The organism is bacterium (genome assembly GCA_016699995.1).
GTDB lineage: Bacteria > Patescibacteriota > Doudnabacteria > UBA920 > UBA920 > UBA920.
In genome coordinates, this window is the sequence record CP064996.1 from 57,672 (window position 1) to 173,014 (window position 115,343).

A 115,343-nucleotide genomic window follows, 5' to 3' on the forward strand; every position below is an offset into this window, starting at 1 on the left:
GCCAACCGGTACAATGCAGTTAAAGATCCAGGCTAGCTCGGCGTGTTCCAAAACGTGGTTTTGGATGAAGATGACCGATTTCTCCGGGTCTAATCCTGCTGCGATGTATTCGGCCACAACTTCTAGAGTATCCTGGCGAAGCTTTTTAGGATCGCGCGGTACTGTGAGAGCATGAAGGTCGGCTACAAAGAAGTAGCATTGCAGCTTACCTTCATTCTGAATGTCCACAAATTGCTTTAAAGCCCCCAGATAGTTGCCGACATGCATTCTGCCTGTTGCCTGTACGCCTGATAAGATTGTTTCTTTTTTCATATTCATAGTATATCAAACTCCTTAGTTAGAATTGAGGTATAGTACGCCTGTGTCTGTTTCTTTGTACCACGGGTTGTCCGTGGGAGTGAAATCAGAGATCAAGCAATTACGGGATTTGGCATAGCGGCCCAGTACCAGAAAGTATGATGATTTTCTGATGCTGCGCGCATAAGCTTGCTCCCATGTGATGTTTGGATAAATTTTTTGGTAAAAACTCATCCTAGCCAGAGTTTCGGTTGTAAGCCGATTCTCGAATTGCGGACTGTTGAGGATAAACGATTCCTCTTCCCGGCATTTTGTTTCCAGGTCTGCTATCAGCGCTGTCATAATCTCAGATTTCCAGCCGTAGCCTTTTACAACCTCTCTCGTTTTGTTTGCGCTGGATATAACTTTGCTTACAAAATTTGACTGATTGGTGCCGCTGTAAGTTAATAGCAGGGGATCGCTGCGATCCTGGTCTGGATAAACTATAGTAGCCTTAACGGGTACGCCTAAGCTTATCAGGTTTCCCAGAAAACCGATCTGACTCTTTGCCAAGCCGGATATGCCATCTCCTAATCCTTTTAACAATCCTTCGCTGCCCGGCTTATTGCTCCAATCCGGGCAGGCCGGGGCAATAATTTTAACTTCGCCTGCGTCCAATATTGTTTGGCCGATACGGAACGCGGATTTTTTATTATCCGCATTGCTTTTGCAAAGGCCGATTATGGCTGGCAGCCAATTTAAAACAGTGGGCAGGAAGTCTAAGGACCCTGTCTGCTGAGCGTACTGCCTAAGCGCGCTTTCGAGCTTTTTGCGATAAAAATCGTAGTTCATTTTTCCTCCTAAGATAACAAAAAACACCTTCCGCAAAAGTCTAGAAGGTGCTTAGTTTATATGTATTAGATCAAACTTAAGCTAGACTTCGCGGTTAGGCAAAGTCCACCATGCAGAGTTAGCAAATTGGCGCTTAATTTGATTCATGCCTGTATAATATTCCCTGGTGTTGACTATGTCAAGCTTTTGGTATAATATTTTTAGTCAGAGAGAAAAGTCTAGGAGGAAAACCAATAATGATAGTAGAGTGCATTGTCTGTGGCATGAAGGTTAGGGTGGACCCTGATACTAAGCTCATTAGCAGACATCCCCAAGGCGAAAGTCCTGATTTATGCCCAGCATCCGATAAACTATTTTCCCAAAGAGTTGAGGACATAAACGAATCGAGCGGTCCGGTAGTTGCTCCTCACATGGGTTTCCCGCCGAATGATCGGCACGGGTTTGGCAGGTAAGCAAAAATTGAAAAGCGTTACGAAATTCGTAACGCTTTTATTATTTTATCCTTAAACTCTCACTCCGTTCACTACACGGATTCCAGGTTTCGAGTTTTCAAGTTCTCTGCTTAGCCGTTCCAGAGAGGCCTTCCAATGCTTGCATCGCGGGTTTTCTGCTTGGGTTAATACCACAGCTTCGAACATGGCTGCCCGCAACTTTAGATATAGTTCGTACTCTTTGGTCAGAAAGAGCAGTCTGATTTTGTACATTTCTTTGTCCGTCAGTTCGTCGCACTTGGTATAGCCGCTGGCTGCGCACGCTTTCTCGTGTTCTACCCAAAAGCTTCTAAACCCTGGCGGAACATCTTCGGAAACCGCATAAATATTCGAAGCCGGATCGGCAATTGCAAAATAGGGGATCTGCATTGCCTGTGGGTGAAAATCTCGCGGCATGACCAGGTAATTAATTCCAGAGCGAGTCTTTGCGCGGGACTGAGCATTGTTTATTACATATTGGATAAACTTCTTCATGTATTTTTATTGCTCCTCCTTAGAATAAAATACATATCAGTATAATGTAAAAAACTCCTCTGGTCAAGGGTGTGGCAGTTTTGGGAATAAAAAAACCGGCTTACGCCGGTTTTAATTATTTGAATTGGGTAATTACACTTCGATAACAACTGGTAGAATCATTGGACGTCGTTGGGTCTTTTGGAAAAGATATTCTCCAACTTCGTCACGGATCTGTTGGCGGAGGTTAGCCCAGTTAGGCTCGCCTTTGCCTTTATTGCCGCTTTCAATAATTTTGCGGATTTCATGCTTCACTTCGCGAAGCAAGTCTTCGTTGTTCTTCATGTATACGAATCCGCGAGATAGAATTTCTGGCGGGCTGGTGAGCTTGTTAGCGTGACGGTCGATAGTCGCAATGATTACGAACATACCGTCTTGAGCCATCGCCTGGCGGTCGCGGATAACCACTTCGCCTACGTCACCAATTCCTAAACCGTCTACGAATACGTATCCGGCTGGAACTTTCTCGTTAAGAAGCTTGGCTGTTCCCTTTTGGTCGATAGTTAAAATCGAACCATTTTCCAAAACGAAGCAGCGGTCTTCGGTAATGCCAATGCTTTGCGCTAGCTTAGCGTGGGCTGCAAGCATGTGGTGTTCGCCATGAATTGGGATGAAGAATTTTGGCTTGGTAAGCTGCATCATCAGTTTCAGTTCTTCCTGCTGACCATGACCACCGGTGTGAATGTCTAGAATTTTGTTATAAATAACGTTAGCGCCAAGGCGGGTAAGGTTATCGATAACAGTTACAATAGAGCGTTCGTTGCCAGGAATGGTAGAAGCAGAAATTACGACTGTATCTTCCTTTTTAACTTTAATGAAGCGATGCTCGCCGCGGGACATGCGAGCTAGCTGCGAGCTTTCTTCGCCTTGTCCGCCAGTGGTTAGGACAACAATACTGCTGTCTGGGTAGCGACTGGCTTGTTCAGACTTGATGATAATCTTCGGCTGAATGCGCAAGTAGCCCATAGAGATTGCTAGTTCTAACGTGCTTACAATAGAACGGCCGGTAACAATAATCTTGCGATTATGCTTGGCTGCAATATCTAATACCTGTTGGATGCGGGGGATTAAAGAAGAGAAGCTGGTAAAGATAATACGGCCTTTGGCTTCGGAAAAGATTTGATCAATTTTTTTACCGATCTCCCGTTCGGATACGGAATATCCTGGTTTAACGGCATTAGTGGAGTCACTAAGCAAAGCTAATACGCCTTCGCTGCCAAATTGAGCGATTTTGTTGAATTCTGCTGGTGTTTCGTTAATTGGGGTATGGTCAATTTTCCAGTCACCGGTATGAAGTACCTGTCCAATAGGCGTGCCAATAGAGATACCGACTGAGTCAGGAATGTTGTGGTTTACAGCAAAGAAACGAATGCGGAAATTGCCGAGAGGAACCATGTCATCTCGTCCGACAACGTTAATTTTAGTGCGGTCTGCTAAGTTGAATTCTTCTAAGCGTTTCTTGATCATGCCGGCAGACAGCTTCATGGTATAGATCGGAGGATCGCCTAGCTTTGACATAATATAAGGCAAGGCACCGATGTGGTCCATGTGCCCGTGAGTAATGATGATACCGCGAATATTTTTTTTCTTATCTTCCAAATATTTAGTTTCCGGAATGATGTAGTCGATTCCTGGCGTGGTTTCGTCTGGAAATGAAAAACCAGCGTCGACAATAACAATGTCATCGCCAAATTCATAAGCCATCATATTAGCACCTACTTCTTCGAGTCCTCCCAACGGGATGATGCGAAGAGTATCGCGGGATACGGTATAGGCACTGTTAGAGCCGCTTGGCGGCTGTGGTAACGGCGTTAAGCTGCTTTCGTGAGAACGAGTTGGCAGCGGACGCATGCCGGATCGCGAGCGGGAACCGCTGCGATTAGCTGGACCACGACCTGCTGGCCTGCTGTTCGCCGGGCCGCGGTTTGGAGTAGTTTTGCGGGCAGTTGCTGCTCGCGGGGTGGAGCTTTTGTTAGAAGCTGCGCTCGCAGGTGTGCGAGTTGGTTTTTTGATCATATTTTCTCTATTACAAGACGGAGTCTTCGTACGCAGTCTTGTTGTCATCAGCAATAGCCTCTAAATTTAAAATGCTTAAGCTTTGCTTTGATTTCAACAATTAGTTTATCCGGAACTCGTTTTGCGATATGCAAAGAACGAAGTACAGAAGACTCAACTCTTGTTAATTATTGTTTTGTGTCGAAAGTGAATTTTGCAGATAAAGTTATGATTGGCAAATAAAAAACTGTGGCCAAATAAAATTATTTGAATATTCAGTTGAATCAGGGAAGTGGCTTCCGGGGCCGCCTTCGGCTGATTTATTACGCTTCAATTTGCGTAATTAACACATGAATTTTTACTTTCTTTTGAAAGGAAATAAAATCTCATCTGTTCTCAATTTCTTTTGTTAGGATAGAACCAGATCTTATTGAGTAAATTCAGTATATCAGGAATAGGTTATTTTGTCAAACCATTTTGCCCAAAAATGGCTTATTTATAGGTTATTATGGGGTTACTTTTCGTAGATTTCTATAGGCAGACCGTCAGGATCGGCAAAGAAAAAGAATTGCTTATTGGCGGTTTCGTCAGTGCGGATTTCTTCCGCTTCTACATTTTTAGAAATCAGTTCATTCCGGACTTTAGATATCGAATCAGCCGAAAAGGCGATGTGCCTTAAGCCGGCAGCTTCCGGATAACTGGGTCGGGATGGGGGATTGGGAAAAGAGAATAATTCAATCTGGGTTTGGTTGTTAACTACCAGATCTAGCTTATAAGAATTGCGCTCCGATCGGTAGGTTTCATTGATAATTTTAAAGCCCAGAACTTCTGTGTAGAACTTTTTGGACTTCTCGTAGTCGGAGACGATTATTGCAATATGGTGAACTGAATTTAAATTCATAAAGATTTGGTGCCGCGGGAGGGACTTGAACCCTCACGACCTTGCGGTCATACGCACCTGAAGCGTACGTGTATGCCAATTTCACCACCGCGGCAGATTAACTTTGTGATTATAGCTGTTTATCTCGAGTTTTTCAATCGCATTGACATAAGGAGGATTGCCCAGTATCTTAAGGTAAACATCTTTGGAGGAATATATGTTAGGTAGACTTATTTTTTTGATCGCTATGTCGTTTGCCTTGGCTGGGATTACAAATTATTCCTATGCCCAAGCAAGTCCGACTCCTACCCCTTCTCCCACAGCGACTGTGGCAGCTAGTCCAAGCCCTTCCCCAACAGCGACGCCGGTAAAAAACAATACCGGCTACCCTATTTGGAAAACTATCACTATAGGTAACTTTAAAACCAAGTCCGAGTTGCTTGCCGCTCTTCAAAAAGCAGGGGTTACCGCCTTGTCGTCGAATTTAATTGAAGGAAACTCTTTTGCGTTGTCAGCAGAGCCGGTGCAGATAAATTTGGTGCGGGTTAAAGTTAAAGATTTCCAGATAGACAGGTATGGAGCTTATCGCAAAGAATTTTTTGCCAAAGCCTTATCTAAAGGTCTGGCCTTATGCCCTTTGGAGGTGGGTCCGCAGCTGAGATTGCAGTACACTGGCCAGCCGAATAACGAACTCCTGCGAGTTGCCAGCGAACCAATTATGGATGCGGGTTATCTAAACTTCTTTTCTCTGGAGCAATGGCCGGGGTTTAAGCCCTGGCTATACGCTCGAAACAGAAGGCCGACAGAAGATTTTTGGTACGATGAGGATGAGTGGGTATTTATGCTTCCGCCCCCGATCAAGAAAGTCCTAGAGAATAAATAAGCACAGCAGAGCTGTGCTTTTTAATTTTTTTGGAACACCCGTTTGGTATCCAGGTACCAATAGCGGAGGTTGTAGAAGCGGGCGGTTTCGTCCGGCAGGCTGTGGATGTTGAAGCCTTTAATTTCATCGGAAATTGCGTAAGTATACACCGACTGCACTAAGAAGATAGCCGGCAAGTCTTGTTTGATAATGTCATGGATTTGCAAATACAACGCGTCCCGTTCGGTTTTGTTGGTGCTGGCACGAGCTTCACTCATCAGTCCGTCTACCTTTGTGTTGGAATAATTCGACAGGTTTAAGCCGGGGGATTTGGTCTGGCTAGAATGCCAAAATACAAACGGGTCAGGGTCAGCGCCAAGTTTTTGGGCAAACAGCAGCATGTCGTAGTTGCGCGGCTTAATGACAGACTCGTTTAATTCGCGGGTCGGCAGTGTATTAAGAGTTACGTTTACTCCAATAGCTTTCCAGGCTTCTATTAAAATCTCCGCACTGCGGACATTGATGCCGGAGTCATTGGTGGCCATGGTAAATTTAAGTTCATTGGCGCCTTTTTTCCTAATATTTGTCATAGGATCTAGTGTCCAGCCGGCTTGGTCCAGAAGGCTGTTGGCTGCAGCCAGGTCTGTATTGAGGTTTAGTTCCGGTAGATTAGAAACGTGCTGAGTTAAAATCGGACTGTCGATTAATAAGCCTTGCCCTTCGAATACTTCATTTAATACCCGCGTTTTATCTGCCGTCATATTCAAGGCTTGTCGTACTCGGTTATCGCCCAAAGATTTCTGCGCAGTGTTAATAAACACAGCCTGGTACTGCGGCATTGGAATTTGGTGAATCTCTAAATTCTTGGCAGACTGCTTAATGCTTATGCGCTGTTCAAATTGGCTGAAGCCAAAACCGTCAATCTGGTTGCCAAGCATGGCTTTGAGCAGATCGTCGCTGGTTTCGTAAAAATTTAATTTTACTATGCTGATATAAGCTGGTTGAGGGGTAAAGTTTTGGAACGATTCCAAAGTTAAAGTTTGAATCTTGCCTTCGTTAGTCTTCTTTACTTCTTTAACGCGATAAGGACCGCTGCCAATTGCTTCTATATTTGCGATCGAGTTTAAGAATACTTCCGGAGTTTCTTTGCCGCGGACCACTTCGCTTATTAATGGCAAGGTTAAGTTGTTTAGGAATGGGCCAGAAGCGCTTTTGAGTTTGAACACTACGGTTTTTTCGTCCGGAGTTTCTACGGTGGTCGATAGCCACTCGCTGCGGCGGGGACTGTTGAATTCGGCATTTTGCAATGTGCGAATAGTAAAGGCTACATCCGCCGATGTTACAGGCAAACCGTTATGCCACTGCGCATCGCGGAGTTTTACAGTATAAGTTTTACCGTCGTCAGTAACTTCTGGAAAACCGGCAGCCAGGTCGGCAACTACATTACCGTCTTCATCAAAGCGGTATAACCCGGAATAAATGAGATCCACCAAAGCCTTATCGGTGTTAGTAGTAGCATAGAGGGGGTTGAGGAATCTTGGCTGCCCAAGAACGCCTTCGATGTACATGCCACTTTGCGCAGGAATAACCGCAGTGTATTGCTGAACTAATTTTGCACTGCTATATCCAAAGCTTACAAAAGCAACCACTACTAAGAAAAGAAACACGTATTTTTCCCGTTTTCCCATTAATGAAAAAACTCTCCGCAGAACGGAAAGTCTGATGTGGCGCAGAGCGCGGATTCCTTGAAAGAAACGTTTACTTTGCGACTTGGATTGTAAAGATAATGAGTTCACGAAAACACCTAATGAGTTATGAGAAACTATTTACCTAGCAAAACGATGGTTAAGCTCAGGCCGGCAAAAAGTACGCCCAAAACAATTGTGACAAAAAACAGCCACTTGTCTGCACCGCGGCGGGTGGTAACTACGCCACCGCCACCAAAAATATTGGAAAGGCCGGCAGATTTGTTCTGTAATGCCACAGAGACTACGAGTAGTACCATTACGACCATATCAATTATGGTCAAGATATAGGAGAGATTTCTCATAAATTAGTTTAAATTTAGCTCAATTATTATAGTAAGATTGGCGTGTTGTGTCAATCTGGGCGGGATATTATAATAAGAAAAAGATATTTTGGAGGATTGATGATGATTGTTAAAAGAGGTGTTAATTTGTTAGTTCGAGATGTGGAAGTGATTTCTGAAGCCGGGACTTGGGTTGTGTTATGCGCCTATCCGATTCCTCGTCAGACAACCTCTCCTGCTCTACCACTATTTTTGAAACTAAAACCTGATTATAAGGTAGCTGTCGGAGATAAGATATCTGACAGAGATGATGATATAGTGATTGGCGGGTCAATGTATACAACCTTTAATTTTTGGGAAGTGGCAAAAATAATCGATGACAAGCCAACCATTCAGCTGTTGGATACGATTTGGGAAATTAGCCTAACAGTCAATACTGGGGATGATAGCCTCTGGAAAAAGTTTCAAGAACTTATTTGGGATGCCCCTGGCTTTGCTATTGCAAATTTGATTTAACTATCTGCGCCTTGGTTTTACCTAATAACTGTTCCAACTCTTCAATCGGTGCGCGTCGAATCTGTTCGACCGTGCCGATTTTTTGTTTGAGCAACTTTTTAGTTTTTGGGCCAATGCCTGGAATTGTATCCAAAGCTGACCTTACAGCTTGCTTGCTACGCAGGCTCTTGTGGAAAGTGATGCCGAAGCGGTGGGCTTCATCGCGCAGGCGCTGGAGCATTTGCAGAACCGGGTTGTCGTGGGGTAGTGCAATTGGATCTGAGCTATGAGGCAGGAAAATTTCTTCGATGCGCTTGGCTAAGCCAATGACAGGAATATCCAATTTCTTTTGCTTCAAAACTTCCACTACGACGCCTAGCTGGCCTTTGCCGCCGTCGATTACCAGCAGGTCGGGGATAGGCCATGCATCCTTTTCGTTATCGGGTTTTATTCTGGACAGGCGCCGCTCCAGCATTTCACGCATCATCAAGAAATCATCCGGAGTCTGCTTGCGGGTGATTTTAAATTTGCGGTACTCGCTTTTGGCCGGCTGCCCGTCTTTAATGACCACCATGCTGCCTACCGGATTAGTGCCTTGGGTGTTGCTGATATCATAGCCCTCTATGCGCCTGGGCGTATTAGGCAGCTTAAGAAGTTTCTTTAGTTCTTCCAGGGTTTCTTTGATAGCGTCCACATTTGTTGCCTGATTGCGCTGCCATTTGAGCAGGAACTCTTCGGCATTGACCTTCCCCAGGTTGATCAGCTTTAATTTTGGCCCCCGGGTCGGCAGGCATAAAATTACTTTTTTCTTGGAGCGCGACTGCAGCAGCTTGGAGACAATGCCGCTGTCGTTTGGTTCGGTTTGAATATATATCTCGGTTGGCAAATCCGTAGCCTGGGCGTAATAGTTTTCTAAAAAGCTTTGCATAATCGCCTGAGCCCGATATTCCGGATTGAACCCTAAAATGTTGTCGAAGATGAATTGTTCATTGTCTTTTAGTTTTCCTTCACGAACTTTAAATAAATTGACGGCGGCAGACAAGTCATTGCTGAATATAGAGATAAAGTCCCACGACACCTTTTTAGCAAACATGGTAATTTGTTTTTCATCCAAAATTTCGATGGCTTGATATTGGTCACGCAAGCGGGCCGCTAGTTCAAAACGCTTGCCGCGCGCGGCTTGTTTCATTTGGCTTTGCAATTCTTTTTTGATCGGGGCGGTTTTGCCCGACAAAAAAGTCGAGATCCGTTCCAGTTGCTGTTTATATTCCTGCAGGCTTATTTCGCCAATACACACTCCCGGACAACGGTGCAAAAAGTAATAAAAGCACGGCCGTTTGCCCACTTGGCTGTTAGAGCAGAACGGGAAAATTTTGCGGGTCAGGTCCAGAGTCTGTCGAATTTTTTTAGCAGAAGAGTATGGGCCGAAGAATTTGGACTTTTTGTCTGTAGTAACTTTGCGGGCGTAGGTAATCTGGGGGATCTCGCAGGAGTAGTCAATTTGAATAAAGGCGTAGTTCTTATCGTCGCGCAGCATAATGTTGTATGCCGGCATATGCTCTTTAATAAGCGTGTTCTCTAAAAACAAGCTCTCCAGTTCGGTGCCTACTATTATATAGTCAAAGTCTGCCGCTTCGGCGATTAAATAGGGGAGCTGCACGCGCGTGTCATGACCAGAAAAATACTGCCCCAAACGCACGCGCAGGTTTTTTGCTTTGCCCACGTATAAAACAACCCCGTCTTTATCGAGGAATTTATACACCCCGGGCTTGCGGGGCACATCACTAAGCTTGTCTTTGAGCTTGGTTTCTACTTTTGCCATGCATTAATTATATCTTGTTTGCTTATTGAACGCATCCTGGTAAATGAGTTTTACATAAGAGACTTGATAGTCTCTTTTTTTTATGCTAGCGTTATTAAAGTTCACTTAAATTATCATTTACCATGCCTACTAAAGCAACAAAGAAACCAACAACGAAAGTCGCTAAAAATTCCGCCAAGGTAAGCGCTAATAACGAGCACAAAATTGTGATTCGCGGTGCCAGAGTTCATAACTTAAAAAATGTGGACCTAGATCTCCCGCGTCATAAATTAATTGTAATGACCGGATTATCCGGCAGCGGCAAGTCGTCTTTAGCTTTCGATACTATTTATGCAGAAGGCCAGCGCCGCTACGTTGAGTCTCTTTCTGCTTATGCGCGCCAGTTTATCGGCTTAATGGATAAGCCGGATGTAGACAAGATCGAGGGTCTGTCTCCGGCGATTTCTATCGACCAGAAATCCGCTTCGCATAATCCGCGCTCTACTGTGGGAACCGTAACCGAAATTTATGACTACATGCGCTTGCTTTACGCGCGCATCGGTATTCCGCACTGTCCGGAATGCGGCAAGAAAGTAGAAGGCCAGACTTTACAATCTATTGTCGACCAGTTATTGGAAATGCCGGAAGGCACCCGGGTGATGCTTTTGGCTCCGTTGATCCGCGATCAAAAAGGGGAACATAAACTTGTGTTTGAACAACTAAAGAAGAGCGGCTTCTCCCGAGTGCGCGTAGATGGCACCATTATGGATCTTAACGAAGCCCAGACTTTAAGTTTGGATAAGCAAAAGAAGCATAATATAGAAGTTATTGTCGACCGTTTGGCGATTAGCAAAGACGATCGTGCTCGCTTGTCTGAGAGCTTGGAAAAAACTTTGGACTATGGCGACCAGTTGTCGCTTGTGTTGGTAATGGATGGCGATAAGGTCAAAAAGGAAATTCCATTTTCTCAAAAGTTCTCCTGCCCTAACGGTCATGCTATTAGCCTAACCGAACTTGATCCGCGCGAATTTTCTTTTAATAGCCCGCACGGCGCTTGTCCCGACTGTAAAGGCTTAGGCACCAAGCTCACGGTAGAACCAGATTTAATCATTCCTAACCCCCGCTTAACTTTAGCCGAAGGCGCAATTCGCCCTTGGAGCAAAACCACTGCGCGCGTGACTTGGTATTCTCGAGTACTGGAGATTTTAGCTCAGGAATACGGCTTTTCTGTAAGCGTTCCTGTAAAGGATTTGCCTAAGAAAGCGCTGGACGTTATTTTGTACGGCACTGCTGGCAAGCGTATTACTATGCCCACAGAAAGCGGTCGCACCTACCAGGCTAATTTCGAAGGCGTTATTGCGAACTTGGAACGTCGTTACCGTGAGACTGAATCTGAGTACATGCGCAGTGAGATTGAAAATTACATGCGCATCCGCAAATGTACTACTTGCGGCGGCAAGCGCTTAAAGCCGGAAGTTTTGTCTGTCACTGTTGGCGGGGAAAGTATTGTAGACGTTTCTTGCAAGTCTATTGAAGACGCTGCAGAATTTTTCGAAACGTTGCCAAAGCAATTGAACGCCAAAGAAATGGCGATTGCCAAGCTTATTTTTAAAGAAATCACAGCGCGTCTTCAGTTTTTACTAGACGTGGGCTTGTCTTATCTGTCTTTAGATCGCGGCGCGGACACTTTATCCGGCGGCGAAGCGCAGCGCATTCGTCTAGCGACCCAAATCGGTTCCGGCTTAACTGGTGTACTTTACATTCTTGACGAACCATCTATCGGGCTGCACCAGCGCGATAATACCCGCCTGTTAACTACGCTTAAAAATCTCCGCGACTTAGGTAATACGGTAATTGTAGTAGAGCACGACGAGGAAACTATCCGCGAAGCGGACTATGTAGTCGACATCGGTCCTGGCGCCGGCAAGCATGGCGGAGAGATTATCGCCGAAGGTTCACCAGACGACATTTTAAAATCAAAAGACTCCATCACCGGCCAGTTTTTATCTGGCAAAGACGAAATTGCTGTGCCAAAACGCCGCCGTGCCGGTAACGGTAAGAAATTGCAGATCGTGGGTGCGACCGAAAATAATTTGCAAAACGTTAATGCCGACATTCCCTTGGGCAAGTTTGTCTGCATCACCGGCGTATCCGGCAGCGGCAAATCTACTTTACTGAATGATATTTTGGCGAAGTATTTGTCTAAATATTTTTGGAATAGCAAAGATGAACCAGGCGAATTTAAAAAGATTGTGGGTGTTGAACATATTGATAAGATGATTAACATTGACCAGTCGCCAATCGGGCGCACTCCGCGTTCTAACCCGGCAACCTATACCGGCATTTTCACTTATATCCGAGACCTTTTTGCAGATACCCGCGAAGCAAAAATGAAAGGCTACAAAGCTGGCCGCTTTAGCTTTAATGTCAAGGGTGGGCGCTGTGAAAAGTGTCAGGGTGACGGCGTAATCAAGGTAGAAATGAACTTTTTGCCTGATGTGTACATTACTTGTGAAGAGTGTAATGGCAAGCGCTATAACCGCGAAGCTTTGGAGATTCATTACAACGGTAAAACTATTAGCGATGTTTTGGAGATGACGGTTGACGAAGCTAAAATCTTCTACGCTAATGTTCCTGCAGTAGCCCGCAAACTGGAAACTCTTTCCCAGGTGGGCTTGGGTTATATGCACCTTGGCCAGAACGCCACAACACTTTCGGGGGGTGAGGCGCAGCGCATTAAATTGGCAACAGAACTTTCCCGCGCTCAGACCGGACGCACTTTGTATATTTTGGATGAGCCGACCACCGGCTTGCATTTTGCCGATGTAAAGCGTTTAGTACAAGTGCTTAACCAGCTCGTAGAGAAGGGAAACACGGTGGTTGTAATCGAACACAACTTAGACATGATCAAAACTGCCGACTGGATTGTCGATATGGGTCCGGAAGGCGGGGATAAGGGCGGGCAGGTAGTAGCATCCGGGACTCCGGAAGATGTCGCGAAGATTAAAAACAGCCACACTGGGCAGTACTTGAAAAAGATGTTATAGGTTGGTACGATAATGCATCCACTAAGGGATGCATTTTTGTATAAGGGAGGAAAAATGGAGCTAACTATCATGAAAGCTACTCCGGAACATGCAGCAGGTATTTGCCGTGTTCATAACTTAACTTGGCAGGATACTTACCCTAATCAAGAGTTGGGCATTACCATTGATGATATTAAGGCAATGGATTTAGCTAGTGACCAGAAAGTCGCTGACCGAAAAAAGTTTTTAAGCAACATTGCTGATGATGCCTGCATCTTTGTCGCTTTGCTGGCAGGAAATGTAGGAGGGTTTTGTCTTGGTACAAAGTTTGTCGAATACAATAAAGTTAATTCATTGTATGTCCTGCCTGATTGGCACGGACGAGGGATTGGTACGAAACTCATTGATCACATTTTTGGGTGGTTTGATGAGCCAAAAAACTGTTTTCTGAAAGTTGCCGCCTATAATGATAAAGCAATAAGTTTTTATCGCAGGCATGGCTTTGCTTCTACAGGGGTAATTCAGAATTTTTCCAGACATCCCCATGGAAAACAAATTCCCGGGCTAATTATGCGCAGAGACAAAGAGCAATTTGAGGTGAAGGGATGATAATATTTATTATTTGCAGCAAAAGGTTTTATGGTGAAATTCCGGCCATCCAGGAATTTTTGGCAAGCCGCGGGCATGAAATTATTCTGCCTAACCATTACGACGATCCTAGTTCAGAAGACAGGGTAAGAGCATTAGGCGAAGACGAGCACAGGCTTTGGAAAGCCGAAGCTATCCGTATGAGCTATGGGAAAGTAGAAGCCTGTGATGCGGTATTGGTCATTAACATGACCAAAGAAGGCGATGAAAACTATATCGGCGGCGCTACATTTCTGGAAATGTACGATGCATTCAAGCTCGGTAAGAAAATTTATCTTTACAATTGTTTGCCTCATAGCATTTTGCGCGATGAAATCATTGGCTTTAATGTGGTGTGCTTGCATCAGGAATTAAGCCGTATTGGCGTCATGTAAAAAAATATAAACCGTTCATTGAGTGAACGGTTTTTTATTATGTATACTCACGAACAATCTTAGCAATTTTTTTAGTTCAGTCAGACTTCTTCCCTCCTTGTAAAGACTAAGACTAGCAGACGATTAATTGAAAGTAAAACTGAATACGCTCACGCCGCCCTTAGGGAATTCTACCTCCATGGTGTGATTGGCAGGGGCCGATGATTCGTATAAAGGATATAGATCAGAGTTTATAATGGTCACTCCTTTTTGGAGTTTGCCGTCTACATATATTTTTATTGTATTAGCCTCCGTGCTTTCGGCAACCATAAACACTTTGGCTGCGTTAAAATTGATCCTGATTCTTCCAAAGCCCTGCGTATGAACCGCAGCCTCTTGTTCAATTTTCCATTTGCCTTCTAGGGCGAATCGGTTTTTAGCCAGATTCTTAGGGAAAGCATAGATTTGTTCGTTGCTGCTTGGAGTCTCACTGCCCCCAAAATTATTCCAGCGGATTGATCCCAAGTAAGTTGTAGGCGTGCCGGCCTGGCTCGGTGTTTCTGGAGTAGGAGGCTGGAATTCGCCTTCGAGACCCATAACCTTGCGGATAGCTTTTTCTGTTATCTCATACGAGCCTTCGCCGAAGTGGGTGTAAACAATGTCTCCTTTCTTATCTATTAAATAACGCGCCGGCCAGAATTGGTTGTTATAAGCGCTCCAGGTTTTGTAATTATTGTCCTGCGCAATTGGGTAATTAATTTTATAACGCTTAAGTGCGGCTTCTACATTGTTAGTGACTTTTTCAAAAGCAAATTCCGGTGTATGAACGCCGACTATTGCAAAGCCCTGATCCTTGTATTCCTGATACCACTTGTTCAGATGGGGGAATGAGTTAATGCAATTGATGCAGGAGTACGTCCAGAAATCTATTAATACAACCTTTCCTGCCAGGTCCGCCATCCTAATCGGTTCCGTATTGAACCATTTTGTTATGCCTGCAAATTCCGGGGCAGGCCCCAGGTTTTTAAACACAGGTTCAACCGGCTGCTCCTCTTTTTCATTTTGAGTAGCGATTCTTTCTTTGGAATTAAAAAACGGCGCAACAATAGATTGCCCTTGGTTAAACTTTGGCCAAAGCAGAACTACGGCCGCGCTTGCTAGTATAATTGCTATTAAAATAAAGAAAACCACACGTTTCATAGCTGATAGCAGTATAGTAGTTTGAATCCTTAAAGTCGAGCTGGGCGTTGCGTTGTTGGCGCGGATTTTGTTATCATATTATCAATGCAAATTTGAGGAGGTTTGATATGTTTGGATATATGGCTGGTGCAGTATCAATTCCTATGTGGTGGAAAATCATTATTGTCGGACTTGCCGGAAAGAAACCCTCGTACAAGCTTTTTTCATCCGAAGACACAACAGAGACTCGGATCGAGCCGGTTCAGAAAGCAAATTTTCAGACAGCTTATAAGCTTGCCCAGGGTTATGCCCGCAGCTATCAGCAGCGCTACGATCTGGTGCAGATGCCTCGTATTATCGTAATACAGGTCCCTAAGCCGGTCGTAACCAATACGGACGACCTTCATAAGGTGGTGGACAATTTCGTTTCCGGTTACATGAACACTGGGTTTGTAGAATTGATGCGAAGCTTCTACTGGAAAAAGGCGATAGAGTCCAATCCGGAAATCGATAAGCGGCTCGCGCTCGGATATTCTGTTTTTAAATCTATGCTTGCCAAGGATTTAGCCGGCTGGGAAGCATTCAGAAACGAATATTCCACTAAGATCGACGCTTTGGAGCTGATCCTCAAGGATATCTTCGAAAGCCATTACCGGTGGTATCACGAGTCTCATCACCCGGCCGTTGCACAAGCCAATTAACATTATTAGCACTCCCCTTGACAGAGTGCTAATTTTTTTATATCTTAAAACTATAGGAAAATATCAGCAAATATATGAAAAAAACATCTGATTCTGATTTCTCGCCGGGCGGCCAAATTACGCACCGGCAAGCCAAGGTTTTGGCCTGTATTGTAAAAATTCATTCCGAGACAGGGAAGCCGGTAGCCTCAAAGGATCTAATCGATAAAGGTTTTTTTGATGTCAGCGGCGCTACTTTGCGCAATGAGATGCAGGCGTTGGAAGAAGCCGGGCTGATTACTCATCCGCATACTTCCAGCGGACGCATCCCAACCGACGAAGGTTTTCGTTACTTTGTGAATCAGTTAATGGATCATGTACAGCTGTCGATGCGCGAACAGCAGGCGCTGAAGAAAGAGATCATTAAGCTGCAGGCGGTGAATGCCGAAATCGGCCGCCGCTTGGCAAAGATGCTAGCGATGCATTCGTCGCAGGCATCATTTGCGATTTTGCCGGAAGAAGTTTCTTCGGTGGGTCTCTCCAATATTTTAAATAGCGACCAAATGCTGCCGGATGATGCCAAAGAAATTGCCAGATTCTTTGATGACTTGGATGAATATGCAGAACAGATTATTGCCGACTATGCGGACAAAGAGCCTCAGACTTTCATTGGTAAGGAGTTAACTCTTTCCAAGGGCAGTGATTACTCCATGATTGTTTCCGGCGTGCAGTTGCCGTCCGGCAAAAAAGGCGTGATCGGCTTAATCGGCCCGAAAAGCATGAAATACCCAAAAAACATTTCGTTAATGGAGTACATTACCAAGTTTTTGGGCGGAGGTGGCGCAGCAGTGATATTAATAACTATTATTAGATAACAATGAACACAGATTTAGAAGATAATTTGAATACACAAGATGAGATAGATGATGCAACTGCAGACGTCACGGAAGCAGCAGGCGATACAGACACTCTAGCTCGACAAGTAGCAGAATTAAAAGAAGAAGCAGCGACCAACTTATCCGGCTGGCAGCGGTCACAGGCAGACTTCGAGAATTACAAGAAGCGCGAAGAAGCCAAGCAGGCTGAGATTCTGGCCTTTGCAAAGGAAGTTACAATCGTAAAGCTGTTGCCAACGCTGGATGCGCTCGAACAGGGCTTGCGCCACGCTCCGGAAGGAGTGGATGAAAAATGGCTGCAAGGTATAGAAGGCACTCTGCAGAAATTAGATAAAGTCCTGCTGGAGATGGGTGTGCAAAAGATTGAAGCGGTCGGAAAGCAGTTTGATCCAAACTTCCACGAAGCAGTCCGCGAAGTCCCGGGAGAAGAAGACGGTAAAGTTATGGAAGAGCTTCAAACCGGATACGAAATCAACGGCAAAGTCATCCGACCAAGCCAAGTAGTAATTAGTAAGAAACAGTAGCAATGGCACAGGATGATAAAACCGAATTTGATCAGTATGTAGATGAATTGGAATACAAGAACCGAAATCAATTTATTCCCGGTGCTTATGCAAATGCAAACTCTTGGCCAAAGTCATTATGGATGCATCAAAGAGGTTGGAGAGGTAAAGTAATTAAATTTTCAGCAGCTATTACCTTATTAGGAATATTAGTGGCAATCATTTTTAACATCATAGATTTAATTTAGAGAAAGGAACTAAACATATGTCAAAAATTATAGGAATCGACTTGGGAACAAGTAACTCTGCGGCTAGCGCTATGGAAGGCGGCAAGCCTGTCATTATCCCTGCTGCAGAAGGTAATAGCGTAGGCGGAAAAGCTTTTCCATCTTACGTTGCATTTACCAAAGACGGCCAGCTGCTCGTAGGTGAGCCAGCTCGTCGTCAGGCAGTAACCAACCCGGAAGGCACAGTCTTCGAAGCGAAGCGCAAGATGGGTACTAACTTTCGTTACAAAATTAACGATAAAGAATATTCACCAGAACAGATCAGCGCTTTCATTTTGCAAAAGATCAAGCGTGACGCAGAAGCTTATCTGGGCGATAAAGTAGAGAAAGCAGTTATTACCGTACCTGCATACTTTGATGACGCTCAGCGCCAGGCAACCAAGCAAGCTGGTGAAATCGCTGGCTTGGAAGTTGTTCGCGTAATCAACGAACCAACTGCAGCTGCATTTGCTTACGGTATCGACAAGACCGGCGCACAGGATCAGAAGATTTTGGTGTTCGACCTTGGAGGTGGAACTTTGGACGTAACCATTATGGAATTCTCCGAAACCGAAGAAGATGGTAAGACTCAGGCCACCTTCGAAGTAAAGTCTACTTCTGGTGATACTGCTCTGGGTGGTAAGGATATGGACGCTGCCTTAATCGATTTTATCACCAATGAATTTAAATCCCAAAGCGGCATTGATTTAACCTCTGACAAAATGGCGATGAACCGCGTTCGCGAAGCTGCAGAAAAAGCCAAGATCGAACTTTCCACTACTTTAGAGACTGACATAATTTTACCTTTCATTGCGCAGAACGAAACCGGTTCTCAGAACTTAGAAATGAAGATCACCCGCGCTAAATTGGAAGATTTAGTTAAACCTATTGTTTCCAAAATGCGCGCTCCTGTAGAGCAGGCCATCAAAGACGCCGGGTTAACCCCTCAGCAGATCGATAAGATCATCTTAATTGGCGGTCCGACCCGTATGCCTGCCGTTCAGAAGTTCGTAGAAGATTACGTAGGCAAGCAGGTAGAACGCGGCGTTGACCCAATGGAAGCCGTAGCAAAAGGCGCTGCAGTACAAGCCGGCGTATTAGGCGGCGAAGTATCTAGCAAGGAAATCTTGTTGCTTGATGTAACTCCATTAACTCTTGGGCTCGAAACCTTGGGCGGCGTTCGCACGCCGTTAATCGATCGCAATACCACGATTCCAACTTCTAAATCTCAAACCTTTAGTACAGCGGCAGACAATCAGACATCTGTACAGATTCATGTTTTGCAGGGTGAACGCGAATTTGCGGCCGACAACAAATCTCTTGGAACATTTAACTTAGATGGAATTCCACCAGCGCCACGCGGCGTGCCTCAGGTCGAAGTTACCTTCGACATTGATGCCAGCGGTATCTTAAAAGTTACCGCCAAAGATAAGGCCAGCGGCAAAGACGCTAATATTACCATTCAAGGCTCTTCTTCTCTTTCCAAAGAAGATGTCGAACGTATGAAGCAGGAAGCCGAAGCGCATGCCAGCGAAGACCGCAAGCGCAAAGAATTAGTAGACAAGCGCAACGAAGCCGACACACTTATTGCGGTGTCCGAGAAAACTCTTAAGGATGCAGGCGAGAAGGTGTTAGACGCCGATAAGGTGGCTACAGAAACTGCTATCGCAGAGTTAAAAGAAGTAAAAGATAAAGAAGATGTAGACGCTATTCAGACTAAGCTGCAGGCTTTGTCCGAAGCTATCCAAAAGGTTGGCGCAGCCATGTATCAGCAGGGCGACATTAAGGAAGGCGATGCCGGTACAGTGGATCCAAACGAAAAAGAAATCCCATCCAACGAGGACGGGCCGGTGGATGCTGAGTACAAAGAAGTGCCGAAAGATGGGCAAGGCGGCTCTGGCGAAGGCTCTAACAGCGAGCAAAAGTAGTCTATAAAAAGGAAGGGCGCGAATTGCAATGCAAGCAATTCGCGCTAAGTGATGTGGGTAATGCGGATATATGCGAAGCTAGTCAGGCTTCTGGAAGGAATATAAAAGTGAAGGGCGGAAGTATGCGGGGCTAAATGGCAGCCCCGGCTAAAGTGTATTTCTTCTGTGTCGGTAGTTTCCAAATTACCATCCTCCTATTAGTCTGGGGTGTACTCTGATTGTGCGGGCCGTTAGCTCGCGCTAGAACCCGGCACCTCCGGTTCGAGAATTTTTACTGAAGTGCTTCATAATCAATCACCACCTGTAAACGCCGGAATTATCCCCATTAGCCTAGGAGCTTGTTATGTACCAATCGGGGGACTGGCTAGTCGATCGATAAGTAAGAACCTAAACTTATTTAAATTATAGACCCTTAATTATTAAATTACAAAACCATGTCAGGAAATAATCCACAAAATCAGGAAAATAATCAAAATAACCAGCAAATTCAGATCAAAATGGATGATGCGAAAATTGCTGGCAGCTATGCCAACCAGATTTTTGTAACTAATACTCCCGAGGAATTCATTTTAGATTTTATGAGCCTTCTTCCTAATTCACCGATGGGCCAGCTCATTCAGAGGATAATCTTAAACCCCGAACATGCAAGACGGTTTAATAATATTTTAACCGAACAGTTAAAGCGTTATGATAATAAGGAGTTACCAGCAGCTGCTCCGATGGAAACAACCCCGAACAGAATGGGTTTTAAGACCGAATAATAATTTTTAATGGCCAAAAAAGATTTTTACGAAGTATTAGGAGTCAGCAAAAGCGCCAGCGCTGATGAGATCAAGAAAGCCTACCGCAAGCTGGCTCATAAGTACCACCCGGACAAGGGCCAGGGAAATGATGAGAAGTTTAAGGAAGTTAATGAAGCTTATCAGGTGCTCTCCGACAGCGAAAAGAAAAGTCAGTACGATCAGTACGGACAGACTTTTGAAGACGCCCAGCGCAACGGCGGCGGTTTTGGCGGCAACCCCTTTGGCGGAGGTAATCCGTTTGGGGGCGGTTTTGATTTTTCCGGTTTTAGCGGACAGGGTGGCGTAGAATTCGACCTTGGCGATATTTTTGGAGATTTATTCGGGGGCGCACGCGGCCGCCAAGCGGCGCGCGAACGCGGCATTGATCTGGAAATGCCCGTAACTATTTCTTTCGAGGAAGCAGTGTTTGGCGTTACTCGCAATTTAACTTTAGAAAAGAAAGACGCCTGTAAGACGTGTGGCGGCAACGGTGCTAAGCCAGGCACCAAAGTCGTCACTTGCTCTGTGTGTCATGGTCAGGGCCAGATTCGCGCGCAGCGCCGCACTGTGTTTGGCAATGTCGCGACCAGCGTAGCCTGCGAAAAATGCGAAGGTACCGGACAAGTGCCAGAGGACCCTTGCGATACCTGTAAGGGAGCGGGAATAATGCGCCAGGAAAAAACTATTGAGGTTTCTATTCCAGCCGGCATTGACGACGGCCAGCGCGTTCGCATAACAGGTGAAGGGGAATTAGGTTATCGAGGCTCTAAGCCTGGCGACCTGTATTTATCTATTCGCGTTAGGCCCCACAAAGAATTTAAGCGTCAGGGCTTTAATTTGTACAAAGACTTGCCAGTAAGCTTTACGCAGGCAGCATTAGGAACCAAAATCAAGCTCGACACCTTAGACGGCGCGATTGAGTTAAAAATCCCTGCCGGGACACAGTCGGGTAAAATTTTCCGGGTTCCAAGCAAGGGCGTGCCAGTGATCAACTCTAATTCTAAGCGCGGAGATTTGTTTATCACAGCGCGCGTGGTGATCCCTCATAAGCTTTCCAAGGAAGAGTCGGAACTAATTAAAAAGCTCGCCGAATTAAATGGCGAAACTGTGGAAGTTAACAAAAGCTTTTGGGAAAATATCAAAGATAGTTTTTAATCCAAACCGCACTGCCAAGCAAGCAGGCGGTTTTTATTTGTGGTATAATGTAGGAAATAGATTCAAAAGCGCTGTAAAATTAGCGGCCTCAAAAGAAACAAAAGTGGAAATATTTTCTACAATTCAGATGTTAATCAAGACCTTCAATTGGCATACGCCATCGTGGGATTTGTTTATCTTGCTTTTCTGGCTGGTTGCGAGTGTGATCTACGCTTTTTCTAGCGGCCGCAGCCGCATTTTAACGATTTTGATCAGTGTCTATATGGCGCAGCTGCTGGTTATAGAAATGCCGTTTTTGGGCGAAGTGGTGTCGGATAAATTAAATGTCGCTACCGGCACCTTGCAGCAGCTAGCCGCATTTGTGATTTTGTTTATCATTTTATTCATTTTCCTCGGTCGCTATGCGTTTAAGAGTTCTGCCGACGGCCGTGAATTTAAAGCCATTGGGTTTGGTCTGTTATTTTCCTTTTTTCAAGTAGGATTGCTGATTAACATTGTATTAGGGTATTTGCCGGATTATGTACAAAATACCTTTTCGCCTCTAGTAACATATATATTCCTCCATGAGTACAGCAATTTTATCTGGCTGGCTTTGCCTGTCGTATTCCTGGTGGTTATTGGCCGGTTTATTTCGGATAGGCGAGAGGATTAAAAATACTATTTAGAATGACCGCAGCGCCAAAATGCGTTGCGGTTTTTTTTCTTGACAAACAAGCCGAAAATAGCTAAAATTATAGACTATTTTAATATTATTAACTTATACAAATGGAGTTTAATTCTGAGCAAAACAGTCAAAAGAAAGGATGGAACTGGAGAATAGTTAACTATTTTCTAAGCAATCCGCAGATTACATTATTGCTATTTTTGATGCTGGTAATTATGGGCATCGGTAGCTTTTTCTCTTTAAGGGTGGAAGGCTTCCCCGAGGTTAAGGTTCCTGTCGCTATTGTTACAACTGTGGTGCCTGGCGCAGGTCCGGAGACTGTTCAAAATACTGTCACTGGTCCTTTAGAAGATGCTTTTAAAGACTTGAAAGGCGTAAAGGATGTCAGTTCTTCTTCTCAAGCTAACTTTTCTACAATTGTAATTAATTATGACGATAGTTCGGATCTGAATGTTGCTGTTCAGGAAGCCCGAACCAAGGCAGCAGCTGTAAATTTGCCGGACGGCGTGCAGGAGTCGAATATTTTTGTTCCAGAAGTCTCTGGTGCTCCTTTCTATGTTTCTGTGTCCGGTGGTACAGATTTGATTACGCTCCGCAACGATTCTGAAAACTTAAAAGCGAAACTCTTGGACATTAAAGGCGTTAAGAGTTTTACCGAAATTTCTGGAATTGAAGAAAAGATCTTTGTAGAATTGCCGCCACAGTTCCAGCTGCCTCAGGTAATAGAGCAGATTAAAGCCGCCAATATCGGCTTTCCTTTAGGTGAATCTGTTATAGATGGCAAGCGCGTTCAGGTAGTCGGCAAGTCTGGAGTAGCGTCGCTGGAAGATATTCGCGCTATCCGCATTAATCTTCCTCAGGTTGGACCGCAGGCTCCTCAGCAAGTTGCTTTGGCAGACATTGCCCAAGTATATTTAGGAGTTGATTATGGTGATAAAGTCCACCGTGTTGGGTATTTGGACAAGGATGCGAATCAGTTCAAAATTCAGCCAGCTGTATTATATGAAGTGCGTTTAGATAAGGACGCTGATATCTTGTCGTTGAATAAGGAAGTGGAGAAAGTTGTACATGATACTAATTCTTCCAACAGTAAAATCGATTATGCCATTGTCTTTAACCAGGCTGATCAGTCGCAGCGCCAGGTAGACGAAATTATTGAAGGCGCTGTGGGCGGCAAATGGGGCGATAACCCTATTGGATATGTTGGAATTTTGTTTGGTGGCATGTGGCTATTGGTTATCGGCATGCTGTTCTTCTTGGACTGGCGCACTGCGCTTATCTCTACGCTTGCCATTCCGCTTTCGTTTTTGGCTACTTTTATTGTTTTAAATCTCGCGGGTATCAACTTGAACACGCTGGTATTGTTTTCTCTGGTTTTGGTGCTGGGTCTTATTGTTGATCCGGCTATTGTGGTGCTGGAATCCATTCGCCGTTATGTTGACATTGGCTATAAGGGCAAAGCTGCAGTGCTTAGGTCTGTGGAAGTAATCGGCTATGGATTGTTTATTGCTGTGGTTACCTCGATGATCGTATTCGTGCCATTTGGCGTGGTGTCTGGTACTTTTGGCGAAATTATCAAGTATATCCCATGGACTGTATTCCCAGCACTGACTGCTTCCTATTTTGTTCCATTGATCTTTTTAACTTGGCTTGGTGCTAAGTTTATTAAGCCTGTTCCGGGAGCGGAATTGCGGGATGAGGACGATATCCATACGCTATGGCCGCTGGCGCGCTGGTTTATTCGCACCAACCGTTACATCCTCAAGCATCGCTTTATACAGATTTTAGTTATCGTTCTTGCTTTTGCAATTCCGATCGGCGTTACCGCGGCATTATTCGCCACCAATGAGGTTCGCCAGGTTCAGTTTGCTCAGCCGGATGATTCGGAATTCTTAAGCCTGTCTATTCCGCGCCCGACTAATCAGACTTATCGCGACTTACTGATTCAATCTACAGACGTAGAAAATATCTTAAAGAATTACTCTGGAGAAATTAAGACTTTCTTCTACCAATCTATCGATGGCAGCGGGGATCAATCGACCATGAGCGTGTTTATCGAGCTTCGCTTGTTAGAGGATCGTGATCGCAAGAGTCCGGAAATTGCCAAATCTATCCAGAATGACTTGCGTGCAAAGTTTGGGGAACAGGCGACTGCTTCCGAAATCGGGGCAGGTCCGCCATCTGGAACCTTCCCGGTTAGTTTAAAGATTTTTGAAAATGATTCCACCAAGCTGGCCGTGGCGAGTAATCGTATCGCCGAAGAATTACGCTCTTACCCAGAAGTAGATTTTGTGGTTACCGATTACCAGACTCAAAGCAAAGAGTTGGTTGTTAAGGTGGATCCTCTCAAGGCAGCCAGTAATGGCTTATCAGCGCCGGCTATTTATGGCCAGGTTGCGGGTTTGCTGGGGGAGACTACTCTGTATCGTTTGGAAGGCACCGATGTAGTTTTGCGAGTCCCTCAGGATTCTAAGCCGGCAACTAAGGAAGCGTTACTGTCTAGCTTGGTATTTGGTACCAATGGCCCTGTAGCCTTGAACCAGGTGGCTGTGGTAGAAGAATCAAGCGTGCCATCTTCCATTCGCAGCTTAAACGGCGAACGCTACGCCAGCGTTAGCGCCACCGTCAAGGATGCGCGCGACTCCATTAATATTCAGCGCAAGATTACAGATTGGGCAAAAGCCAACACCGCGACTTTGGGCGTTAATGACCGCGCTTTCGACGAACGTGCTGGCGTTGATGAATTCGAAAAGTCTTTCCAGGAGCTATTCTTGGCAATCTTCCTGGCGATATTAGTTAGCTATGTTGTCTTTGTACTGTTCTTTAAGAGCTTTGTTCAACCCTTTATTATCATATTCGCTATTCCGTTAATCTTGATTGGCGTATTTCCAGCGTTAGCGTTCTTTGCCGGAGGTCAGTTTGGCTTCTTGGAAATTATAGGAATTTTGATGGTAATTGGTATTGCTGAAAATGTCGGCATCTTTTTAATCGATTATGCAAACCGAAAAATAGATGAAGGCATGGATAAGAATGAAGCCGTGGCAATTGCGTCTGGTATACGTTTGCGTGCTATCATCTTAACCAAAATTACGGCGCTCGCCGGGTTAATGCCTTTGGCGGTATTTTCTCCGTTTTGGCGAGGATTGGCGGTGGTAGTTATCTTCGGAATCTTAAGCTCCGGCGTTCTATCTCTATTTACCACTCCTGTTTTGTATAGCTGGTTTACCCGTGTAAAGAAACCTAAAGGCGTTCTGCCCGGCGAAGAAAACCCAATAGCTTTGCCTGGCGCGGTGCCTTCTTACGACCATCCAACCAATCTGCCTCCGAATTTGCCAGTATAAATAAAAAAGACCGGTTATTTCTGGCCGGTTTTTTTGTTGACAAATTTCTTAGAGAGGAGCTATTATGAGGAGTCGTTCGAAAATTATGGAGGAAGAAATATGATGATTCTTAGCGCAATCCTTGCTGCTATTTGTCTTGGATTAATAGTTTTAATCTGGGATATCCAGAAAAAAAGAAAAAAGGATAAAGAGTATTTGCAGGAAGCTATCTTCCTGTCGTGGATCCGGGAAACCGAGATCCAATGCCGCAAGTCCGCTTATGTCCATAAGCGGGTTCCGCCTTTGGTGGAGCCTGCGGAGAATGCAGAAAATGGCATTAAACAAATAAGGATTTATAAACCAGGTACGGATGATACCGAAAAAGTTTTACTGGCTGCTATCAATATTAATTTCCAAAGAGAAAGGCGCGAGGTGAATATAGGTTGTAGCAATATTGTTGCCTATAATCACCTAGAACGCTGGCCCATTAGCGGCGGCGAGTGGAGTCCTCTGACTTTGATCAAGAATGAGCTTTGGAAATATTTCGATAAGGATCCGAATAGCGATAGCACTTATGATTTTAAACAAATCGCGTCGGATTCGTCGGAGCAGGTAATCGCTAGAGCCTCATAGCTAATTTTGCCATCTGGCAAATATGCCGGTCGATATAGTTCGGCCACCCGCATCGTTTGATGCGGTTTTTATTTTATGCTCCAGGCATAGTTCTCCGAATTCGATTTTACCGCCGAGCTTAGAAATTTTATCTTCTAGAATATTATTTAAGGAAAGCGCCGATGAGTTCGTTGCGTATCCATTGATGAGTAAAAATTTTGCATCATCGCTCAGCAGGGAGACGCAGGTTTCTAAAAGCTTCGGCAGGTCCCGGTTGAACTTCCAGGTCTTGCCAGAAGGGGAATGGCCAAAAGCGGGCGGATCCATAATTACTCCGTCGTATTTTTCGCCGCGCTTTAATTCTCGTTCGGCAAATTTAGCCGCATCATCGAGGATCCAGCGAATGCTGTCTTCCGCAAACTTGTTCGCCAGCTGATTTTCTTTTGCCCAGCCGATAGAAGGCTTGCTGGCGTCCACATGAGTGACTTTATGTCCGACCCGGGTAAGGACCATACTGGCTCCGCCAGTGTATGCGAAGAGGTTGAGGATTTTTAGCTGCCGTCCTTGCCTGGTGGCTTCTTGAACAACTTCGGTCATCCATTCCCAGTTGGCGGCCTGTTCTGCGAAGATCCCTGTATGCTTAAAAGGAGTGAGCTTGGCGACCAGTTTTACATCAGGCTTAAAGTAAATTTCCCACTTTTGTGGTACGGAGTTCTTTTTGCTCCATTTGCCACGTTCGCCGCTGCCGACAAAAACCGCGCTGGCTTTGTCCCATTCCAGGGCGGGCAGGCTCTTGCTCCAAATCGCTTGCGGATCGGGCCGTTGGAGGCGCACTGGTCCCCATTGCTCCAAGCGGTAACCATCGCCAGTGTCTAATAATTGGTAGTCTAAAAACTGTTTGAATGATTCAAGTTTCATATTTTAAATAGTAACATAAAAAACCCTTGCGGGTTTTAGTGGTGGGTTCGGTGGGGCTCGAACCCACGACAAATGGCTTAAAAGGCCACTGCTCTACCAACTGAGCTACGAACCCGTAACTAGTTTAAATACTCAACAATTTTAGCTTATATTGGCATTTTTTTCAAGTCCCAGGTTGTGGTAGAATGGAGTTGTATTATTCTAATCTTCTTATTCATGAGAAAGACTAAATATATAGCTTTTGCAGCAGTAATTATGGCTATAGTAGGGGTATATCTTATTGCAATAGAAAGCGATAACTCGAAGGATCAAGAGGTAAATTTTGTGCAGCCTACCGTTAGCAAGCAACCTGCCGAAGAAGTGGAACCCGCTCCATCAGAAGGAAACAAGGTATATGCAAAGAAGCGAGGCTGTCCGGAAGAGTGGATATCTAATCAGATGCCAAGGTCTGTAGAGCCAGGATCTCAGAATGAACCGCCGTCCGAGTATTACATAGTGGATGGCAAGCGAGCTGAATTAACCGAGTATGATACAGCCTGGGTTGAACAAAATTGCAATATTAAAAAAGAAATAGTTTATTAATTAATCAAATATATGAATAAAGCAAGATACATTTTGGTTTTACTGATAGCGCTTACTCTAGCGCCTATCTCTTTAGCTAAGGCAGATGAAGCTCAAAATCGTTTGCCGTTCATTCGAATGTATAATTCGAAAATCAACGACCACTTTTATACTACTAGCGCAGCAGAGGCAAATGCTGCTGTTAGCAATCATGGCTATTCTATTGAAGGACAGCTTGGGTTTTTGTCCCCAGTGCAAGAGTCAGGGACCAAGCCGGTCATTCGTATGTGGAACCCTCGGGCGTTGAAGCATTTTTACACCACCAGCACTGCCGAAGAGGCGAGCGCTAAGGCTTCCGGTTTTATAACCGAAGGGATAATGGGATACATACAGCACGAAATGATTGGCAGCGGGCAGTCGATGCCATTTGTATCGGAAAATAAATGGTCCTTATATCGAATGTATAATGGCTCAGCCAGTAAGCACTTTTATACCATCAATAGCGGGGAAATGAATAGCTTGCTATCACGGGGTTATCGCATGGAAGGAATAACTGGGACTTTGTATAGGTCTAATTCTGATCTGCGCATTTGCCCTCGCGAATGGATACTCAATTCTATGCCCGGTGTTGTGGGTTCTGATTTTGTTCCTAGAGAATATTACATCTTTGACGACGGACGTGACGAACTGTTTAATTACGACAACGCGTGGATTGCCGCTAATTGTGGGATTACTCGCCAGGAAGTATTCTAAAAAAACAAAAACCGCCGAATTACTCGGCGGTTTTTTTAGTTGTTTTCTATCTTTTCACTTTCTGTGGTAGAGGCATTTTCCGATTCTTGTTTGACGGCTTTTTTTGTTGTCTTCTTCACTGCTTTCTTAGCAGCAGTTTTTCGAGCCGGTTTTTTGCCCTTTTCTCCTTTTGGTGTCGGAGGGTTTTCTTTCCAGGCCTTGTAAAGCTCGCTTACTTCTTGTTCGGTTTCTGGCTTCTTGTTTAGAATTAAAGTACAGTCCGGCCAGCGGGTGCAGGCATAAAACGGTTTGCCGCGGCCGCGGCCTTTCTTTTCTACGAGGTCGCCTGGTTTTGCTTTGCGATCCTCTGTGTCTAAACAGAGAGGGCACTTAAAACCAGTCTTATTGTAAATTTTAGAAATACCTTTGCATGTCGGATAGTCGCTGCAGCCAAGGAAGAACCCAAAGCGGCCGCGGCGGACGTTCATAGGCTTATCGCAGATCGGACATTTTTCGTCTTTAGTCTTTTCTTCTAAAGCAGCGATTTGAGCAGCTTCTTCCGGCATTGGCTGGGTGACTTTGCTGCCTTCCTGCGGGCAAGCCAGGAACTTGCCCATGCGGCCGTATTTGATCAGCATCATCTCTCCGCAATGAGGGCAAGGAGTGGTAGAAACCTCAATCTGTTTTTCTACCTCTTTTTCCTTTTGGGCTAAATGCTCCTTAAATGGACCGTAGAAATCTTCGATAACCGGCACCCACTTAAGTTCGCCTTCGGCGATCTTGTCGAAGTCTTCTTCGATTTTGGAAGTGAAATTAATGTCGACAATTTCCGGGAAGTTTTCTACCAGCATGTCCGTAACCAGGTAGCCTTCGTCCGTAGGCGCGTATTTTTTATCTTCCTTGGTTACATAGCCCCGCTCCTGAATGGTGCTAAGAGTTGGTGCGTATGTAGACGGGCGGCCTACGCCGGCAGCTTCCAAAGTTTTTACCAAAGTCGCGTCCGAATAGCGGGCAGGCGGTTCGGTAAAGTGCTGGATAGGGGACAGTTCGTGCAGCTTGAGGATTTCTTCTGCTGCAAGCTCTGGCAATACACCTTCTATTTCGTCTTCATTTTTTTCGTCGGTACCCTCAGTGTAAGCGCGAATAAAGCCGTCGAACTTAACGACCTGCCCGTTAGCGCGGAAAGTGTATTTATCTGCTGCGCTTGCCGACCCAGCAGCAATGTCCACGCCGGTCTGGTCGAAAATAGCTTGCTGCATTTGGCAGGCAACGGTGCGCTTCCAGATCAAATCGTATAGCCGGCCTGCGTTGCGATCGCTGCTGCCTTTAAAATTATGCGGTAACAAAGAAAGATCGGTTGGACGAATCGCTTCGTGCGCTTCCTGTGCGCCTTTGCTTTTATTGGCGTAATAGCGCGGCTCGCTTAGAGTATACTGCTTGCCGAATTCCTGCTCTACAACTTCACGCGCCTGAGCCAAGGCAGATTGCGCCAAGTTTAAGCTGTCGGTACGCATATAAGTGATGAAACCGTTTTCGTATAGGCCTTGAGCCACAGCCATGGTTTGCTTGGCACTAAAGCCTAGTTTGCGGGCAGCTTCCTGCTGCAAAGTAGAGGTAGTGAATGGGGGAGAAGGATTGCGTTTAACTTCCTTTTTGGTAATATCGATTACTTTGTAAGTGCCGCCTTCTAAATCGCCGGTGATCTTTTTTGCGTCGGTCCCGTTATTGATGCCCATTTTGCCGACTACTTTGCCGTCGATTTTAGAAAGCTTGGCGGTAAAGATTGGCGCTCCGCTTTGTTTAGAGAGCTGCGCTTCTATAGACCAGTATTCTTCAGCTTTAAAAGCCTGAATTTCGCGTTCACGCTCTACTACCAAGCGCACAGCTACGCTTTGTACGCGACCAGCCGATAAGCCATAGCGGATTTTACGCCACAGAAATGGAGAAAGTTCGTAGCCTACTAGGCGGTCTAGTACTCGGCGTGCCTGTTGCGCGTCGACTAAATTAAGGTCAATCGCGCGCGGGTTTTGCAACGCATGGTCGATGGCGCCTTTGGTAATTTCGTGAAAAACAATGCGCTTGAGCTTCGGGTCATTATATTTCATTCCCAAAGCTTCTACTAAGTGCCAAGAAATGGCTTCACCTTCGCGATCTTCATCAGTCGCTAATATAATAGAGGAGGCGGCCTTGGCCATCTTCTTTAATTTCGTAACCACTTCCTTAGCCTTCGGAGGAATGGCATAAACCGGTTCGAAATTGTTTTTTACATCAATCGAAATCTTTGATTTTGGCAGATCGCGGACATGGCCAAAACTGGCTTCCACTTCGTATTCGGAGCCTAAAAATTTAGAAATTGTTTTCGCTTTAGTAGGCGATTCTACTATAATAAGTTGCTTGGCCATAAAAATTTAATAAGTACAAAAGGGAGTTTAACGGAAATGTTGCAGTCTTGTCAAATTGTGTTAGAAATGTTATGTTAATAAACTATCAATAGGAGGACGTATGGAAATTAAGTGTCAAAATTTTGAATCTCTGATCAACGAGGTAAAGTTAGGCCGAAAGCCTGCAAAAGAAACAGATCCGGATGTGCTGCGAAAAGCTGCTCAAAGCCTGTGCGAACATATAATTAAAGAAGTAGCAGAGGGGGTGAGGAAGGATCGAAGATACGTTATTGTTCAGGTCAACCTCGACGAAGACCCTATTTACGGGCAGGTTTGGAAAGACGTTGAAAAAGTCTTAAAAGCTGAGGGCTATCCCGTAGCGGACAGGAAGCGAGACATTTTGTTGCCTCATTTTGTATTTGATCTTTCTCAAGTTAAAGCGTAACCATGTGTTGCGTTTTTATTTTAGCAGCCTTGATTAAATCCTAACTTTCTGTTATTATAGCAAGTCAATTCATATTGATTAAAATATTGGAGGAGGAATAATTCTGTGAGCAATCAAAATAACAAAATTTCCAGCTTGAGTCAGTGTGTTCAAGTCATGTTTAGGGAGTATCCAGACAGTGATCCAAACACCACTATTTGCGAAGTCGCAACGGATAAATACCTAATTAACTTTCGTGACGTGAACGATTCTGAAATAATAATTTCGCGTTGGGATGCTAAGGACACCGCTAAGCCCTGGGAGATTTATTATCAGGATTTGAGAGACATCTTTGCGCAATTCACAGCTCCTGCTTTAAGGGGTGTAAGCTTGAACACATTTAAGAGAGGCGGGATGGTCCACAGCTTTACATTTAAGCTTGCATCCGGTCAGATATTTTTTAACAGCGGCCATCTTACGTTAAGGTCGGTTAAGAATCAGGACGACTTGATTGCCGAGATTAAAAAGTTCGATAAGCTTTTTAAAGTTTGAATTTAAACGCAGCATATGTTGCGTTTTTTATTTTGGAGAATAAACCTGAGGCGCTGACTGGTAAATAAGATTTTTTAATTCCAAAGATGTAATTATTATCGATAACTGGGCCGGACTAAAGCTTAAGCTTTTTGCCAAGTATTCAAATTCTCCCTTGTTACAATTTATGCACTCCCATACCGATTGCTCATCCGGCTTTAATTTTGGCACAGCGCCTGAGATAGGGTCGATTCCCAGCTCAAACAACAGGTCGTCTGCGCTGCTTAATAGTGCAGCACCTTTTTTGATTAGTTCATGCGGGCCAAAGCTTAGTTGAGAAGTTATGGAACCGGGTACAGCCAAAACGCTCCGGTTATAATCTGCGGCAAAGTCTGCAGTAAACAGCGCGCCGCTCTTTTCGGCCGCCTCTATAATTACCGTGGCTTGCGAAAGGGCGGCGATAACTCTATTGCGGGCAATGAATTGATGCTTCATGGCTTCTGCTAGTGGCGGGTATTCAGAAATTATTAACCCGCTGCTTTTTAAAATCCGCTGGGCTAGCAAATAGTGTTCTCTGGGATAAATGGAATCATTATCAATACCGCCGCCAAGTACAGCTATGGTCGGAAGATTATGTTTTAGAGATTCATCATGAACAGAAGCATCAATTCCAAAAGCCAATCCGGAGATAGTAACAACGCCATGCTCGGATAAGCCAGAAATAATTTTTTCCACTACAGACTTTCCATAGCTGCTTGCTTTGCGGCTGCCGACTATTGCCACGGATTTGGAGTTTAGCAGCGATGAATTGCCACGGCAGTACAGAACTAGCGGGGGATCGGGAATGCTATTTAGAAGTTCCGGATATTCATTTTCGAAAATATTGATCGCATGAATGCCTTTTTTCTTTAAAAGTTTGATGAACTCTGTAGCTGAACCGGCATTGTAATTCTCTAAAAACTTTTCTGTTTGAGCAGGTGTTAGAAGAAGGTGCTGGCAAAAGGATTTCAAATCTGGATCATTTAAATTGAGGTCGTGATGTAATTGTGGCCATTGTCTAAGCGCTTCGACTAGCTGCGGGCGTATGCTGCTTACAGACTTAGCTAATATATAGAGTAAAAAGGTGAGATGGTTCATATAATCATAATCCCAATTCCCCAGTAAAATCCTGTTTAATAAAACCTCAAGTTTGGCTAAATGTATGAATTTGTTAGGAAATAAGCTAAAAATGGCCTTGTTCAAGCATATTATACCCTTGACAAAAAGGGTGAATTCGTGTATAATATGTTCACAAGCTTGAATAGGGATGAACGAGCTTTTAAAATTTGTCTTCAGCATCCTGCTTGCAAGTCGCGAATACATACATCATCCCTCCTATTGTATGTTACTAGCGGTTAAGTAGAGCTGTTTGGGCGTATGCCTGCCAGTTCTCACTTGTAGGTGGGGTAGTAAAACCGCGCAGCGATTTATGCAGCGCGGTTTTTGATTTGCAAAACACAAAACCGCCTGCTGGCGGCTTTGTTTCGGTTCCCAAGGAACTCATAGAATAGCTTGTCGTGTGCATCATACCACACACATGAATCCCTTTCAAGGATGGTGGACCGGACGGGAATTGAACCCGCAAAGAATAAGTGACAAGCTATTTTTATCCATCCAGGAAACCGGCCCACATACTTTTATGGTCGCATAATAAGGTTCAAATCCACTTTAAGAAGCTATAAAGTTTTCTATAAGCCTAGCGGCTCCGGGCAGGACTTTTTCTTCCAAAACTTTCATTTCTTCATCTGTAAATTTTTGAAGAACAAAGTCGGCGGTTTCGATAGGGGAGCCAGCTTCACGTGATTCCACGCCGATGCGAATGCGGTGAAAGCTTTTTGTACCAAGCTCGTCTATAATGTTCTGCACGCCATTTTGGCCGGCGCTGCCTGAACCGTCTGTAAATTTAATTTTTTCAAAGTCCAAGTCTTTGTCATCGTGAACCACCAGCAAATCGTTAGCTATATCTATCTTGTAAAAATGAGCGATCTCCTTCACGACTTCTCCGGACAGGTTCATAAAGCTCTGCGGCTTTACTATAAAAACCTTTACGCCATTTTCATGATATTCGCAAACTTGAGCATTGAACTTGCTTTGGCAGCTAATGGCTTCATGGTTTTTTAAGAAATAATCCACTGCTAAAAAACCAGCGTTATGCCGGGTTAATTGGTATTGTTTTCCAGGATTTCCTAAACCTACGATAATTTTCATAAAGCTATTATAGCAATTTTAGCAGTCTGGGTTAATGACCATTGACGATTTTATTTTGCGGAGAGATAATATAAAAAAATCCACCGGAGGCAATATGGCGCAAATTTTTGTTCGACAGGCTCAGTCACCTAAAGCTAAATCGAGAAAAAAGAAGATCAGATTTGCGGGCGGAGTAGTTCTGCCAAAAACCTTCTTGGTTATCTGGCATAATCAGCACGATGACAAAGTTGTCATCAAGCATCAGTCCATGGTTTGCAACGAAGATTGCCAGCATCCAAACAGTCTAATAACAGCTGTGAACTTGTCCGAAGTTTCTGTCTATTTTTGTTTCCTGCCTATGCACGAGCAAATGGAAGCATACACCCAGCTCATTAACTTGATTGCAAAGACCAGTCATCAGGCTATTTCTGAGCAGGGCGGAAAGCTTCTGCCCAGCGCGCTGAAAAGGTTTTATGTCAGAGCGATGAAGTTTTTTAGGGGTCTTAGCGCAGGGAGCTTTGTAACAGATGTGTTCATCAAAAAAGTTCTGCAGCTAGTGCGGACCATCTGGAGACATGGCCAAAATTACCTGGACTATAGCCGCCGGAATCTGGCTGCAAACACACCGGCCGAGTCGTTAGAACTGCAATCTGCGACGCCGTACATATGTTGAATTATAACCGCCTTCTTCCGGCGGTTTTATTACGCCGGTATTGACCAAAAAGCCTAGAAATGATATAAACTAGAGTTGCCTCTGGGCATACAAGTTTAGGAATAGAGGAGGAATTACAATGAGCACCACTACCATTGGCAGCGAAAAGCTTTACCGTGAAAGGGTGAATAAGGTGCGCAGTCGCATCGATGTTGGGTCCTGGTGGGAATTCCGCAAGAAGACCCGTGTGCAGCAGTTAGAGTATCTGGCCAATCAGGCCAGGAATGAAGGCGACATGGCTTTGCATGACCACCTGCAAGAGAGAATAGAACAATACCAGCAGCGAGCCCGTCAAACCTTGGCAGAAGGGGGTGATTTGGAATCTCGGGCTGAGGCTTTGGAAAAGGCATATAAGACCGGTCCAAACCTGTTGGCTCTGTTTATACAAATTATCAGCTTCATCTACAGATGGCTGGGGCGTAATAAATACAATTTTATGGGCATAGCTTCGGCGCTTATCGTACTTAGCTGCGCTAGCTACATAGTCCTGTACTTCTTTGCTTTGGGCTTATGGATTCCGGTCGTCATCATGACTATTGGCGCAATCATAGGCGTGATCGCAATTTGGTATAACTCTGACTATGCACCTGACCTCGTTACTGCTTGCGGTGTGTTCGTCGTCGGGGCCTTGGTCTTGAGCGGGGTATTTAGATTTGTAGGAACGCCCGGGGTCTTATACTTCTCAGAAAAACTTTATGAGGTTTCTGATGGCAAGGTCTTGACCAAGCATACCAACGAGCGCACAGGCGAGAATGACAAAAGAGACAGTGCTGGATATATGTTTCCAACGCCTCGATCCGGCAGCGTTTTGCAGAGCTTTGACACCAAAACTTTGAACTGGGCTCTGCCCACGGTCTATGACGGCAAAGAGAGAACCATGTTCGTGGAGCTGGTTCGAACCGTAAATATCGAAGTGGGCGACCAGCTCACTTTGACGCCGGAGCAGTACGAACAGGAAACGAACCATAATGTAGCCAAGCTAGTCGGAGCTGCTGCGATGCAGGGCAATGATGCGGTGGGTGCTCTGAGGGAAAAAATAACTTTTTCGACCGATTTGTATAAGGTGGTCGCGACGGTTAAAGTAAGTCAATAAATAAACGCATGAATTTCTCATGCGTTTTTTATATTTACATCTGCATAGCGGCAGTAATCTTAGAAGTCATCCGATAGGTATGAAGCTGACCTCCGGTGCCCGAGCAGTTGCTTAGGTCTTCTTTATCAGGTGGATCTTAATTGGTGTTCCCCAGAAATCCAACTTTTTGATTATCTCCTTTTCCAGGTAGCGCTTGTACTGCGTAGAAATCGCAGCAGGGTGATTAACGATCAGTTCGAACATTGGCGCATGGGTGCCAATCTGGCGGAGTCCATGGACTTTGGGAGCTTTCTGGTCTAGCATGCGGCGCGGCGGATTTTTCTTTAAGGTATATTCCAGCAGCTGGTCTATATCTTCTTGGGCGATTTCTTTGCCGCGGGCTTGGTAAATTGGCTCGATGGCCTTGAGTGCCTTATTTATATTATCTCCGGATTGGGCGGATACAAAGAATACAGGTGCAAACCACAAGAAAGGGAAATGATGCGAGACATAGTCTTGCAGCTGCTTTTCATCGCCATCAAATTTATCCATCTTGTTAGCGACGATCACAACACCCTTGCCAAGTTCCAGTATATCTCCGGCAATAGCCATGTCCTGCTTGGTAATTTCTTCGGTAGCATCAATCACAAACAGCACCACTTCGCTTTTTCGAATGGATTTAAAAGTCTGGAACACCGAAAACACATCGGGCTGTGCCTGACGGTAAGACTTTTTCTTTAGCCCGGCCGTATCTATAAATGTGAAATCCGTCCCATTAAATTTAACGGACACATCGATCGATGTTCGAGTGGTGCCCGGGATGTCTGACACGACCACGCGCTCCTCGCCTAGGATTTTATTTATCAGGCTGGATTTGCCTACGTTAGGCTTGCCTACAATCGCGACTGGTATGCCGGGAATTTTTTCCGGCGCGGGAATCTTTAGCTTTTTGAGCTCGTTGCTAACGTGATCGAGCAGGTCGCCAATGCCCCGGCCGGTAACGCTGGAAATAGGGAAGGCGCTCTTTATGCCCAGCTTGGCAAAAGATCCGCCGGCTTCCCGAAACTTAACAGGGGAATCAAGCTTGTTAATGGCCAGCACAACTGGCTTTTTGGTTTTTCGAAATTTAACTACCGTTTTGCGGTCTATGGTGCTCGGATCAGTCTTGCTGTCCACGACGAACAGAATCATATCCGCTTCCACCAAAGCGTTCTCTATTTGCTCAGAAAGTTCTGCTTCGAGTTCCTGCTTGTTGCCGAAAGTGATGCCGGCTGTGTCCACCAAAGTAAAGTCAACGCCATTCCAGACGGTGTCTACATATTGACGGTCGCGGGTTGTGCCAGCTACTTCGGAAGTAACTGCCAGCCTGGTTCCGGCAATTTTATTTAGCAAGGTTGATTTGCCTACATTAGGCTCGCCAACAATTGCAACGATTGGGAGACGCTGATTCATATTTTAAAAATTAAGTTTTAATACCCGAGTCTACTGAGGATTTTCGCCGAGGATGACAATTACATCTACTTTGGCCGGATCGATTTTAATACCGGGTGGAGCCAGCGATACTTCGCTAGCGTTTAGCTGGTCTTTAATTAGGTTAATTGTAGCTTCCTTATGATTAACTGGGTATACAACACTTTGGGTTAAAGGTTTGCCGGTATAAATGACCTTGTAAACGGTGAGACCATTGTTAACGAGTTCGGCTTCGGCTTTTTTATATAGCTTGCCGGCAACCGAGCTGTCGGCCAGCCAGACGGTAGCTTTTTCTGCAGTGACCTGGCCGGTGGAGAAGCTGTTCTTGAAGTAGTCAGCGATGTCTTCACTGGTTTTTCCAGGGCAGATTGTAAGCACATAAGCTCCGTTGGTTTCTAAGACTTCCGGGCAGATGAGGTTCGAGGTCGGGTCGAGGCTTAAGCTTGCAATCTGGTCGCTGCCTAAGTCTTTGCCGATGTTGTACAAGCGAATCATTTCTCCAGCGCTTAGGTTGGTATGGAAGTGATCGCCGACAATGGTGAACAGCTCATTGATCTTTCCGGCATCGGAGATCAGATTAAGCGAGATGAGCTTTGCTTTTGAGGCTGCGATGATTTTTTGCTGGCGCGCGCTGCGGGCGAAGTCGGTGCCTTCTGGTCCGGCTGCGTGTCTGGAGCGGGCAAAGATCAGAGCGCGTTCACCGTTCATCACTTCGACTCCCTCCTTAAAAGTAACAGCCGGAATATAGCCGCCGGTATTGTTCGGGAAAGTATAGTCGGTGAAGGTTCGCTCTACGTTAACTTCTACGCCACCGAGCAGGTTAACAGTTTTTTTAAAGCCCTCAAAATCTACAACTGCAAAGTAGGGTATGTCTAAACCGGAAATTTTTTCTACGACTTCTAAGGTAGCGTTTCCGGCCTTTTCCCAGTTTTTATCCTTGCTGAAAGTTTCTGCAAATACTGCGTTGATTTTTCTTTGGCCTAACTCTTTTGTGTTAACCAAATAATCGCGGGGTATGGAAATGAGGGTAGCCTTCTTATCGCCTGGACGAATCTGCGCCACTATCAGAGTATCGGATAAGTATGGGCCGTCGTGGCCGACCCCGCCGATGCCGAGAAGCAAGATATTGATCTGGCCGTCTTTTTCTCCTAGCAGCTTGCTGCCCGTTTGGCTGGATATAATATTTGCCACTTGTCCGAATAGGCTATGGTTGCTGCCGACAAAAATTTTATCCAATAAGTTGGTGGCACGCACTGCAGCGACTCCGCCCAGAGCTATGATAATAACAATAATGAAGCCAAGGATGACTTTTAAGGTTCTGCGAGATCTCTTCTGAGGCTCAGAAGGAGGTAGTGGTTCTGCAATTGATTTAAGGCCAAAAGACTTTGGCTTATTTTCGGTTAAAAAATCATCGGCGGAAGATTTGCCGGTGTTATCGATGTTCGTGCTCTTAATTTTTGGAGATGAAGGCATAAAGAAATTCCAGATAAATACTCGTATATTATACCTAATCGGGAACGTTTAGTTAAGGGCATAAATTTAAGAAAATTCTGTAAATTTTAGCTCTTATTTTAAGGTTTTAGCCCTTGCACAGGTATGCTTCCGGTGTTATAGTTCAGATGTTATTTACCCAAAAAACATCACTAAAGATTAATTACGAAACAAAATATGTCCGAATCAAAAATCACAATCGAAGCAGTAGACGAAAACGAGCAGAAGCCGACTGTTAATTCTTTTTTGTGGGAGCTTATCCGAATTATTGTCATTGCAGTTGTTTTGATGTTCATTATTAGAATCTTTGTCGCTGAGCCGTTTGTGGTTTCTGGCTCTTCTATGGTGCCAAATTTCCATGATCGCGAATATCTGGTCGTCGACAAGATGACTTACCGGTTTAACGAACCAGCTCGCGGCGATGTAATCATCTTCCGCTACCCGAAAGATACCTCCCAGTATTTCATTAAGCGCATTATAGGCTTACCGGGCGAAAAAGTTCAGATCGATAATGGCCGTGTTAAGCTGTTTACTAAAGAATATCCAGAAGGAACTTACATCAATGAGCCTTATCTGCCTAACAATGACGTTACTTTCGGCAAGGACGAGATTGTCACTTTGGGCGACAATGAGTATTACGTGATGGGCGATAACCGCTTGGCCTCCAGTGACTCCCGAGTATGGGGCATTTTGCCGAAACATGATATTGTCGGCATTGCCTGGTTGCGCGCCTTCCCTATAAGTACATTTGGATTGCCAAGTTTTGATGAAGCCGAATTTAATAAATAGAGATTATTATAATGACTAAAGTTGCAAAAAAAATACCAGCTGCTACCAAACCAGGAAGCCTGAACGGATTGAAGGAGATTTTTACCCAGAGCGGGCCATACTGGAACACTATTTTAAAGCGCTTGCATAAAACCAGCCGTAGCTATGGCTTTTTGCCAATAGAAACTCCGATCGTAGAAGATGAGAAGACTTATAATGATATTTACCGCGACCAGCCGCATATCTTGCAGCGCACTATATATACCCAGCTCGGCACTAAATCTGTAGCCCTCCGCTCTAGCGTATTGCCCTCGGTTTTGCGCTATTACGTACAAAACAAGGTTTCGGAATCTGAGCCAATGTCCAAGTGGTTCTACCTCGATAATGTAGTGGAACAGGACGAACGGCAGGCGGCGCATTTCGGCTATCAGTTTGGCTTCGAAGTGTTGGGTTCGTTCAATCACTTATCCGAAGCTCAGGTCATTAGCGCGGTGTGGGAATTTTTAAAGCGCTTAGGGCTTGAGGAAAGCATACAGATTGAAATCAACATGCTGGGGGATAGTGGTTCGCAGTCCAGCTACCAAAACGTTTTGCGCGATTACCTTAAGGGCAAGGACTTTGACCTGTGTGAAGACTGCGTTAATCATTTGCCGGTTCGGGCTTTGAATGCCTTGCGCTGCAAAAATCTTAACTGCCAGCTGGTGGTTGCAGAAGCTCCTAGCGTTTTAGATTATTTAGACGAAAATTCCAAAACTCATTTCACCAATGTTCTGGAGGCTTTAGACGAATTGGCTATCCCGTATCAGCTGAATCAGTATTATGCGGGGCCTCAAGGAACCACTCTCACCAATTTTGTAATCAAGTACGTTGGCGGTAAAGATTCGCTAGTAATTGGCGAAGGCGCTCATCATGAACAGCTTTCTAAGAACATGGCTGGCAAGCTAATCCCGGCATTCGGGTTCATCGGCAATCTGGCAACTGTTGCCAAGGCCATGGAGCTTTCCGAGATAGAAGCGGAAAAAGATTTTAACAGCGAAGTATTTTTGGTTCCACTAGGCGAATTGGCGGCTAAGAAGAGCCTTCGACTATTCCGCGATTTGGTTTCTAGTAATATCAAAGTCCATGATCACTTTGGCAGCGAAGGCGTAAAGAACCAGCTCAAGGCAGCTCAGGAATATAAGGCGCCGATTGCTTTGATTATGGGGCAGAAGGAAGCAATGGATGAAATGGTTATTCTCCGTGATGTAAAAAGCGGGATGCAGGAAGTATTTCCTTACGAAAAGATTATCGAAGAAGTATGTAAGCGTTTGGGACGCTAGTTAATAAGTAATATTTAAAGCCATGGCCGACAACTGTATATTTTGCAACATCATTAACAGGGAAGCTAACTCCGAAATTATCGCAGAGACCGATAACGTGATCGTCATCCGCGATATTATGCCCAAGGCTCCTGTGCACTTGCAGGTGATTTCTAAGCAGCATATTCCGTCTGTGAATGATTTAACAGAAGACGATAGCGTTCTCATTGGCCAGATGATTTTGGCAGCCCAGTCTGCCGCGCGCGCATCCGGAGTGGCGGAGTCGGGTTATAAACTGGTTTGGAATGTCGGCCGTGACGGCGGCCAGGTTATTCCTCATATCCATATCCACGTGCTTGGTGGTAAACAGTTGGAAGAATAAGATAAATTGAACCGCGCTGCCTAAAATGCAGCGCGGTTTTTTGATTTGACCGCCATGCCTAAATGCAGTATAATTACAGCATATTTAAGACTAACCGGAGGTATTTGGTTGGTTTTTAGAAAAGAGGTGAGTTCAATTGGTAGAAGTAAAACGTAAAGAAAACGAATCATTCGACAGTTTGTTAAGACGATTTAACCGCAAAATTCAACAAAGCGGTGTTTTAGTGCGTGCGCGTAAAACTCGTTTCTTTGAACCTGAGAAGAGCCGTAATTTGCAAAGAACTATTGCTATCCGCCGTAGCGAACTTCGCGAAATCCGCGAAGAGCAGAAGCGAACTGGTAAAGTACTCAAGCCTGTTAAGAAGGGTCGCTAGGCCTGGCTTGCAGGATAACCGTTAATTGTTTCCTCAATCATTTAAGAGAAGTTAATGGATTTATCACTAACTCAAATTGAAACTCTCCTCAAGGAGAAATTAAAAGAAAAAAACCAATTAGCAGTCGACACATTGCGCGGCTTAAAGACTCGTATTACTAACGAGCAAATCTCCAAAGGTAGTGAATTAACTAGCGAAGAGATTTTAGCTTTGGTTAAATCCGAATCCAAGCGCCGCAAGGAAGCCGCCGACAGCTTTAAGGCCGGCGGACGGGAAGACAGCGCGGCCAAGGAACTAGCAGAAGCAGAGGTCTTGGCGCAGTTTTTACCTGAGCAGGTATCGGAAGAAGAAATTGCCAGAGTGGCAGATGAAAAGATTGCAGCCGAAGGCTGGGTAGCAAGCGACTTTGGCAAAGCTATGGGTGCGCTTAAGCAGCAATTTGGCAACTCCGCAGATGGGGGAGCGATCGCGAAGATTTTGAAAGAAAAGTTAAAATAATATGAAGGGATGCAGCGCTTGCCGCTGCAGTTGAAAATAAAAATGGCACGAGAACAATATATTGTCGGTCTCGATATCGGCACACAAACAATCCGGGTTGTTCAGGGAAAAGTAGAAGACTCTGGTCGCATTAATATTATCGGCGCAAGCAGCGTACCAGCTGTGGGTCTTCGTCGCGGCGTAATTGTCGATATCGACGAAGCCGTGTCTTCTATTTCTGCCGTGCTCGAGCGAGTCGAGCGCATGACCGGCGTGCCGGTCCATAGCGCTAATGTGGCGGTAGGGGGCAATCACATTGCCTGCATCGACTCCAAAGGCGTGATTGCGGTTTCCCGTGCCGACGGCGAGATTAGCGAAAACGACGTTGTCCGTGTCATCGATGCCTCCCAGGCTATTTCTATCCCGCCTAACCGCGAGGTTATTCATGTTATCCCTAAAACTTTCACTTTAGACGGCCAGGCCGGCATCAAAGACCCGCTTGGCATGACCGGCATCCGTTTGGAAGTGGAAACAATCCTTATCCACGGCGCCACCCCTTTTCTTAAAAATTTGCAGAAGGCTATTTTGCAGGCTGGTTTGGAAATAGATCAGTTGGTGCTGAGCCCAGTTGCTGCAGCTCAGGCCGTGCTTTCCAAGCGTCAGAAAGAATTAGGCGTGGCTTTGGTAGACTTAGGCGCCGGCACTACCAGCCTGGCCGTGTATGAAGAGAATAATCTGCTTCACACCGCGATCATTCCGGTTGGCAGCCAGCATATCACCAACGACATCGCGATTGGCTTGCGTTGTACAATTGATACTGCAGAAAAAGTTAAGCTTATGTACGGCGGTGCCTCTCCAAAGCTGATGGATAAGCTCGCAGAAGTGGATCTTTCTAAGATCGATCAGGAAGAGACAGAGCGGATCCCTCAAACTGTCGTAGGCGAGATTATCGAAGCGCGCTTGGAAGAAATTTTTGACATGGTGAGCCGTGAGCTAAAGGCTATTTCCCGTGACGGCAAACTTCCGGCGGGGATTGTTCTCACCGGCGGCGGCGCTGTTTTGCCGGGCGTGGTTGAATATGCCAAGCATCGCTTCCGTTTGCCTGTAACCGTGGGTAGTCCAACAGAAATGGATACCGTCATCGACCAGGTTATCGACCCCTCTTTTGCCACTGTTGTGGGCTTGGCGCTGTGGGGCGGCAGCTATTCCACGCCTTACTCTAACTTTAATTTTGCTAAACCATTTGAAGGGTTGTGGAATCATTCAGTTGTGGTAAAATTGAGGCAGGGCTTAAAGAGATTTATGCCATAGGGCAAAAACAACCCAAAAACTCGGCAAGAACATAGGCAAAATCGCCTCAGGTAGAACACAAAACAAAACTTAAAAACGCAAAATAACAAATCGCACTGACCGCAGCTCTCAGCTATAGCTCGGTACTACTTGTTATTTTGTGTTTTATTTTTTAAACTAAATTATCGTCCCATTTTAAACTATGAAAAAAACTATGGAAGTGAAACCAAAAATCGAAACATTTGCACGAATCAAAGTCTTGGGTATTGGCGGTTCTGGCACTGCTGCGGTTGATCGCATGAGCGAACTAGGGATCAAAGGGGTAGAATTCGTCTCTATTAATACCGATGCACAGGCATTGCATAACAACCAAGCAGACAGAAAAGTTCACATTGGCAAAAGCATTACTAAAGGTTTGGGTTCGGGCATGAATCCAGAACTCGGGCGCCAGGCAGCAGAGGAGAGTCAGGAAGAAATCGAAGACGCAATCAGCAATGCCGATATGATTTTCATCACTTGCGGACTTGGCGGCGGAACTGGTACCGGTGCTGCACCTACTGTTGCAGAGCTAGCTAAGAATCGGGACATTTTGACTATCGCAGTGGTAACCAAGCCATTTACTTTTGAAGGAAGCAAGCGGCGCGAGGTTGCAGAAACCGGTTATGAAAACTTGAAAGACAAAGTTGACGCTATTATCACTATCCAGAACGACCGAATATTACAAATCATCGATAAGAAGACTTCTTTGGTAGACGCCTTTAAGACTGTAGACGACGTATTGCGCCAGGGTATTGCCGGCATCTCCGATTTGATCACTACCCATGGTTTGGTCAATGCTGATTTCGCCGACGTTCGCACAATCATGCAAGATGCTGGTACGGCTATGATGGGTATCGGTACTGCTAGCGGCGAAAACCGTGCAGAACTGGCTGCCAAGGCTGCGGTTAACTCTCCGCTGCTCGATATGACTATCGACGGCGCACAGGGCGTGTTATTCAATATTACCGGTGGTCCGGATTTGGGCATGTTCGAAATCGACGAAGCTGCCAAAGTTATTACCAAAAATGTTGATCCGGACGCGAAGGTTAAATTTGGTACTGTTATCGATGAAAATATGGCTGACGAACTCCGCATTACTGTTATTGCCACCGGCTTTGACGAAAATAACCGCCGCCCGACCCCGATTTCCTTTACTTCTCCGATTGATGAACCAGTTATTCCGGCTCGTCCAGTTGCACCAAGCAGGCCCGCTTACAACGAACCGGAAATGGCCCAGGAAGAAGAGCAGGCAGAACCAGAGCCAGTTGCTGTTCGTAAGCCGTTGTTTAAGCCAAAACCGGTAGAACCGGTCGGAACAATGAATGACGACGATTTGGTTTCTGGTGATGAGCTAGATATTCCGGCTTTTATACGCAAGAAAATGAAATAAATCTAAATCCCCACAAAAATGCGGGGATTTTATTTTACAAATCGGCTAAACTATGATATAATACTAGTAAGAGTTAAATTCTGCTGACGTCGAGTCAGCTTTAGAAACAAAAACAAACAAAGTACCACTTAAAAATGTCCGAAAAACCATATAAAGCTTATATCCAAGATCATAAGAACATGATCCTAAGAGATTATTTAGCCATTGACCGCACCATCTTGGCGAATGAAACTAACTACATGTCGTTTATTCGCACTTCTTTGACTTTAATTGCTGCCGGTGCGACTTTGATCAAATTCTTTAATAGCGAATACACTCAGGCTTTGGGCTGGACTTTTGTAGCAGTAGGCGGATGGTTGGCGTTTCATGGCTATCGCCGTTACAACAAAGTAGACAGCATCATGCATCAGGTGAAAGGCGACTATATCAACCAGCATATGGAAGGAACCAAGCGCAATCCAGCCGCTCGCATGTGGCTGATGAAGCTTCTTGGTAAAAACACAGACTAAATTCTTTCAACCGTCGCCAGGCGGTTTTTTGTTTCGGCAGTTTTTGGTATACTCAGAATAGATATCCCACTAGAGGAGGACACTGCCGCAACCAACACAGATCATGATTTGGACGTTGAGGTTCGGGAGGTGGAAGATTTCACTGGCCATAGCCAGGAAACCTACGACTTACTGAATTTTTGCCATGACAACTCGTGCTTAGCAGAAGTTTTTAGAGTGGAAGACCAGCCCTTTTTTGCTGAGTACATAATGACCGAGCCGGCTGCCGGCGGGGAGTTTGTCTTCGAAATACGAATTAATCTGAAAACTAAAGATCGGCTGAACTTGGTTTTTGGAAACGTACTAGACGAAGATTCTCTTTACGGCCTGATCGATGCGCTGTTCATTTATGCACCAACTAATATTGGCAGCATAGCGATCGTTGACGTGAAAAACGATCAGATCAGGTTCGCAGTCAGTGCAAATACCACACACCGTCTCTAGTAGGCGGTTTTATTTTTTGCTTATTTATTATCTGATCTCGGCTTTTTTATTTTGATTTTTATCGCTATAATTCATCTATAAATATATGACAGACAAAGCAGGTAAAATTGAACCGCGATTGTTAAAAGGCTTTCGCGACTACGGTTTAGAAGAACAAGCTAGCCGACAGGCCATGTTTGCAAGGATCCAATCTGTGTTTGAGCAGTTTGGTTTTTTGCCATTGTCGACCCCGGTTTTGGAATACAAAGAAATTTTGATGGGGAAGTATGGCGATGATGAGAAGCTCGTGTACAGCTTTAAAGATAACGGCGACCGTGATGTTGCCATGCGATATGATCTGACTGTTCCTTTGGCCCGTTACGTGGCGCAAAATCTGGGGGGCTTGCCTTTGCCGTTTAAGCGTTACCAAATTGCCCCGGTTTGGCGCGCGGATAATCCTCAGAAGGGCCGCTTGCGCGAATTCTACCAGTGCGACGTGGACAGCGTGGGCACCGATAGTCCTTTGTCGGACGCAGAGGTGATTGCCTGTTGCGCAAAGGCTATAGAATCTTTGGGTGTAACTAATTATAAAATCCGCATAAGCGACCGTGAGTTGCTAAAAGATTTAAGCCCAGACGCTATTCGCTCTTTGGATAAGGTTGATAAAATCGGCATCGAAGGAATTACAAAAGAAATGAACGACCGCGGCGTTAGCCAGTCGGAGATTGATCTTGCTATTCAATTGGTAGAGGGGACTCGCGTAGCTGTTCCTGGTCGACTGCAAAAGGTTATAGATGGACTCAAAGAATATGGGCTTAAGGGTCAAATTGAATTCGATCCTACCATTGCTCGCGGCTTGGATTATTATTCCGGCACAGTTTTCGAGACAGTTTTGCCGGAGAAGCCGGAGTACGGCAGCATCTGCAGCGGCGGCCGCTACGACGGCTTAGTGGATCAGTTTTCCAGTCAGTCCCTTGCGGCGGTTGGAGGCAGTATTGGAATCGACCGCTTGTATGGCGCTTTAGAAGAATTAGGGCTAATCCCTAAGACCAGCGGCATTCAGGTATTGGTACTGAATCAGGATGAAAGGTATCAAAGCGAATATATTAAGCTAGTCACCCAGCTGCGCAGCGCCGGCATTAACACCGAACTGTACTATGAGGCAGCAAAATTGGACAAACAGTTCAAATACGGCGAGCGCAAGAATATTCCGTTTGCGGTTGTCATGGGCGAAGAGGAAATCGCCAGCGGTAAAGTAAAACTCAAAAACCTTTCCACTAGAGAACAAGAAGAAGTTTCTATTGACGAACTAGCAGATAAAATTAGATAAGATATATAAAAGATATCTTCTTTTCTTTATAAATAGTTTACTAGGCCTTGAACGGATAGTATTCATAATAGGAACATGATTGCTAAATCTGTTTCTATTTTTTTATGGTCGTTTGTTGTTGGAATAATTCTGGCATATGCCGAGTTGCTCACAAATGCTGCAATACAAGTCCTTGCTATCGGGCTAGGAATGCTTGGATTGGTTTTTATGCTGGGGTTATGCTTGAGAGTGCCGGTAAGAGCAGCAAGGGTGGCGCAGTTTGTAGTTGCAGTCTGTTTAGGGTTAAGCGCAGGCGGAATAAGCTGGATGGGTAATATTCAGGCTAGCCAATTTTCGGCTCTTGTAGGATCTTCGGTTAATACCGAGGGGGTAGTCACTGGCTGGCCGACTATCACTGCGTCTGGGAATCAGGCGTTAATGATCCGACCGGACGGTTTTACCCAGTCATTACGGGCCAGCTTGCGCATTCCTCTTAAGGTGCGGGCCGGGGATAGAGTATGGATACGAGGACGCATCAAGCAGCCGGAAAATTTTAGCTCATTTAATTACGTCTCGTATTTACAGAAGAGTAATGTGTACGCCGAATTAGACAAGCCGAAAATTGCCGTAATCGAAAAGCACAATGCTCCATTGGGGACGATGCTGTGGGGCCTCCGCAGTTGGGTGATTCAAACTATTAACAGCAAGTTAAGCCCCAACGCAGCAAGCATTGTTTTAGGTATGATTATCGGTTATTCGGACGAAATGCCCAAACCAATCGGTGAGGCTTTTAAGGCCACTGGCTTAACTCACATTTTAGTGGCTTCGGGGTTTAACTTGGCAATTATTGCCGGTAGCATTGGCGGCGTCGGTTGGATGTTAGGACGCCGCCTTGGAGACACTTTGAGTTTGGGTGTAATTTGGATGTTTGTCATGCTGACAGGGGGTGGAGGGAGCGTGTTTCGGGCCGGGGTAATGGCTACTATTGTTTTAACTGCGCGCAGTACGGGCCGGTTTACTTCGAGCTATCATACATTGCTAATGGCTGTGGTAATAATGACAATAATAAATCCCAAGCAATTGTTTTATGATATTGGATTTCAACTCAGCGTGGCGGCGACTGCCGGCGTGTTGGAAGCAGGAAAGTTAAGAACTCATCTACAACGCGAGGGCTGGTTGGGAGATTTGCTTTGGCCAACCGTAGGTGCCATTATATTTACTGCGCCCATTATCGCTTTTTATTTCGGAACATTTAGTGTTGTTGCGCCCGTAGCCAATTTGCTGGTGCTGCCATTGGTGGAGATAGTCATGTTGTTCGGTGCATTAACTTTGCTACCCCTTATTAGCATCGCTAGCGCTCCGATAACAGAGATAATGGTGGCGGTAATCCTAAAGATCACTACGACCTTGGCCTCATGGCGGTACAGCACAGTTGCCGTGGAATCAAATTTGCTTATCGTAATTGGCTATTACATCATTACTTTTTTGCTGCGCGAATCATTCTATTTCCGAAGCCGAAAAGGGCAGTTGAAAAATACTGTTTCGTCTGATAAGATAACAAAAATAATCATTTAAACAGAATGGCAAATTATGAATAAAAAAATCGTTTACGTAATAATTGCTTTGGTGGTATTGGGTGTTGCTAGTTGGTTCATCTGGGGTCGTTCCAGTGACACTACTGAGGAACAGTCCGAACAGACCCAAACCGAGAATGAGCAAACTGCCCAAACAACCGGTACCGAATCAACTCCGGCAGAACCCTGTGAAAGAACATTTAATAATTCAGATATAAATAAAGTGACTGTAAACTCAACCGATAAATTTGTAACCCTCAGCGTCGAAGGCTTCGGCGACATTAAGATCGAAGTAGATCGTGCTGCTGCGCCTAAGACTTCGGAAAATTTCTTAAAACTAGCTAAATCTGGTTTCTATGACTGTCTAACTTTCCACCGTGTAGCTGATGGTTTTGTCATCCAGGGTGGTGATCCTAATGGGGACGGTACAGGCGGTCCTGGTTACACTGTTCCGGCCGAAATTAAACTGCCTCATCTAAAGTACTCTGTCGCAACCGCGCGCCAGGGCGACAACGTTAATCCTAACCGCGAATCTTCTGGTAGTCAGTTCTATATTGCTTTAGATGCGCTTCCGATGTTGGATGGCCAGTATACCGTATTTGGTAAAGTTGTGGCTGGCACCGACGTAGTAGATAAAATCGGCGGTGTGCCGATTGCCCCTGGTCCATTCGGCGGCGGTGATGGCGCGCCAAAGGAAAAAGTCGTGATTAAAAAAGCGACTGTTTCCGATAAGTAGCATGCGCGGCGCCTTGCCGACGCTTAAAACTTTTCGATCAATTTAATTAATATTATTTCATGGAAGAAACAATGGAACAAAGCTTAGTGCTCCTTAAGCCTGACGCGATTGACCGCGGCTTGGTAGGGGAGATTATTCAGCGCTTCGAGCGAGTCGGGCTTAAGATAGTCGGGATGAAGATGCTCGTGCCAACTCATGATCATGCCACCGGCCATTACACTGAGGATCTAGCCATTCGCCGTGGCGAACATGTCCGCAATCTTATGGTAGACATGCTCGTATCGGGACCGATTGTAGCGATGGTTTTGGAAGGAATTGAAGCTGTTGAGCTGATTCGCAAAATGGTTGGAGGAACCGAGCCAAAGTCCGCTGCCCCAGGGACTATCCGCGGCGACTATTCGCATGTCTCCTTTAAGCACACCGATAAGCATAACTCCAAGCTTTATAATTTGATCCATGCATCAAGCAGCGTGGAGGAAGCTAAGCAGGAGATCAGCGTTTGGTTCGACGAGGCAGAGTTGATCAGCCATGATCCTACTTATACTGGAAAAACGCTTAATAAATAAATTTAAAAAACCGCCGGAAAGGCGGTTTTATTTTTTTAATTCAAATTAGTATGGCTTACTTTTTTCTGAAGAAAGTCGGTAGGCCGGGCATGCGGGACGAGATATCCTGCAGCTTAATTTCGCGCACCCGCTGGAAGATGCCTTTGTCATTTTCCTGTAGGTACTTGCGGATCATGCTGCGGGCATGACTGGTTTTGGCTACGGTAAGCCAGTCGCGCGAAGGCGTCGCTGGTTTTTTGGATTTCAAAATCTCCACAACATCGCCTTGGTGCAGCTCATCGGCTAGGCGGGCTATTTTACCATTTACTTTGGCGCCCATCATTTGGTAGCCCAGATCGGAATGGACTGCGAAAGCAAAGTCGATAACCGAAGCCCCAACGGGCAGGTCCTTTACATCGCCCTTGGGCGTGAGTATAAAGATGCGGTCCTTGAAGAAATCCACTTTTAATCCTTCTAAGAATTCTTCTGGGTGAGCTACCATCTCCTCCTGCCAGGCGCGCAGCTCTTGGAACCATTTCTGGCCGCGTTCTAAATTTTCTGGTTTGCCCTTTTCGGCGTAAAACCAGTGTGCGGCGATACCTCTCTCGGCGGTTTCGTGCATGAGATCGGTTCTAACCTGCACCTCGAATACTTCACCGTCTTCGTCGAACACTGTGGTGTGGATGCTTTGATAGCCGTTTGGTTTTGGGGTGGCAATAAAATCTTTAACGCGTCCGGGAACTGGATTAAAGTGCTTATGGATGATACCCAAAACAGCGTAGCAGTCGGCTGTCGATTTGGTGATGACTCGTAGTGCATATAAGTCCCGGATTTTGGTGATGTCGTTGTCGTATCGCTCTAACTTTTTTGCGAGTGAATAGATACGCTTGGTGCGGCCGGTAATTTCTTCGAATTTTATTCCTTCCAGCTTTAAAATTGAGTACAGTTCCTTTTGCATTTCCTTGATACTCTTCGCTCGTTTGGCTAATTGGTCGTTAAGCAGCTGTTCGGTTTTAGTATAATTTTCGGGGTCCACAATCTTGAAAGACATGTCTTCCAGTTCGTCCTTCCAGGAACCAATACCTAGGCGTCCGGCAATTGGCGCATACATCCCCAAGGTTTCTGTGGCAATTTTTTGCTGCTTTTCGGGGGGTAAATGTTCGAGCGTGCGCATGTTATGCAAACGATCGGAAAGCTTGATAAGCATTACTCGCACGTCCTTGCTGGTGGCAATAAACATTTTGCGCAAATTTTCTACGTAGTATTCATCCTGGCTGTTTAGCAGGCGCACTTGCCCGAGCTTTGTGACACCATCAACAAGCTCAGCGATTTCTTCGCCGAATTCTTTTGTAAGGTCTTCTAAGGTGGTCTGGGTATCTTCGGTAATGTCATGCAAGATAGTTGCTACGATCGTAGCTGTGTCCGGAAAAATTTGTCCTAAAATCGTAGCCGCTGCCATAGGGTGGTGTACAAAGTCTTCGCCACTTTTTCGCTTTTGCCCCTGGTGGGCCCGGCGGGCAAAGCTCAGCGCATGTTCAATAAGCCCCTTATCTTTGGCATTAAATTTATGCGGAATTGAATTAAAGAAATCTTGCATATAGGGTATTATAGCAAATAAAAACGCACTATTTTCTGGCATAAATGCAATATAAAAAGCCTCAAATTAATGAGGCTTAGATATGGTCTTAGTGATCTCGATGAGCTGCTTATGCAGAATCGGATTGGCGGCCACAAAGGGTCCGGTGCCGGTTTCCCATGGCTCGCCTTTAAGATCGGTTACTAAGCAGCCAGATTCTTCCAGTAGTAAAACCGTGCCAGCGTAGTCCCACACTCCGCCACCGCCGGAACAGATATACCAGTGTTTGCGGCCGTCGGCTATGTAGTTGCAACTTACTCCGGTGCAACCAAGGCTGCTGGCCCAGGCCGATTTTTCCTGAACGACTTCTAGTATTTTGTTAAAGAAGTCTTTGCGAAGGAAGGATATTGAATCATTGGTTAGACCGATACTGTCCCGAATTGTATCGTGTGCAGAACAGTTTGTAGGGCTGCCGTTTTTGAAAGCGCCTTTGCCCTTTTCGGCAAAAAACATTTCGTTATGGATCGGATCATACACCGCTCCATAGAGCGTCTGGCCTTTATGCTTTAGGGCAGCGATGATCGCATAGCACGGCACCCCTGTGCGATAGTTAAGCGTGCCGTCGAGCGGATCTATGACCCAAACATATTCGTTATCTATTCCTTCTGCCGGAATCTCTTCCGATACGATCCCATGATCCGGGAACATTTTTTTGATTCGGTTGTAAAACAGTTCGTTAGACTTTTTATCTGCTTCGGTAACTAGGTCGAGACTGCCGGATTTTTCGCATACCTCGCCAAAATTTCCAAACATCTTCCGGGTCAGTCTGCCCGCAGCCAGAGTGGTGCTCAGCAGAAATTGCTTTAATGTTACTTGTTCTTTTTTCATCAATCCTCCTAAAAATGACTTTATACTTTAGCAGAATTCCGTACGATGGTCAATATTGATATTTTGTATAGTCTTTAGCAAAAATCAAGAGAAAATTGAATATTTTGGATTGAATTTTAACTTAATCTTGAATCGAAAATAAGTAGTATTCAAATATGTGGGTCGGTTCTCTGGTTGAGAAAGAACGGATCGCCACCCATTCTTTGCGGGTTCGATTCCCGTCCGGTCCACCATCCTTGAAAAAGGATTCATGTGTGTGGTATGATGCACACGGCGATCCGTTCTAAAACAACAAGAACCGAAATAAAACCATCTTTAATAGATGGTTTTATTTTTGTTTGAAATTTTTATGTTCGTTGGGCATACTGAACCTATGCCAGAACTACCGGAGGTTCAGACTGTTGTAACAGAGCTGAACAAGAAACTAAAAAACAGAAAAATTGACCGTGTTATTGTGAATATGGGTAAGATCATCAGTATTGGTCCGCAGACTGTTAGCAATGTTCGCAATACTTCGCAGAAAACAGTTAATCAATTTGCACGTTTGCTAGAAGGGCGAAAATTTTTAAGCGTACGGCGCCGAGGCAAGATGCTTATTTTTGATGTAGACGGGCCGTTGTCTTTGCTGGCTCATTTAAAAATGACCGGACAGTTTATTTTTGAAGACAAGGTTCAAGCTAAGAAGACCGGCAGCCAGTATCGGATTTTAAACAAGCTTACTGCTCCTTTGGTAAAGCTTCCTGCTAAGCATACTCACGTAATTTTTAAATTCACTGATGGTTCTACTTTGTATTACAACGATACGCGCCAGTTTGGCTACTTGCGTATTGTTAAAGATGCAGACATCGATAAGGTGAAGGAATTTAAAGAGTACGGACCTGAGCCTTTGGAAAAGGAATTTACCTACGAGGTTTTTGCCAGCAGTTTAAAGAATAGAAAGAAGATTCCTATAAAACTGGCTCTCATGGATACCAAGGTTGTGGTAGGAATAGGGAATATATATAGTGATGAAATTTTATACCATGCCCGCGTCCGACCCGATCGCACCGTCGATACCATTCGACCGCGCGAGCTAAGAGCGGTTTTCGAGCAGATTAAACCAGTGCTGTTAACCGGCATTAAATATAAAGGTTCCAGCGTGGGCGACTTTATTCGCACCGACGGTAAATGGGGAAGCATGGGCAAGCACCACTATGTTTACGGGCGCAAGGGCCAGCCGTGCCTCGGCTGTGGTACAATAATTTTAAGTAAGAAATTGGGCGGACGCACCACTAGCTATTGCCCAAAAGAGCAGAAATAACCAGGGAAAATAATATGACAGACGAACGTTGGCAACAATTTGTAGATATGGCTCAGGATACTTTTGATAATGTCGAAATTACCCGCGAGGATCTAACTGCCCAAACTATGGATGGGCCCGAAGTGCGCGGCTATGTTAACGTTTTAATTTTTGACCGCGAGGGTGATCGCTATAAGCTGGAACGGGAAAATAAACCTCTTGTTTTAGAGCGTACCGAACATCATGCCAAGCGCGCTAATGACACCGCCCGCATTGACTATAAGTTTTCGGATACAGAATTTACTCATAAGCTACGCGTATTCAAAGAAAACGATATGGGTGATTGGGATGAAATTAGCACCGCGGCACTGGGCCTGTAGAAACGCCTAACTAGGTTTTGCATCAATATTTATTTTCATGCTATCAGAACGCATCCTCTCCACAATTAAATTTTTCGACCTTCAAGACTATCCGCTCACAAGCTTCGAAGTGTGGCGGTATTTAGTATCCGACTTGTCTGCTCTAAAGAGCCGGATCGACGGCACTTATGAGCTCCCGTTGGACCTTCCCGAAGGGACAGGCTCAGTAGTGCACTTCGACACTTTGCTGGCTAACCTCGATATCTTATGCAAGGAAGGCAAGCTGGTTTCTAAACATGGCTTCTATGCATTGAATAAGGAGCAGGTTAATGGATCGGTTATTGTTAATTCCGGCGACACCAACCTAATTGATAAGCGTTTGCAAGCTTATCGTTATGGTTTGCGCAGAGAAAAATTAATGCGCAGATACATAGGGTTCACCCGACATCTGCCTTTTGTGCGGGGAATCAGCCTGGCCGGCTCCCAGGCGTTTGGGTTGCAGCGCCCGACCAGCGATATCGATCTGCTTATCATTACCGACTCAAGATTTATGTGGCTGGCTCGGATATTTTTGAGCGTGTATTTTCAGGTCTTGGGCGTGCGTCGCCATGGCAAAAAAATCATCAATCGGTTTTGCCTCAATCATTATATTGCCAATACCCGAGAGGTGGATGCCGAGCGCAATTTGTATAAGGCTATGGAGTACGCTAAGTTGCGCCCGCTGGTGTACCCGCAAACTACCCGGCAGTTTCAGAAGGCTAACGAAAAATGGATCAAGGTATTTTTCCCAAATGCAAACTTTAATACAGACCTTCATGAGCCTCAATCAGTTGTGCAAGCTTTTTGGGAGTTGCTGCTGAATCATCGAGCCGGGTTGTGGTTGGAGCGACAATTGGGCCAGATTCAGCTGAAAAGGATTAAACAGGATAAATTTATTTTTGTGAAAGACGATGAACTTAGCTTTCATCCAGAAAGCAAACACGAAGCGTTGTTAAAAGGATTTTTTGGGTAGGTCATTTGGGCAGTGGAGCAAAGCAAAATAAAAAGCCGCAACCAAATGGTTGCGGTTTTGTTTTGTACTATATTTTTATGCGTCACGATCATACGTGGCCCCTTCGGGCATATTCATGGTTTTAAGTTGCTTTAGCGTCACTATGCCAGCCATAGTGAGAATAGCTTGCAGGTAGCCCAGCCAGCGCATCGCTTTACCATAGCGATCGGCTTCTATAAAGTTGGGGATTTCTTGCGCCATGTAGCTGGCATGGCTGAGCCATGCAGCTTTGTTCGCTTCTTGGTATTCGCCTAAGCCTTCGTCTGGCATTCTTGCCGGCGGGTACCGAGATTTAAGCATTTCTGCGTATTCCACGCTGATTGCGATGACCTTTTCTTTTTTCATGAGTCCTCCTAACTTTATTTACAATACCACTGCTAAGATGGGAGTCAAATAAAAAACCGGCGGGAGAGCCTGCCGGTTTGAATCTTATGGTTTTGAGAATTCTACGTAGAGAATGATAGGGAAGCGATGCAGTCGGTATTGCAGATTGTAATTTTTGCTATCCTCAAGCGATTCGAGATCTTTCATGAATTCAAACTGGAAGCCAGCTTCTCTTAAATGATTGAGGTGCTCGGACAGTTTGTAAAAATAGCATTCCAAAGTTTTGTTGAAAGTGAAGCCGCGTTCCTCTTTGGCAAACCAGTGGTACGGACGGAGTAGAAGCCGCGGGCGGCGCATTAGCAGGCGCCCAATAATGCCGCGTTTCCATACTCCAACCGGAAAGGCGTAATACGGGTTTACAAACGTTAACATAAACTTGCCGCCTGGTTTGAGAATACGGCGCAGCTCGGTAAATGTTTTGACTTGGTCTTCTACATCGTGCGCAGCCATGCTCATGATGATAGAATCGAATTCATTGTCGTTGTAGGGAAGGGTGTCGTTTAAGTCTCCGGCGGTAAATTTTAGGTTCGGGTATGTTTGCTTAGCGTGTTCTAAAAATGGCCCCGAAGCATCAAGCGCTTCGATGTTCGCAAATTCAGCAGAGAGCTGGTCGGACAGCCAGCCCGGACCGCAGGCTGCGTCCAAGATTTTTTGATCTTTATTATTGCCAAGGCGGTTATAAAAACTTTCATGCAAGATTTTTCTAAAAAATTGCCCGTCTTCCGAGGCTAAAAACTCCAAGTAGTTTTGCGCGCCTTCTGGGTTGTCGTAAGATTCGCGCGAGGTTTTGAATTTCATATATGAGTAGTATATCAGATTGACAAATACCCTTGCATCCAATATCCTACATGCAGAAAATACAAAATATTGGGGGAAACATGATTACAAAACTAAGGCTTATCCTGATGGTGCTGACTTTTATTGTTGGTCTGCTGGCTGCTTATTGCGGCTCCGACGATGATAATAGCAAGAACTCTGACCTTCACAAGAAAATGGCGTTTGCTGTGCATGCCGAAAACAAGGCTGAATATGCCGGTTGGAAGCAGCTGCGTGCAGTGAATGCGACAGTAACGCATTTTAAGATGGCCGTCTTGGACGCTAACGGCGAAATTATAGAAGCTTATACGTATGTTCTAACCGAGAGTGAGCAATCCTCCGGCTTGACAGTGTATGCGACCGTTTCAAATTCCGATATTCAAAATATTTTTGAGATCGATGATGATGACCTTGATGGTAAGGTAGATGATTCTAGCGGTGTATTGGTAAATTTCCCAGGCCCTCAAGCAGAGGAAAGTTACAACAAGCGCATCGTACCGAATGCAGACGGCATGGCCGACGTTCAGGCGGCCTACGATACGGCTTTAGCTCTTTTACCACAATAGCGAGTTTAACCAGCTTGCTTTGACTTCTAAGAAGGAGGTAAATATGAAAAAACTAATCGCTATTTTACTGACATCATTTTGTATACTGGCATTATCCCCACAAATCGTAGGGGCTCAATCGGCCGATAAGTCTGTGAGAGAGGAGTCAGTCAATCTGGTTTCTGTGAAGGGGCGAGTCTTTACCCCACGCGGGAAAGCTCTTCGGAGCGCTACAGTTGTTCTTACAGATGCAGAGCAAAACCGTCGGACAGTGACTACCAACAGACTGGGAGCATTTACGTTCTATAAGGTACCAGCTGATCAAACCTACGTGATAGGAGTGGCTGGGACACCTTATCGTTTCACGTCGAGGGTGATCAATGTGACCAGTAAGCTCTCAGGTCTTGTCTTTAGAGGCGTGGATTAATTCACAAAATTAAATTTTCAGACCTGGTAACGTTTTTAAGTTTTAGCACTCACTTGACAAGAGTGCTATTTTTTTTATAATGGATATTGAGGTCCTATGATACCTTTTCTTAACCACACATTTTATATACAATTAATTATCATTAATAGACTTGTATGAATATCAAACCTTTAGGAAATCGCGTTTTGGTCAAGCAATTATCAGTCGAAGAGGTGACTGCCTCTGGTATAGTTCTGCCGGCCAGTGAAGGCAAAGAGAAGCCAAATCAAGGCGTAGTTATTGCTGTAGGCGATGGCAAGCATATCTCCGAATGCGGAATCAAAGTCGGCGACAAAATCGTCTTTAACGGCTATGGGATCGCCGAAGTAGAAGTTCCAGGGGAATCTGGCGGCAAAGCTGAGAAGTACAAAATTGTTTACGTGGCAGAAGACGAAGATTCACAAGCTGTTGCGATTATTAATTAATATATTTTGAAGCGCAGAATAGTTTCTCACAGTCGCTGAACTGCTACGCCAGCCTCGCCCAAAGCCTTGGGCGGCTGGCTGTGCAGTGAGGCTCCTTTAGAAAAACTATTCTGAACTTCTAAAAAGGATTAAGTTATTATGGCAAAACTGATTAAGACTGGCCTAGAAGCCAAGAAAGCAATTAAAGAAGGCGTGGATATCGCCGCAAACGCTATCAAAGTAACTCTCGGCCCGACAGGTAAAGCGGTGATTTTAGAGCGCGGCTATGGCAGTCCGACGATTTCCGATGATGGCGTGACTGTGGCAAAAGATATCGAACTGGAAGACAAGTTTCAGAATATCGGCGTTGAGCTCATTAAGGAAGTCGCCAACAAGACTAACGAAGACGCCGGCGACGGAACAACCACAGCTACCGTCTTAGCTCAGAAGATGATCGAAGAAGCGTTTACAGAGTTAGAGCGCAACACATTTAAAGCCAACGATCTCAAGCGCGGCATGGACAAGGCTGTGAAGTTTGTAGTGGAAGAACTGAGTAAAGCTAAAAAAGAAGTTACCAGCCGCGAAGGCATCGAACAGGTGGCGACCATCTCTTCTTTGGATTCCGAAGTGGGCAAGCTTATTGCCGAAGCTATGGAAGAAGTCGGCAACGACGGCGTTATTACCGTAGAAGAAGGTCAAAGCATTGGCTTAGAAAAAGAAGTGGTAAAAGGTATGCGCTTTGACCGCGGTTTCGTGTCTGGCTACATGGTGACCAACACCGAGCGCATGGAAGCAGTGTGGGACGATCCGTACATATTAGTTACTGATAAGAAGATCTCCAGCGTGCAGGAAGTTTTACCTCTACTAGAAAAAATCGCTCAGACAGGTAAAAAAGATTTGGTGATTATTGCGGACGAAGTAGAAGGAGAAGCCCTGACTACTTTTGTACTCAATAAGCTTCGCGGTACTTTCAATGTTTTGGCAGTGAAAGCTCCTGGCTTTGGCGACCGCCGCAAGGAACAGTTGGTAGACATAGCGGTTTTAACCGGAGGGCAGGTTATAACCGACGAACTCGGCTTGAAATTGGATACTACCGAAATTGGCCAATTGGGCCGTGCTAGAAAAGTCGTCGCAACCAAGGAATACACCACTATCGTGGATGGCGCCGGCGACAAAGAAAAAATCGACCAGCGTGTTAAGGAAATTTCTGCAGCGATTGGTGAGGCAAAATTCGACAGCGACAAAGAACAGCTGCAAAAGAGAATTGCCCGCTTGGTTGGCGGCATCGGCGTCATTAAAGTCGGCGCGTTTACGGAAACCGAGATGAAAGCCAAAAAATTTAAAATCGAAGATGCTTTAAACGCTACCCGTGCTGCAGTGGAAGAGGGGATCGTTGCCGGAGGCGGAGCGGCGCTGGCTAAAGCTGCGCCGGCTCTGGAGCAGGCCATTTCTAACTCCGATTACTTCCAGGAAAATGAAAAGCGCGGCGCTATGATTGTTGCTAAGTCTTTGACTGCGCCGATTCGCCAGATTGCAGAAAACGCTGGCGCAGAACCGACCGGGATTATCAAGTTCGTACAGACATCAGGTAACAATGCCGGTTTCGACTTTGCTAGTTATGACGAGATGAAATGGGAGCAGGGCAAGAAGGACGATATGATCGCCAGTGGAATCGTGGATCCGGTAAAGGTTACCCGCTTAGCACTAGAGAACGCGGTGTCTATCGCATCTACTCTGGTTACCACCGAAACGATTATCGTAGAAAAGCCGGAACCTAAAAGCGCCCCAGAAATGCCGGCCGGCATGGGCGGCGGGATGGGGGGAATGGGATTCTAGTCTCTCCTCGCAAAACATTTATTTTCCAAAAACTAAAAAAGCGCCACTACGGCGCTTTTTATTTTTGCAAATAATTTATGCTAGTATTACAAAGTATTTTTAGGAGGAGCTATGATTGAAAACGATAGAAACTTAGGCGAGAAATGCGGCGTGTTCGGCATTTATGGTCCAGGTTTGGACGTAAGCCGATTGACTTTTTTTGGCCTGGCTCTCTTGCAGCATCGCGGTCAGGAAAGCAGCGGCATTGCTGTTACAGACGGAACCGAGATCGACTGCCATAAGGATGAAGGCTTGGTCAACAAGGTTTATAACGAGCGAATCATCAAAAGCATGCGCGGCTTCGCCGCCATTGGCCATAATCGCTATTCAACTTCTGGTGGATCGTTTGCGCATCATGCCCAGCCGATTGTGGTTAATAACCAGATCGCTTTGGCTCATAACGGCAACTTGCCTTCGGTAACTGCTTTAACAAATTTTTTGAAAGAAGCCGGGCAGGATACTAGCGGTTGTTCAGACTCGGAACTCATGGCTTTAGCTGTCTCTCATCAGCTAAATTCTGGAAAATCATTCCCCGAAGCAATACAAGCAGTTTGGCCTTTATTCACTGGGGCCTTTTCGGTAACTGGCTTAACTAAGAAGAGCTTGTTTGCTTTTCGCGATCATTGCGGCATTCGTCCCTTGGTAATAGGGAAGGTAGACCAGGCCTACGTGGTCGCGTCAGAAACCTGTGCATTTAATATTATCGGTGCTAAATTTGTGCGCGAAGTTGTTCCAGGGGAGTTGGTGATCATCAACAGCCAGGGTCTGCATTCGTTTCAGATTCAAAAACCAGATCCTAAAGTAGATATCTTTGAGTTTGTTTACTTTGCTCGGCCGGACAGTGTCATCAACGGCAAGTCTGTGTATGCAGTTCGCAGTAATAGCGGCATCGAATTGGCCAAAGAGTTCCCGTTAGACGTGGATTTGGTGGTGCCGGTTCCCGAAACAGCTATCCCAACTGCTACATCTTATGCACGGGCTTTAAATTTGCCCTTCGAAATGGCTTTGGTTAAGAACCGTTATGTGCACAGAACTTTCATTCAGCCGGATGAACATACCCGTTCTCTCGGCGTGAGGATGAAGCTTTCGCCGCTGCCGGATTTGCTAGTCGGAAAGAAGGTTGCGATTATCGATGATTCGATTGTGCGCGGCACTACTTCTAAAGAGCTGGTTAAAGCGCTGTTCGAAGCGGGTAGCAAGGAAGTGCACATGCTGGTCAGTTCGCCGCCGGTTAAGTTCCCGGATTTTTACGGCATCGACACTCCAAGCTCTAAAAAGCTCATTGCGGTAGGCAGGACAGTCGAAGAGGTGCGCCAGCATATCGGCGCCACTTCGCTTAACTATTTGTCTTTACAAGGACTGATCAAAGCCACTGGCCTGGAGGAAAGCGAGTTGTGTCTTTCCTGCTTTACCGGGGACTATCCTATAGATTTGCACGAACGCATGGCGGACATAATCCAAATCAAAGCCGCGGTCAAATAACCTTCAATAATTTAAGTTTCATCAATATAAGTTTCAATAATAAAAGACGTTCTAAAATGAACGTCTTCTTTTATTGCCAAAACGGGTGTCCCGCTTTTTAGACTTTGGGTATTGGTCGGAAACTTTTCGGGAAAACTTCTGAGGTATTTGCTTGTTCGGCAGCCGGAGCTTTTCTTGCGGGAGAGGGTTAACTACAAGCTGCTGAATTCGATGAGGATTGATGTCATCCAGGATATTGTCTGGTAATTCATCTAGCGCCACGATCACGACTTTGAGTCCGGTTTCCGCTTCTATTACTCTCTGGAGCAAAGGAGGCGAGCATCCGATCAGTATAATTTGGGGTTTTTCTGGGTTTTCTTCTTCCAATTCCACTTATTTTAGCCTCCTTTTAAGTGTTGACAAAACAGTATACATCAGGTAATATTATTTGTCGAGCCTTATAGGGTCGGGTAAACCCGCATTTTATATTGGATCGCTATTACTCTAAATTTAAAAGAGACTCATGCTCCTGATTTCGGTTACTCGGATTGGGGGCTCTAATTAAAACCCCAAAAGAATACCTGTTCACTAGTCCTCGCCGCTGTGCGGCTGCGGAGTTGTTCACAGCTATCCTTTTGGGGTTTTATTAATAGATGTTGCTAAAACCATTCCATACCGTATAATTAGAGTAGTTAACGAGTACAAAATACATAAGGAGGCAGGATATGAGATACATATTTTTTCTGGTTACTATTTTTTTGGCTGTCGCTTACTTGCCTCTGAATGTAGAGGCACAGAAACGAACCAGTAAGCCTAAGGTAAAGAAGCCTACCGCTTCTAATAAGAGTTCAGCTAAACGGGCAAAGAGACCGATCGTCCGAAAAACAGTTGCAAGCAAAAAAGCTGTACCCATGCCTAAGCCGAGCAACCCGTTAGTTTCCGCTTTTTTGAAGTCGGGGACGGCCACTATCGTACCCCAGTGCATCGAGGGTAATCGAGTGGTGTGGACGATCTATTTTGTTCAGTTGTTTGAACAGTCTATAAGGCTGTTCGAAGGCTCACTAGAGGCGTTTAGGAAAGATGTGGTGCTGGAGCCGTTGGTTGCTGGCAATGCGCTGAATGGTGCGTCTAAGGATCCTAGGTGGGGCAAGAATTTTCAGAATGAAAGAGATCTGAAGCTCGCCCAGACTTTGCAAAAGGAGTTTCAACCGACCGAAATGGAGTTTTATCCTAAACTGCCGCAGACAGCTTTAAGCCAGATTGTGATAGTAAAGGATAGCCCTTGGGATCAGTTGAGTATCCGCAAGACCCATCAGATCATCAAGGATCACTTCGGTCCCGGCGTTCCCACTAATTTTGTATCAGAATGTCTATTTTTGGAATCCGGCCAGGATTCTACCAGTTAAGCCAGTCGTGCTCCCATAAGGAGACACGGCAGGCGGAGCCAGCAGATCACTTTTCCCTGCTGGCTCTTTAATTTTGTGTTATTTTGCCATCTTGACGAATACAGCCTTTTTATATATAATTATCCCATTGGCTGCTCGTAATGTTTCGACGGCTACAGTAAACAACATTATTTTCAATATTTTATGGGAGTTCCAAAAAAGCATAAAACCCGCAGCGGCCGTGACCAGCGTCGCAGCCACCATGCGATTAAAGCAGCTAACCTAGCAAAATGCGCGAACTGCGGCAGCCCGACAATGCCTCACCATGCGTGCCCTAACTGCGGCTTCTACAAAGGTCGCAAAGCAGTTTAGCCACTATGTTTAAGCAAGCAGCAACCCTTGACTAAGGGTTGTTTTTGTTATATAATTGGATGTTTCCTGTTGCATTGAGTTGTGAACGGGATAAAAAATTAGGAGGAACGATATGAACAAGTTTAAATTTTTTCTTGTCGTGCTCGGAATATCTGTAGCTAATGTGTGGGCTGTGTTTTTTTCTCCCGTCAAAATAGGGGAGGAAGTATCGTTAGTAGCCACCATAGTAGTGGCGACCGGCGTATCCTTGGCATTGATTTTTACCGCATATATGTTGTCGTGCGCTTACCGGGACCGCGAACAGCGCCGCGGTCGAAAAGATTATTAGCTCGCTATTGCAGCGAGCTTTTTTATTTCTTTCATTTCCGCTAAAATACCCGTATATGGCAAACCGACATTTACTTCGTACAATTGCATTGCAGAGTCTGTTCGAATGGGACTTTCATAATCAGCAGGAGAATCTTGACGAGATTTTTGACCGAGTCTTTAAAGAGTTTTGCCCAAAAAGCGATGATGACAGTTTTGCTAAAGTTTTATTGGATGGTGTTGTAAAGAACCACGAAGAAATCGATAAGATTATCGTTAAGCATGCTCCAGAGTGGCCTATTGCTCAAATTACCGTAATTGACCGCAATGTGCTCCGTTTGGGTATTTATGAAATGCTATTTTTAAAGGAAACCCCGCCGCGCGTGGTGATTAACGAAGCTGTAGAAATGGGCAAGAGCTTTGGCGGAGATTCTTCGGGAAAATTTGTAAACGGCGTGCTGGGCGCGCTGTATAAAGAGCTGCCACCGGAAGAAAAGGTAGAGAACAAGGAAGAGACAAAAGAAGCAGAAAAAGAAACAACCGCTGAATAGCGGTTTTTTTATTTTCTCCGGAAAGGCTGCGGATTGACTGGATATTGAAAAGAACTTCGATTGTTCTTGAAGAACCATTTTGCATACTTAACACAAGATAATTAATAAAAAAGTATGCAAAAGAAATCTTATTACTTTGGTGCAGTTTTGGCCGTGGTGCTGGCTGTATCGAACGTGTTTTTTGTGAGTGGGCCGGCCTTCGCGACCGCGCAAGAAGAATTGCCGAAAGCGATTATAATATCGGCGGTCCAAATTACTGGAGGGGTGGGAAAAACCAGCCAGGACTTTGTCGAACTATATAATCCCAACAGCGAGCCATTAAACCTAAATGGTTATCGGTTGGTTAAAAGAAGCAGCACTGGCACTGCGGACAGCTCCATAAAGTCGTGGTCGTCGGACAGCTATATCCCGGCCTATGGTTTTTATCTATGGGCCAATTCCAGCTACGGAGATATTCCAGTTTTGCCGGATACGATAACTTCATCAACCTTAGCGGACGACAATGGAATCGCTCTGCGTTTTGGCGCTAACGATACCGGCGCGATTATAGACAGTCTGGCCTGGGGCGCAACCAGCAACACTTTCGCAAGTTCCGGGCTGGCCAATCCAGGAGCAGGGGAATCTATCGCGCGCACTTCTATGTCCGAACCTAAGCTTTACGCTGTGCAATTGAGCAGTCCACGTAACTCAAGCGTGGTGCTAGCGCCTACCGCAGAGCAAGTTCCTACTGGTGATTTGCCAGAAACAGACCCTGCCCCGCAGGAACCTCCGGCCGAAGAACAGCCCGTAGAAGAACCTCCGGCCGAAGAACAGCCTGCGCAGGAACAAGCTCCGTTAGAACAGCCTCGTACCATCTATATTACCGAATTGCTGCCCAACCCTAGCGGCGCAGACGCAGGCAAGGAGGAGATCGAATTGTTTAACTACGGAAGCCAAATTGTTGATTTAAGCAATTGGGTTCTGGACGACGTCTCGGCCGAACAGCCGCTGAGTTCTAATAATTACGCCATTATGGGTCTAAATCTCGAACCTGGCCAATATGCTTCCATTATTATCCCGGCTGGCAAATTTACCTTGAATAATTCGAGCGGCGACACTGTCACTCTTTTTGATTCCAATGGTGAAGCGGTGGATACCGTAATCTACACTCAATCGGCACCGAGCGGGAAAAGCTATAGTAAAATTGGCGATCTGTGGAACTGGGCAATTCCAACACAAGGTTCGCAGAATGTTCCAGACCTAGCCCCAGAGGAAGAGATTGAAGAGGAAGAACAGCAGTTACTGCCTTCGATTCAAGGACTAGTGATTTCGGAAATATATGCCGCGCCTCTAAAAGGGGAGCAGGAGTTTGTTGAGCTGTATAATTCCTCGGATAGCGAAATTGATATGACCGGAGGAATAATTATGGTTGGCAACAGTTCTGCGGGGTTGCCGCAAATTATGGTGCCGGCAAAAAGTTATTATTTGCTTCGGAGAGAAACCTTGACTTTAGCTTTAGCCAATAGCGGTAAAAAAGTCAGCCTGCTTCAAAAGCAAGACGGAGTTGCCGCTCAGAACAGCGCAGTGGTATTTACCGTCGAATATCCTAAGTCCATAACCGGCCAGTCATATGCAAAATTCGAAGACAATTTTTTATGGACCAGCAAAGTGACTCCGGGCTCTGTAAATGTATTGGAGCAGCCACAGCAAAAACCAGCCGCTAATCTTGAAAGCGATAAAAAACCAGTTGTAAAAAAATCTACAAGTCCAAAGGCACCTGTTAAAACAACAGTAAAAACCTCTAGCACAAAGGCAGCGGCGAAGCCCGCAGAAAAAACTAACTCGAAACCTGCTGCCACAGCCAAAAAAACTACAGAGTCAGTCAAAAATGAGCAAAAAAGTGAAGACGAGAACAAGCCAAAATCAAAGGGTTTAGCCGGGGTTGTTGCCATCGCAGTCGCTAGCCTGGGGGCTGGCGGATTAGCTGTATATCGCTTTGGAATGGGCGGTGGAATGCCATTTTAAACATTTTCCGGCTTTCTTACGTTATATAGTATATGATAGAATACAGCTATCACTACTATGCAAAAGAAAAAGTCTTTATGGGATTGGATCGAAATAGGATTCGGATTCTTAATTAATAGCATCGCCGGCTTTTTTATAAAATAGTTTTTCGGCTGTAATCTATGCTATAATTAACAAGATCAGTAATATAAATTACTATGAGCTTAAATAAATCAGATTTAATTGAGGTTTTGGCAGCCCGACTTTCTATCACTTATACAGAGGCCGAGAGAATGCTTAATGCTTTCATAAACTTGATTTATGAAAATCTCCGCAACGGTGAAAAGGTTAATATTAGCGGTTTTGGTCAGTTTAGCGTTTCGCATAGAGAACCTCGCATCGGTGTTAATCCCCGCAATCCATCTCAGAAGATTCAAATTCCAGAATTGAACACACCTAAATTCAAAGCCGGTGAAGCGTTTAAAGAAGCTGTAAAGCTTCGCAAAAATTCTCCTACTCAGGAATAACCTCAGTTCTCAAAGCCGCCCCTCCGTGGGCGGCTTTTAGTATTGACAACTCCGCAGATTTCCCGTATACTACTGCCGAAAGTTGTTTCAATTTTCGGAAGCAAAAACGGAGGTTAAGAGATGAAAATTTTGGGATTAGCATTGCTGGCACTCGGCATCTGGTTCTTCGTTCTGCCTTTGGCAGGGGCATTGTGGTCTGTTGCCACTTTGAGCGTCTTGTTGGGAGCCGTAATGCTCGCCGGCGGAGCTTTGACCCTTGGCGCTGGCAGGCCTTTTAAGGCGCTGTGGGGCGGCGGCAAGCAGCTCACAGACAAAGAGCTGGACAAGATAACGGATGGTTGGCATAAATACTGACCTGTACTACCAAACTTAACGGATGTCTATTAGGCAGCCGTTTTTATTTTGGCAAAACAAAAACCGCCTAATTCGCCAGTTGGCGTAGCGGTTTTTGTCTGGAGCGGGTAGGGGGAATCGAACCCCCATCATCAGTTTGGAAAACTGAGATAATAACCATTATACGATACCCGCATTTTTAATCCGCCAGGCGGCGGATTTTTTGGTCGGGAACCCGGGACTCGAACCCGGAACCTCTCGGTCCCAAACCGAGTGCTCTAGCCAATTGAGCCAGTTCCCGTAGTGGCAGATCGCAGTCCATTCTTCTTCTTGCGAATGGCCGCTGCCAGATACTGAGTAATTCTACTTAATTTTCCGGTTTTTATCAAGTGGCATATTTTCCTCTATGGTGGAGCGGAGGGGAGTTGCATCCCTCAGCCTGGAATTGACGAAAGTCGGTAGGTGTCTTATAATATATCCAGAAATGAATATTTGCGGTTTTAAACAGAATATCTATAAATTGATGCTCAAATAAGCGGGCTTTTGCCAGCTAATATTTGGGCGTTTTTTATTGGAAGTTTTGTTACCTTACCGAAGGGTAAGGAGTATAAAAAATCGAAAGAATTTAGCGAATAACTGTAACAATAGTAACCACAGGGCGTCTTATTAACTGAAGACCTATATAACGAGTTTGCGTACCTCAGTGGACCGGCTCACTTAAACCACAACTTTAAACTCTAGAAAAGGCATTTGCTCCCAGACAGTGCTTTCCTTTTTTATTATCGTTTGCAACAGTCTCAGCCGGCTGCAAGCACGCCGGCCATAGCCAGCAGCGAAGTAAAGGAAGTCATTATTCTGGGCCCGTCCGCCAATAGCGCGGCAGGCCGCTGACCATATATGGTTACTCTATATATTAACCAGCGGCCGCAAAGGTTCAGTATTCTTTTCAATTATTGCCCCTATCTATAAATACACCTTAATAGGCGCCTTAAGACTATAGCGACTCTAGATCGCGATGTCGGGCTCCCTGGTCGAACTATTAGGAAATATGGTTTTAGATAGGACAAGTAATAATCGGTCTTTATATGAATAGGCGAGAACGAACTCTAGAGCGGTCTCGAAACTAACATTAAAGTTCGTCAAAAACTAATTAATATTTTCTGAATTATCATTGATTATCGCAATTGACTAATCAAGACTATAACTCTCTCTTCTGTCCAAATGAACAGCGGTAGAGAATCTTATAGCCCAATTCAGAAAATGGAGTTCTAAATGTCTAATTTATTAAAAAAAGTTGCTGTAAGCGTGTCTACCGTTGCAACAGTTGCTGCTATGGGCTTAATGCCAATGGCTGCAAAAGCTGCTGCTCCTGGTGAAGTCTACAAGACTGGCGATGGTACCGTATGGTTCATCACCTCCGACATGCAAAAGCGACCTTTCACTTCTGCAGGTGCTTTCTTGAGCTACGGCTTCTTGTCGTTCTCTCAAGTTAAAGACGCAGACGCTAGCGTAACTGCTTTGCCTACTGGCGCGTTCATCGCTCCAGCTGACGGTAAAATTTTCTGCGCTACCGAAACTAAGGGAAGTGACGTTAAAGGTGAATGTTCCTTAATCACCGGCGGCCAAAAAGCTGCTTTCACTTCTGCTGCTGTATTCACTGGCCAAGGATTCTCCTTCTCCCGTGCAATCAGCGGTGACTCTTCTTTCTTGAGCAAGACTTCTAACATCGACAGCGCTTCCGCTGGTCACTTACCAGGTGTTCTAGTTAACAACTCTGGTACTGTTCAGATGGTAGTAAGCGGCGGCCTATGGGGTATTCCATCTGTTGATGTGTTTAACTCTTGGGGTTACAGCTTCTCCGATGTAGTTCCAGCTAACGCTGCGGACAAAGCTTTGGCTCAGGTTGGTGTGATCCCTGCTCGTCAGGCTGGTCAGTTAGTACCTTCTGGTACCACCACTCCAACTCCAAGCGGAGCTTACACTGCTTCTGTTGCTTCTGACAGCCCAGCTGCAAGCACTTTAGTAGCAGGTCAAGCTACAGCTAACTTGGCTAACTTCACTGTTAGCGGTAACGGTACTGTAACTTCTTTGAAGTTCAAGCGCACTGGCGTATCTGCTGATGCTACCCTTTCTAACGTTTACTTGTTCGAAGGTAATACTCGTATCACTGATGCTGCTAGCGTTTCTTCTGGTTTCATTACCTTTGCTGGTCTTAACTGGCCAGTAAGTGGCGCTCGTAATGTTTCTGTTCGTTCTGATATTGCTACTGGTACTTCTGGTCAAACAGTTGGTGTTCAGCTAGTAGCAGTTAACGGCACAGACCTTATCGTGATGCCTTCCGGTGCTATTCACACTATTGCTACTGCTACTCTAGCTACTGTAGCCGTAGGTGTTCCTACCTCTACTACTACGACTGATCCAGGTAATGATGTAAATGTATGGCAGTCTGATTTTAGCGTAGGTACTCGCGACGTTGTATTAAACCGCATTGCTCTTCGCCAAATCGAATCCATTAACTCTGCTGATATCCGCAACTTCCGTCTTTATGTAGATGGTGTTCAGGTTTCTGCTGTAGGTAACTTGGATGCTAACGGTTATGTAACCTTTGGTGGCTTCTCTAAGACTCTTACCACTGGTTCTCGCCAAATTAAAGTTTTGGCTGACGTAATTGGTGGTTCTTCTCGAAACATCAAGATGTCTTTGCGAAACAAAGCTGACTTGGGCTTGGTTGACTCTCAATACCAAGTAAACGTAACTGCAACTGGTACCTTCCCTGCACAACCTGCAAGCGCAACCGCAGTAAGCTCTGGTAGCATCACTGTTACTAAAGCTGCTAACTCCCCATCAGGGTCAGTTACTAAGGACGCTTCTAATGTTGTTTTAGGCCGTTGGACCATGACAGCATACGGCGAAGCTATTAAAGTAGAAACTTTAAACTTTGCTATTGATACTAACAATACCGATCAAGACTACACTTTGCGTAACGGTAAAGTAATGGTTAATGGTACACAGGTTGGTAGTACTACTGGCTTAGTCGCTGACGGTGCTGCATCTTCTGCTGCTAGCTTCACTACTAACTTTATGGTTAACCCAGGTACTCCTGTGACCGTAGAATTAGTATCTGACATCTACGACGAAGAAGACACTGGTGCTGAATTGGTAAACGGTAGCACAATCCAAGCTACTATGTTGACCGGTTCTAGCAATGGTACTCGTCAAGTATCTTTGGGTACTGTAAATGTTCCATCTTCTAACATTGCTGCAAACGTAGTAACTGTTGCTGTTGGTTCTTTGAGCATGGCTAAGACTGGCACCTATGGTAACCAGACTTTCGTGTCTCCTACATCTGCGTTCAAGATCGCCTCTTATCAAATCGCTGGTAACAGCACTGAAGACGTAAATGTTCACACTATCGCTGCTGATATTGCAGTAGCTGGTGGTCCTGCTATCACTGATGTTACTGATGTATACTTCAAAATCAATGGTACAACTCAGACATCTGTAAAGCCTACTGTAACCGCTACTGGTAACAGTTGGTCTGTATCTTTCGTAGTCCCTAAGAATGGCACCGTATCTTTGGATATGTATGCCAACTTAAGTGCTGCTTTCGGAACTGCTGATACCGTAGCCGCAACTACTACCGTAACTGGTACAACTGCTAACTCCGGTACTTCAGTAAACACCGGTGCAGTTGCTGGTCAAACCATCACCGCTGGTGCTGGTGCAATCAGCATGGCCTTCGAAAACTCTTCTGGTATTGCTGCTAGATTGTTAACAGATGGCCAGAATGACGTTACAACTGCAGCTTACCGTGTAAGCACCTTGAATGACTCTCAGACTCTTCAGGACTTCACTGTAACTGTAACTTCTGCTACAACAGTTAACACTGTTAAGTTGTATGCAGATGGCGCATTAATTGCTAGCAAGCCTGGTGCTACTTCCGTATCATTTAATGATCTTGGAATCCCGGTACCTGCTAACTCTAGCAAGCTAATCGAAATCAAGCTTGACATTGGTGCTGTAACCAACACTACTGGTCTAGCTACTGTTACTACTTCTATCACTGCCGCTACAGCCGCTCCTGGCTCTACTGGCGTGGAAGCAGCAGTAACCCCATCCGGCACCGGCAATACTATGTATGTCTTTGCTTCCGTACCTGTTATTGCACAAGCTGCATTAACTAACGGTGGTGATGGACAATTGACCAACGGTGTGGTCACTATCGCTAAGTTCACTATGAACGCTAACGGTGGTCCTATCCAATGGAAAGCTATGAACTTAGCTTTGTCTAAGTCTACTGCTATTACTGGTTCTGCGGTGCAGTTGTTCCGTGACGGTTCTTTGGTAGCTACAACAGCTGAAACAATTGCTGCTGGTACTACTGATACTGTTAACATCGTAACTACTAACCCAGAGTCTGTAAGTGGTAGTGTTACTTATGAAGTTCGCGCTACTATTGCTAACGCAGCAGCAGGTAACTTCTTGACTGCAAGCTTCAGTGCCGCTGAATCTGCTCAAGAATCTGCAGCATACGCTAGCGTGGCTGGTTCTAACTTCGTATGGTCCGACGTAGTCGGTGACGCTGATGAAGTTCACTCTGTAACTTCTGATGATTGGCACAATGACTATCTAGTTGTTACTTCTCCAATCTCTTGGACAGTTGACTGGAATAACTAAATTTTAGTTATCTAGGAACACATTCTATAGTTAGTCTGTAGATAAAAAGCCGCCTCGGGGAAACTCGAGGCGGTTTTGATTTTAGTGTATAATATGTAGACTTATAATTAACAATTTGATATGAACAAGAAGACAATATTATCCGCGATTGTGGTCGCTCTAATTTTAGTTGGGATAGGATGTTGGTTTATTTACAGTCGACAAAATAATCAGAACATTGTTACCACAATCGATCGTGATTTTACAGATCAAGAACTCTCAGAGATTGAAACCAAAATTTCTGATTTAAAGTCGAAGGTCGATTCTAATGTTTCTAAAGAAGAAAGATACACAACCCTGCTGGCATTAGGTGCTGAGCAGCACCGCATAGGGCGGCTAGTAGATGCCCGAGAAACATTTACAGCAGCAAGCAAACTTCTCCCAGATAATCCTACTCCAGTGGGTTTGAAATTTATTGTTGAAGAAGCCATGCAAGATTACAAGGCCGCGAAGAAAACCCTAGAAAAGGGTTTAGAGCTAAACCCTACTAGCGGGCTGTTTTGGCAGCAATACATTGAACTTTTGGAAAACCATTTTGAGATAAGCAAAGAGCAGTTGGATAAGTTATACCAGGAAGGTTTGCAGAAAACAAATAATTCTCCCGAACTATTAGAATCTTATAATAGATTTAAATCTTAATTCATTTACCAATAAGACTCCTCGCCATGATTGGTGTTGAGCGTATTTATTACAGCTTTAACATTGGGTTTGTTTTCTTATGAGCTTTTATCTGTAAATGCCTAGAGCAAAATAGTAGATTCCTGTTCGGGTATGGCCTATGTTTCTGGGTTTACAACATCTATCCCTTGGAGGGATGTAAATGATGTGGATCATTTACACATATTGATGTAGGCCTCAATGAAAAGCCAGTTCGCAAGCAGGTTTTATATTTGACAAACCTATCTGGGGTTGGTATTTTGTAGCTGTTTAAGGCTAATCCTGGGAAGCCTTAAGCAAAGCTCATCATTAACGCATACACATATGCCAACACGAAGCGCTAAGCGCAACCATCACGCAGGGCTGCTGGCCGTACTCGAGCTAAGCAGCTAAAAACCAAACCAAATTGGATCCAGATCGAACTTAAGCGTGCGATCCGGCCTCTTATTAATTCCCTTAAGCCAACTATTACCGCGTTGGTTTTTTTGTTGGTTTCTACCCAGCTACAGGGGATAGCCGACAAGGCAAAAACCACGGATCCCTGCCCGGAGCCTAAAACCAGCTTAGTGTCTCCCGCATTGCTGGCGTCGCCGGCTTTGGTACTGGCCGCTCTGGAGGGTACCGGCGAGTCTGCCAAGATGGCCAAACAGCAGGCAATAAGTACAATCAAAGCGGGTTATCGAACTTTGCTAATTACCCGTCACGCCGCTCAGCGCATGGCCGAGCGGGGAGTGAGCCGCGAGGTAATTGCCCTGGCCTTAGAGCGCGGGAAGTTGTTTGCTTACAAGCACGCCCGCGGCGGAGGGTTGATTAAGATCGGCTATTACTTGTCCGACAATGCTTTTACCGGCGCAGCTAAAGGCGTGTTCGTGGCCGTGGATCAGGTTCACGAAAAAGTCGTCACCGTCATCCGCGGCGTTCCTGTCGAGTACATTCGGCGGTTGATTAGGGTTCGGTAATTTATACTTCATTAAATCTTAAAGCTCTCTTGAACATGATTGTGTTAATGTTATTTTGTGGGGGCCCAGCTAGGAGCAAGATAAGGCTTGTCACTCTTGTCTTAGGGGATCGTTACCCCTTGGGTCCACCACGCTTGACATATTGGGAATGGTTGTTTATATTGAATCTAGGTGACAAGCCTTATCAATACCAAATCGTTCTTAGCAAGACTTTAAAACCGCTTTCGCTCTTCGCGAGGCGGTTTTTATTTTGCTTAATTAGTTATAACTAAGGGAGGTTTTTTATAAATGTAACAATTTCTGCGCTGTCGGCGATACACTAGTCAGAAACAAAGGTCGAAGTAAATCAATTAAAGTAAGGAAATTATATGGAAAGAAGCTCAATCTTTACTCAAGTTATTTTAACGATCATATTTGCCACCGGGATTTTATTTGCCGGCGTCTTGCCAACAACTGCGCAAGTAGAAGCGCCCAACACTTGCATGGACCCTGCGTTTTCTTCACGATTCGCACCCGTCTCCAGACAGTGGAACTTCGAGCAGATAGACCACTTTTATAGCAACAACTCCGCCGAAACAGCTCCAGGGTACAAGGAAGAACAGCCGTTGGGTTACCTAATTAACAACGCAGATCAGGTCACTGTACCGCTCTACCGTTATTACAGCGCTGCCCTTACTGATCACTTTTACTCTGTATCAGATGAGGCTCCAGCCGGATACGCCAACGAAGGCATACTAGGTTACGTATTCGTTTCGCACCGGGAGGGGACTGTGCCGATTTATCGTCTCTATCGCCACGAGATGAGCCCGTTGAATGGGGATCACTTGTATACCACTAGCGCTTCCGAGCGAGACTTGGCCGCCCAGTTCGGCTATGTCTACGAAGGCATCGAAGGATATGTATGCCCGATGTAAACCTGCTTGTTTCTTAAGCCCGCCGTGAAAATTTCGCAGCGGGTTTTTGATTTATAACTTATTAAGTAAAACTTGATTTAATTTACTCTTGACTGATTGAGGCCGTTTGCTAACCTGAATATAGATCAATTGGATAATCATGCAACTAAGCAAAGAATATTTCGACTTAAATTTAGAGAAGTTTTTCAGTAAATTCACTCATCTATCTGACGAAGTAACTCATTTGTCTGATAAGGTAACTAATTTATCTGACGAAGTAGCTCATTTAAATGAGCGCTATTTTTCCTTGTCGTTAGATGTAAAGCAAATTATTCAAACATTAGACGAGGTTAATAATCGTGATCTATCGGACAGCAATGCTATGTCGAGCACATTAATGAACCATGAACAACGGCTTAAATATCTGGAGCGTAAAGCTAAAGCGCATCAGCTGAGCAAGGTGAGATAAACCCTCTTTAAAAAAGCGAGGGTTTTTTGATTTGGAAAAATGTACTTTAATGTGCTATAATAATGACATCAAACTGTATTTTGTCGATACAAAGACAAATTTTGAAACAAAAAATTTCGCTTAAACAAAGCAGAAACAAAAATCTAAAAAAATGATTACCGCGGAACTTAACCAGCTCCTGCAAAAGAAGCGTATCGTTTCTAAAACCGACCTAGGAATACTAGAAAAAGAATGGCAAGGCCTTAAGACTCCCATGCAATGGGAGGATTTTTTGGTAGATAAAAAAGCTGTTACCGAAGATCAGTTGTTAAAGGTTAAAAGCGAAGAATTTGGGGTGGAAACAGTCGATTTGCATGACCAGCAGATTACCGAAGCCTTGTTAAATTACGTACCCGAACCCATTGCCCGACGGCATAAGGTGATTAGCTTTGCTAAAAATAAAAATGAACTGAGTCTGGCTATGGTAGACCCCACCGATTTGCAGACTAAGGAGTTCATCAAAAAGAAGACTGGCCTGGATATTAAAGTGTTTCTGATTGGTAAGTCGTCGCTAGATTTTGGCCTGTCTAAATACCACAACAACCTGGAAGGCGAGATTAAGCACATGGTGGCCGAAGGCAAGAAGGACCCAGGTGCGCTGCCAGAACCAGGGGAGCTGAACGACGATTTAAAAAAACAGGCCGAAGAAATTCCGATTGTCCGTGTTGTGGACACCTTATTAGAGTATGCTGTCATCGAAAAAGCTTCCGATATTCATATTGAACCTCAAGAAAACAGCGTGGTGGTGCGCTATCGTATTGATGGCGTCTTGCATGATGTAATGACTCTGCCAAAAGCTATACAGGCGGCTCTCGTAGCGCGCATTAAGGTTTTGGCTAACCTTAAAATTGACGAGCACCGTATGCCTCAGGATGGACGTTATAAGATCGAAAAGGATGGCTATAAATTTAGCTTGCGTATCTCTACAATTCCTATTTTTGACGGAGAAAAAGTGGTGATGCGTTTACTAGACGAATCTAGCCGTGCGTTAAGTTTAGAGGCGCTCGGCTTTTTGCAGTCGCAGTTGGATATTGTAAACCGTAATATTCACAAGCCGCATGGCATGATGCTTATTACCGGACCAACCGGGAGCGGTAAGTCTACTTCGCTGTATGCGATTCTGACAATTTTAAATACCAAGCAGGTAAATATTTCGACTATTGAGGATCCGGTAGAATATCGTATTGCCGGCGCCAACCAAATGCAGGTTAATCCGAAAATCGGTTTGACTTTCGCTATGGGGTTGCGTGCGCTGTTGCGTCAGGATCCGAATATTATCATGATCGGGGAAATTCGCGACCAAGAGACTGCCGAAGAATCCATGCACGCGGCTATGACTGGCCATATCGTGCTTTCTACGCTGCACACCAACTCTGCTTCTGCGGCACCGCCGCGCTTGATCGATATCGGCATAGAACCGTATTTAATCGCATCCACCTTAAATGCGATTATGGCGCAGCGTTTAGTGCGCATGATTTGTCCAGATTGCAAAACCGAAAAACCGGTCGATGCCGATATTGCCAAATCTTTGCAAAAGCAATTCAATTTGGACGCGCTTATGGAAGTTTTGCAAAAACTTGAACTTGCCAATGGTGCTAAGTCTTTCGAAGACCTCAAGTTTTACGAAGGCGCCGGCTGTGAAAAGTGCAACAAGACCGGGTATAAAGGCCGTATCGGTGTTCACGAAATTATGGAAAACACTCCCCAAATAGAAGAACTTATAGTAAAGCGGGCCACCAGTCAGGACATCGAAAAGCAAGCCGTGGCGCAAGGGATGATTACTATGTGGCAGGACGGCTTTATTAAAGCCGTTGCAGGGCAGACCACTATCGAAGAAATTTTGCGTGTTACTAAAGAATAAAATGAGGTTGATCGGCGTGCCGAGCTACTGCTTCGAAGCATTAACAAACATTTGAATGCCTAAATTTTCCTATACTGCAGTTACCAAAGACGGCAAGCGCGAGACCGGCGAAATTGAGGCGGCTAATTTTTTGTCGGCTGGGCATTTGCTAAAGGAGAAGGGGATGATCCCCATGGAGCTGTTGGAGAAATCCAATTTTAAAATCGGTGACTACTTTGCCAATTTTTCTAAAATTGCATTAAAAGACAAAATTGCTTTCATTCAAAATTTGGACCTGCTCCTTAAGTCTGGTGTTGCTGCCCCCCGGGCGATGAAAATTATTTCCAAGCAGACTGCTAATAAAAAGTTTAAGAAGATTATAGACGAATTGGCCGCGCAGGTAGAAGCCGGCAAGTCGATGCACGAATCTATGGCGCAGTACCCCAAAGTATTTTCGCACATCTTTATTAGCATGATCGAAGTAGGCGAGTTGTCGGGAAATCTAGAAAAAAGTTTGGAGTATCTGCGCATCCAGCTGCAGCGCGAGGCGGATCTGAAATCGAAAACCAAGGGCGCCATGATGTATCCGGCCGTGATAGTTTCGGCGATGATTATTATTGGTATCTTGCTGGCAATATTTGTTTTGCCGAAGCTCACCTCCACCTTTAAAGACTTTGATGCAGAGTTGCCTGTTCTTACCCGAGTAGTGGTGAGCGTGAGTGATTTTGCAGCCGCTAATTCGGTTATAGTTTTAGTTCTGATGGTGGCCACGGTTCTGGGGGTTATAATCGGTCTGCGCACTGTACCGGGAAAAAGACTAATGGCCTTTATAGCTTTGAAGTTTCCTATGATCAGCCCGATCGTTAAGAAGATAAACATAGCGCGCTTTGCTCGTATCTTAGGCTCACTGATGAAGTCTGGCATATCTGTGGTACAGGGTTTGCATGTTACCAGCGAAGCGCTGGGTAATGTTTATTACAAAGAGGTTTTGTCTGCCACCGCAGAGGATGTAAAGCTCGGAAAACCGCTTACAGACTCTCTAGCAAAAAACGAGAAATTATTCCCGTTCTTGGTTACTCAAATGATCGCTATTGGCGAGGAAACTGGTAGCCTGGAACAGATTTTGGACCAGCTAGCGGAGCATAACGAAATGGAAATTGATGACACAATGAAGAACATTTCTTCTATTATCGAACCTCTGCTGCTGCTGGTTATCGGGGTGGTGGTCGGCTTTCTGGCGTTGGCGCTTATAATGCCTATCTATAACATCAGCCAGTCTATCGGTTAATTTTGATATAATTTAGAAGACAAACAAACAGCAAAATGCGTTTAAACATCCTGCAAAAAAAGCATCATTATATCGGCCTTCACATTAATAACCACGCTATCAAAGCGTTGCAGTTTGATATTTCTGCAAGCAAAAACTCCGTGCGCGCCTACACCAATGTTCCCATGCCTAAGGGAATGATTGTTAATGATGATTTTACCGATGTTGATGCTCTGGCCGGGTTGATAGAGCGAAGTTTGGACCACCCGCAGCATGGCAGCTTTTCCACTAAGCGTGTCATTGTAGCTCTTCCGGAATCTAAATCTTTTGTGCGTATTATTCCGATGCAGAACATGACCGACAGCGAAATTGGCAATGCGATTCTTTTCGAAGCCGAAAGCTATATACCGCTGCCTATGGATCAGGTTTATTATGACTGGCAGATTTTAGAGCGCAAGCCCACGGGGGTAGAGGTGCTAGTGATTGCTTCACCACGCGCTTATGTTGACCGATACATTACGGTACTGGAAAAAGCCGGCTTGAAGATCGCCGGCATAGAAACCGAAGCGCAGAGCGTGGCCCGCGCCTTGGTGCCGACCAAAATTAAGGAGCCGATTTTGATTGCCGATATTGATGCATTTAAAACCGCTTTGGTAATGGTTCAGGATGGCACCTTGCAATTTACATCTTCTATTCCTATTGCCGGGAACATTTTTACCGAGCGCTTAGCCAAAGCGGCTTCGGTGGCCGCTCCCGAAGCAGAGAAAATTAAGCGCCAGTTCGGATTTTCTAATACAGTAGAGTACCCAAATTTGAAGCTGCAAATGCTGCCGGCGATGGAAGATTTGGCTGCGGAGATTAGAAATATTTTGAAGTTTCATTACGATCATCACGAAACTCATATCGGTACTTTGCTGCTTACGGGTGGCGGGGCTAAGCTGCAGCACATTGGAGAATCATTAGAGCCTTTGTTGGAGCAGTATGCTCCTTTAAAAGTTCTGGTTTCTAATCCGCTAGAGCATATTCCTAATTTGCACGAAAATGCCCTGGGGCCATACGAGGCCCTGAGTTTTGTAACCGCCATCGGCCTGGCATTATGGGAGATAGAATGAAGCATATAAATTTATTGCCCAAGCACAAGCAGACCGAGTTATATTATGAGGATCTGTATCATTCCACCTTAGTCGCTGTAATTATTGGGGTGGTGGTTTTGCTGTTGGGCATCGTCGCTCAGATTTTTGTAATGGTTTACCTTAATAGCACCGAAAGTCGAGTTAGCGCAGAAGTGGAAACCCTCAAGCAGCAAACCGACAAGACAGAAAATGCTGAATTAAAAAAGCAGATCCGTTTGATTAACAATCAGATGGTGGATTTCGAAAAACTGGCCGCGAATTCGCCAAAGTGGTCCAGGGTCGTATCGTCATTTGCCAAGCTTGTGCCGCGCGGAGTAAAAATCAATTCGTTTAAAGCCGACAGTAAAACCGGCAAAGTGGATATTACCGGATTTAGTCCGACCCGTGAATCGGTTATCGAATTGTATAACAACATCAACTCAGACAAGGAGCATTTCAAAGACATCAACTATCCGCTGGAAAATGTTTCTAAGCCTACCGATGTTCAGTTTAACTTCACTTTTTATATAGTAGAAGGAGTATTAATGCCAAAGCCGGAGCCAGTACCGGTTGATCCGGCGGCAGTTCCTGCTGCGCCGGCTGCCGTGCCAGCAGAGTAATTTTTTAATGAGATGCTAAAGTTAAATTCTAGAATAAAACTATTTGGTGTAATGATCCTGTTCGGCATATTTGCCGCACTGATGTTTACCTATGGATATGGAATTTTAGAGAATCGCAATCAAGCCCGCTTGGATGTGGTTAATCAAAAGAACCTCGAGCTGGAGGTTCTTAAAAAGGAACAGCTTACTTACGAGCAGGGTAAAAAGGATATTACCACTCTCACACAAAAGACCTACCCTCCTCAGGATTTGTTTAGCAAAGACACTAAGGTGGTAAAGGAGATAAAGATCTTGGAAGATTTGGCTAAGCGTTACAGCTTAACCTTTACGCTCACTGTTTCTGGCACAACCAAGATGGCCACTAAGGTGACAGGCGTAACAGGGGAATTGTTTTTGATTCCGTATACCGTTACGATCGATGGTGCGTTTAATAATATCCAAAGATATATAGAAGCGGCCGAGCATAGCGCCTTTATCAACGAAGTGCAGCAGGTTTCTATTTCTTCTACCCCCGATAATCGTGCTAGGGGAGTATTTAATGCAGTATTTTATTTAAAGCCATGAAGCTAAACATGAAATTGGATCTAAAAGCGATCCTTCCATTTATTCTAAAGCGATTTTCCCTGGTGCTCTGGGTGTTTTTAGGCTTGGTAATAATTGCGGAAGCTTTTGTGATTAAATCTTCCATTGCCAAGATGAACAAAGCTCAGGAGCAGTCTCAGTTTGCCAATTCCCAACTGGTGCGGGTTAATTTTGACTCGTATGAGGCTATAGAGAAGCGCCTTTCCGAAAATGCTTCGTTTGTGCCATCTACGCCAACTAGCGGCGATCCGTTTGGGGTTGTAACCCTGACAGATGAATAACAAACCTATTGATTTTTTGACAGGTTTTTGGTAACATTACTGGGTATTTAAAGTGAAAATTCATTCGGGTCGGTAGCTCAGCTGGTTAGAGCAGTTGCCTCTTAAGCAATTGGTCGTGGGTTCGAATCCCACCCGACCCACCAAAAAACTCGGACTTATCCGAGTTTTTTTAAATAGTAGTTGTTTGCAAATTGAAGCTGTTCGGGAGTTCCCACAGGCAGCCAGCGAGTGGCCCGAAATAATTTAACAGGGACACTTTCGGCTTCTCTGGCGAGAGTGTGAGGAAGGCTGAATTCGGCGCCGCTAGGTGTTTCGACTTTTACTAAAGAATAATCAAAGAATTTAGGATCCAGGCAGTATGCTCCGCAGTTTATTAAGCTCGAATTTTCATTAAAGCCGATAAAGTTGTTATTCTCGTCTTCGGCGATACCGTACTTGGCAGTTTGCGTGCTTTGCCAGACAAGCATGGCATTGCCGTTGCTAAGTAGGTTAGTTAAATCCGTTTTGGTATAAAGATCATCGCCATTTACAGCTAAGAACTTAGTGTGGAGCAAATCTTTAGCGCGAAGCAGGGCATCGCCGGTTCCTAGCAGTTCATGCTGGGTAACATATCGAACAGTTTTGCCATTCCAGCTTTCGCCGAAGTGTTTAATAATTTGATCGCCTAAATAGCCGACCACAATAATGACTTCGGTGATTTCGTCCGGGAGGGAATTTAAAGTGTGTTCGAGCAATGGCTTGCCGCCAATGTCGATAAGCGGTTTGGGGTGATGTTCTGTAAAGGGCCGGAGGCGCAAGCCTTTGCCGGCTGCAAGAATTACTGCTTGCATAAATTTTTGCTTTAAAATTTATGGTCAATCTAAGCAAGCTAAGATTGATCGTGGTGCACCCGGCAGGATTCGAACCTGCTACCTTCTGGTTCGAAGCCAGACACTCTATCCAAATGAGCTACGGGTGCATAATATCAAAATTTTACCCCAAATACAGCGCCCTGACAAGTACTCTCGGCTCGCTGGGCCATGGTATAATCTACATATGTTAATTGTACTTTTGGGCGAAGATGTTTACGCCAAACAGGAATATTTACAGAATATAATAGAGAAGTCCGAGTTAGAAATAGCCCGGTATGACGCAACCATGCCATTGCCCAAGCTTGGCTCTTTGGCGGGCCAGAGCTTGTTTGGTGCCGGCCAAATTCATATCTTCAGCCATTGCCTAGGCCAGTACGATTTGCCGGAATTGGAATCTGCAGCTAAGGGCACTAGTCAGATTGTGTTTATAGAGGACACCTTAGATAAGCGCTTAACCAAAACAAAGCAGCTGATGAAGATAGCGGAAGTGAAAGAATTTTTGGCTCCTGCTCCGGAGGTTGCTGCCAAGTGGATTGTAAGCCATGCGGAAAGCATAGGCATAACTATTCAGCCGGCTGCGGCTGCGGAAATGTCGCTGCGCTTGATAGGGGAGACAAAAAAGAACTTATCTACCACTGCTGCGCATAATGAGCTGCTTAAGCTTTGGGCCTTTGCCGGAGAGAAAACCATCACAAAGCAAATGGTTGAAGAACTGACTCCGAAAGATTTAGCCATAGATTTATTTGCACTGCTGGATAGCATTGGACAAAAGAACAAGCCTGCAGTTGTGAGACTGCTCCAGCAATATTACGATTCTAGTAGCGAAGACGACAAAACTCTCACTATCCGTTTGTCTGCGCTATTGGCCGACCAATTGCGGAGCATTATGATTGTAAAACAGGCAAGCGAGCAAAGATTATCCGATAACGACCTTCTAACAGCAACAGGCTGGAAGAGCGGGCGGTTATTCATCATGAAAAAACTGGCTAATAACTTTTCGGCGCAGCAATTATCTGGGGCATTAAACAAATTTTATAATCTTGATAAAGAATTAAAAAATTCCAACTTACCGCCCCGCATAGTAATCGACATGATAGTTGCAGTAATTTAATATTTGTGCTATAATAGTTACACATGTCTAAAAAAACTCTATTCTTCTGCACAGCCATCGCCATCGCCGCTGCATTAACTTTCCCAGCGATCGCATTGTTAGCTTAATTTTAAAATCCTTTTGCTTCGCATGAGGATTTTTTAAATAAAATTAATCAATAAACATCATAAAATCATGATGAAACAAATTACCAAAGCGAGAGTGGCAAAAATTGCCGCTAGTGCCGCTATTTCTGTGAGTTTATTAGCTCCTTCGGCAGCCTTTGCCATTACTGCAAACAGCGATACCAAAGACTCCGGACAGGCCAGAACTAACAAGCCTATCGAATTTCAGGGCGGGCCCATTAAGCAGAAGACCCGATCCATAAAAGATTGCCAAGTGGATGCTAAGGCTATAAAAGAGACTTATCGTAAAGCCGTGCAGGCCAACGATAAAACTTATGCTGCCGCAGTCAAATCTTCTAATCAGACTGCTAGTGCTGCCACTAAGGCAGCGGCACAGGCTCGAAAAACTGCCACCAGTGCAGCTAAGTCTATAAAAGATAAGGATGCCCGCCAAGCTGCTTTAAAAAAGGCAGAAACCGATTACAAAGCAGCTACCAAAGCCGCGAAAGATGCCCAGAAGGCTTCTAAAGAAGCCGCAAACCAAGCGCGCAAAACTGCCAACAAAACTGCTGAGCAGTCTCGCGATGCGGCACTCCGCAACTCCGGCTGCGTTAAAGGCGCCAGTACAAATGGAGTTTTCGGTAGGGTTGCAAATTTCTTCAGTTTCTAATTTAGAAATCAAAAGACGCACGAAATGTGCGTCTTTTTTATTTGGTGATAACTATTTAGTTTATAGGCCGCGCTTTTCTTTCTTACGGTCGTTAGGGTCGAGCAAACGTTTGCGGATGCGGATGCTTTGCGGTGTGACTTCTACAAGCTCGTCTGCGCCGATGTATTCCAAAGCAAAGTCTAAGGTAACTTCGCGAGGCGGAACCAATATAATGCCTTCATCGCTGCCCGAGGCTCGCATGTTTGTCAGTTTCTTGCCTTTGCAGATATTTACTTCTATATCTGCTTCCAATGCATTTTTCCCAACTACTTGTCCCAAGTAAACTTCGGTGGCTGGGCCAACAAACATGATGCCTCGATCTTGAGCATTGTTGAGGCCATAGGCCGTACTGGTGCCGGACTCCGAAGCGATTAAGGATCCGTGCTGGTTGGTGGAGGTATCGATTTCGTGTACCGGGCGGTAGCTGTCAAAGAGATTGTTGATAATAACCGTACCTTTGGTGCGGGTAAGCAGTAAGTTTTTTAAACCAATTAAACCGCGCGTTGGGATAATGTATTCGGCGTGAATTTCTCCGCTCGGAGTGGTCTCCAAAATTTGCATCTCCCCGCCGCGCTTGCCGATTTCTTCTATGACGGCGCCTTGGTGTTCGCTTGGTACATCCACAGACAGGAATTCGTAAGGCTCTTTACGGACACCGTCTTCTTCGTGGAAAATAACCTGAGGCTGAGAAACTTGCATTTCGAAGCCTTCGCGGCGCATGGTTTCTATTAATACTGCCAAGTGCAGTTCGCCGCGTCCGGACACTAAGAATGAGTCGCCGGTAGCTTCTTCTACGCGCAGCGCCACGTTGGTTTCTAGTTCTTTGAAGAGGCGGTCGCGGATTTGCCTGGATGTGAGCAAATTACCTTCGCGTCCGGCAAATGGGGAAGTGTTTACCCCAAATGTCATTTTAATGGTCGGCTGTTCGATCTCGACTGGAGGAATTTGGCGCGGATTAGCTGTATCGGTAATAGTGTCGCCGATTTGCACGCCGTCGAAACCGCCAATCGCTACAATGTCTCCTGCTACGGCCTGGTCGACTTCTACGGTGTTTAAGCCTTCGTACATTAATAAGGAGGAAGCTTTGCCGTTGGTTTTGGTTCCCTCTCGAGAAATTAAAGTGATGTTTTGGGCTCTCGCCACGCTGCCGGAAGAAATTTTACCGATACCGATTTTACCTTTGTAGTTATCGTAACGCAGCGCTAAAACGAGCATAGCGAATGGGTCATCGGAGATGGTTGGTGCGGCAATATTGGAAACGATGGCTTCGAATACCGGAGTGATGTCTGGCGCCGAATTGGATTGAATTTTTTGCAGAGTTTCGGACGCATCGAGGCCGGCAATACCTTTGATGCCGCTGGCATAAAGAATAGGAAAGTCGAGCTGTTCTTCTGTTGCACCCAAAGACACGAACAGGTCGAAAGTCTTGTTAACTACTTCGTCAATCTGCGCCTCTGGCTTGTCGATTTTATTGATTACAACAATGGCTTTGTGGCCCAGTTCCAGCGCCTTTTTTAAAACGAACTTAGTCTGGGGCATCGGACCTTCCTTGGCGTCTACTAATAATAGTACGCCGTCGGCCATTTTAAGGGTACGCTCAACTTCGCCGCCGAAGTCTGCGTGACCCGGGGTGTCGACAATATTGATTTTGACCTCGTTGTAAATAAGAGAAGCATTTTTGGCGGTAATGGTGATGCCTCGTTCACGCTCGATGTCGCCGGAATCCATAATCAAAACATCGCCGGCATCTTTAACGGTTTGGGTTTGTTTGAGCATGGCGTCTACTAGGGTGGTTTTGCCATGGTCAACGTGAGCGATGATGGCAACGTTTCGGATATTGTCGCGGGTCATAAAATTATTTCATTAAAAAATGCCGGCATTTCCGGCAGGAATTCGTAGCATTATTATAGTCAATTTGATGGTTATTGTCAATAAAGCAAAATAAAAAAGAGTTAGCTGCTACTAACTCTTGCTGTCGCTTTTGCGTGTCCATTAAACTTTTTATCGGTCTTCGGGTGGGAAGAGAAACTCGATTACTCTTCCTAGCGCGCCGATAATGACGAGCATCAAGCCGACTTTGGCTGTGCTGGATCCAATGGCCGCTGCATTTCCGCTACAGATGAAGAATATCGGAATGCTGGCCATTAAAAGAACCGCTCCGATTATAAGCATCCAGGTTATGACTCTGGAGCCAGTCTCCAGTTTGGTTTGGCTTGTCATACTGCTTCGGCTTCCTCGGCCATTTCTTCTTTTACCATCATTTGAACGTAATTTTTACCCAAGGTAGTTTGTATATAAATTTCATCCCGTAGTTCGGCGGGGGTAAGAGATCTGCCGCCTGCCATAAACTGAGGAGTGTCTTGATTAGGAAGCTCCTTAATTTGTACCATCTGACGTTCTCTCATTTCTGTATAGCGATCCCAGGGGACGTCCACGAATGCCGCATAAGGATTTGCTGGTTGGTCGGCTTTTTTCAGTTCGCGGTTTTTTGCCGGCACCGGTTCTGTTGCATTGCCGTTATCTTCGTCATCATCACCGCCCTCGAGTTCTTCATTTTCGCCTTCGTCCTCGTCGTCATCGCCGAACGGCGACGTGTAAGCAATTGGCGGAAGCAGTCTATGGATGATGTAACAGAATCCTGATAGCACCAAAAGAGCAAAGGAGACAAAGAACAATACAGTTTCATTTGTGATAAGACCAATGATCGCGATAATGAACGCCACGATCATTAGAAAATTGGATGCTCGCAACATATATTTCCTCCTGTGTTGTACTAACTATGAAAAATACCATATCGCTAGGGTAAAGTCAATATATTTGCTATAATGGTGAAGCAAATACACCTATATGGCTTCACACAAAAACGTTCAAAATATTAGTTTTCTGGTACTCCTCATCGGAGCATCATTGTTCGTATTATTCATCCTAACTCCATTTTTTAATATCATTGCCATGGCTTTTATCTTGGCAATTTTGTTTTATCCGGTGTATAAATGGATCCTTAATCGAATCGGTTACCCGAGCTGGGCTAGTTTTCTTACTTTACTCACAATGGTGTTGATTGTAGCGTTGCCATTATGGCTGTTTGGTCAGTTATTGTGGAATGAGATTCAGGAAGCCGTGGATCAGATCCGAAATGGCCAGTTGGTAGTCTCGCGCGATCAAATAGTCCAGAGTGTGCCGCAGCAGCTTCAAGAGCCAATAGAAAGCTTCTCTCGGGACATCAATGGTCTTGCCGAGCGATTCACTTCGCAGGCCTTTAGTTCTGCGACCGCCGTGCTTTCTAATGTGGCTAACTTTGTGCTGGGGATGTTCATCTTAATCTTTATGGTGTTCTTTTTGCTACGCGATGGAAACAAAATGTCGCATGTATTTATGGATCTTTCTCCCATTGCTTCTTCCCAGGAGCGTAAACTATTGGAACGCATAAAATCGGCCGTTAATGGCGTGGTTAAGGGCTCTTTCCTAATTGCTTTAGCACAGGGTGCAATAGCAACGATCGGGTTTTTAGTGTTTGGGGTACCTCAGCCTCTGCTGTGGGGTATGTTTACTGTTTTAACTTCGCTTGTTCCGAACGTAGGCACATCAATTTCCTTGGTGCCTGCGGTTATTTACCTCCTCGTTACTGGCAATACACCGGCCGCAATTGGGCTGGCCATTTGGGGTGCTGTCGCTGTCGGTACTGTAGACAACTTCTTGGGGCCAAAACTTATTGGTAATTCTTTGAAGCTCCATCCCGTATTGGTATTGCTGGCAGTGCTCGGCGGTATTAAGTTTTTTGGGATCCTAGGATTTTTGATAGGGCCCATACTGATGGCAGTATTTGTAGAATTGCTGGATATGTACCGTACTGATTTTAAGGAGTATATTCGAGGCTAATGTTTGCTCTATATATATTGTTATTTTTAGCGGCGCCGCTCTATGTGTGGCGCTTTTCCATTGCTCCCGGCTCGTATGAACTGCCGGCTAATTTCTTGATGCTGGCAGGTTTTGCGGTCATTGCAGCTGGGTTGTTAGAAGTTTTAGCTAGAAAACAATTCTTAGCATTTTTAGATCATATAAAATCATTACCCAAAGCGGTTTTGGTTGGCGCCGGTTTGATATTAGTGGCAAGTATCATTTCTTTAATGGCCTTTGGCGTAACTCCAGAAAAAATTGGGCAGTGGGTTGTGTTGTATGCTCAGCCCCTGACGATATTTTTATTATTGAGTTTTTACACCGCGCGCAATCCGGGAGTACTAAGAAAGCTAAGCTTGGCTGCCTATGCTTTGGTGTTTGCCGCCGGATGCGTAGCTGTTTATCAGTATTTCACTTTAGATACTTTGCCGGCAGCCTGGCAGGGGAATAGTGTAGAGCCAAAACGGGCCATAGCTTTTTTTGCTCACCCGAATGCGTTTGCTTTGTTTATGACTCCGGTCTTGGCCTGGTTGATTCCTGATGCGGTTAAGCATTTTGGAAGAGTGTGGGAAATTTTTCGGAGCAGCAATTCGTGGTGGCAGCAACGATCGGAAATTTTGCAAAATAAGCTGGTAGTGTTGGCGTGGCTCGTGGGAGCGTTTGGATTATTTCTCTCCCTGTCGCGCGGGGCTTGGCTCGGCCTGGCTGCAGCCGCCACGGCATACGCAGTGCTTTCTGCAAATAAAAAAGTTCTAATCACATTCGCCGCTATCGCGCTTATAGCAGCAGGCATTGTCGCCAGTGTGCCGAACTTGCGTTATCGTGCGATTCTTCCTTTTCATGGAGAGAAATCATCAGTAGCTAGATTAAGCCTATGGGACACTGGCACAAAGATGCTGGCCGATAGCCCCGTGCTGGGCAAGGGCATATCCGGATTTGATATCAATTGGGACAAGTATAATACTGACCCGAATCTGGATCATTATAATTTTCCTCATAATATTTTCTTAAACTTTTGGATCGATTTAGGCTTAGCCGGCTTGGTGGGATTTGCGATCATAATAGCTTGGTCATTTTGGCGGGGGATTAAGAAGAGAAAGAATGATATTGCTATGGGATTGCTCTTATTCATGCTGGCCACTACAATACACGGACTAATAGACATCCCATATTTAAAAAACGATTTGGCGCTGGTGTTTTGGATGGTTATGGCGGTGAGTGTCGCTTATCTGTCGCCCGACCGGCCAGCGAAAGCAGAGCTTTAGCCATATTCTATTTAGGTATATAATATAGAGCAAAATTAAATAGGAGGATAATATGGGCTTAACTGCAAAAATGCGCGATTTTATCGTGGATGTGTACGAATTAAATCCGGCTTTCTTTGAAGCACGTTTAGAAAAAGCTAAAGTGTGGATTCCCGAATCTCAGATCATGATGAAGCGTGTCATATGTGAGCAAAGTTTTGCCATTGTCGCTCCAACTGGCGGCGGTAAAACCGTTATGGGTCAATTGACGGCGGTGCAGCTATCGCAGCGCTGTTTGTTTTTGGTTCCCATGCGCAGGCTTGCTAAGCGCCATCAAAAACTGTTCGAAGCAATTGGTTCTAAGCTTCCCACTCGGGTGATTATCGGCGAAACTCCGGTTAAGAAAAGAATTTGGGATAATCATGATGAGCGGGTGATTTTTGCCACCGGACAGGTGGTGATGGAAGAATTAAAAAAGAATCCTGAGCTGTTAAAAAATTTCGGGCATGTAATTTTTGATGAATTCCATAATGCGGCAACAGGCACCCATGCTTATTCACAAATCGCCGTAAGGGCGAAAATGGAGAATCTCTCGCGGATTGGCTTGTCTGCTTCGCCGGGTAATAGTAAAGAGAAGATTGGCCAAGCGATGAAGAATTGCTGCCTGGACCGAATCTATAATATTGCCATGCCGGTTACTAGGCAAATTGCCAGCATTATTCATGTAGAGGAATTGCCAGGCAAGATTATCGGCCGGCACAGATATCTGGAAGAGCTGATCCAGAACGAAATGACTCGCTGCGCTTACATTTTTAATTACCAAGCCAGGGCGAAACTTGGGGTTTCGGTTTTCGTAGACCCGAAAAAGCATCTTGGCTACAAGGAGATTAAAAAGTTTCGCGAAGGACTTTTAGAATACATGCCAAATACGGCAATCGGCGAAAATTACAACTTGTTCGAAGATAAAGCGTCTGTTGGCCAGTTGCTAAGTACTTTGCGCGAATACGAAGTATGGGCGCATGTTTACGATCTGGTTCACAATGAAAGCTACGAAGCTTTCCGGAATTATTACCAAGAAACATTAGTTCCCAGCACTGCAGGTTACGCCATAAGGATGGTAAAGCGGGGAAGAATGGCAGACCTGATCGATCTGACTCAAAATGCCGTCCACCCGAAAATGCATCTACTTTTGAAGATGATGGAATCGTTGCAAAGGCGAGGTATGCAGGCTATTAATTTTGTGGCTAACAAGGCGACAGCTATGGGCTGCCACGCATTTTTGCAGACGAACAACGTAACCAGCAATACTATGCTTGGCGGCGGGACCATGAAAGGAATAGATCAGGAAGCAGCTCTAGAAGCCATCGAAGACAAAAGGGTGCAGATTCTAAACGCTACCACTGTGGTGCGCGAAGGCTTTGATCTTTCTGTGGATTGCGTCATCAATTATAACCCGCCGAAGAGCAGCATCGACCTTATTCAGCGTTCTGGCCGCGCCGGACGACATGACAAGCCAGCTGAGATCATTTACCTTGCTACAGCAGAGGAGAGGGTTAAGATTTATGCAGCGGACAGAAATGTTCGCCGTATGAAGCTGGCCGAGCTTTCGCAATTTGCTGGATCTTTGTTCCCTCAGGAATTTAATCCCGAAGAAGTATTCTTGGGTGATGATTTGGAAATAGGTGAAATTGAGGAGGAAGTTTATCTTCCGCCGGTTATGGCAGCAGGTTCGCAGCCTAATTTGTTTTAGGTAAATGCTCATTAATAAAAACCGCTCATTATTTTGAGCGGTTTAATTTTGTAATTTTATCGATCAGCGCGGTCGTAGATTCGGTACGTTCGAAGTCGGGGACAATGACTAGCTTGGCGTCCGTGTTTTCTATGCCGTACACTTCGACGTTTTTATAATCTTGGTTCTTGAAGATGAAATCGGCATTCAGTATTTCTGCAGCGTAGCCAAAGTCTTCTGCGGTTTCCAGAGTAAATGCAGCTGATACGCACCTTACGCCTTCTATAATTGCTAAACGATCGGCTTCTGGCACAATCGGCCGTCCTGCGCCTTTGCGGTCTCGTACTAACTGATCCGAATCTACACCGACTACTAAAAACCCATCATGGCCGCATCGCCGGTCACACGATAACAGGTACTGTAGATGTGCGCTGTGGAATATATCGAAGCTGCCCGAAGTTAATCCTACAGTTTTGTCTTTATACATTTCCCGGACCAGTTCGACATCGGACTGATCATACAAATTAAAAATCATAATTCCTCCTGTAGCCGGTTATTGTAGTAGTAATTGGGTCAGGTGTCAATGTTGACACTTGAGTTTAAAATTGTTAAATTTAGAAGCCATTTCAGGAGGAATAATATGAGTAAATCACAGAGCAATACATGGACCCCTGCCCCGATAGTGGGCGCTTTTGTGGAAGCAGCCGGTTCGCAAGGAAAGTTAGTTTGTATTCGGAGGAATTATGGAGGAAATAAAGTTTCGACCAGGATTTAATTTCGACACCGCCAACGAGGAGTGGTTGGCCAAGCGGCTGGCCATGATCGTGCTAGGCACGGATCAAGTTACCAGAAAGGAAACCGGTTATCAGTGGGCTCTCGGTCCTACTAATGACTGGTGGATGGAATATGATCCGGTCGCGAAAGAAGTTACCTTGGCTTACCGTTATGGCGGGGGTCGCAACGACTCACACATGAGAACTTTGCGCACGGCTATAATTTGGCTCTTAGGATTCGAGGATTCAAATCCTATTTTCGATGGGGGTCCGGACATGGCCTCGCCCGATAAAGGCTTGGCCAATAGGCTAAGTAGCATATAGAAATTTGCAATTCGATTGTAAATACACAACAGCTAGTTTAAAAACTAGCTGTTTTTTTATTTTGTAACATTTATGGCGGTGGAACCGATATACCGCATAGAAAGGCATATTTTGCCAATATCTATCATTAATAAGAAAGGATATTATGATGCTTTTACAAGACGCAGAGGGTGCTGATAAAGCAGCAGCTGACGCAGATGCTGCGATCGGCGAGGCAGATGCAGCGGTCCAAGAGGCAAAGCAAAAGGCTGCAGATGCCCGGCAAGAAGCTGCCGATGCTCATAGTGCCGCGGCAGAAGCTCATGAAGCAAATTCTAGTACCGAAGATGGGCTTTAATTGATTGTTATAGGTTACTCGAAATTAAACATTAATTATTAAATATTAAAAGGAAATAAAATTATGGGAATTATTTTATGGTTAGTATTCGGCGCTATCGCCGGTTGGTTAGCTTCGTTGATCATGAAGACTGATGGTCAGCAAGGCGCCTTAGGGAACATCATTGTTGGTATTATCGGAGCTGTCTTAGGTGGTTTCATCATGTCGATGGTTGGTGAATCCGGAGTGAATGGCTTCAACATTTATAGCTTATTGGTAGCCATTGGCGGCGCTATTGTGTTGCTATGGTTGGTTCGAATGTTCCGCGGCCGCGCTGCATAGATTCGTTTAAGACCAATCGTTAAAATTAATAACGAAAGGAAAGATATGGCTAATTCAGATACAAAGGTAACAAACCCTTTTACCTGGTTGAAGGAAGACCATAAAGCTGTAGATGAATTGTTTGAAAAGCTATCAGATACTACCGAGAATGCTCTCAAAACGAGAGAAGAGTTGTTCACCAAGTTGAATGATTCATTGACACGTCATGCTGAATTAGAAGAAGCTGTGTTATATCCAGCTTTAGAAGAGATACGTAAAACGCATGACATCACGATGGAGGCTTTCGAAGAACATCATGTCGCGAAACTTCTCTTAAGCGAATTAAGTAACCTTGATGTTGATACAGAGGAATGGACAGCAAAGCTAAAGGTGCTGCAGGAAAATATCGAACATCATGTCGACGAGGAAGAGAGTGATATGTTTAAAAAAGCCCAAAGCGCTCTAACAGAAGAGCAGCAAGAGGCGTTAGCAAAGGACATGGAAGCCTTTCTGGTCAACTACTAAATTTGTTTTTGCCCCAGCTGGTTTTATAACAACATCAGCGGCAGCAACACTCTCGACTAAAATAAGAACCGCTTATCTGAAAGCTATCAGATAAGCGGTTTTGTAGTGTTATGCCACGCGGGTTAGACCGCATAAGCAGCAATTTGTTCATCGGTCACGCCGAAGTCTTTTTTGAATTCATCAAGGAAAAAGGTGTACTTCCCCCCTAGGAATTCAACCGTTCTGAGAACGTCGCGCAGCGCGTTTCGCATGGAGACAGTTGCACCCGGAGACGGCGTGGTGTTTAAAATCACGCGATCGCCTATGATGTTTTTGTCTCCCATGACTAGCGGATTGTCGGCGTCTAGGTCGATTATCTGCGGGCGGCTGCCACCGTGCCCTGCGTACAGTTCCAGCTCGTCTATTTGCAAGTCGGGAATAATCTTCCGTGCTTCTCGCAGCACTAAGTATTTTCCCATCCTTGGAGTCTCGAACAAGACGTTCTTGATGCCGTACGTAGCCAGATTGTTCTTGCGTATGGAACGGACGAACGCCCGCCAGCCTTCGAGAGTGGTGAGCAGCGGGGTGTGAAAATAGTCGGTGACAGTGCTGTAGTCCCTTCGGATCATCATTAGTATGATCTGCGTTGTTGGGCCAAGCTGGACAACATTTGTAACCAGGTTGCGGTCCATGTGGAAAGCGGCGAAGGGGATGCTGTCGTTTTGTACCGTATAGACTTTGCCCCGAATATCCCTTTCAACTTTATAGAAGTTACCGCCGACATTGAGCATTGCGTAACGCAGCCCAAGGCCGAGTTTGTGAGCATAGCTAAGGCTATAGGCTCCGGCCGCAAACTCTACTGTGCTGGCATCGATGACCATGCCGTTTTTTGTCATGATCCTGTACCCGGTAGTGATCTGGTTAACGTCCTTGATAGGGATAATTGTTTCCAGAGGGGACTCCCAGTGCACTTCCACCTTTTTACCCGGCACTGCCATTGCATCTTTAATGAGTTCCCGAGCATAGAGCTGATAGTTCATGCAGATGCGGTTGGGGGTATACAGGGCCATTATATCGTCCGGGCCGGTTTTTAACCTGCCAGACATGACTTGCGGTTCTATGACAGATATTTCTTTGCCGTAGATTTCCCTAAGATCGGGATAATCTTCCTTAATAGCCTGAAAGCGATTTCGGAGAAGATCGCATTCCGATTTGCCGACGCCTATGACCATGCCGGGAACTGTAGTGAATAGTCCGTCAACATCTTTTTTGGTGATATAGCTTCGGATGAGCTTTCCGGCAAAGTGAACCTTTCGGGCCTTTTCCGGGGAGTAGTTGGTTTCGGTGTCGCCCTCGTGGAGGGTTTGCGCGTTATTCTCGTGGCTCGAATTTACCAGTGCGGCGTCCTTATACCTTTCAATAATCACGATGTGATTTATGTCGGTGTATTTTGCTGCCAAGTAAGCGGCAGCTGCGCCGGTTACGCCAGCACCCACTATTAGAAAATCGCAATTGATCTTTTTATCGGTGAACATTTTATCATTCCTCCAAATGAAAATTTTACCTAGAAATATACCATAAATAAGCTTAAAAGTCAACTAAATAAGCTAAAAAATGGCTTATTATTGACATTTTTGGTATTTTCGGTTATAATAGACAGTTCGCAAAAGCAATAGTGGAGGACTAATATGGGACAAGAAATTGTTACAAATAATGCTAATTCCAGCGCAGGGGCCGAAAAGGTTTATGCGATTACAGTCATCCCCGGAGACGGGATAGGACCGGAGGTAGTTGCCGCAACTCAAAAAGTTTTAGAGGCAACCGGTCTAAACTTCGACTGGCAGATTCAGTTGGCTGGCGCGCATGCTTATCATCATCTTGGTGATCCGCTGCCGCAGCAGACACTGGATTCGATCCGTCAAAATAAAGTCGCGCTCAAAGGCCCGACTCATGTGGCGAAAGGTGCTAATTACGGCAGCATTAATGTGGATCTTCGTAAACAGTTTGATCTGTACGCGAATGTTCGGCGATCTTATGCTTATACCGGAGTGCCTGCCAGGTATCCTGGTGTGGACTTAGTGGTCTTTCGCGAGAATGTGGAAGACTTTTATTGCGGAACAGAACGTTTTGTTGACGAGGCTGAGACAATAGCTGAGGCTACTGGCGTGATTACCATGCCAGGTTCGGAAAGAATTTTCCGGGCTGCATTCGAGTACGCTCGCAAGAAGGGGCGAAAAACAGTGACAGCAGTTCATAAAGCCAACATCTTCCCCAAATTTTACGGGACATTCTTAAATGCTGGCCGCAGGGTCGCTGAACAGTATCCGGAAATCGAGTTTAACGATCGCATTGTCGATAACATGGCTATGCAGCTCGTTGTTAATCCGCATCAATTCGATGTGATTGTGTGTACGAATTTATTCGGCGACATCATTTCCGACTTATGCGCAGGATTGGTTGGTGGTCTGGGCGTTGCTCCGGGTGCTAACATCGGAGATGACTGCGCGATCTACGAAGCAGTACATGGTACGGCTCCGGATATTGCCGGTAAAAACATCGCTAATCCCACCGCGCTAATTTTGAGCGGAGCAATGATGCTTTCACATCTGGGAGAAGAGCAAGCGGCAAGAGCAGTGCGCAAGGCCTTGATAGGCGTTCTTGCCGAAGGCACTCACGTCACGGCGGATATTGCAGTCAGCACTCCAGTCGGGACTGAGCAGATGGCTTCTCACATAGCTAGCCGGGTCAGAAATTTGAGCATGGCAGCAGCACGTGCGTGATCCGCTCGTGTGATCACAGCTCGGGAGGAGATATGCAAACAAGAGAACAGAAAACGTCCGAAGTAATTTTGGTTCTCGCCACTCCTGATGATGCTAAGGAATTAGCGGAAGCAATGAGAGGGGCGGAACTGAAAAACTTTGCGCAGCTTCAGAATGATGTTACCGATGAAGAAGAGCGAGCCTATCTGAAAAGAAAACAGGACGAAGGTTCGCTGATCTATTTGGTTATGGCTAACGGCCGGATTGTGGGCACAGTTGGCTTGCATGAGGTGGATATGTTTATGCGCATCGCGCGCATAGGCGTCACCATCTTTCACAGCAGAGACAGACATGCTCATTACGGCAGGATAGCGATGACCAAGCTCATCGAACTGGCGTTTACGGTTCATGGCATCGAGCGGCTCGAAGCAAAGGTTGTTGCGACAAACCAAAAGCAAATCGCTTGGGACGAAAGCTTCGGCTTTGTCCGTGAAGGTTTGGCTCGCGGCAAGTATTTGATCAACGAACAGCGGCTTGATATGGTAACGCTAGGTCTGCTTAAAACAGACTGGTTAGAAAAGAACGGAGGTAATGGATGAAATTTTTCAGTAAATCAAGTTTGATAGCTTTTTTGCTAGGGGTACTGTTAACGGTTAGCGCCGTTATGGTAAGCTCGTGCAATGAGCAGCAGAGGGCTCGTCAGTTAGGCGGCAATAGCACTGTCGAATTGCCGCAAGGCCAGAAGCTGGTTATCATAACCTGGAAAGAAGGCAATCTATGGTATTTGACTAAGCCCATGACGGGTAGCGATACCGCTGACACTTACACATTTAAGGAGTCTAGCGGGTACGGAGTCATGGAAGGGACTGTAATAATCAAAGAACGCAAGTAGTTCTACAGCCGGCACGAAATATGTGCCGGCTTTTTTATTTTCAACGCATCGCAGCTTTTGAGGTATTACTCATAAAAATCTAAAATCTTTTTGTATTATTCGTTGACATTAAGCCAATTTTATGATATTATAAAATCAGAAAAGTATCGGATAGCCGATACAGTATTGCTCAAACGAGCAATTACAGTTTCGAAACAAAAATAAAAACAAAATCGAATATGTCAGAGCATGAAAAGCAGAAGTTATTGGCATCTGGTAAGCTTGTATCCATTTCTCAGGTGGCAGAGCAGACTCCTTACAGCGCCGAATACATCTCCTTGCTTGTAAGAAAAGGGAAGATCCCAGCGATAAAGATTACGCGTGATTGGTTAACTACACATCAGGCGGTTTCTTTGTATGTAAAAAAGCAAAAGGAAAAGCATAAACAACTTTTAAAGCGATTTGATCGGGTTGGGAGGGGAGTATGAACATCAAGCAAGCTTTAAGATATTTATTAGTCGTTGCTTCGATTGTGGCCGCAGGATTTTTCCTTACTTTGTCTCCCAATAAATCGCTTGCTTCTGACCAAGAAGTCTTAAACACTTCTCAAACCGAGTCATCGACACTGGAAGAGAGTAATATCTCGGATGCTGCCTCTTTAGGAAGTAATTTAGATACAGATCAGGAACCCCAACAAGATCCAGTAGTCGCAGAGGAAACAGCCGATCTCGAGCAAAATGTGAGTTCTGAACAAGTTCCTGATACTGCTTCGGAAACCACTCAGAACGAGCTAGATCAAGAGCCTCAACAGCCCACCACAGTCGAAGAAAACAATCCTGCTTCTGACCTCGGGCAGGGTCCTGCTGATGATAGTAGCGAAGAAAATATTGTTGAATCATCAGATCAGAATCAGGCGTCTGCACAAATTGATCTCACTCCTACTGTCATTGAACAAACAACTGCCAATGGAAAGATTGTTGTGATCTCTGCGACAGAGGAGCAGGAAGCAGTACATCAGTTCTTAGACGTGCCGGTGAAGACAGAAATCCCAGAAATATTCAGGGTAGGTCAGGAGACTTTAATTAAAATCAAATGGCAAAATAATAATGGTCAGGATATGCAGTTCGTTGCATATGACGATGACGAGGACGGATATATTGATCACGTTGCTTGGGTGGTTCCTCATTTATCTGTTCAGACGTTCGAAATAATTTTTATTTCTGATGCACTACTTTTGGATGCTGATAAAAACACAATCTTAGATATTTATAATCAAGTTAATGCTCGCGACTACGATTACGCTACTGTTATCGATGGTCAGTTTGTAAGAGTAACATTCGAACAGCTGCTTAACAGCACAAAGGATATTACGCTGTTTGCAAAAGCTACAGACCCAAGCCAACCTGCCATTATCGAAGTTTACACTACTGGCGGCGAGCTGCTCGCAACATTTTCTGAAATCGCCGAAGACGGTAAATATAGAATCCTGCTTTCGAACTTACAGAATCCAGCTTCGGTATTCGATTTAAGAATTATCGGAAGTGCGGATATAGATTTTATAGTTGACCCTCCGCTTACTGCGTATTGGGTGGGAGGCAGCGGTGACTGGTCTGATGCTGCTAATCACTGGGCGACTACATCTGGAGGAACCCCAAATGCAGCAAATGCACCAGATGCAACCAGTAATGTTGTCTTTGATGCTTTGTCTGGCTCATCTACAGATGTAATCAATATTGACGTGGCGGCAACAGTTGGTTCGTTAACCATTAATGGCTATGTAGGAACAATTAAGCAAAATGCAGACTTAATCATTACTAACTCCGGTGGTCAGTCTGGTGACTATTCTCAGGTAACGGCCGCGACTTGGACCACACCAAATCCGGCTTCTGATACTTTCTCTGCAACTGGAAGCTTCTCCATTAGTGCCGGTATATTTAGACGATTTACTGGAACCGGAATTAGTGTAGATCCATTTGTAATCTACGATGTGTACGGTTTGCAAGCTATGAAGACGAATCTGGCCAATTCTTATAAGCTTAGCGGTGATATTGATGCGTCAGTAACTTCTGGATGGAATGCAGGCCAAGGATTTATTCCGGTTGGAGATAACGTTAACAACTACACGGGCAATTTTGACGGAGCCGGTTTTACGATTAGCGATTTATATATTAACTCGACGACTTTAAGTTATGTCGGGCTTTTTGGCTATACACTTGGCAGTATTCAGAATCTTGTTTTGGCTGATGCGTCTATCACTGGTATTGGTACCATTGGTGCTAATGGTTCTGACGGAGCCGCAGGTACTAATGGGACTACCCCAACAGCAGGCGGAACAGGCACAGTAGGTTCTGCTGGCGGCGCTCTATATATAGGAGGTTTGGCTGGTTATAACGCTGGCACGATTACTAATGTTAGCGTATCTGGAACAGTTACAGGAACAGGCGGAACAGGTGGTAACTCTGGTAATGGTGGTGCTGGTGGTAATACTACTAGCGGGGCTACTGCTGGCGGAGCTGGCGGAACCACGTTGGCTGGTGGAGCTGGCGCAGTTGTATATAGTGGCGGCTTAATTGGATATTCTGCACAAGGAAGCATCGAGAGCTCTAGTTCTTCGGCTGCCGTAACAGGAACAGGCGGAACAGGTGGTAACTCTGGTAATGGTGGTAATGGTGGTAACAATGCCGGAACAGGAGCAGGTGGTGCGGGCGGAGGAGCTGGCGCAGGCGGAGCCGGTGGAATTAGCTATGCCGGCGGTTTGATTGGGTGGGTTAACTCTGGAATGGTTGTCACATCTTTTTCTACAGGAAGCGTCACAGCAATCGGCGGCGCAGGCGGTTTAGCTGGAGCTGCTGGTTCTGGCGGTAATCCAGGGACGGCGGCAGTTGGTGGCGCAGGCGGCGCAGGCGGCGCTGGTGGCGCAGGCGGTGCTAGCTATGCCGGCGGATTAGTCGGTGTGAACTTGGGTAATGTTAGATACGCTTCGTATGCAACTGGAAATGTCATCGCCACAGGTGGTACTCCTGGCAACGGATCGGCTGGCGCAGCAGGGACCGCTAGTACAGTTGCAACTACTGGTACTGCTTCAACTGGCGGCGCAGGCGGTGCGGGCGGTGCAGGAGGTGTTGCCTATGCAGGTGGCTTGGTTGGTCAGAACAGCCCCGATGGAGTAATTAGCGGTGTAACCAGTCCCAATTATGCGACAGGCAATGTTACTGCAACAGGATCTAATGGGCAGAACGGTAATGTTGGCGGTACAGGCGGAAGCGCAGCAGCAGGAACAGCTCATACCGGGGGTACAGGCGGAGCTGGGGCTGTAGGCGGGGCAGGAGGTGGCGCATACGCCGGTGGATTAGTCGGTATTAACTCTGGGGTGATTTTAATTTCAAATTCTAATACAGGATTAGTAACTGCTACGGGTGGTAATGGTGGAATTGGCGGTACAGGCGGAACTGGCGGTGCAAAGGGTTCAAGTGGTGCTAACGGCGCTGGTGGTGCATCGGGAACAGGCGGTTCGGCTAATGTAACTTCAGCATACGCCGGCGGATTAGTCGGGAGCAATGTCGGTGCAATTCAAAATTCATTCTCCACTAATGCAGTGTCCGGTACGGGCGGTAATGGCGGTAATGGCAGTAATGGAGTTTCTGGTTTAGCTAACTTGGCTGGCATCGCTGGTGGTACCGGTGGGGCAGCAGGTGTTTTATATATTGGAGGTGTCGCAGGGAATAACACCTTAACAATCACAGGAAGTTACCACACTACTGGAGCAGTAACGGGCACTGCTGGTGCTGGCGGATCAGCCGGGGTTGGCGGAGCAGGTGGTACGGGCGGACTAGCCGGGGCAGGTGGTACCGCTACAATAGGGGCAATTATTTATGCCGGTGGAGTAGTTGGCCATAACTCGGGTATTTCTTTAATAAACAATTATTCAACCGGTACTGTTACTGGTACAGGCGGTGCTGGAGGATCTGGTGTTACAGGCGGCAACGGAGGTACTAGTCTTGCAGGTATTGCTGGCACTGCCGGAGCTGCAGGAGGTATTGCTTATGTTGGGGGTGTTGTTGGTTTTACAACTAATGGTGAAATATTAAGTTCTTATTCAACGGGTGATATCGTAGCTATTGGCGGCGCAGGCGGCGCAGGCGGTGCCGGTGGAATCGGCGGAACAGGTGCTGCTTCTACAACGGGTGGAGCAGGCGGCACAGGTAGCGCAGGCGGCGCAGGCGGTGCTTCCTTTGGAGGCGGTGTAATAGGTCACTATGTTCTAGGACCTATCGAGGCAGTTTACAATACTGGGAGTGTAACCGTGACTGGCGGCGCCGGTGGCGCAGGCGGCGCAGGCGGTAATGGCGGCAACGGTGGAACAAATGCCATTGGCGGTATCGGCGGCGCAGGTGCTGCTGGCGGTGCGGGAGGCGTTGCTAGTGCCGGGGGCTTAGCCGGACAAAGTACTGGTGTTATTCAGGGTGTGTCATATTCAACAGGAAATATTACTGCAACTGGTGGAACCCCAGGGGATGGTGGTAACGGCGGCGATGGTGGTGCTACGACTGCTACATTTAACTCAACTGCAGCAGCAGCAGGCGGCAATGGCGGAGCAGGCGGTGCCGGAGCGATTGCCTATGCCGGTGGGTTAGTCGGAAATAACGCTAATATTATTTTGAATTCTTATGCTTCAGGAGTAATAACCGCAACCGCCAGTAATGGTAAAAATGGGGCTAACCCTGGTGCCGCTGGTAGCGGCGCAGCAGGTGGTTCTAGTCATGCGGGCGCAATTGGTGCAACAGGCGGCGCTGGTGGGGCAGGTGGGGCATCATACGCCGGCGGATTGGCAGGAATAAACACATCGACTATTTCAAATTCATATATCCAAACTGGCAGTGTAACTGTAACTGGTGGCAACGGCGGTAATGGCGCAAACGGTGGCGCAGGTGGTATTGGGGGTACAAATGCAATTGGCGGGGTTGGAGGTATTGGTGGCGCAGCTGGTATTGGTGGCGCAGCTTTTGGCGGCGGCGCAGCTGGTCATAATAATACTGGCGGTGTTATTCAAAATGGCACTTATTCTGATGTAGACATATCCTCGATAGGTGGTAATTCTGGCACCGGCGGCACTGGCGGCGCCGGGGGAATTAGGGCCATCGGAGGTGCCGGCGGCGCGAGCGGTGGGGCAGGTGCAATTGCTTACGCAGGAGGTTTGGTAGGATTGAATACTGCAGGCATCTCCGGATCTTATGCTACAGGTGACGCGACTGCAACAGGCGGCATTGGTGGGTCGGCTGGTTCTGGCGGCAACGGCGGCAGTGGTACAACGGGAGCAGCTGGGGGAGCTAACGGTGGAACAGATGTGGCTGCTAGCGTATTGCTTCGTGCAGGCGGCGCTGCTTATTCTGGTGGATTGGTTGGGTATAACATAACTAATGGTATTATTCAGGGCACCTCGTATGCAACGGGCGATGCAGCTGCTACAGGTGGCGCAGGCGGTGCTGGGGCAACAGGAGCTAATGGTGGAAATTCATCAGGCGCGGCTGCAGGCGGCGCTGGGATTGCCGGCATCAGCGGTGGCACCGGCGGCGTCGGTGCCGCAGGCGGACTAATCGGTTGGAATATCGGCGTCGTGAGTGCAGATTCTTATGCGCAGGGTAATGTTTCTGCTACAGGTGGAGCTGGCGGAGCAGCAGGCGGATCTGGCAATCAGGGTTCTAGTGGTGCTGGTAATGCTGGCAGCGTAGGAGTTGCAGGTGGCGCCGGAGGTGTTGGCGGTGCTGCGTATTCAGGCGGCGTAGTCGCGTACAATGGAGTATTGGGTTCTACTATTAGTACTTCTAATAATATTGGTACGGTAACCTCTATTGGCGGAGCAGGGGCAAATGGAGCAAGTGGCGGAACTGGCGGTACCGGCGGCAGTTCTGCCGGGGCGATTGGCGGCGCAGGCGGCAACGGTGGCGCAGGCGGCGCAGGCGGAGCTGCGTATGGAGGAGGGGTTGCTGGGTTAAATATTGGTTTAGTCACGGATATTGCTTACACCATTACTACTATAACTGTCACCGGCGGCGCGGCAGGCAATGGCGGCGCAGGCGGCCATGGTGGGGCAAGTGGAAATATTTCTGGTGGTACATCTGCAACTGCTGGCGCCGGTGGCGCCGGTGGCGCAGGCGGAGCTGCATATATTGGTGGTTTGGTTGGAGACAACTCCGGAGTAATTCACAATTCAACAGTTATCGGCAGTTTAACAGGGATTAATAAAAGTGGAGGTGATGGCGGAACTGGTGGAACTGGTGGAAGCGGCGCGGCAGGCACGGGTGGACATAATGGCGGCATCGGCGGAGTAGGTGGCGCAGGTGGTGCGAGTGGGGCCTTGTTTATGGGGGGGATTGCCGGTCAAGGAAATGGTAATATATCAGATTCCAGCAGTACCGGTGGTACTATCACTGTGGCGTTGTCTGTTGGTGGAGGAACTGGAGGCAACGGCGGATCAGGCGGTGCTTCTGGTACAGGCGGTAGAAACGGGACCGGCGGCGCTGGCGGAGCAGGTGGAGCAACCGGTGCAATTTTTGTTGGTGGGGCAATTGGGCATAATTCTTTAGCTAATGTTTCTTTTGATAATATATTTTCTACAAATCATGTTTTAGTTAATGCTGATTCCGGCGGTACTGGCGGAGCCGGTGCTAACGGGTCTAATGGTGCGCTTGGCGGAGTAGGTGGCGCAGGTGGTTCTGGTGGTATAACCCAGCCAACTTCGCTTAGTGCTGGCGGGTTAATTGGGGATATTGTCGGTGCGGGTTCATCTGTGCTGAATTCTTATGCAACAGGGAATGTCACTATAACCGGTGATACCGGCGGTGTCGGCGGAGACGGAGGTTCGGGAGGAGCTGGTGTCGGCGGTATGACCGGAGGAGCTGGGGCTGTGGGAGGAGCTGGTGGTGCAGGCGGCTATGCTTATGGCGGCGGTTTGATTGGTTTTACTACGACAAACATATTTGTGGGCAATTCGTATGCGACTGGCAGTCTTACTGTTGTCGCGGGCAGCGGCGGCGCGGCTGGCAATGGCGGCGCAGGTGGCGCAGGCGGTTCGTCGTCTGTTGGCGGCGCAGGAGCAATTGGTGGCGCAGGCGGTGTCGGTGGGATTTCTTTTACGGGTGGACTAATCGGTGCTGCTGTCACTGGTGTAGTAACTAATTCCTATTCTACTGGGACTGTGTTAGGTACCTCCGGGAATGGTGGAAGTTCTGGCAACGGCGGCAACGGCGGAGCTGGAGGCAGCGGCGCGATCGGTGGTATTGGTGCTGTGGGAACAGTAGGTGCTGCTGGTGGCGCAAACTTTACAGGCGGTCTAATTGGTGATCATGCTCTTACTATTGAAACTTCAAATCATGTTACTGGAGCGGTGACTGGTATTTCTGGCAACGGCGGTAACGGCGGGGCAGGCGGGAGCGGGGGAGCTTCGGGTGCCATTACTAATGGAACAGCGGCAGCTGGCGGGGCAGGTGGCGCTGGCGGTGTTGGTGGAGCACTCAATGTAGGTGGTCTTGTAGGCAGAAGCAGTGCTGCAACAGGGATTATTAATAATTCATACGCAACTTCTGACGTTAACGCTACAAGCGGTAACGGCGGTAACGGCGGATCCGGTGGCGCTGGCGGTGATGGTTCGGCAGGAACTAACCATGCAGGCGGAGCCGGCGGTGTCGGTGGGGCAGGCGGCGCAGCAGCTGTAACGTTAGCTGCTTCATTGCAGATCGGTGGCCTGGTTGGTCAAAATGCCTTAGGTACAATTACTAATTCTTATACTCAAACCGGCACCGTTACTGCTAGTGGAGGATCAGGCGGAGCCAGTGCTCAGGGCGGTCTAGGCGGGACCGGAACAGGAACTGCATTATATGGTATCAGTGGAGCCGGCGGCGCAGGCGGCGCAGGCGGCGCAGTTTATGCTGGCGGATTAGTAGGTTACTCTTCTGGAGTAATTCAAGAAGGTTCTTATTCTAAAACAAGTATAGAGATCACCGGCGGAACCGGTTCGAATGGTTCGGCTGGCAGAAGCGGGGCATTAAATAGCGGTGTGGCTGGAAGTGCCGGCGGAGCCGGCGGAGCCTCAGGTTTGGCTTATATCGGAGGTTTAGCCGGATACTCAACATCGGACATTATTTTATCGTACGCGAGTTTTCATGCTGGGTCAGGCAAAGGAAATATAATTTTCCATGGCGGTATAGCCGGTAGTGGCGGCAACGGCGGGGATGGCGGCTCTGGCTTAACTGCTGGTAGTGTTGGAGGCGCAGGCGGCGCAGGGGGAGCCGGTGGCGTGGAGTCGGGAACGTTCGTAGGAGGTCTAGTCGGGTACAGTTCTGCTACAGGAGTAATAACTTCGTCCTATTCTGAAATTTTAACTATATCAGGTAATGAACAATCTGATGGCAACGGCGGCAGCGGCGGCAACGGTGGCGCAGGCGTTGGTTCCTTTATTGGTGGTGTAGGCGGAGCAGGCGGTGCCGGCGGCGCAGGCGGTGTTCGTGGGTTCGGTGGTTTAGTAGGTGATAACTTGGGTACCATTCAGTCCGATTCATATTCATCAGTGTCTATAAATATTAATGGACGAAACGGCGGCAACGGCGGCAGCGGCGGCAACGGCGGCGCTTCCGGTTCTTCGATTTCGACTGGAACTGCTGCTGCAGGTGGTGTTGGTGGCGTCGGGGGTGCAGGTGGTGCTACGTATGGGGGCGGATTAGTAGGTCGCATGACGGGTACTACTCAACTTTTGCAAATTTTAAATTCATACGCTACAGGTTCTGTGACGGTGGTTGGCGGCAACGGCGGCAACGGCGGCAACGGCGGAGCAGGTGGCGATGGTTCGGCTGGTACTTCGAGTCATATCGGCTCGGTCGGTGCTCTTGGCGGGGTTGCTGGTGTTGGTGGAGAGGCGGACGCCGGTGGGTTAGTTGGGATTAGCAACTTTACCAGCGGGACCAGTAACTTTTTATATACATATGCAACTGGAAATGTGTCTGCTACAGGCGGTAATGCGGGGACCGCGGGCGTATCTGGCAATGGCGGAGCATCCAGAGCAACTATTACAGGCGGCGCAGGTGGTGGTGCGGTAGCGGCAGCAGCCGGGGGTGCTAGCTATGCTGGCGGTTTGATTGGTAATAATAGAATTACTACTGGTTTAAGTGACGCTATTGCGTCGTATGCAACAGGGAATGTCTCTGCTACTGGCGGCAATGGGAGCAATGGTAGCGTTGGAGGCAATGGTGCAAATGGTGCGGCTGGTGGTGTTGGCGGTGCAGGCGGCGCTGGTGGTGCCGGGGGTGCCGGAGGCGAGTCTAATGCAGGTGGATTGTTAGGATACGGAAGTGTAACAACCGGTGGTAGTAAGTACTTCAACTCATATTCTACTGGGAACGTGGTTTCATCTACAGGCGGCAATGGCGGCAATGGCGGTAGTGCAGGCACTGCTGGCAACGGCGGTTCTGGTGCGGCCGGTGGTGCGACAGGCGCAGGCGGCGCAGGCGGCGCAGGCGGCGCCAGTTATGCAGGCGGCCTCACGGGTCAGTTAGTGGGAGCTGTTTTGATCACTACCAGCTATTCTACTAGAGATGTACTTGCTACAGGCGGAACAAGCGGTAATGGAGCAGCTGGCGTGAACGGCAGTAGTGGAGGCTCTGGCGCAATTGGCGGTGCAGGCGGCGCTGGTGGTGCGACAGGCGCAGGGGGCGCTAGCTATGCTGGTGGTTTGATTGGTAGCAGTGCCGGTATTATTGGTGGAATTTCTTATGCTACAGGAAACGTGACTTCTAATGGAGGCCAGACTGGAACTCCAGGCGCAGGCGGCGCAGGCGGCGCTAGTGGGAATATTTCTGGATCAACAGCAGCAACTGGCGGCGCAGGGGGCGCAGGCGGCGCTGGTGGTGCTAGTTATGCGGGCGGTTTGGTAGCAAACAATGCTGCGACAGGTATAATTTCTTATTCATACGCTACAGGTTCTGTGACTTCTTTAGGAAGAAATGGTGCTAATGGAGCTAATGCCGGTAGCGGGGGAGATGGATCTCTAGGCACGGGCAATCATGCCGGTGGCGCAGGCGGAACTGGCGGCGCAGGCGGCGCAGGCGGCGCTAGTTATTCGGGCGGGCTAATTGGTAATAACATCAATACCACGAATACAACCACTGCTAGCTATTCGACCGGTAACGTAGTAGGAACGAGTGGAACCGGCGGTAGTGGAGGTGTTGGTGGCAACGGCGGACTTCCAGGAAACGTTGGAGTCGGCGGTGTTGGCGGCATAGGCGGTGTTGCCGGAGCAGGCGGTGTTTTATACACTGGCGGTTTTGTAGGTTACAACAATGGAACAATTCAACAATTTTCATATTCAACAGGTAGCGTTTTGGGTACTGGCGGTGCCGGCGGAGCTGGAGGAACCGGCGGAATCGGAGCAAATGGCTTGAATGGAACAACAGCTAATGGCGGTAATGGTGGAGCAGGCGGCGCCGGCGGCGCCGGCGGCGCAGGTGCTGTGGTTTATGGCGGCGGTTTTACTGGATGGAACAATACTGCACGTACAATCAGGGACTCTTCTTCTAGTGGAAATGTCACATTAACCGGAGGAACCGGAGGTAATGGAGGAGCCGGAGGTAATGGAGGAACCGGAGGTAATGGTGTAGACGGCGGGACTGGTGGAACTGGCGGCGCAGCTGGGGCCAGAACTGCTGGTATAGTCGGTGGAATAGTATATGGCGGCGGTTTTGCTGGTTATAATGTCGGTACTTTGTTCGCAAATTATTCCGAAGGGGATGTGGTAGTTACCGGCGCTGCTGGTGGCGCAGGTGGTTCGGGCGGAACAGCAGGTAATGGCGGCGACGGCGGCGCGACAGGTGCCGGAGGGATAGGCGGTGCTCAAGGTGCTACCGCAGCAGGCGGCGCAGGCGGCGTTTTATATGCAGGCGGTTTTGCCGGATACAATTTTACGGCAGGTCTAATTCAGTATTCTTGGTCATCAGGTGACGTTACTACTACCGGAGGTAATGGCGGCGCAGCGGGTATTGCAGGAACTTCTGGTAATGGCGGCAACGGCGGCACGCTTGCAGGCGGCGCAGGCGGCGCAGCTGTTGCAGGCGGCGCAGGCGGCGCAGGTGGAGCCAGTTTTGCCGGGGGATTCATCGGTGCCTCTTTAACAACCGGCAGTTTTGATACAAGTTATTCTTACGGTAACGTGACTATGACAGGTGGTAACGGTTCGATGGGTGGAACTGGCGGGGCAGGCGGCAATGGCGGTATCGGGGGATCGGGCGGTTCTGGCAATGGCGGTAACGGTACTGTGGGAGGTGTCGGTGGTGTTGGTGGTGTCGGTGGAGCAGTAACGGGTGGAGGTTTGGTCGGTCAAAACACTGGAGCGATTACTAACGCTTACTCTCTTGGAAATGTAACTGCGACCGCCGGAACTCCTGGGAATGGTGGCACTGGCGGTACTGGCGGCAATGGTGGCGCTGCTGGAGGCGGTTCCGTGGGTACCAATGGCAATGGCGGTGCAGGTGGAGCGGGTGGCGCAGGTGCTAACGCTCATGTTGGTGGTTTGCTTGGAAGCCATGCTACATCTGTAATAACAAATGTTTATTCGTCAGGTTTTCCTTCTGGGATTAAGTCAAATGGAGCAACTGGCGGTGCAGGTGGAATCGCTGGTACTGGCGGCAGTGGGGGCAGTAATGGCGCCACAGGTGCTACTGGTTCTTCTGCTTCGACTCAGTATTTAGGCGGTATGACAGGTTTGGCTTCTAGTGGTACTTATGTGTCTACCTATTGGGACACAGATACTTCTGGTTTTGGTGCAGGAAGTGGTGCAGGAAGTGGTGCAGATCCATTAGGAATGACTGGCAAGACTACTGCCGAGATGGAGCAAGAAGCAACTTTTGTTGGGTGGGATTTTACGTCTCTTGTGTGGGATATTGAAGAGAATAATACTTACCCTCATTTTAGTTATCAGACCGTTCCAGGCAGTCCTATTAATGTTGTGGCTGTAGCCGGTAACGGGGAAGCAACTATTACCTTTAGTCCTCCAGCTGATAATGGAAGCTCCACTATCACTTCTTACACCGTGACATCTAACCTTGGTCACACCGCTACTGGCGGTTCTTCGCCTATAACCGTAACCGGGCTTACTAACGGCGTGACTTATACTTTCACAGTCACGGCTACAAATTCTAGCGGCACTAGTATTTCTTCTGCAACCAGCAACGCCGTGACTCCAGCCACAGTGCCAGACGCTCCAACTGGAGTGAGCGCCGTGCATGGAAACGGCCAGGCTACAATTAGCTTTACTCCTCCAGTTGATAACGGCGGCAGCGCAATTACCGGTTACACCGTGACATCTAACCTGGGTCATACAGCTACTGGCGGCTCTTCGCCTATAACCGTAACCGGCCTCACTAACGGCGTCACCTATACTTTTACCGTAACGGCTACTAATGCGGTCGGGCCAGGAGCTGCATCGGGGACCAGCAACGCCGTTACTCCGGCGACTGTGCCGGGTGCCCCAACTGGAGTTAGCGCTGTTCACGGGAACGGAGAGGCTACAGTAACATTTACTCCGCCCGCATCAAATGGCGGCTCCACTATCACTTCTTACACCGTGACATCTAACCTGGGCCATACAGCTACTGGCGGTTCTTCGCCTATAACCGTAACCGGGCTTACTAACGGCGTGACTTATACTTTCACAGTCACGTCTACAAATGCAGAGGGTACAGGCGTAGCTTCTGGCACCAGTAATTCGATTGTGCCATCTACGGTTCCAGATGCCCCAACAGATGTAAGTGCAGTAGCGGGCAATGGTCAGGCTACAATTAGCTTTACTCCTCCAGTTGATAACGGCGGCAGCGCAATTACCGGTTACACCGTGACATCTAACCTGGGCCATACAGCTACTGGCGGTTCTTCGCCTATAACCGTAACCGGCCTCACTAACGGCGTGACTTATACTTTCACAGTTACAGCCACGAACATCAATGGTACCGGATCGGCGTCTGGTGCATCCAATTCGGTTACTCCGTCTACTATTCCAGATGCCCCGACAATCGGTACTGCTACTAGAGGCGATGGGGAAGTGGTGATTACCTTTACTCCGAATGGCAATGGCGGTTCGGCTATCACAAGCTACACCGTAACATCTAACCTTGGGCACACGGCCACTGGCGGTTCGTCTCCGATCACAATTACCGGCTTAACCAATGGTGTAACTTATACTTTTACCGTAACAGCTACCAACGCTAATGGTACCAGTATAGCTTCTGCAGCTAGCAATGCCGTGACATTTGCTTCGGCTCCCGATGCTCCTACTAGCGTGACTGCTGTAATGGGTAACGGTGAAGCAACTATTAGCTTCACTCCTGGAGCCAATAACGGTGCCGTGATTACTTCCTATACAGTAACTTCCAGCGGCGGACAGACGGCAACGGGCGGGGCATCACCAATTACAGTTACTGGATTAACAAATGGCACATCCTACACATTCACTGTAACTGCCACCAATGCAGTAGGGACTAGCGCTGCCTCTAATGCCAGTAATTCTGTTACCCCTTTGTCTGTACCAGGCGCTCCGACCGGAGTTTCTGCGGTTCGCGGAAATGGCGAGGCGACAATAACCTTTAGCGCTCCTGCGGATAACGGCGGCTCTGCAATTACTAACTACACCGTAACATCTAACCTTGGCCACACCGCTACTGGCGGGTCATCTCCTATTACTATCACAGGTTTAACCAATGGCGTTACCTACACATTTACCGTAACAGCTACTAACTCTTATGGAACAAGCGTGGCATCTGGCACAAGTAATTCCGTCACTCCAGCTACAGTTCCAGGCGCTCCGACCGGAGTTTCTGCGGTCATGGGCAATGGCGAGGCGACAATAACATTTAATGCCCCAGGCAGCAACGGAGGCAGTCCTATAACTTCGTATACCGTCACTTCTAACCTGGGTCACACGGCCACAGGCGGTTCTTCTCCAATTATCATTACAGGACTCACTAATGGTACCGCCTATACTTTCACTGTGACCGCAACCAATGCAATCGGTACAGGATCGGCTTCTTCTGCGTCTAATTCGGTCACTCCCGCCACAGTTCCAGGCGCTCCGACCGGAGTTTCTGCTATAGCGGGAAACGGCGAAGCGACAATAACCTTTAGCGCTCCTGCGGATAATGGTGGCGCTGCAATAACTTCGTACACTGTCACTTCCAACCTTGGGCACACGGCCACTGGCGGTTCGTCTCCTATCACAATTACCGGCTTAACCAATGGCGTAACTTATACTTTTACCGTAACAGCTACTAACGCAGCGGGAACCGGCGCTGCATCTAGTACTACAAATTCCGTAGTTCCTACCAGCGTTCCGGGGGCACCCACTTCTGTTTCTGCGACTGGCGGCAATGGTCAGGCCACCATCAGCTTTACAGCACCGGTGAGCAATGGCGGTTCGCCGATAACTTCTTATACAGTAACATCTAACCTTGGGCACACGGCCACTGGCGGCAGTTCGCCAATCACTATTACCGGGCTTACTAACGGAACTACATACACCTTTACTGTGACTGCTACAAACGCCGCGGGCACAGGCAGTGCTTCTGGAACTAGCAATTCAGTGGTTCCAGCAACAGTTCCAGGAGCCCCTACTAGCGTTGTGGCTGTAGCAGGCGATGGAGAAGCAACTATCACTTTCACAGCACCGGCTTCGAATGGCGGTTCTGCTATCACAAGTTATACAGTAACCTCCAACTTGGGCCATACCGCCACTGGGGGTAATTCTCCAATAACTTTGACTGGCTTAACTAATGGTGTATCTTACACCTTTACAGTCACGGCTACTAACGCAATAGGGACCGGTTCTGCTTCTACTGCTAGCAATTCCGTTACTCCTGCGACCGTGCCTGATGCTCCAACTAACTTAGCCGCTACTACGGGCGATACCCAGGTTAGTCTGACTTGGTCAGCCCCAGCATTCAATGGTGGATCCGCAATCACCAGTTACACTGTGACTTCTAACATTGGTGGACATTCTGCGACAGTTGCGGGCACCTCGGCCACTATGACCGGCTTAACCAACGGCGTAACTTATACATTCACCGTAACTGCCACCAACGCAATCGGCACGAGCACAGCTTCCGGAACAAGCAATTCTGTTACCCCGGCGACCGTTCCGGGTGGGCCTACAAACCTTGCGGCAGTTATCGGCGACAGTAGTGTAGACTTGTCGTGGTCTGCCCCGGCAAGCAATGGCGGCTCGGCAATTACAGATTACGTAATCGAATACCAGTTGACTACCGGCGGCTCTTGGTCCGTATTTGCTGACGGCGTAAGTACCAGCACCTCGACCACAGTTACAGGGCTTTCCAACGACAATTCCTACGATTTTCGAGTTAGCGCCAAGAATATCATTGGTGCAGGCAGTGCTTCTACAGATGTGTCCGCGACTCCCGGTGCCCCTGCTCAAGTATTAATCCAAAGCTTTACCGATCTGACTGTTACTACTATCGGTACGGCCGTTAGGATTACTAACGAAGGTTCGACTGCCTATGAATATCAGTACTCATGGTGCGTAACCGATTCAGATCTAAACACGTGCGGAGGTGGAGATGATATATTTGCTGCTAGCGCGGCCAAATTGATCAACCCGCTAGAAGATTTTGATACTACATTGAATTCAACGGTAGCAACTCCTGGTAGCTATTGGTTCCATTTGAATGTATTCTTCGGTTCTGAATCCTCATCTTCCACTCAATCCTTTACGGCAATAGCGGATTCCACCCCGCCTCCTAGCGGCGGCGGTGGCGGAGGCGGCGGTGGTGGCAGTTTTGCCCCTCCAGCAACTACTCCGCAAGCAGAAATTGCTCCGCATGCTGACGGCACACTTGTCCAGGATGGAAATACTTTCTACTTGGTCACAAACGGCCAGCGTATCGGATTTAGAGATGAACAGGAATACAAGTCTTATGGTTACACTTTTGAGCAAGCCGTTCCTGCGTCCGCTGCAGATAAATCGTTGCCGATGACGGGAATCGGACGAGCTATGGAGGGAACATTAGTGCTCGATGCGTCAGATGGAAAAACCGTGTACATGATAGGTTCCAATAGCACTAAGCGCGGTTTTGTTTCCAGCAAAGTGTTCCAGTCTCTTGGCTATAGTTTTGCTAATTTGCCAAAGATTAATCTAAGCGACTATCCTACCGGCGATCCAATTGGCGACGCTACTAAGCCACACCCTGATGGTGCTTTAGTTATAGAAAACAAGACAATTTGGTGGATTCGCAATGGTCAAAAGACCGGTTTTGAAAGCATGACAGTGTTCAATACTTACGGGTTTAATCTGGCACGCGTGGTGAAAGCAAATAGCGCCGATCTCGCTCTGCCGGAGGGTCCATTGGTTAAACTGAGAGATGGTACTCTGGTTCTGGATCAGGGAAATTACTTTGTCATTTCTCGCGGTAAGAAGTGGGCGTTCTCCGGTGAAAGCGCGCTAACTGCCGCCGGTTATAAATTGAGCAACGTGATATTTACTAGCTTGGCCAATTACGAGTACGGGGGATTGCTCAGGTAAAAAGACAACACCGCCATAAAGGCGGTGTTTGTTTTATTATCTTTGACTTTTTTTCTTAAATGTAATAATATGCGAGGTAATCAAATCGAAAAGGAGGTTAACGCAAATGGGTCGGAAACGAACCAAGGCTCAGCAAAAAAGATTTTTGGCAAAGCAGGCCGAGCATAAGAGAAAGATATGGAGAGTTCAGAGTATTCTGGGAAATCTAACCGGCTATAATACCGAGCAGCGATTTTTGGCTGCGTTCGAGAATTTGGATGTAGACCGATCCGCTTTTCCGGAATGGTATGTCGGTATACAAAAGACATCCATTCACCTAGACAAGGCCGGTGTCGATTTCATTATCATGACCGATTGTGGAGGATTTAATCTGCAGGTTAAAAGCTCCGAGCTCAGGGCCATGGAATTTGCCAGCAAAGGCAGGAATAAGCACATTCCTGTATTGGCTATCTTGAAGAAAGATACTCCGGAATTTATTCGCTATCAGGTATTCAATATCATCAGCGAATTACGGGAGCAAAGGCTGCAAAAACGCAGAGACCGTCGAAAACATCAGAAGGAAAATAAGAAGCTTCGAACACAGGCTAAGCAATTGGCAGCGGAGGCTGTGGTCTTAGAAGTTGCTAAGACCGCATTTTTTGAACAAACACCGTTGTGACAACGGTGTTTTTATTTGGTGAATTTCAGTAGCTTCGCAACTTAATCATTTTCAAATTTTAGCTTATCGATAAATACGTCAAAAGTTACTGGGTCTAAGCTGGGATTTTTGGCAATTACGTAAAATTCGCTAGGGTTATCGGCTGAGTATCTTATGTCGATAAGCGTGTGCTGTCCGCTACGCCATAGCGGTTGATTGGGGAAATTGGGAACATTCGTTTTCTTTTTTATTTCATACATTACAGCAGCGTGGGAGCCTACAGTTAGTTGTTCCCGTTTGAGGATGTCGACTGTCGTCAGGGTTAAAAAGGAACTAGCTCTAAAATGGCGGATAAAAATCTGTGACTTTTCTAGATTATCCGGTGAGGCCATTTTTGGATCGTATATATTAATGCTTTCATTTGCCTGTATATATTCAATTTCCCAATCTGCTGGGATTAAGCCTGTAAATTTATATATGGAGTTATAAGAAGAGAAGTTGATTGTTTTATCTGCTTGCTGGTCTTGATCTCTATGGGCTTCATTGTTTGCTTGAACATCGGCATTAGCTGTTTGCTGGTCGCTGCTTGGAGTGGCGTTGCCGCATCCGGCAGCTGTGAGGGAAATTGCAAAGACGATTAGTATGAGTTTTTTCATGGCTATTTTATCTTAATTAATTTACCGCGGCGCTTAACAATATTTTTATAGTCCCATTGAATGGCTTTGGATTTTTATATAACTAAGCATAACAAAAAACAACTGCTATTAACAGATGCTTTTTGCTAGGGTCGCGTAATGAAAGATGTGGTAGCTAGGTTTAGGGTTTATACCTAATGATAGTGGATTGGAAATACTGCTCTTGAAATTTAACTTGTTCAGTAATTTCCTCATCTGTGAATGTATTACCAAGAGGGGTAACGATCAATTTATCATCATTGTCATCGGTTCTATGTATGATTGCTATGCACTTGCCAGTAAATTCTTCGAGTGGTTGGTCGACTCCTAGAACATACGCATCTAATTCTTCCCCATCAGCTGCTAGCGTGTTTGGTACATATCCATAATTTACGGGATAATAAAAATCATATTTAGGATGTTTGGACCCCAAAGGCCTGTCCATTAGCACTTTGATTTTTTTGCCTAAATAATTGATCGCCTCTGTCATATGTGTAATATAACAAAAAACCGCCCATAAGGCGATCTATTGCTGGGGTGAGTGACGGGTTACGATCCCGCTGCCTCCGCTGCCACAGAGCGGCGCTCTACCGATTGAGCTACACCCACCATAATTATTAATTTTGCTCTTGCTAAAATAAAAACCCTGCACAGGTTTACCTTACGGCAATGTGAAGAGTCACTTATCTGCTGTGCCAGATAGGATTAATAAATCCGCTACAATTGTAGCGGATTTTTGCTTTGTAGTCAATTGTTCAACGAGATGTTTTAAAATCCTAAAAGTCCGCCTATGCCGCCAATAATCCCACCGAAGCCGCCGCTGCCTGAACCGCTCCCGCCGCCGTTAGTAGAACCGCCGGTGCTGCCCGAGTTTCCTGCAGTACCTGTCCCACTAGAACCCCCGCTAGCAACACCAGACCCGCCTGTGTTTACAGGAGGGTTGGTTGCGGTTTGTGGTGTGGGAGGTGTTGTGGGCTGGCTAGGGTTTAAGTTGAGATTTAGAATTGGCTTTGGCCCTGGTTTAGACTTCGGCTGTGGAGTACTGCTACTGTTTTTTGGCTCGGTGCTCCTACTAGGCTCGGCTTTGGTTTCGGTTTTCGCTCCTTCGACTTTGCCTTGATCTTTGTTAGATGTGCCCTTGGACGAATCTTTTTGCTTGATGTATTTGTGCAGTAAAACGTCGATCTGCTTAGCCTTATCCTTTTGTCCTTTGTCTAAGTAAGTTTGCTTGATTTTAGTTAGCACTTCAACTGCGTTCTTTGCGTCGGATTTAAGCTTGGACTTAACTTTAGCTTCGTATTGTTGCTGCCTCGATTCTGCGGCAGTACTAGGGTTAGTACCAGTCGCCGGCTGTGGGTTTGTCGTGTCCGTGCTTAGCAGCGCGTCTAGGTTTATTTCTACTGTCGCTTTAGCAGAGGGATCCTTATGTTCGGACTGGTTTTCTTTCTCAATTCGAAGCTCTTCCGATAAACGCGCCTCTTCTAGACGGCGTTCGGCGAAATTCATTTCGAGTAGTATGCGAGCTTCTTCATCCGGAGCAGTTAATAGCTGCAACTCTTCTACTTGTCTCTTTACTCCGTAAAGCTTATCACCTGGCTGCGCGTCTGCGGAAGCCGCTGTGGAGCCGGCTATGAATATCAGCAGTACCAAGGGCACCATCACATAGGGCATCATAAAGAAGCGCTTGAGCTTTTCCAGAAAGGAATCGTTTTTCTTTGCAGGCTCGTCGGTGGTCTGCGCGCCCAAGTTAGAAAAGATCTTATCCTTTACTCTCAGCTTTGCAGATTCGGAAAGCATGTTCTGCTCGCTCCGGGTTATCTTCTTATAAAAGTTTTTTAAATCGTTGTTCATTGCTTTAATTATTCTCACTATATATTGTTTGAGGGGACTGATACAAGCTGCTCCTTATAAAGTTTTTGGAGCTGTTTCACTGCGCGATGTTGCCACACTCTGACAGTAATACTCTCTCGTCCCAAAATTCGAGCTGTTTCGGCCACGGAAAAATCCTGGAAGAATCTTAACTCTATTACTTCCTTAAAATGGGGAGGTAATTTATCCACCGTTTCGCGGACAATGTATT

General features: G+C 46.2%; 105 protein-coding genes and 8 tRNA genes (2 of these 113 cut by a window edge). 76 read left to right on the forward strand and 37 right to left on the reverse strand.

The genetic code is table 11. The features are described 5' to 3' along the window. The 6 genes from trpS to IPM19_00300 form a co-directional block, all read right to left on the reverse strand. Positions 1-312: the 5' portion of a tryptophan--tRNA ligase gene (gene trpS, locus IPM19_00275; GenBank protein ID QQS22996.1), read on the reverse strand. It extends 663 nt beyond the left edge of the window; only the first 312 of its 975 coding nucleotides appear in the window; it begins with the start codon at positions 310-312; its stop codon lies off the left edge, out of view. Positions 313-333: 21 nt separating this feature from the next. Then, positions 334-1,128: a hypothetical protein gene (locus tag IPM19_00280; protein QQS22997.1), complete on the reverse strand. Its 795-nt coding sequence runs from the start codon at positions 1,126-1,128 to the stop codon at positions 334-336. Positions 1,129-1,631: 503 nt separating this feature from the next. Next, positions 1,632-2,093: a hypothetical protein gene (locus IPM19_00285; GenBank protein QQS22998.1), complete on the reverse strand. Its 462-nt coding sequence runs from the start codon at positions 2,091-2,093 to the stop codon at positions 1,632-1,634. 132 nt (positions 2,094-2,225) lie between these two features. Continuing rightward, entirely contained in the window at positions 2,226-4,148 is a 1,923-nt protein-coding gene (locus IPM19_00290) for an RNase J family beta-CASP ribonuclease (protein ID QQS22999.1), read from the reverse strand. 493 nt (positions 4,149-4,641) lie between these two features. Continuing rightward, a complete protein-coding gene (locus IPM19_00295) occupies positions 4,642-5,028 on the reverse strand; it encodes a VOC family protein (protein ID QQS23000.1) in 387 nt (128 codons plus the stop codon). Positions 5,029-5,035: 7 nt separating this feature from the next. Then, positions 5,036-5,122 (reverse strand) — tRNA-Leu (locus IPM19_00300). Positions 5,123-5,224: 102 nt separating this feature from the next. Here IPM19_00300 and IPM19_00305 point away from each other — a divergent pair. Next, the gene (locus tag IPM19_00305; GenBank protein ID QQS23001.1) at positions 5,225-5,890 is read left to right on the forward strand and encodes a hypothetical protein; all 666 of its coding nucleotides are present in this window, start codon (positions 5,225-5,227) and stop codon (positions 5,888-5,890) included. Positions 5,891-5,910: 20 nt separating this feature from the next. On the opposite strand, the gene IPM19_00310 is transcribed toward IPM19_00305, so the two are convergent. Beyond that, positions 5,911-7,557 (reverse strand): peptide ABC transporter substrate-binding protein, encoded by a 1,647-nt coding sequence (locus tag IPM19_00310; protein QQS23002.1) that lies wholly within the window; start codon positions 7,555-7,557, stop codon positions 5,911-5,913. A gap of 134 nt (positions 7,558-7,691) precedes the next feature. Continuing rightward, positions 7,692-7,919: a preprotein translocase subunit SecG gene (secG, locus tag IPM19_00315; GenBank protein QQS23003.1), complete on the reverse strand. Its 228-nt coding sequence runs from the start codon at positions 7,917-7,919 to the stop codon at positions 7,692-7,694. Positions 7,920-8,018: 99 nt separating this feature from the next. Between secG and IPM19_00320 the strand changes: the two genes are divergently transcribed. Further along, positions 8,019-8,414, forward strand: coding sequence for a hypothetical protein (locus IPM19_00320; GenBank protein QQS23004.1), 396 nt, complete (start codon positions 8,019-8,021; stop codon positions 8,412-8,414). Here IPM19_00320 and uvrC read toward each other — a convergent pair. Then, a complete protein-coding gene (gene uvrC, locus IPM19_00325; protein QQS23005.1) occupies positions 8,395-10,215 on the reverse strand; it encodes an excinuclease ABC subunit UvrC in 1,821 nt (606 codons plus the stop codon). The genes IPM19_00320 and uvrC overlap by 20 nt on opposite strands. 122 nt (positions 10,216-10,337) lie before the next feature. On the opposite strand from uvrC, the gene uvrA reads away from it, so the two are divergent. Genes uvrA through IPM19_00340 form a run of 3 tightly spaced genes read left to right on the forward strand, consistent with a single transcriptional unit; the run spans position 10,338 to position 14,242 of the window. Next, positions 10,338-13,241 (forward strand): excinuclease ABC subunit UvrA, encoded by a 2,904-nt coding sequence (uvrA, locus tag IPM19_00330; protein QQS23006.1) that lies wholly within the window; start codon positions 10,338-10,340, stop codon positions 13,239-13,241. A gap of 54 nt (positions 13,242-13,295) precedes the next feature. Next, positions 13,296-13,829: a GNAT family N-acetyltransferase gene (locus tag IPM19_00335; protein ID QQS23007.1), complete on the forward strand. Its 534-nt coding sequence runs from the start codon at positions 13,296-13,298 to the stop codon at positions 13,827-13,829. Further along, positions 13,826-14,242, forward strand: a complete 417-nt coding sequence (locus IPM19_00340) for a hypothetical protein (GenBank protein ID QQS23008.1) — start codon at positions 13,826-13,828, stop codon at positions 14,240-14,242. Before IPM19_00335 ends, IPM19_00340 begins: the two co-directional genes overlap by 4 nt. Positions 14,243-14,365: 123 nt before the next feature. Here IPM19_00340 and IPM19_00345 read toward each other — a convergent pair whose 3' ends face one another. Next, the gene (locus IPM19_00345; protein ID QQS23009.1) at positions 14,366-15,421 is read right to left on the reverse strand and encodes a thioredoxin family protein; all 1,056 of its coding nucleotides are present in this window, start codon (positions 15,419-15,421) and stop codon (positions 14,366-14,368) included. A 107-nt stretch (positions 15,422-15,528) separates the two neighbouring features. On the opposite strand from IPM19_00345, the gene IPM19_00350 reads away from it, so the two are divergent. The 10 genes from IPM19_00350 to IPM19_00395 all read left to right on the forward strand — a co-directional run bounded on the left by IPM19_00350 (position 15,529) and on the right by IPM19_00395 (position 26,227). Further along, positions 15,529-16,101 carry a hypothetical protein gene (locus IPM19_00350; protein ID QQS23010.1) on the forward strand — a complete coding sequence of 191 codons (573 nt, stop codon included), beginning with the start codon at positions 15,529-15,531 and terminating at the stop codon, positions 16,099-16,101. A 74-nt stretch (positions 16,102-16,175) separates the two neighbouring features. Next, positions 16,176-16,955 carry a hypothetical protein gene (locus tag IPM19_00355; protein QQS23011.1) on the forward strand — a complete coding sequence of 260 codons (780 nt, stop codon included), beginning with the start codon at positions 16,176-16,178 and terminating at the stop codon, positions 16,953-16,955. Positions 16,956-16,957: 2 nt separating this feature from the next. Continuing rightward, complete coding sequence (locus tag IPM19_00360) at positions 16,958-17,500, forward strand: nucleotide exchange factor GrpE (GenBank protein QQS23012.1); 543 nt, start codon at positions 16,958-16,960, stop codon at positions 17,498-17,500. 2 nt (positions 17,501-17,502) lie between these two features. Next, positions 17,503-17,727 carry a hypothetical protein gene (locus IPM19_00365; GenBank protein ID QQS23013.1) on the forward strand — a complete coding sequence of 75 codons (225 nt, stop codon included), beginning with the start codon at positions 17,503-17,505 and terminating at the stop codon, positions 17,725-17,727. Between the two features lie 17 nt (positions 17,728-17,744). Continuing rightward, positions 17,745-19,673 carry a molecular chaperone DnaK gene (gene dnaK, locus IPM19_00370; GenBank protein ID QQS23014.1) on the forward strand — a complete coding sequence of 643 codons (1,929 nt, stop codon included), beginning with the start codon at positions 17,745-17,747 and terminating at the stop codon, positions 19,671-19,673. 434 nt (positions 19,674-20,107) lie between these two features. After that, positions 20,108-20,434 carry a DUF3467 domain-containing protein gene (locus IPM19_00375; GenBank protein QQS23015.1) on the forward strand — a complete coding sequence of 109 codons (327 nt, stop codon included), beginning with the start codon at positions 20,108-20,110 and terminating at the stop codon, positions 20,432-20,434. Positions 20,435-20,443: 9 nt separating this feature from the next. Beyond that, positions 20,444-21,610 (forward strand): molecular chaperone DnaJ, encoded by a 1,167-nt coding sequence (dnaJ, locus tag IPM19_00380; GenBank protein ID QQS23016.1) that lies wholly within the window; start codon positions 20,444-20,446, stop codon positions 21,608-21,610. A gap of 37 nt (positions 21,611-21,647) precedes the next feature. Beyond that, positions 21,648-22,262, forward strand: coding sequence for a hypothetical protein (locus tag IPM19_00385; protein ID QQS23017.1), 615 nt, complete (start codon positions 21,648-21,650; stop codon positions 22,260-22,262). A gap of 113 nt (positions 22,263-22,375) precedes the next feature. Further along, entirely contained in the window at positions 22,376-25,615 is a 3,240-nt protein-coding gene (locus IPM19_00390; protein ID QQS23018.1) for an efflux RND transporter permease subunit, read from the forward strand. A 99-nt stretch (positions 25,616-25,714) separates the two neighbouring features. Then, a complete protein-coding gene (locus IPM19_00395) occupies positions 25,715-26,227 on the forward strand; it encodes a hypothetical protein (protein QQS23019.1) in 513 nt (170 codons plus the stop codon). Here the strand turns inward: IPM19_00395 and IPM19_00400 are convergent, their stop codons facing one another. Both IPM19_00400 and IPM19_00405 read right to left on the reverse strand, forming a co-directional pair. Continuing rightward, on the reverse strand, positions 26,228-27,124 hold the full coding sequence (locus IPM19_00400) for a class I SAM-dependent methyltransferase (GenBank protein ID QQS23020.1): 897 nt from the start codon (positions 27,122-27,124) through the stop codon (positions 26,228-26,230). Positions 27,125-27,163: 39 nt separating this feature from the next. Beyond that, positions 27,164-27,239 (reverse strand) — tRNA-Lys (locus IPM19_00405). Positions 27,240-27,340: 101 nt separating this feature from the next. Here IPM19_00405 and IPM19_00410 point away from each other — a divergent pair. After that, entirely contained in the window at positions 27,341-27,706 is a 366-nt protein-coding gene (locus tag IPM19_00410; protein QQS23021.1) for a hypothetical protein, read from the forward strand. 12 nt (positions 27,707-27,718) lie between these two features. Next, positions 27,719-28,438 (forward strand): hypothetical protein, encoded by a 720-nt coding sequence (locus IPM19_00415; GenBank protein QQS23022.1) that lies wholly within the window; start codon positions 27,719-27,721, stop codon positions 28,436-28,438. A gap of 35 nt (positions 28,439-28,473) precedes the next feature. Here the strand turns inward: IPM19_00415 and topA are convergent, their stop codons facing one another. Further along, positions 28,474-30,819 (reverse strand): type I DNA topoisomerase, encoded by a 2,346-nt coding sequence (topA, locus tag IPM19_00420; GenBank protein ID QQS23023.1) that lies wholly within the window; start codon positions 30,817-30,819, stop codon positions 28,474-28,476. Between the two features lie 100 nt (positions 30,820-30,919). On the opposite strand from topA, the gene IPM19_00425 reads away from it, so the two are divergent. Together IPM19_00425 and IPM19_00430 are read left to right on the forward strand one after the other, a co-directional pair. Further along, a complete protein-coding gene (locus IPM19_00425) occupies positions 30,920-31,243 on the forward strand; it encodes a hypothetical protein (protein ID QQS23024.1) in 324 nt (107 codons plus the stop codon). Positions 31,244-31,348: 105 nt separating this feature from the next. Further along, the gene (locus IPM19_00430) at positions 31,349-31,774 is read left to right on the forward strand and encodes a hypothetical protein (GenBank protein QQS23025.1); all 426 of its coding nucleotides are present in this window, start codon (positions 31,349-31,351) and stop codon (positions 31,772-31,774) included. 27 nt (positions 31,775-31,801) lie between these two features. On the opposite strand, the gene dprA is transcribed toward IPM19_00430, so the two are convergent. The 3 genes from dprA to IPM19_00445 all read right to left on the reverse strand — a co-directional run bounded on the left by dprA (position 31,802) and on the right by IPM19_00445 (position 34,000). Further along, on the reverse strand, positions 31,802-32,890 hold the full coding sequence (gene dprA / locus IPM19_00435; GenBank protein ID QQS23026.1) for a DNA-protecting protein DprA: 1,089 nt from the start codon (positions 32,888-32,890) through the stop codon (positions 31,802-31,804). Between the two features lie 457 nt (positions 32,891-33,347). Beyond that, positions 33,348-33,421, reverse strand: a tRNA-OTHER gene (locus IPM19_00440). A 39-nt stretch (positions 33,422-33,460) separates the two neighbouring features. Then, positions 33,461-34,000: an aminoacyl-tRNA hydrolase gene (locus IPM19_00445; GenBank protein ID QQS23027.1), complete on the reverse strand. Its 540-nt coding sequence runs from the start codon at positions 33,998-34,000 to the stop codon at positions 33,461-33,463. Positions 34,001-34,094: 94 nt separating this feature from the next. Here IPM19_00445 and IPM19_00450 point away from each other — a divergent pair, with 94 nt between their 5' ends. Next, positions 34,095-34,652: a hypothetical protein gene (locus IPM19_00450; GenBank protein QQS23028.1), complete on the forward strand. Its 558-nt coding sequence runs from the start codon at positions 34,095-34,097 to the stop codon at positions 34,650-34,652. A gap of 118 nt (positions 34,653-34,770) precedes the next feature. Then, the gene (locus IPM19_00455; GenBank protein ID QQS23029.1) at positions 34,771-35,784 is read left to right on the forward strand and encodes a hypothetical protein; all 1,014 of its coding nucleotides are present in this window, start codon (positions 34,771-34,773) and stop codon (positions 35,782-35,784) included. A 111-nt stretch (positions 35,785-35,895) separates the two neighbouring features. On the opposite strand, the gene der is transcribed toward IPM19_00455, so the two are convergent. After that, positions 35,896-37,215 carry a ribosome biogenesis GTPase Der gene (der, locus tag IPM19_00460; GenBank protein QQS23030.1) on the reverse strand — a complete coding sequence of 440 codons (1,320 nt, stop codon included), beginning with the start codon at positions 37,213-37,215 and terminating at the stop codon, positions 35,896-35,898. 30 nt (positions 37,216-37,245) lie between these two features. Beyond that, positions 37,246-38,706, reverse strand: coding sequence for an LCP family protein (locus IPM19_00465; protein QQS23031.1), 1,461 nt, complete (start codon positions 38,704-38,706; stop codon positions 37,246-37,248). 195 nt (positions 38,707-38,901) lie between these two features. Here IPM19_00465 and lepB point away from each other — a divergent pair, with 195 nt between their 5' ends. The 13 genes from lepB (at position 38,902) to IPM19_00530 (ending at position 49,897) form a co-directional block, all read left to right on the forward strand. Next, positions 38,902-39,513 (forward strand): signal peptidase I, encoded by a 612-nt coding sequence (gene lepB, locus IPM19_00470; GenBank protein ID QQS23032.1) that lies wholly within the window; start codon positions 38,902-38,904, stop codon positions 39,511-39,513. Between the two features lie 11 nt (positions 39,514-39,524). Further along, on the forward strand, positions 39,525-40,811 hold the full coding sequence (locus IPM19_00475) for an ATP phosphoribosyltransferase regulatory subunit (protein ID QQS23033.1): 1,287 nt from the start codon (positions 39,525-39,527) through the stop codon (positions 40,809-40,811). Between the two features lie 22 nt (positions 40,812-40,833). Then, complete coding sequence (locus IPM19_00480) at positions 40,834-41,172, forward strand: histidine triad nucleotide-binding protein (GenBank protein ID QQS23034.1); 339 nt, start codon at positions 40,834-40,836, stop codon at positions 41,170-41,172. A gap of 136 nt (positions 41,173-41,308) precedes the next feature. Next, entirely contained in the window at positions 41,309-41,545 is a 237-nt protein-coding gene (gene rpsU / locus IPM19_00485; protein QQS23035.1) for a 30S ribosomal protein S21, read from the forward strand. 54 nt (positions 41,546-41,599) lie between these two features. Continuing rightward, complete coding sequence (locus IPM19_00490) at positions 41,600-42,043, forward strand: GatB/YqeY domain-containing protein (protein QQS23036.1); 444 nt, start codon at positions 41,600-41,602, stop codon at positions 42,041-42,043. Between the two features lie 42 nt (positions 42,044-42,085). Next, positions 42,086-43,333, forward strand: coding sequence for a cell division protein FtsA (gene ftsA / locus IPM19_00495; GenBank protein QQS23037.1), 1,248 nt, complete (start codon positions 42,086-42,088; stop codon positions 43,331-43,333). A 193-nt stretch (positions 43,334-43,526) separates the two neighbouring features. Beyond that, complete coding sequence (gene ftsZ / locus IPM19_00500) at positions 43,527-44,741, forward strand: cell division protein FtsZ (protein ID QQS23408.1); 1,215 nt, start codon at positions 43,527-43,529, stop codon at positions 44,739-44,741. A gap of 134 nt (positions 44,742-44,875) precedes the next feature. Beyond that, positions 44,876-45,250, forward strand: coding sequence for a DUF202 domain-containing protein (locus IPM19_00505; GenBank protein QQS23038.1), 375 nt, complete (start codon positions 44,876-44,878; stop codon positions 45,248-45,250). A gap of 129 nt (positions 45,251-45,379) precedes the next feature. Further along, a complete protein-coding gene (locus tag IPM19_00510; protein QQS23039.1) occupies positions 45,380-45,733 on the forward strand; it encodes a hypothetical protein in 354 nt (117 codons plus the stop codon). A gap of 85 nt (positions 45,734-45,818) precedes the next feature. Continuing rightward, positions 45,819-47,042 (forward strand): histidine--tRNA ligase, encoded by a 1,224-nt coding sequence (hisS, locus tag IPM19_00515; protein ID QQS23040.1) that lies wholly within the window; start codon positions 45,819-45,821, stop codon positions 47,040-47,042. A 75-nt stretch (positions 47,043-47,117) separates the two neighbouring features. After that, entirely contained in the window at positions 47,118-48,596 is a 1,479-nt protein-coding gene (locus IPM19_00520) for a ComEC/Rec2 family competence protein (protein ID QQS23041.1), read from the forward strand. A 15-nt stretch (positions 48,597-48,611) separates the two neighbouring features. Beyond that, a complete protein-coding gene (locus IPM19_00525; GenBank protein ID QQS23042.1) occupies positions 48,612-49,331 on the forward strand; it encodes a peptidylprolyl isomerase in 720 nt (239 codons plus the stop codon). Positions 49,332-49,390: 59 nt separating this feature from the next. Next, entirely contained in the window at positions 49,391-49,897 is a 507-nt protein-coding gene (locus tag IPM19_00530; protein QQS23043.1) for a nucleoside-diphosphate kinase, read from the forward strand. A gap of 55 nt (positions 49,898-49,952) precedes the next feature. Here IPM19_00530 and IPM19_00535 read toward each other — a convergent pair whose 3' ends face one another. After that, positions 49,953-51,473, reverse strand: a complete 1,521-nt coding sequence (locus IPM19_00535) for a bifunctional (p)ppGpp synthetase/guanosine-3',5'-bis(diphosphate) 3'-pyrophosphohydrolase (GenBank protein QQS23044.1) — start codon at positions 51,471-51,473, stop codon at positions 49,953-49,955. Positions 51,474-51,539: 66 nt separating this feature from the next. After that, positions 51,540-52,340: an inositol monophosphatase gene (locus IPM19_00540; GenBank protein QQS23045.1), complete on the reverse strand. Its 801-nt coding sequence runs from the start codon at positions 52,338-52,340 to the stop codon at positions 51,540-51,542. Positions 52,341-52,713: 373 nt separating this feature from the next. On the opposite strand from IPM19_00540, the gene mutM reads away from it, so the two are divergent. Genes mutM through IPM19_00555 form a run of 3 tightly spaced genes read left to right on the forward strand, consistent with a single transcriptional unit; the run spans position 52,714 to position 54,990 of the window. Continuing rightward, the gene (gene mutM, locus IPM19_00545; GenBank protein ID QQS23046.1) at positions 52,714-53,640 is read left to right on the forward strand and encodes a DNA-formamidopyrimidine glycosylase; all 927 of its coding nucleotides are present in this window, start codon (positions 52,714-52,716) and stop codon (positions 53,638-53,640) included. A gap of 14 nt (positions 53,641-53,654) precedes the next feature. Then, entirely contained in the window at positions 53,655-53,999 is a 345-nt protein-coding gene (locus IPM19_00550) for a hypothetical protein (protein ID QQS23047.1), read from the forward strand. Positions 54,000-54,036: 37 nt separating this feature from the next. After that, a complete protein-coding gene (locus tag IPM19_00555) occupies positions 54,037-54,990 on the forward strand; it encodes a nucleotidyltransferase domain-containing protein (GenBank protein ID QQS23048.1) in 954 nt (317 codons plus the stop codon). 75 nt (positions 54,991-55,065) lie between these two features. Here the strand turns inward: IPM19_00555 and IPM19_00560 are convergent, their stop codons facing one another. Together IPM19_00560 and IPM19_00565 are read right to left on the reverse strand one after the other, a co-directional pair. After that, positions 55,066-55,374, reverse strand: coding sequence for a hypothetical protein (locus tag IPM19_00560; GenBank protein QQS23049.1), 309 nt, complete (start codon positions 55,372-55,374; stop codon positions 55,066-55,068). Between the two features lie 84 nt (positions 55,375-55,458). Beyond that, positions 55,459-56,211, reverse strand: coding sequence for a class I SAM-dependent methyltransferase (locus tag IPM19_00565; protein QQS23050.1), 753 nt, complete (start codon positions 56,209-56,211; stop codon positions 55,459-55,461). Between the two features lie 80 nt (positions 56,212-56,291). Here IPM19_00565 and IPM19_00570 point away from each other — a divergent pair, with 80 nt between their 5' ends. From IPM19_00570 to IPM19_00590, 5 genes are all read left to right on the forward strand, one after another. Beyond that, positions 56,292-56,795 (forward strand): hypothetical protein, encoded by a 504-nt coding sequence (locus tag IPM19_00570; protein ID QQS23051.1) that lies wholly within the window; start codon positions 56,292-56,294, stop codon positions 56,793-56,795. A 43-nt stretch (positions 56,796-56,838) separates the two neighbouring features. Continuing rightward, positions 56,839-57,201: a carboxypeptidase regulatory-like domain-containing protein gene (locus IPM19_00575; protein ID QQS23052.1), complete on the forward strand. Its 363-nt coding sequence runs from the start codon at positions 56,839-56,841 to the stop codon at positions 57,199-57,201. A 155-nt stretch (positions 57,202-57,356) separates the two neighbouring features. Beyond that, on the forward strand, positions 57,357-57,665 hold the full coding sequence (locus IPM19_00580) for a co-chaperone GroES (GenBank protein ID QQS23053.1): 309 nt from the start codon (positions 57,357-57,359) through the stop codon (positions 57,663-57,665). A gap of 138 nt (positions 57,666-57,803) precedes the next feature. Continuing rightward, entirely contained in the window at positions 57,804-59,480 is a 1,677-nt protein-coding gene (gene groL, locus IPM19_00585; GenBank protein QQS23054.1) for a chaperonin GroEL, read from the forward strand. Positions 59,481-59,591: 111 nt separating this feature from the next. After that, positions 59,592-61,001 (forward strand): amidophosphoribosyltransferase, encoded by a 1,410-nt coding sequence (locus IPM19_00590; GenBank protein QQS23055.1) that lies wholly within the window; start codon positions 59,592-59,594, stop codon positions 60,999-61,001. A gap of 51 nt (positions 61,002-61,052) precedes the next feature. Here IPM19_00590 and IPM19_00595 read toward each other — a convergent pair whose 3' ends face one another. Next, positions 61,053-61,373, reverse strand: a complete 321-nt coding sequence (locus IPM19_00595) for a hypothetical protein (protein QQS23056.1) — start codon at positions 61,371-61,373, stop codon at positions 61,053-61,055. Positions 61,374-61,705: 332 nt separating this feature from the next. Between IPM19_00595 and IPM19_00600 the strand changes: the two genes are divergently transcribed. The 7 genes from IPM19_00600 (at position 61,706) to IPM19_00630 (ending at position 66,458) form a co-directional block, all read left to right on the forward strand. After that, positions 61,706-62,386 (forward strand): hypothetical protein, encoded by a 681-nt coding sequence (locus IPM19_00600; GenBank protein QQS23057.1) that lies wholly within the window; start codon positions 61,706-61,708, stop codon positions 62,384-62,386. Between the two features lie 183 nt (positions 62,387-62,569). Then, a complete protein-coding gene (gene rpmF, locus IPM19_00605; protein ID QQS23058.1) occupies positions 62,570-62,737 on the forward strand; it encodes a 50S ribosomal protein L32 in 168 nt (55 codons plus the stop codon). Positions 62,738-62,849: 112 nt separating this feature from the next. Next, on the forward strand, positions 62,850-63,065 hold the full coding sequence (locus IPM19_00610; GenBank protein ID QQS23059.1) for a hypothetical protein: 216 nt from the start codon (positions 62,850-62,852) through the stop codon (positions 63,063-63,065). A 55-nt stretch (positions 63,066-63,120) separates the two neighbouring features. Continuing rightward, entirely contained in the window at positions 63,121-63,594 is a 474-nt protein-coding gene (gene nusB / locus IPM19_00615) for a transcription antitermination factor NusB (GenBank protein QQS23060.1), read from the forward strand. A 114-nt stretch (positions 63,595-63,708) separates the two neighbouring features. After that, positions 63,709-65,598: a lamin tail domain-containing protein gene (locus IPM19_00620; GenBank protein ID QQS23061.1), complete on the forward strand. Its 1,890-nt coding sequence runs from the start codon at positions 63,709-63,711 to the stop codon at positions 65,596-65,598. A 197-nt stretch (positions 65,599-65,795) separates the two neighbouring features. Beyond that, positions 65,796-66,104: an HU family DNA-binding protein gene (locus IPM19_00625; protein QQS23062.1), complete on the forward strand. Its 309-nt coding sequence runs from the start codon at positions 65,796-65,798 to the stop codon at positions 66,102-66,104. A 120-nt stretch (positions 66,105-66,224) separates the two neighbouring features. Next, positions 66,225-66,458: a hypothetical protein gene (locus IPM19_00630; GenBank protein QQS23063.1), complete on the forward strand. Its 234-nt coding sequence runs from the start codon at positions 66,225-66,227 to the stop codon at positions 66,456-66,458. 99 nt (positions 66,459-66,557) lie between these two features. On the opposite strand, the gene IPM19_00635 is transcribed toward IPM19_00630, so the two are convergent. Then, a tRNA-Gly gene (locus IPM19_00635) sits at positions 66,558-66,632 on the reverse strand. 29 nt (positions 66,633-66,661) lie between these two features. Next, positions 66,662-66,738: transfer RNA gene (locus IPM19_00640), tRNA-Pro, on the reverse strand. Between the two features lie 971 nt (positions 66,739-67,709). Between IPM19_00640 and IPM19_00645 the strand changes: the two genes are divergently transcribed. The 12 genes from IPM19_00645 (at position 67,710) to IPM19_00700 (ending at position 80,015) form a co-directional block, all read left to right on the forward strand. Then, positions 67,710-71,114, forward strand: a complete 3,405-nt coding sequence (locus IPM19_00645; GenBank protein ID QQS23064.1) for a hypothetical protein — start codon at positions 67,710-67,712, stop codon at positions 71,112-71,114. 120 nt (positions 71,115-71,234) lie between these two features. Then, complete coding sequence (locus IPM19_00650; GenBank protein QQS23065.1) at positions 71,235-71,792, forward strand: hypothetical protein; 558 nt, start codon at positions 71,235-71,237, stop codon at positions 71,790-71,792. A gap of 494 nt (positions 71,793-72,286) precedes the next feature. Then, entirely contained in the window at positions 72,287-72,769 is a 483-nt protein-coding gene (locus tag IPM19_00655) for a DUF4258 domain-containing protein (protein ID QQS23066.1), read from the forward strand. Between the two features lie 368 nt (positions 72,770-73,137). After that, the gene (locus IPM19_00660) at positions 73,138-73,683 is read left to right on the forward strand and encodes a hypothetical protein (GenBank protein ID QQS23067.1); all 546 of its coding nucleotides are present in this window, start codon (positions 73,138-73,140) and stop codon (positions 73,681-73,683) included. A 139-nt stretch (positions 73,684-73,822) separates the two neighbouring features. Further along, positions 73,823-74,131 carry a hypothetical protein gene (locus IPM19_00665; GenBank protein ID QQS23068.1) on the forward strand — a complete coding sequence of 103 codons (309 nt, stop codon included), beginning with the start codon at positions 73,823-73,825 and terminating at the stop codon, positions 74,129-74,131. 151 nt (positions 74,132-74,282) lie between these two features. Further along, positions 74,283-76,031, forward strand: a complete 1,749-nt coding sequence (locus tag IPM19_00670) for a type II/IV secretion system protein (GenBank protein QQS23069.1) — start codon at positions 74,283-74,285, stop codon at positions 76,029-76,031. Between the two features lie 55 nt (positions 76,032-76,086). After that, complete coding sequence (locus tag IPM19_00675; GenBank protein ID QQS23070.1) at positions 76,087-77,298, forward strand: type II secretion system F family protein; 1,212 nt, start codon at positions 76,087-76,089, stop codon at positions 77,296-77,298. A gap of 35 nt (positions 77,299-77,333) precedes the next feature. Beyond that, positions 77,334-78,389 (forward strand): type IV pilus assembly protein PilM, encoded by a 1,056-nt coding sequence (pilM, locus tag IPM19_00680; GenBank protein QQS23071.1) that lies wholly within the window; start codon positions 77,334-77,336, stop codon positions 78,387-78,389. Next, positions 78,386-79,009 (forward strand): PilN domain-containing protein, encoded by a 624-nt coding sequence (locus IPM19_00685; GenBank protein QQS23072.1) that lies wholly within the window; start codon positions 78,386-78,388, stop codon positions 79,007-79,009. Before pilM ends, IPM19_00685 begins: the two co-directional genes overlap by 4 nt. Positions 79,010-79,021: 12 nt before the next feature. Continuing rightward, positions 79,022-79,573 (forward strand): hypothetical protein, encoded by a 552-nt coding sequence (locus IPM19_00690; protein ID QQS23073.1) that lies wholly within the window; start codon positions 79,022-79,024, stop codon positions 79,571-79,573. Between the two features lie 8 nt (positions 79,574-79,581). Continuing rightward, entirely contained in the window at positions 79,582-79,872 is a 291-nt protein-coding gene (locus tag IPM19_00695; GenBank protein QQS23074.1) for a hypothetical protein, read from the forward strand. A 66-nt stretch (positions 79,873-79,938) separates the two neighbouring features. Continuing rightward, positions 79,939-80,015, forward strand: a tRNA-Lys gene (locus tag IPM19_00700). Between the two features lie 12 nt (positions 80,016-80,027). On the opposite strand, the gene IPM19_00705 is transcribed toward IPM19_00700, so the two are convergent. Further along, the gene (locus tag IPM19_00705; GenBank protein ID QQS23075.1) at positions 80,028-80,702 is read right to left on the reverse strand and encodes an NTP transferase domain-containing protein; all 675 of its coding nucleotides are present in this window, start codon (positions 80,700-80,702) and stop codon (positions 80,028-80,030) included. Between the two features lie 51 nt (positions 80,703-80,753). Further along, a tRNA-Arg gene (locus IPM19_00710) sits at positions 80,754-80,830 on the reverse strand. 77 nt (positions 80,831-80,907) lie between these two features. Here IPM19_00710 and IPM19_00715 point away from each other — a divergent pair. After that, positions 80,908-81,834, forward strand: a complete 927-nt coding sequence (locus IPM19_00715) for a hypothetical protein (protein ID QQS23076.1) — start codon at positions 80,908-80,910, stop codon at positions 81,832-81,834. 174 nt (positions 81,835-82,008) lie between these two features. After that, positions 82,009-82,608: a hypothetical protein gene (locus tag IPM19_00720; protein ID QQS23077.1), complete on the forward strand. Its 600-nt coding sequence runs from the start codon at positions 82,009-82,011 to the stop codon at positions 82,606-82,608. Between the two features lie 60 nt (positions 82,609-82,668). Here the strand turns inward: IPM19_00720 and typA are convergent, their stop codons facing one another. The 3 genes from typA to IPM19_00735 form a co-directional block, all read right to left on the reverse strand. After that, positions 82,669-84,498: a translational GTPase TypA gene (typA, locus tag IPM19_00725; GenBank protein QQS23078.1), complete on the reverse strand. Its 1,830-nt coding sequence runs from the start codon at positions 84,496-84,498 to the stop codon at positions 82,669-82,671. 150 nt (positions 84,499-84,648) lie between these two features. After that, positions 84,649-84,867, reverse strand: a complete 219-nt coding sequence (locus IPM19_00730) for a hypothetical protein (protein QQS23079.1) — start codon at positions 84,865-84,867, stop codon at positions 84,649-84,651. Continuing rightward, positions 84,864-85,400, reverse strand: coding sequence for a hypothetical protein (locus IPM19_00735; GenBank protein QQS23080.1), 537 nt, complete (start codon positions 85,398-85,400; stop codon positions 84,864-84,866). Before IPM19_00735 ends, IPM19_00730 begins: the two co-directional genes overlap by 4 nt. Positions 85,401-85,494: 94 nt before the next feature. On the opposite strand from IPM19_00735, the gene IPM19_00740 reads away from it, so the two are divergent. From IPM19_00740 to IPM19_00750, 3 genes are read left to right on the forward strand one after another with little or no spacing between them, the layout of a single operon-like run. Then, positions 85,495-86,526, forward strand: a complete 1,032-nt coding sequence (locus IPM19_00740; GenBank protein QQS23081.1) for an AI-2E family transporter — start codon at positions 85,495-85,497, stop codon at positions 86,524-86,526. After that, positions 86,526-87,809: an O-antigen ligase family protein gene (locus tag IPM19_00745; GenBank protein ID QQS23082.1), complete on the forward strand. Its 1,284-nt coding sequence runs from the start codon at positions 86,526-86,528 to the stop codon at positions 87,807-87,809. The genes IPM19_00740 and IPM19_00745 overlap by 1 nt, the downstream gene beginning before the upstream one ends. A gap of 52 nt (positions 87,810-87,861) precedes the next feature. After that, positions 87,862-89,538: a DEAD/DEAH box helicase family protein gene (locus IPM19_00750; GenBank protein QQS23083.1), complete on the forward strand. Its 1,677-nt coding sequence runs from the start codon at positions 87,862-87,864 to the stop codon at positions 89,536-89,538. A gap of 28 nt (positions 89,539-89,566) precedes the next feature. Here the strand turns inward: IPM19_00750 and IPM19_00755 are convergent, their stop codons facing one another. Then, positions 89,567-90,052 carry an adenylyltransferase/cytidyltransferase family protein gene (locus IPM19_00755; protein ID QQS23084.1) on the reverse strand — a complete coding sequence of 162 codons (486 nt, stop codon included), beginning with the start codon at positions 90,050-90,052 and terminating at the stop codon, positions 89,567-89,569. Positions 90,053-90,260: 208 nt separating this feature from the next. On the opposite strand from IPM19_00755, the gene IPM19_00760 reads away from it, so the two are divergent. The 4 genes from IPM19_00760 (at position 90,261) to IPM19_00775 (ending at position 91,776) form a co-directional block, all read left to right on the forward strand. Next, positions 90,261-90,614, forward strand: a complete 354-nt coding sequence (locus IPM19_00760; protein QQS23085.1) for a hypothetical protein — start codon at positions 90,261-90,263, stop codon at positions 90,612-90,614. A 145-nt stretch (positions 90,615-90,759) separates the two neighbouring features. Next, complete coding sequence (locus tag IPM19_00765; GenBank protein ID QQS23086.1) at positions 90,760-90,951, forward strand: hypothetical protein; 192 nt, start codon at positions 90,760-90,762, stop codon at positions 90,949-90,951. 63 nt (positions 90,952-91,014) lie between these two features. Further along, complete coding sequence (locus IPM19_00770) at positions 91,015-91,272, forward strand: GlsB/YeaQ/YmgE family stress response membrane protein (protein ID QQS23087.1); 258 nt, start codon at positions 91,015-91,017, stop codon at positions 91,270-91,272. A 45-nt stretch (positions 91,273-91,317) separates the two neighbouring features. Continuing rightward, positions 91,318-91,776, forward strand: coding sequence for a hemerythrin domain-containing protein (locus IPM19_00775; protein ID QQS23088.1), 459 nt, complete (start codon positions 91,318-91,320; stop codon positions 91,774-91,776). Between the two features lie 122 nt (positions 91,777-91,898). On the opposite strand, the gene IPM19_00780 is transcribed toward IPM19_00775, so the two are convergent. Then, positions 91,899-93,290: an FAD-dependent oxidoreductase gene (locus tag IPM19_00780; GenBank protein QQS23089.1), complete on the reverse strand. Its 1,392-nt coding sequence runs from the start codon at positions 93,288-93,290 to the stop codon at positions 91,899-91,901. A 153-nt stretch (positions 93,291-93,443) separates the two neighbouring features. Here IPM19_00780 and IPM19_00785 point away from each other — a divergent pair, with 153 nt between their 5' ends. The 6 genes from IPM19_00785 to IPM19_00810 all read left to right on the forward strand — a co-directional run bounded on the left by IPM19_00785 (position 93,444) and on the right by IPM19_00810 (position 112,610). After that, positions 93,444-94,535 carry an isocitrate/isopropylmalate dehydrogenase family protein gene (locus IPM19_00785; GenBank protein ID QQS23090.1) on the forward strand — a complete coding sequence of 364 codons (1,092 nt, stop codon included), beginning with the start codon at positions 93,444-93,446 and terminating at the stop codon, positions 94,533-94,535. 32 nt (positions 94,536-94,567) lie between these two features. Beyond that, positions 94,568-95,113 carry a GNAT family N-acetyltransferase gene (locus IPM19_00790; GenBank protein QQS23091.1) on the forward strand — a complete coding sequence of 182 codons (546 nt, stop codon included), beginning with the start codon at positions 94,568-94,570 and terminating at the stop codon, positions 95,111-95,113. Further along, positions 95,110-95,406, forward strand: a complete 297-nt coding sequence (locus tag IPM19_00795) for a hypothetical protein (protein ID QQS23092.1) — start codon at positions 95,110-95,112, stop codon at positions 95,404-95,406. The genes IPM19_00790 and IPM19_00795 overlap by 4 nt, the downstream gene beginning before the upstream one ends. A 218-nt stretch (positions 95,407-95,624) precedes the next feature. Beyond that, positions 95,625-95,873 (forward strand): hypothetical protein, encoded by a 249-nt coding sequence (locus IPM19_00800; protein QQS23093.1) that lies wholly within the window; start codon positions 95,625-95,627, stop codon positions 95,871-95,873. Further along, positions 95,870-111,952 (forward strand): fibronectin type III domain-containing protein, encoded by a 16,083-nt coding sequence (locus IPM19_00805; GenBank protein QQS23094.1) that lies wholly within the window; start codon positions 95,870-95,872, stop codon positions 111,950-111,952. Before IPM19_00800 ends, IPM19_00805 begins: the two co-directional genes overlap by 4 nt. Before the next feature lie 106 nt (positions 111,953-112,058). Beyond that, complete coding sequence (locus IPM19_00810; protein ID QQS23095.1) at positions 112,059-112,610, forward strand: hypothetical protein; 552 nt, start codon at positions 112,059-112,061, stop codon at positions 112,608-112,610. Between the two features lie 41 nt (positions 112,611-112,651). Here the strand turns inward: IPM19_00810 and IPM19_00815 are convergent, their stop codons facing one another. From IPM19_00815 to IPM19_00835, 5 genes are all read right to left on the reverse strand, one after another. Continuing rightward, positions 112,652-113,245 carry a hypothetical protein gene (locus tag IPM19_00815; GenBank protein QQS23096.1) on the reverse strand — a complete coding sequence of 198 codons (594 nt, stop codon included), beginning with the start codon at positions 113,243-113,245 and terminating at the stop codon, positions 112,652-112,654. A gap of 160 nt (positions 113,246-113,405) precedes the next feature. Beyond that, positions 113,406-113,753 carry an inorganic diphosphatase gene (locus tag IPM19_00820; protein ID QQS23097.1) on the reverse strand — a complete coding sequence of 116 codons (348 nt, stop codon included), beginning with the start codon at positions 113,751-113,753 and terminating at the stop codon, positions 113,406-113,408. A gap of 43 nt (positions 113,754-113,796) precedes the next feature. Next, positions 113,797-113,872 (reverse strand) — tRNA-His (locus tag IPM19_00825). 159 nt (positions 113,873-114,031) lie between these two features. Then, positions 114,032-115,114 (reverse strand): hypothetical protein, encoded by a 1,083-nt coding sequence (locus tag IPM19_00830; GenBank protein ID QQS23098.1) that lies wholly within the window; start codon positions 115,112-115,114, stop codon positions 114,032-114,034. 17 nt (positions 115,115-115,131) lie between these two features. After that, positions 115,132-115,343: the 3' portion of a sigma-70 family RNA polymerase sigma factor gene (locus IPM19_00835; GenBank protein QQS23099.1), read on the reverse strand. The gene runs 370 nt beyond the window's last position; 212 of the gene's 582 nt are visible here — the last part of the coding sequence; the start codon falls outside the window, past its right edge; its stop codon occupies positions 115,132-115,134.

Excerpts from the sequence above, each read along its gene's own strand:
- IPM19_00645 (QQS23064.1), top strand. The coding sequence starts at position 67,710 with ATGTCTAATTTATTAAAAAAAGTTGCTGTAAGCGTGTCTACCGTTGCA.
- IPM19_00360 (QQS23012.1), top strand. The coding sequence starts at position 16,958 with ATGAACACAGATTTAGAAGATAATTTGAATACACAAGATGAGATAGAT.
- IPM19_00675 (QQS23070.1), top strand. The coding sequence starts at position 76,087 with ATGCCTAAATTTTCCTATACTGCAGTTACCAAAGACGGCAAGCGCGAG.
- nusB (QQS23060.1), top strand. The coding sequence starts at position 63,121 with ATGGCAAACCGACATTTACTTCGTACAATTGCATTGCAGAGTCTGTTC.
- IPM19_00320 (QQS23004.1), top strand. The coding sequence starts at position 8,019 with ATGATGATTGTTAAAAGAGGTGTTAATTTGTTAGTTCGAGATGTGGAA.
- IPM19_00775 (QQS23088.1), top strand. The coding sequence starts at position 91,318 with ATGGCTAATTCAGATACAAAGGTAACAAACCCTTTTACCTGGTTGAAG.
- IPM19_00335 (QQS23007.1), top strand. The coding sequence starts at position 13,296 with ATGGAGCTAACTATCATGAAAGCTACTCCGGAACATGCAGCAGGTATT.
- pilM (QQS23071.1), top strand. The coding sequence starts at position 77,334 with ATGCGTTTAAACATCCTGCAAAAAAAGCATCATTATATCGGCCTTCAC.
- IPM19_00560 (QQS23049.1), bottom strand. The coding sequence starts at position 55,374 with ATGAAAAAAGAAAAGGTCATCGCAATCAGCGTGGAATACGCAGAAATG.
- IPM19_00280 (QQS22997.1), bottom strand. The coding sequence starts at position 1,128 with ATGAACTACGATTTTTATCGCAAAAAGCTCGAAAGCGCGCTTAGGCAG.
- groL (QQS23054.1), top strand. The coding sequence starts at position 57,804 with ATGGCAAAACTGATTAAGACTGGCCTAGAAGCCAAGAAAGCAATTAAA.
- IPM19_00815 (QQS23096.1), bottom strand. The coding sequence starts at position 113,245 with ATGAAAAAACTCATACTAATCGTCTTTGCAATTTCCCTCACAGCTGCC.
- IPM19_00310 (QQS23002.1), bottom strand. The coding sequence starts at position 7,557 with ATGGGAAAACGGGAAAAATACGTGTTTCTTTTCTTAGTAGTGGTTGCT.
- IPM19_00455 (QQS23029.1), top strand. The coding sequence starts at position 34,771 with ATGAGCACCACTACCATTGGCAGCGAAAAGCTTTACCGTGAAAGGGTG.
- IPM19_00400 (QQS23020.1), bottom strand. The coding sequence starts at position 27,124 with ATGAAACTTGAATCATTCAAACAGTTTTTAGACTACCAATTATTAGAC.
- dprA (QQS23026.1), bottom strand. The coding sequence starts at position 32,890 with ATGAACCATCTCACCTTTTTACTCTATATATTAGCTAAGTCTGTAAGC.
- IPM19_00770 (QQS23087.1), top strand. The coding sequence starts at position 91,015 with ATGGGAATTATTTTATGGTTAGTATTCGGCGCTATCGCCGGTTGGTTA.
- IPM19_00590 (QQS23055.1), top strand. The coding sequence starts at position 59,592 with ATGATTGAAAACGATAGAAACTTAGGCGAGAAATGCGGCGTGTTCGGC.
- IPM19_00750 (QQS23083.1), top strand. The coding sequence starts at position 87,862 with ATGGGCTTAACTGCAAAAATGCGCGATTTTATCGTGGATGTGTACGAA.
- IPM19_00365 (QQS23013.1), top strand. The coding sequence starts at position 17,503 with ATGGCACAGGATGATAAAACCGAATTTGATCAGTATGTAGATGAATTG.
- IPM19_00340 (QQS23008.1), top strand. The coding sequence starts at position 13,826 with ATGATAATATTTATTATTTGCAGCAAAAGGTTTTATGGTGAAATTCCG.
- IPM19_00505 (QQS23038.1), top strand. The coding sequence starts at position 44,876 with ATGTCCGAAAAACCATATAAAGCTTATATCCAAGATCATAAGAACATG.
- IPM19_00520 (QQS23041.1), top strand. The coding sequence starts at position 47,118 with ATGATTGCTAAATCTGTTTCTATTTTTTTATGGTCGTTTGTTGTTGGA.
- IPM19_00695 (QQS23074.1), top strand. The coding sequence starts at position 79,582 with ATGAAATTGGATCTAAAAGCGATCCTTCCATTTATTCTAAAGCGATTT.
- mutM (QQS23046.1), top strand. The coding sequence starts at position 52,714 with ATGCCAGAACTACCGGAGGTTCAGACTGTTGTAACAGAGCTGAACAAG.
- IPM19_00755 (QQS23084.1), bottom strand. The coding sequence starts at position 90,052 with ATGATTTTTAATTTGTATGATCAGTCCGATGTCGAACTGGTCCGGGAA.
- secG (QQS23003.1), bottom strand. The coding sequence starts at position 7,919 with ATGAGAAATCTCTCCTATATCTTGACCATAATTGATATGGTCGTAATG.
- IPM19_00670 (QQS23069.1), top strand. The coding sequence starts at position 74,283 with ATGATTACCGCGGAACTTAACCAGCTCCTGCAAAAGAAGCGTATCGTT.
- IPM19_00565 (QQS23050.1), bottom strand. The coding sequence starts at position 56,211 with ATGAAATTCAAAACCTCGCGCGAATCTTACGACAACCCAGAAGGCGCG.
- IPM19_00395 (QQS23019.1), top strand. The coding sequence starts at position 25,715 with ATGATGATTCTTAGCGCAATCCTTGCTGCTATTTGTCTTGGATTAATA.
- IPM19_00810 (QQS23095.1), top strand. The coding sequence starts at position 112,059 with ATGGGTCGGAAACGAACCAAGGCTCAGCAAAAAAGATTTTTGGCAAAG.
- IPM19_00475 (QQS23033.1), top strand. The coding sequence starts at position 39,525 with ATGACTAAAGTTGCAAAAAAAATACCAGCTGCTACCAAACCAGGAAGC.
- hisS (QQS23040.1), top strand. The coding sequence starts at position 45,819 with ATGACAGACAAAGCAGGTAAAATTGAACCGCGATTGTTAAAAGGCTTT.
- IPM19_00375 (QQS23015.1), top strand. The coding sequence starts at position 20,108 with ATGTCAGGAAATAATCCACAAAATCAGGAAAATAATCAAAATAACCAG.
- IPM19_00415 (QQS23022.1), top strand. The coding sequence starts at position 27,719 with ATGAATAAAGCAAGATACATTTTGGTTTTACTGATAGCGCTTACTCTA.
- IPM19_00490 (QQS23036.1), top strand. The coding sequence starts at position 41,600 with ATGGATTTATCACTAACTCAAATTGAAACTCTCCTCAAGGAGAAATTA.
- IPM19_00570 (QQS23051.1), top strand. The coding sequence starts at position 56,292 with ATGATTACAAAACTAAGGCTTATCCTGATGGTGCTGACTTTTATTGTT.
- IPM19_00730 (QQS23079.1), bottom strand. The coding sequence starts at position 84,867 with ATGACAAGCCAAACCAAACTGGAGACTGGCTCCAGAGTCATAACCTGG.
- IPM19_00765 (QQS23086.1), top strand. The coding sequence starts at position 90,760 with ATGATGCTTTTACAAGACGCAGAGGGTGCTGATAAAGCAGCAGCTGAC.
- rpmF (QQS23058.1), top strand. The coding sequence starts at position 62,570 with ATGGGAGTTCCAAAAAAGCATAAAACCCGCAGCGGCCGTGACCAGCGT.
- IPM19_00580 (QQS23053.1), top strand. The coding sequence starts at position 57,357 with ATGAATATCAAACCTTTAGGAAATCGCGTTTTGGTCAAGCAATTATCA.
- IPM19_00425 (QQS23024.1), top strand. The coding sequence starts at position 30,920 with ATGGAAATTAAGTGTCAAAATTTTGAATCTCTGATCAACGAGGTAAAG.
- IPM19_00795 (QQS23092.1), top strand. The coding sequence starts at position 95,110 with ATGAAATTTTTCAGTAAATCAAGTTTGATAGCTTTTTTGCTAGGGGTA.
- ftsA (QQS23037.1), top strand. The coding sequence starts at position 42,086 with ATGGCACGAGAACAATATATTGTCGGTCTCGATATCGGCACACAAACA.
- IPM19_00295 (QQS23000.1), bottom strand. The coding sequence starts at position 5,028 with ATGAATTTAAATTCAGTTCACCATATTGCAATAATCGTCTCCGACTAC.
- uvrC (QQS23005.1), bottom strand. The coding sequence starts at position 10,215 with ATGGCAAAAGTAGAAACCAAGCTCAAAGACAAGCTTAGTGATGTGCCC.
- IPM19_00620 (QQS23061.1), top strand. The coding sequence starts at position 63,709 with ATGCAAAAGAAATCTTATTACTTTGGTGCAGTTTTGGCCGTGGTGCTG.
- IPM19_00740 (QQS23081.1), top strand. The coding sequence starts at position 85,495 with ATGGCTTCACACAAAAACGTTCAAAATATTAGTTTTCTGGTACTCCTC.
- IPM19_00450 (QQS23028.1), top strand. The coding sequence starts at position 34,095 with ATGGCGCAAATTTTTGTTCGACAGGCTCAGTCACCTAAAGCTAAATCG.
- IPM19_00465 (QQS23031.1), bottom strand. The coding sequence starts at position 38,706 with ATGCCTTCATCTCCAAAAATTAAGAGCACGAACATCGATAACACCGGC.
- IPM19_00790 (QQS23091.1), top strand. The coding sequence starts at position 94,568 with ATGCAAACAAGAGAACAGAAAACGTCCGAAGTAATTTTGGTTCTCGCC.
- IPM19_00690 (QQS23073.1), top strand. The coding sequence starts at position 79,022 with ATGCTAAAGTTAAATTCTAGAATAAAACTATTTGGTGTAATGATCCTG.
- IPM19_00610 (QQS23059.1), top strand. The coding sequence starts at position 62,850 with ATGAACAAGTTTAAATTTTTTCTTGTCGTGCTCGGAATATCTGTAGCT.
- IPM19_00780 (QQS23089.1), bottom strand. The coding sequence starts at position 93,290 with ATGTTCACCGATAAAAAGATCAATTGCGATTTTCTAATAGTGGGTGCT.
- lepB (QQS23032.1), top strand. The coding sequence starts at position 38,902 with ATGTCCGAATCAAAAATCACAATCGAAGCAGTAGACGAAAACGAGCAG.
- IPM19_00800 (QQS23093.1), top strand. The coding sequence starts at position 95,625 with ATGTCAGAGCATGAAAAGCAGAAGTTATTGGCATCTGGTAAGCTTGTA.
- IPM19_00805 (QQS23094.1), top strand. The coding sequence starts at position 95,870 with ATGAACATCAAGCAAGCTTTAAGATATTTATTAGTCGTTGCTTCGATT.
- IPM19_00785 (QQS23090.1), top strand. The coding sequence starts at position 93,444 with ATGGGACAAGAAATTGTTACAAATAATGCTAATTCCAGCGCAGGGGCC.
- IPM19_00285 (QQS22998.1), bottom strand. The coding sequence starts at position 2,093 with ATGAAGAAGTTTATCCAATATGTAATAAACAATGCTCAGTCCCGCGCA.
- IPM19_00525 (QQS23042.1), top strand. The coding sequence starts at position 48,612 with ATGAATAAAAAAATCGTTTACGTAATAATTGCTTTGGTGGTATTGGGT.
- IPM19_00410 (QQS23021.1), top strand. The coding sequence starts at position 27,341 with ATGAGAAAGACTAAATATATAGCTTTTGCAGCAGTAATTATGGCTATA.
- IPM19_00540 (QQS23045.1), bottom strand. The coding sequence starts at position 52,340 with ATGAAAAAAGAACAAGTAACATTAAAGCAATTTCTGCTGAGCACCACT.
- IPM19_00830 (QQS23098.1), bottom strand. The coding sequence starts at position 115,114 with ATGAACAACGATTTAAAAAACTTTTATAAGAAGATAACCCGGAGCGAG.
- IPM19_00305 (QQS23001.1), top strand. The coding sequence starts at position 5,225 with ATGTTAGGTAGACTTATTTTTTTGATCGCTATGTCGTTTGCCTTGGCT.
- IPM19_00650 (QQS23065.1), top strand. The coding sequence starts at position 71,235 with ATGAACAAGAAGACAATATTATCCGCGATTGTGGTCGCTCTAATTTTA.
- IPM19_00665 (QQS23068.1), top strand. The coding sequence starts at position 73,823 with ATGCAACTAAGCAAAGAATATTTCGACTTAAATTTAGAGAAGTTTTTC.
- IPM19_00705 (QQS23075.1), bottom strand. The coding sequence starts at position 80,702 with ATGCAAGCAGTAATTCTTGCAGCCGGCAAAGGCTTGCGCCTCCGGCCC.
- IPM19_00390 (QQS23018.1), top strand. The coding sequence starts at position 22,376 with ATGGAGTTTAATTCTGAGCAAAACAGTCAAAAGAAAGGATGGAACTGG.
- uvrA (QQS23006.1), top strand. The coding sequence starts at position 10,338 with ATGCCTACTAAAGCAACAAAGAAACCAACAACGAAAGTCGCTAAAAAT.
- der (QQS23030.1), bottom strand. The coding sequence starts at position 37,215 with ATGAATCAGCGTCTCCCAATCGTTGCAATTGTTGGCGAGCCTAATGTA.
- IPM19_00575 (QQS23052.1), top strand. The coding sequence starts at position 56,839 with ATGAAAAAACTAATCGCTATTTTACTGACATCATTTTGTATACTGGCA.
- ftsZ (QQS23408.1), top strand. The coding sequence starts at position 43,527 with ATGGAAGTGAAACCAAAAATCGAAACATTTGCACGAATCAAAGTCTTG.
- IPM19_00760 (QQS23085.1), top strand. The coding sequence starts at position 90,261 with ATGGAGGAAATAAAGTTTCGACCAGGATTTAATTTCGACACCGCCAAC.
- dnaK (QQS23014.1), top strand. The coding sequence starts at position 17,745 with ATGTCAAAAATTATAGGAATCGACTTGGGAACAAGTAACTCTGCGGCT.
- IPM19_00530 (QQS23043.1), top strand. The coding sequence starts at position 49,391 with ATGGAAGAAACAATGGAACAAAGCTTAGTGCTCCTTAAGCCTGACGCG.
- IPM19_00715 (QQS23076.1), top strand. The coding sequence starts at position 80,908 with ATGTTAATTGTACTTTTGGGCGAAGATGTTTACGCCAAACAGGAATAT.
- IPM19_00685 (QQS23072.1), top strand. The coding sequence starts at position 78,386 with ATGAAGCATATAAATTTATTGCCCAAGCACAAGCAGACCGAGTTATAT.
- IPM19_00630 (QQS23063.1), top strand. The coding sequence starts at position 66,225 with ATGAAAATTTTGGGATTAGCATTGCTGGCACTCGGCATCTGGTTCTTC.
- IPM19_00290 (QQS22999.1), bottom strand. The coding sequence starts at position 4,148 with ATGATCAAAAAACCAACTCGCACACCTGCGAGCGCAGCTTCTAACAAA.
- IPM19_00480 (QQS23034.1), top strand. The coding sequence starts at position 40,834 with ATGGCCGACAACTGTATATTTTGCAACATCATTAACAGGGAAGCTAAC.
- IPM19_00720 (QQS23077.1), top strand. The coding sequence starts at position 82,009 with ATGATGAAACAAATTACCAAAGCGAGAGTGGCAAAAATTGCCGCTAGT.
- IPM19_00345 (QQS23009.1), bottom strand. The coding sequence starts at position 15,421 with ATGAAACGTGTGGTTTTCTTTATTTTAATAGCAATTATACTAGCAAGC.
- IPM19_00600 (QQS23057.1), top strand. The coding sequence starts at position 61,706 with ATGAGATACATATTTTTTCTGGTTACTATTTTTTTGGCTGTCGCTTAC.
- topA (QQS23023.1), bottom strand. The coding sequence starts at position 30,819 with ATGGCCAAGCAACTTATTATAGTAGAATCGCCTACTAAAGCGAAAACA.
- typA (QQS23078.1), bottom strand. The coding sequence starts at position 84,498 with ATGACCCGCGACAATATCCGAAACGTTGCCATCATCGCTCACGTTGAC.
- IPM19_00660 (QQS23067.1), top strand. The coding sequence starts at position 73,138 with ATGGAAAGAAGCTCAATCTTTACTCAAGTTATTTTAACGATCATATTT.
- IPM19_00535 (QQS23044.1), bottom strand. The coding sequence starts at position 51,473 with ATGCAAGATTTCTTTAATTCAATTCCGCATAAATTTAATGCCAAAGAT.
- IPM19_00625 (QQS23062.1), top strand. The coding sequence starts at position 65,796 with ATGAGCTTAAATAAATCAGATTTAATTGAGGTTTTGGCAGCCCGACTT.
- IPM19_00555 (QQS23048.1), top strand. The coding sequence starts at position 54,037 with ATGCTATCAGAACGCATCCTCTCCACAATTAAATTTTTCGACCTTCAA.
- IPM19_00735 (QQS23080.1), bottom strand. The coding sequence starts at position 85,400 with ATGTTGCGAGCATCCAATTTTCTAATGATCGTGGCGTTCATTATCGCG.
- dnaJ (QQS23016.1), top strand. The coding sequence starts at position 20,444 with ATGGCCAAAAAAGATTTTTACGAAGTATTAGGAGTCAGCAAAAGCGCC.
- IPM19_00355 (QQS23011.1), top strand. The coding sequence starts at position 16,176 with ATGAAAAAAACATCTGATTCTGATTTCTCGCCGGGCGGCCAAATTACG.
- IPM19_00820 (QQS23097.1), bottom strand. The coding sequence starts at position 113,753 with ATGACAGAGGCGATCAATTATTTAGGCAAAAAAATCAAAGTGCTAATG.
- IPM19_00550 (QQS23047.1), top strand. The coding sequence starts at position 53,655 with ATGACAGACGAACGTTGGCAACAATTTGTAGATATGGCTCAGGATACT.
- IPM19_00745 (QQS23082.1), top strand. The coding sequence starts at position 86,526 with ATGTTTGCTCTATATATATTGTTATTTTTAGCGGCGCCGCTCTATGTG.
- IPM19_00445 (QQS23027.1), bottom strand. The coding sequence starts at position 34,000 with ATGAAAATTATCGTAGGTTTAGGAAATCCTGGAAAACAATACCAATTA.
- IPM19_00350 (QQS23010.1), top strand. The coding sequence starts at position 15,529 with ATGTTTGGATATATGGCTGGTGCAGTATCAATTCCTATGTGGTGGAAA.